This window comes from Kribbella sp. NPDC004536, assembly GCF_042873835.1.
In the GTDB taxonomy this organism is placed as follows: Bacteria; Actinomycetota; Actinomycetes; order Propionibacteriales; family Kribbellaceae; genus Kribbella.
Genome location: NZ_JBIALY010000001.1, coordinates 1,177,079 through 1,287,965, shown reverse-complemented (window position 1 = coordinate 1,287,965; position 110,887 = coordinate 1,177,079). Strand labels below are relative to the sequence as shown.

118 protein-coding genes, 4 tRNA genes and 1 pseudogene (2 of these 123 cut by a window edge) are annotated in these 110,887 nt (G+C 68.5%); 84 read left to right on the top strand and 39 right to left on the bottom strand.

Translation table 11 applies throughout. The features are described from left to right. A protein-coding gene (locus ACFYRU_RS06375; RefSeq protein ID WP_387653655.1) for an NADH-quinone oxidoreductase subunit H crosses the window boundary here: on the top strand, nt 1-593 show its 3' portion. It extends 355 nt beyond the left edge of the window; the window shows 593 of its 948 coding nt (coding positions 356-948); its start codon lies off the left edge, out of view; the stop codon is at nt 591-593. Here ACFYRU_RS06375 and ACFYRU_RS06370 read toward each other — a convergent pair. The 5 genes from ACFYRU_RS06370 to ACFYRU_RS06350 all read right to left on the bottom strand — a co-directional run bounded on the left by ACFYRU_RS06370 (nt 590) and on the right by ACFYRU_RS06350 (nt 4,077). After that, nucleotides 590-1,747 carry an ABC transporter permease gene (locus tag ACFYRU_RS06370; protein WP_387653652.1) on the bottom strand — a complete coding sequence of 386 codons (1,158 nt, stop codon included), beginning with the start codon at nt 1,745-1,747 and terminating at the stop codon, nt 590-592. The two genes, ACFYRU_RS06375 and ACFYRU_RS06370, sit on opposite strands and share 4 nt — an antisense overlap. Before the next feature lie 113 nt (nt 1,748-1,860). Beyond that, entirely contained in the window at nt 1,861-2,526 is a 666-nt protein-coding gene (locus ACFYRU_RS06365) for an ABC transporter ATP-binding protein (protein WP_387653649.1), read from the bottom strand. After that, nucleotides 2,523-3,575, bottom strand: a complete 1,053-nt coding sequence (locus ACFYRU_RS06360) for a peptidoglycan-binding protein (protein WP_387653646.1) — start codon at nt 3,573-3,575, stop codon at nt 2,523-2,525. The genes ACFYRU_RS06365 and ACFYRU_RS06360 overlap by 4 nt, the downstream gene beginning before the upstream one ends. Beyond that, nucleotides 3,575-3,907 (bottom strand): hypothetical protein, encoded by a 333-nt coding sequence (locus ACFYRU_RS06355; protein WP_387653643.1) that lies wholly within the window; start codon nt 3,905-3,907, stop codon nt 3,575-3,577. The genes ACFYRU_RS06360 and ACFYRU_RS06355 overlap by 1 nt, the downstream gene beginning before the upstream one ends. After that, entirely contained in the window at nt 3,886-4,077 is a 192-nt protein-coding gene (locus ACFYRU_RS06350; protein ID WP_387653640.1) for a hypothetical protein, read from the bottom strand. The genes ACFYRU_RS06355 and ACFYRU_RS06350 overlap by 22 nt, the downstream gene beginning before the upstream one ends. A 106-nt stretch (nt 4,078-4,183) precedes the next feature. On the opposite strand from ACFYRU_RS06350, the gene ACFYRU_RS06345 reads away from it, so the two are divergent. The 14 genes and pseudogenes from ACFYRU_RS06345 to ACFYRU_RS06280 all read left to right on the top strand — a co-directional run bounded on the left by ACFYRU_RS06345 (nt 4,184) and on the right by ACFYRU_RS06280 (nt 16,693). Next, the gene (locus ACFYRU_RS06345; protein ID WP_387653637.1) at nt 4,184-4,840 is read left to right on the top strand and encodes a response regulator transcription factor; all 657 of its coding nucleotides are present in this window, start codon (nt 4,184-4,186) and stop codon (nt 4,838-4,840) included. Beyond that, entirely contained in the window at nt 4,837-6,138 is a 1,302-nt protein-coding gene (locus tag ACFYRU_RS06340; RefSeq protein WP_387653634.1) for a sensor histidine kinase, read from the top strand. Before ACFYRU_RS06345 ends, ACFYRU_RS06340 begins: the two co-directional genes overlap by 4 nt. Before the next feature lie 33 nt (nt 6,139-6,171). Beyond that, nucleotides 6,172-6,513, top strand: coding sequence for a YciI family protein (locus ACFYRU_RS06335; protein ID WP_387653632.1), 342 nt, complete (start codon nt 6,172-6,174; stop codon nt 6,511-6,513). Then, the gene (locus tag ACFYRU_RS06330) at nt 6,510-7,721 is read left to right on the top strand and encodes an RNA polymerase sigma factor (RefSeq protein WP_387653629.1); all 1,212 of its coding nucleotides are present in this window, start codon (nt 6,510-6,512) and stop codon (nt 7,719-7,721) included. Before ACFYRU_RS06335 ends, ACFYRU_RS06330 begins: the two co-directional genes overlap by 4 nt. Nucleotides 7,722-7,731: 10 nt before the next feature. After that, nucleotides 7,732-8,490, top strand: coding sequence for a methylenetetrahydrofolate reductase (locus tag ACFYRU_RS06325; protein ID WP_387653627.1), 759 nt, complete (start codon nt 7,732-7,734; stop codon nt 8,488-8,490). Nucleotides 8,491-8,659: 169 nt separating this feature from the next. Beyond that, a pseudogene (locus tag ACFYRU_RS06320) lies at nt 8,660-8,887 on the top strand (4Fe-4S binding protein); the annotation flags it as partial. Nucleotides 8,888-9,012: 125 nt separating this feature from the next. Further along, nucleotides 9,013-9,507, top strand: a complete 495-nt coding sequence (locus ACFYRU_RS06315; protein WP_387653624.1) for an NADH-quinone oxidoreductase subunit J — start codon at nt 9,013-9,015, stop codon at nt 9,505-9,507. Nucleotide 9,508: 1 nt separating this feature from the next. Continuing rightward, nucleotides 9,509-9,826: an NADH-quinone oxidoreductase subunit NuoK gene (gene nuoK, locus ACFYRU_RS06310; RefSeq protein WP_387653621.1), complete on the top strand. Its 318-nt coding sequence runs from the start codon at nt 9,509-9,511 to the stop codon at nt 9,824-9,826. Further along, nucleotides 9,823-11,589 carry an NADH-quinone oxidoreductase subunit L gene (locus ACFYRU_RS06305; protein WP_387653618.1) on the top strand — a complete coding sequence of 589 codons (1,767 nt, stop codon included), beginning with the start codon at nt 9,823-9,825 and terminating at the stop codon, nt 11,587-11,589. Before nuoK ends, ACFYRU_RS06305 begins: the two co-directional genes overlap by 4 nt. After that, nucleotides 11,586-13,139, top strand: coding sequence for a NuoM family protein (locus ACFYRU_RS06300; protein ID WP_387653615.1), 1,554 nt, complete (start codon nt 11,586-11,588; stop codon nt 13,137-13,139). Before ACFYRU_RS06305 ends, ACFYRU_RS06300 begins: the two co-directional genes overlap by 4 nt. Next, a complete protein-coding gene (locus tag ACFYRU_RS06295) occupies nt 13,136-14,587 on the top strand; it encodes an NADH-quinone oxidoreductase subunit N (protein WP_387653612.1) in 1,452 nt (483 codons plus the stop codon). The genes ACFYRU_RS06300 and ACFYRU_RS06295 overlap by 4 nt, the downstream gene beginning before the upstream one ends. A 53-nt stretch (nt 14,588-14,640) precedes the next feature. Continuing rightward, nucleotides 14,641-15,093, top strand: coding sequence for a hypothetical protein (locus ACFYRU_RS06290; RefSeq protein ID WP_387653609.1), 453 nt, complete (start codon nt 14,641-14,643; stop codon nt 15,091-15,093). A 31-nt stretch (nt 15,094-15,124) separates the two neighbouring features. Further along, entirely contained in the window at nt 15,125-15,661 is a 537-nt protein-coding gene (locus ACFYRU_RS06285) for a GNAT family N-acetyltransferase (RefSeq protein ID WP_387653607.1), read from the top strand. A gap of 18 nt (nt 15,662-15,679) precedes the next feature. Continuing rightward, complete coding sequence (locus tag ACFYRU_RS06280) at nt 15,680-16,693, top strand: lactonase family protein (RefSeq protein ID WP_387653604.1); 1,014 nt, start codon at nt 15,680-15,682, stop codon at nt 16,691-16,693. Here the strand turns inward: ACFYRU_RS06280 and ACFYRU_RS06275 are convergent. Together ACFYRU_RS06275 and ACFYRU_RS06270 are read right to left on the bottom strand one after the other, a co-directional pair. Then, nucleotides 16,690-16,986 (bottom strand): hypothetical protein, encoded by a 297-nt coding sequence (locus ACFYRU_RS06275; RefSeq protein WP_387653601.1) that lies wholly within the window; start codon nt 16,984-16,986, stop codon nt 16,690-16,692. The genes ACFYRU_RS06280 and ACFYRU_RS06275 overlap by 4 nt on opposite strands. Next, nucleotides 16,983-17,849 (bottom strand): phytanoyl-CoA dioxygenase family protein, encoded by an 867-nt coding sequence (locus ACFYRU_RS06270; RefSeq protein ID WP_387653599.1) that lies wholly within the window; start codon nt 17,847-17,849, stop codon nt 16,983-16,985. Before ACFYRU_RS06270 ends, ACFYRU_RS06275 begins: the two co-directional genes overlap by 4 nt. A gap of 103 nt (nt 17,850-17,952) precedes the next feature. Between ACFYRU_RS06270 and ACFYRU_RS06265 the strand changes: the two genes are divergently transcribed. Next, nucleotides 17,953-18,732 (top strand): helix-turn-helix domain-containing protein, encoded by a 780-nt coding sequence (locus ACFYRU_RS06265; protein WP_387653596.1) that lies wholly within the window; start codon nt 17,953-17,955, stop codon nt 18,730-18,732. A gap of 10 nt (nt 18,733-18,742) precedes the next feature. After that, a complete protein-coding gene (locus ACFYRU_RS06260; RefSeq protein WP_387653593.1) occupies nt 18,743-19,474 on the top strand; it encodes a hypothetical protein in 732 nt (243 codons plus the stop codon). Nucleotides 19,475-19,477: 3 nt separating this feature from the next. On the opposite strand, the gene ACFYRU_RS06255 is transcribed toward ACFYRU_RS06260, so the two are convergent. The 3 genes from ACFYRU_RS06255 to ACFYRU_RS06245 all read right to left on the bottom strand — a co-directional run bounded on the left by ACFYRU_RS06255 (nt 19,478) and on the right by ACFYRU_RS06245 (nt 21,279). Further along, nucleotides 19,478-20,392, bottom strand: coding sequence for a phosphotransferase (locus tag ACFYRU_RS06255; RefSeq protein WP_387658026.1), 915 nt, complete (start codon nt 20,390-20,392; stop codon nt 19,478-19,480). Between the two features lie 76 nt (nt 20,393-20,468). Next, nucleotides 20,469-20,660, bottom strand: a complete 192-nt coding sequence (locus tag ACFYRU_RS06250) for a hypothetical protein (protein WP_387653591.1) — start codon at nt 20,658-20,660, stop codon at nt 20,469-20,471. Between the two features lie 127 nt (nt 20,661-20,787). Further along, nucleotides 20,788-21,279: a YajQ family cyclic di-GMP-binding protein gene (locus tag ACFYRU_RS06245; RefSeq protein WP_387653588.1), complete on the bottom strand. Its 492-nt coding sequence runs from the start codon at nt 21,277-21,279 to the stop codon at nt 20,788-20,790. Nucleotides 21,280-21,360: 81 nt separating this feature from the next. Between ACFYRU_RS06245 and ACFYRU_RS06240 the strand changes: the two genes are divergently transcribed. Next, nucleotides 21,361-21,446 (top strand) — tRNA-Tyr (locus ACFYRU_RS06240). A gap of 386 nt (nt 21,447-21,832) precedes the next feature. Continuing rightward, on the top strand, nt 21,833-22,315 hold the full coding sequence (locus ACFYRU_RS06235; protein WP_387653585.1) for a hypothetical protein: 483 nt from the start codon (nt 21,833-21,835) through the stop codon (nt 22,313-22,315). 99 nt (nt 22,316-22,414) lie between these two features. Here the strand turns inward: ACFYRU_RS06235 and ACFYRU_RS06230 are convergent, their stop codons facing one another. After that, a complete protein-coding gene (locus tag ACFYRU_RS06230; protein ID WP_387653582.1) occupies nt 22,415-23,179 on the bottom strand; it encodes a hypothetical protein in 765 nt (254 codons plus the stop codon). Nucleotides 23,180-23,352: 173 nt separating this feature from the next. Here ACFYRU_RS06230 and ACFYRU_RS06225 point away from each other — a divergent pair, with 173 nt between their 5' ends. Together ACFYRU_RS06225 and ACFYRU_RS06220 are read left to right on the top strand one after the other, a co-directional pair. Next, nucleotides 23,353-24,258 carry a GNAT family N-acetyltransferase gene (locus ACFYRU_RS06225; RefSeq protein WP_387653568.1) on the top strand — a complete coding sequence of 302 codons (906 nt, stop codon included), beginning with the start codon at nt 23,353-23,355 and terminating at the stop codon, nt 24,256-24,258. 87 nt (nt 24,259-24,345) lie between these two features. Further along, nucleotides 24,346-25,269, top strand: a complete 924-nt coding sequence (locus tag ACFYRU_RS06220) for a phosphotransferase (RefSeq protein WP_387653559.1) — start codon at nt 24,346-24,348, stop codon at nt 25,267-25,269. A gap of 26 nt (nt 25,270-25,295) precedes the next feature. On the opposite strand, the gene ACFYRU_RS06215 is transcribed toward ACFYRU_RS06220, so the two are convergent. Together ACFYRU_RS06215 and ACFYRU_RS06210 are read right to left on the bottom strand one after the other, a co-directional pair. After that, nucleotides 25,296-26,150, bottom strand: coding sequence for an alpha/beta fold hydrolase (locus tag ACFYRU_RS06215; protein ID WP_387653557.1), 855 nt, complete (start codon nt 26,148-26,150; stop codon nt 25,296-25,298). 39 nt (nt 26,151-26,189) lie between these two features. Then, nucleotides 26,190-28,496 carry a hypothetical protein gene (locus ACFYRU_RS06210; protein WP_387653554.1) on the bottom strand — a complete coding sequence of 769 codons (2,307 nt, stop codon included), beginning with the start codon at nt 28,494-28,496 and terminating at the stop codon, nt 26,190-26,192. Nucleotides 28,497-28,716: 220 nt separating this feature from the next. Between ACFYRU_RS06210 and ACFYRU_RS06205 the strand changes: the two genes are divergently transcribed. The 5 genes from ACFYRU_RS06205 to ACFYRU_RS06185 all read left to right on the top strand — a co-directional run bounded on the left by ACFYRU_RS06205 (nt 28,717) and on the right by ACFYRU_RS06185 (nt 35,899). Continuing rightward, on the top strand, nt 28,717-32,061 hold the full coding sequence (locus ACFYRU_RS06205) for a phosphodiester glycosidase family protein (protein WP_387653552.1): 3,345 nt from the start codon (nt 28,717-28,719) through the stop codon (nt 32,059-32,061). Between the two features lie 114 nt (nt 32,062-32,175). Next, nucleotides 32,176-33,258, top strand: a complete 1,083-nt coding sequence (locus tag ACFYRU_RS06200; protein WP_387653549.1) for a hypothetical protein — start codon at nt 32,176-32,178, stop codon at nt 33,256-33,258. After that, entirely contained in the window at nt 33,255-33,770 is a 516-nt protein-coding gene (locus ACFYRU_RS06195) for a YciI family protein (RefSeq protein WP_387653547.1), read from the top strand. The genes ACFYRU_RS06200 and ACFYRU_RS06195 overlap by 4 nt, the downstream gene beginning before the upstream one ends. 42 nt (nt 33,771-33,812) lie before the next feature. Continuing rightward, entirely contained in the window at nt 33,813-35,393 is a 1,581-nt protein-coding gene (locus ACFYRU_RS06190; RefSeq protein WP_387653545.1) for a fibronectin type III domain-containing protein, read from the top strand. A gap of 65 nt (nt 35,394-35,458) precedes the next feature. Beyond that, nucleotides 35,459-35,899, top strand: a complete 441-nt coding sequence (locus tag ACFYRU_RS06185; protein WP_387653542.1) for a VOC family protein — start codon at nt 35,459-35,461, stop codon at nt 35,897-35,899. Nucleotide 35,900: 1 nt separating this feature from the next. Here the strand turns inward: ACFYRU_RS06185 and ACFYRU_RS06180 are convergent, their stop codons facing one another. Next, on the bottom strand, nt 35,901-36,323 hold the full coding sequence (locus tag ACFYRU_RS06180) for a MarR family winged helix-turn-helix transcriptional regulator (protein WP_387653541.1): 423 nt from the start codon (nt 36,321-36,323) through the stop codon (nt 35,901-35,903). A 76-nt stretch (nt 36,324-36,399) separates the two neighbouring features. On the opposite strand from ACFYRU_RS06180, the gene ACFYRU_RS06175 reads away from it, so the two are divergent. After that, nucleotides 36,400-37,284, top strand: coding sequence for an LLM class flavin-dependent oxidoreductase (locus tag ACFYRU_RS06175; RefSeq protein WP_387653538.1), 885 nt, complete (start codon nt 36,400-36,402; stop codon nt 37,282-37,284). A 2-nt stretch (nt 37,285-37,286) separates the two neighbouring features. Here the strand turns inward: ACFYRU_RS06175 and ACFYRU_RS06170 are convergent, their stop codons facing one another. Together ACFYRU_RS06170 and ACFYRU_RS06165 are read right to left on the bottom strand one after the other, a co-directional pair. After that, on the bottom strand, nt 37,287-37,961 hold the full coding sequence (locus ACFYRU_RS06170; RefSeq protein ID WP_387653536.1) for an RraA family protein: 675 nt from the start codon (nt 37,959-37,961) through the stop codon (nt 37,287-37,289). A gap of 19 nt (nt 37,962-37,980) precedes the next feature. Then, nucleotides 37,981-38,520 carry an AAA family ATPase gene (locus ACFYRU_RS06165; protein WP_387653533.1) on the bottom strand — a complete coding sequence of 180 codons (540 nt, stop codon included), beginning with the start codon at nt 38,518-38,520 and terminating at the stop codon, nt 37,981-37,983. A gap of 85 nt (nt 38,521-38,605) precedes the next feature. Between ACFYRU_RS06165 and ACFYRU_RS06160 the strand changes: the two genes are divergently transcribed. Beyond that, nucleotides 38,606-39,913: an AlkA N-terminal domain-containing protein gene (locus tag ACFYRU_RS06160; protein WP_387653530.1), complete on the top strand. Its 1,308-nt coding sequence runs from the start codon at nt 38,606-38,608 to the stop codon at nt 39,911-39,913. On the opposite strand, the gene ACFYRU_RS06155 is transcribed toward ACFYRU_RS06160, so the two are convergent. Together ACFYRU_RS06155 and ACFYRU_RS06150 are read right to left on the bottom strand one after the other, a co-directional pair. After that, complete coding sequence (locus tag ACFYRU_RS06155; RefSeq protein ID WP_387653527.1) at nt 39,892-40,623, bottom strand: isocitrate lyase/phosphoenolpyruvate mutase family protein; 732 nt, start codon at nt 40,621-40,623, stop codon at nt 39,892-39,894. The genes ACFYRU_RS06160 and ACFYRU_RS06155 overlap by 22 nt on opposite strands. Next, nucleotides 40,620-40,916, bottom strand: a complete 297-nt coding sequence (locus tag ACFYRU_RS06150; protein ID WP_387653525.1) for a putative quinol monooxygenase — start codon at nt 40,914-40,916, stop codon at nt 40,620-40,622. The genes ACFYRU_RS06155 and ACFYRU_RS06150 overlap by 4 nt, the downstream gene beginning before the upstream one ends. A gap of 169 nt (nt 40,917-41,085) precedes the next feature. Here ACFYRU_RS06150 and ACFYRU_RS06145 point away from each other — a divergent pair, with 169 nt between their 5' ends. After that, nucleotides 41,086-41,880, top strand: coding sequence for a class I SAM-dependent methyltransferase (locus ACFYRU_RS06145; protein ID WP_387653522.1), 795 nt, complete (start codon nt 41,086-41,088; stop codon nt 41,878-41,880). Here ACFYRU_RS06145 and ACFYRU_RS06140 read toward each other — a convergent pair. Both ACFYRU_RS06140 and ACFYRU_RS06135 read right to left on the bottom strand, forming a co-directional pair. Next, the gene (locus ACFYRU_RS06140; protein WP_387653520.1) at nt 41,863-42,663 is read right to left on the bottom strand and encodes a TrmH family RNA methyltransferase; all 801 of its coding nucleotides are present in this window, start codon (nt 42,661-42,663) and stop codon (nt 41,863-41,865) included. The two genes, ACFYRU_RS06145 and ACFYRU_RS06140, sit on opposite strands and share 18 nt — an antisense overlap. Nucleotides 42,664-42,682: 19 nt before the next feature. Further along, nucleotides 42,683-43,879 (bottom strand): hypothetical protein, encoded by a 1,197-nt coding sequence (locus ACFYRU_RS06135; protein ID WP_387653518.1) that lies wholly within the window; start codon nt 43,877-43,879, stop codon nt 42,683-42,685. Between the two features lie 189 nt (nt 43,880-44,068). Between ACFYRU_RS06135 and ACFYRU_RS06130 the strand changes: the two genes are divergently transcribed. Then, on the top strand, nt 44,069-45,901 hold the full coding sequence (locus ACFYRU_RS06130; protein ID WP_387653517.1) for a glycoside hydrolase family 127 protein: 1,833 nt from the start codon (nt 44,069-44,071) through the stop codon (nt 45,899-45,901). Nucleotides 45,902-45,936: 35 nt separating this feature from the next. Here the strand turns inward: ACFYRU_RS06130 and ACFYRU_RS06125 are convergent, their stop codons facing one another. Continuing rightward, nucleotides 45,937-47,145, bottom strand: coding sequence for a TerC family protein (locus ACFYRU_RS06125; RefSeq protein WP_387653514.1), 1,209 nt, complete (start codon nt 47,143-47,145; stop codon nt 45,937-45,939). Between the two features lie 101 nt (nt 47,146-47,246). On the opposite strand from ACFYRU_RS06125, the gene ACFYRU_RS06120 reads away from it, so the two are divergent. Next, nucleotides 47,247-47,855, top strand: coding sequence for a TetR/AcrR family transcriptional regulator (locus ACFYRU_RS06120; protein ID WP_387653511.1), 609 nt, complete (start codon nt 47,247-47,249; stop codon nt 47,853-47,855). A 68-nt stretch (nt 47,856-47,923) separates the two neighbouring features. Further along, complete coding sequence (locus ACFYRU_RS06115; protein WP_387653509.1) at nt 47,924-49,438, top strand: FAD-dependent monooxygenase; 1,515 nt, start codon at nt 47,924-47,926, stop codon at nt 49,436-49,438. Here ACFYRU_RS06115 and ACFYRU_RS06110 read toward each other — a convergent pair. Beyond that, nucleotides 49,405-49,968, bottom strand: coding sequence for a helix-turn-helix domain-containing protein (locus ACFYRU_RS06110; protein WP_387653506.1), 564 nt, complete (start codon nt 49,966-49,968; stop codon nt 49,405-49,407). The genes ACFYRU_RS06115 and ACFYRU_RS06110 overlap by 34 nt on opposite strands. 38 nt (nt 49,969-50,006) lie before the next feature. Here ACFYRU_RS06110 and ACFYRU_RS06105 point away from each other — a divergent pair, with 38 nt between their 5' ends. Then, a complete protein-coding gene (locus ACFYRU_RS06105) occupies nt 50,007-50,528 on the top strand; it encodes a GNAT family N-acetyltransferase (RefSeq protein WP_387653503.1) in 522 nt (173 codons plus the stop codon). Here the strand turns inward: ACFYRU_RS06105 and ACFYRU_RS06100 are convergent. Then, entirely contained in the window at nt 50,525-51,169 is a 645-nt protein-coding gene (locus ACFYRU_RS06100) for a M15 family metallopeptidase (protein ID WP_387653500.1), read from the bottom strand. The two genes, ACFYRU_RS06105 and ACFYRU_RS06100, sit on opposite strands and share 4 nt — an antisense overlap. A 112-nt stretch (nt 51,170-51,281) precedes the next feature. On the opposite strand from ACFYRU_RS06100, the gene ACFYRU_RS06095 reads away from it, so the two are divergent. Further along, nucleotides 51,282-51,785, top strand: coding sequence for a GNAT family N-acetyltransferase (locus tag ACFYRU_RS06095; RefSeq protein ID WP_387653497.1), 504 nt, complete (start codon nt 51,282-51,284; stop codon nt 51,783-51,785). On the opposite strand, the gene ACFYRU_RS06090 is transcribed toward ACFYRU_RS06095, so the two are convergent. Further along, nucleotides 51,782-52,474, bottom strand: coding sequence for a hypothetical protein (locus ACFYRU_RS06090; protein ID WP_387653494.1), 693 nt, complete (start codon nt 52,472-52,474; stop codon nt 51,782-51,784). The two genes, ACFYRU_RS06095 and ACFYRU_RS06090, sit on opposite strands and share 4 nt — an antisense overlap. Nucleotides 52,475-52,513: 39 nt before the next feature. Beyond that, nucleotides 52,514-53,440: a M23 family metallopeptidase gene (locus ACFYRU_RS06085; RefSeq protein WP_387653492.1), complete on the bottom strand. Its 927-nt coding sequence runs from the start codon at nt 53,438-53,440 to the stop codon at nt 52,514-52,516. A 339-nt stretch (nt 53,441-53,779) separates the two neighbouring features. Between ACFYRU_RS06085 and ACFYRU_RS06080 the strand changes: the two genes are divergently transcribed. From ACFYRU_RS06080 to ACFYRU_RS06020, 13 genes are all read left to right on the top strand, one after another. Further along, entirely contained in the window at nt 53,780-53,854 is a 75-nt protein-coding gene (locus ACFYRU_RS06080) for a putative leader peptide (RefSeq protein ID WP_355483003.1), read from the top strand. A gap of 75 nt (nt 53,855-53,929) precedes the next feature. Next, nucleotides 53,930-54,823, top strand: coding sequence for an amino acid ABC transporter permease (locus tag ACFYRU_RS06075; protein ID WP_387653489.1), 894 nt, complete (start codon nt 53,930-53,932; stop codon nt 54,821-54,823). Next, on the top strand, nt 54,820-55,572 hold the full coding sequence (locus tag ACFYRU_RS06070; protein ID WP_387653486.1) for an amino acid ABC transporter ATP-binding protein: 753 nt from the start codon (nt 54,820-54,822) through the stop codon (nt 55,570-55,572). The genes ACFYRU_RS06075 and ACFYRU_RS06070 overlap by 4 nt, the downstream gene beginning before the upstream one ends. Before the next feature lie 3 nt (nt 55,573-55,575). Continuing rightward, nucleotides 55,576-56,514, top strand: coding sequence for an ABC transporter substrate-binding protein (locus tag ACFYRU_RS06065; RefSeq protein WP_387653484.1), 939 nt, complete (start codon nt 55,576-55,578; stop codon nt 56,512-56,514). Nucleotides 56,515-56,523: 9 nt separating this feature from the next. After that, nucleotides 56,524-57,462, top strand: coding sequence for an ABC transporter substrate-binding protein (locus ACFYRU_RS06060; RefSeq protein ID WP_387653481.1), 939 nt, complete (start codon nt 56,524-56,526; stop codon nt 57,460-57,462). 14 nt (nt 57,463-57,476) lie between these two features. Next, a complete protein-coding gene (ssuE, locus tag ACFYRU_RS06055; protein ID WP_387653478.1) occupies nt 57,477-58,532 on the top strand; it encodes an NADPH-dependent FMN reductase in 1,056 nt (351 codons plus the stop codon). Then, a complete protein-coding gene (locus ACFYRU_RS06050) occupies nt 58,529-59,149 on the top strand; it encodes an LLM class flavin-dependent oxidoreductase (RefSeq protein WP_387653476.1) in 621 nt (206 codons plus the stop codon). The genes ssuE and ACFYRU_RS06050 overlap by 4 nt, the downstream gene beginning before the upstream one ends. After that, nucleotides 59,146-59,550: a hypothetical protein gene (locus ACFYRU_RS06045; RefSeq protein ID WP_387653473.1), complete on the top strand. Its 405-nt coding sequence runs from the start codon at nt 59,146-59,148 to the stop codon at nt 59,548-59,550. The genes ACFYRU_RS06050 and ACFYRU_RS06045 overlap by 4 nt, the downstream gene beginning before the upstream one ends. After that, on the top strand, nt 59,547-60,863 hold the full coding sequence (locus ACFYRU_RS06040; RefSeq protein WP_387653470.1) for an NtaA/DmoA family FMN-dependent monooxygenase: 1,317 nt from the start codon (nt 59,547-59,549) through the stop codon (nt 60,861-60,863). The genes ACFYRU_RS06045 and ACFYRU_RS06040 overlap by 4 nt, the downstream gene beginning before the upstream one ends. A gap of 11 nt (nt 60,864-60,874) precedes the next feature. Beyond that, a complete protein-coding gene (locus ACFYRU_RS06035) occupies nt 60,875-62,881 on the top strand; it encodes an FAD/NAD(P)-binding protein (RefSeq protein WP_387653467.1) in 2,007 nt (668 codons plus the stop codon). Next, nucleotides 62,871-63,971, top strand: a complete 1,101-nt coding sequence (locus tag ACFYRU_RS06030; RefSeq protein ID WP_387653465.1) for an LLM class flavin-dependent oxidoreductase — start codon at nt 62,871-62,873, stop codon at nt 63,969-63,971. Before ACFYRU_RS06035 ends, ACFYRU_RS06030 begins: the two co-directional genes overlap by 11 nt. Then, a complete protein-coding gene (locus tag ACFYRU_RS06025) occupies nt 63,968-64,744 on the top strand; it encodes a DUF1684 domain-containing protein (RefSeq protein ID WP_387653462.1) in 777 nt (258 codons plus the stop codon). The genes ACFYRU_RS06030 and ACFYRU_RS06025 overlap by 4 nt, the downstream gene beginning before the upstream one ends. Beyond that, on the top strand, nt 64,741-65,784 hold the full coding sequence (locus tag ACFYRU_RS06020; RefSeq protein WP_387653459.1) for an LLM class flavin-dependent oxidoreductase: 1,044 nt from the start codon (nt 64,741-64,743) through the stop codon (nt 65,782-65,784). The genes ACFYRU_RS06025 and ACFYRU_RS06020 overlap by 4 nt, the downstream gene beginning before the upstream one ends. Here the strand turns inward: ACFYRU_RS06020 and ACFYRU_RS06015 are convergent. Then, nucleotides 65,781-66,413 (bottom strand): DUF899 family protein, encoded by a 633-nt coding sequence (locus ACFYRU_RS06015; protein WP_387653457.1) that lies wholly within the window; start codon nt 66,411-66,413, stop codon nt 65,781-65,783. The two genes, ACFYRU_RS06020 and ACFYRU_RS06015, sit on opposite strands and share 4 nt — an antisense overlap. Nucleotides 66,414-66,605: 192 nt before the next feature. Here ACFYRU_RS06015 and ACFYRU_RS06010 point away from each other — a divergent pair. The 3 genes from ACFYRU_RS06010 to rpmG all read left to right on the top strand — a co-directional run bounded on the left by ACFYRU_RS06010 (nt 66,606) and on the right by rpmG (nt 67,028). Continuing rightward, nucleotides 66,606-66,678: transfer RNA gene (locus ACFYRU_RS06010), tRNA-Thr, on the top strand. A gap of 44 nt (nt 66,679-66,722) precedes the next feature. Continuing rightward, nucleotides 66,723-66,796 (top strand) — tRNA-Met (locus tag ACFYRU_RS06005). Between the two features lie 64 nt (nt 66,797-66,860). Continuing rightward, nucleotides 66,861-67,028, top strand: a complete 168-nt coding sequence (rpmG, locus tag ACFYRU_RS06000) for a 50S ribosomal protein L33 (RefSeq protein WP_130384703.1) — start codon at nt 66,861-66,863, stop codon at nt 67,026-67,028. A gap of 157 nt (nt 67,029-67,185) precedes the next feature. Here the strand turns inward: rpmG and ACFYRU_RS05995 are convergent, their stop codons facing one another. After that, on the bottom strand, nt 67,186-67,932 hold the full coding sequence (locus tag ACFYRU_RS05995; protein WP_387653454.1) for a hypothetical protein: 747 nt from the start codon (nt 67,930-67,932) through the stop codon (nt 67,186-67,188). A gap of 71 nt (nt 67,933-68,003) precedes the next feature. Between ACFYRU_RS05995 and ACFYRU_RS05990 the strand changes: the two genes are divergently transcribed. The 6 genes from ACFYRU_RS05990 to ACFYRU_RS05965 all read left to right on the top strand — a co-directional run bounded on the left by ACFYRU_RS05990 (nt 68,004) and on the right by ACFYRU_RS05965 (nt 74,516). Further along, nucleotides 68,004-68,426, top strand: a complete 423-nt coding sequence (locus tag ACFYRU_RS05990; protein ID WP_387653451.1) for a MaoC family dehydratase N-terminal domain-containing protein — start codon at nt 68,004-68,006, stop codon at nt 68,424-68,426. Further along, nucleotides 68,423-68,824: a MaoC family dehydratase gene (locus tag ACFYRU_RS05985; protein WP_387653449.1), complete on the top strand. Its 402-nt coding sequence runs from the start codon at nt 68,423-68,425 to the stop codon at nt 68,822-68,824. The genes ACFYRU_RS05990 and ACFYRU_RS05985 overlap by 4 nt, the downstream gene beginning before the upstream one ends. Then, nucleotides 68,821-69,846, top strand: coding sequence for a UDP-N-acetylmuramate dehydrogenase (locus tag ACFYRU_RS05980; protein ID WP_387653446.1), 1,026 nt, complete (start codon nt 68,821-68,823; stop codon nt 69,844-69,846). Before ACFYRU_RS05985 ends, ACFYRU_RS05980 begins: the two co-directional genes overlap by 4 nt. A gap of 131 nt (nt 69,847-69,977) precedes the next feature. Further along, nucleotides 69,978-70,853, top strand: coding sequence for a MurR/RpiR family transcriptional regulator (locus tag ACFYRU_RS05975; RefSeq protein ID WP_387653444.1), 876 nt, complete (start codon nt 69,978-69,980; stop codon nt 70,851-70,853). Between the two features lie 10 nt (nt 70,854-70,863). Continuing rightward, the gene (locus ACFYRU_RS05970; protein WP_387653441.1) at nt 70,864-73,074 is read left to right on the top strand and encodes an FAD-dependent oxidoreductase; all 2,211 of its coding nucleotides are present in this window, start codon (nt 70,864-70,866) and stop codon (nt 73,072-73,074) included. 629 nt (nt 73,075-73,703) lie between these two features. Beyond that, a complete protein-coding gene (locus ACFYRU_RS05965; protein ID WP_387653439.1) occupies nt 73,704-74,516 on the top strand; it encodes a helix-turn-helix domain-containing protein in 813 nt (270 codons plus the stop codon). On the opposite strand, the gene ACFYRU_RS05960 is transcribed toward ACFYRU_RS05965, so the two are convergent. From ACFYRU_RS05960 to ACFYRU_RS05950, 3 genes are read right to left on the bottom strand one after another with little or no spacing between them, the layout of a single operon-like run. Continuing rightward, the gene (locus ACFYRU_RS05960) at nt 74,510-75,154 is read right to left on the bottom strand and encodes a hypothetical protein (protein ID WP_387653437.1); all 645 of its coding nucleotides are present in this window, start codon (nt 75,152-75,154) and stop codon (nt 74,510-74,512) included. The genes ACFYRU_RS05965 and ACFYRU_RS05960 overlap by 7 nt on opposite strands. Beyond that, the gene (locus ACFYRU_RS05955) at nt 75,154-75,795 is read right to left on the bottom strand and encodes a 2'-5' RNA ligase family protein (RefSeq protein WP_387653434.1); all 642 of its coding nucleotides are present in this window, start codon (nt 75,793-75,795) and stop codon (nt 75,154-75,156) included. Before ACFYRU_RS05955 ends, ACFYRU_RS05960 begins: the two co-directional genes overlap by 1 nt. After that, nucleotides 75,792-77,123: a hypothetical protein gene (locus ACFYRU_RS05950; protein WP_387653431.1), complete on the bottom strand. Its 1,332-nt coding sequence runs from the start codon at nt 77,121-77,123 to the stop codon at nt 75,792-75,794. The genes ACFYRU_RS05955 and ACFYRU_RS05950 overlap by 4 nt, the downstream gene beginning before the upstream one ends. 229 nt (nt 77,124-77,352) lie before the next feature. On the opposite strand from ACFYRU_RS05950, the gene ACFYRU_RS05945 reads away from it, so the two are divergent. After that, complete coding sequence (locus tag ACFYRU_RS05945) at nt 77,353-77,859, top strand: hypothetical protein (RefSeq protein WP_387653428.1); 507 nt, start codon at nt 77,353-77,355, stop codon at nt 77,857-77,859. Here ACFYRU_RS05945 and ACFYRU_RS05940 read toward each other — a convergent pair. The 3 genes from ACFYRU_RS05940 to ACFYRU_RS05930 all read right to left on the bottom strand — a co-directional run bounded on the left by ACFYRU_RS05940 (nt 77,852) and on the right by ACFYRU_RS05930 (nt 81,563). Beyond that, nucleotides 77,852-79,222, bottom strand: a complete 1,371-nt coding sequence (locus ACFYRU_RS05940) for a TrpB-like pyridoxal phosphate-dependent enzyme (protein WP_387653425.1) — start codon at nt 79,220-79,222, stop codon at nt 77,852-77,854. The two genes, ACFYRU_RS05945 and ACFYRU_RS05940, sit on opposite strands and share 8 nt — an antisense overlap. Before the next feature lie 76 nt (nt 79,223-79,298). Beyond that, a complete protein-coding gene (locus ACFYRU_RS05935) occupies nt 79,299-80,333 on the bottom strand; it encodes an adenosine deaminase (RefSeq protein ID WP_387653422.1) in 1,035 nt (344 codons plus the stop codon). A 36-nt stretch (nt 80,334-80,369) separates the two neighbouring features. Beyond that, entirely contained in the window at nt 80,370-81,563 is a 1,194-nt protein-coding gene (locus tag ACFYRU_RS05930) for a pyridoxal phosphate-dependent aminotransferase (protein ID WP_387653420.1), read from the bottom strand. A 366-nt stretch (nt 81,564-81,929) separates the two neighbouring features. Here ACFYRU_RS05930 and ACFYRU_RS05925 point away from each other — a divergent pair. The 5 genes from ACFYRU_RS05925 (at nt 81,930) to rplA (ending at nt 84,761) form a co-directional block, all read left to right on the top strand. Continuing rightward, nucleotides 81,930-82,002, top strand: a tRNA-Trp gene (locus ACFYRU_RS05925). Between the two features lie 55 nt (nt 82,003-82,057). Continuing rightward, nucleotides 82,058-82,300: a preprotein translocase subunit SecE gene (secE, locus tag ACFYRU_RS05920; protein WP_344191576.1), complete on the top strand. Its 243-nt coding sequence runs from the start codon at nt 82,058-82,060 to the stop codon at nt 82,298-82,300. 409 nt (nt 82,301-82,709) lie between these two features. Next, entirely contained in the window at nt 82,710-83,519 is an 810-nt protein-coding gene (gene nusG, locus ACFYRU_RS05915) for a transcription termination/antitermination protein NusG (protein ID WP_387658022.1), read from the top strand. A 12-nt stretch (nt 83,520-83,531) separates the two neighbouring features. Further along, the gene (gene rplK, locus ACFYRU_RS05910; RefSeq protein ID WP_387653417.1) at nt 83,532-83,963 is read left to right on the top strand and encodes a 50S ribosomal protein L11; all 432 of its coding nucleotides are present in this window, start codon (nt 83,532-83,534) and stop codon (nt 83,961-83,963) included. 75 nt (nt 83,964-84,038) lie between these two features. Beyond that, nucleotides 84,039-84,761 carry a 50S ribosomal protein L1 gene (gene rplA / locus ACFYRU_RS05905; RefSeq protein WP_387653415.1) on the top strand — a complete coding sequence of 241 codons (723 nt, stop codon included), beginning with the start codon at nt 84,039-84,041 and terminating at the stop codon, nt 84,759-84,761. Nucleotides 84,762-84,808: 47 nt separating this feature from the next. Here the strand turns inward: rplA and ACFYRU_RS05900 are convergent, their stop codons facing one another. Beyond that, the gene (locus ACFYRU_RS05900) at nt 84,809-85,843 is read right to left on the bottom strand and encodes an alpha-hydroxy acid oxidase (RefSeq protein WP_387653412.1); all 1,035 of its coding nucleotides are present in this window, start codon (nt 85,841-85,843) and stop codon (nt 84,809-84,811) included. 180 nt (nt 85,844-86,023) lie between these two features. Here ACFYRU_RS05900 and ACFYRU_RS05895 point away from each other — a divergent pair, with 180 nt between their 5' ends. Beyond that, nucleotides 86,024-87,124, top strand: coding sequence for a hypothetical protein (locus ACFYRU_RS05895; RefSeq protein WP_387653410.1), 1,101 nt, complete (start codon nt 86,024-86,026; stop codon nt 87,122-87,124). Here ACFYRU_RS05895 and ACFYRU_RS05890 read toward each other — a convergent pair. After that, nucleotides 87,114-87,608: a hypothetical protein gene (locus tag ACFYRU_RS05890; protein ID WP_387653407.1), complete on the bottom strand. Its 495-nt coding sequence runs from the start codon at nt 87,606-87,608 to the stop codon at nt 87,114-87,116. The genes ACFYRU_RS05895 and ACFYRU_RS05890 overlap by 11 nt on opposite strands. Nucleotides 87,609-87,764: 156 nt before the next feature. Here ACFYRU_RS05890 and ACFYRU_RS05885 point away from each other — a divergent pair, with 156 nt between their 5' ends. The 3 genes from ACFYRU_RS05885 to ACFYRU_RS05875 are packed head-to-tail and all read left to right on the top strand — an operon-like array spanning nt 87,765 to nt 90,384. Then, nucleotides 87,765-89,042 carry a sensor domain-containing protein gene (locus ACFYRU_RS05885; RefSeq protein WP_387653404.1) on the top strand — a complete coding sequence of 426 codons (1,278 nt, stop codon included), beginning with the start codon at nt 87,765-87,767 and terminating at the stop codon, nt 89,040-89,042. Continuing rightward, the gene (locus ACFYRU_RS05880; protein ID WP_387653401.1) at nt 89,035-89,688 is read left to right on the top strand and encodes a response regulator; all 654 of its coding nucleotides are present in this window, start codon (nt 89,035-89,037) and stop codon (nt 89,686-89,688) included. Before ACFYRU_RS05885 ends, ACFYRU_RS05880 begins: the two co-directional genes overlap by 8 nt. Beyond that, nucleotides 89,689-90,384 (top strand): DUF4097 family beta strand repeat-containing protein, encoded by a 696-nt coding sequence (locus ACFYRU_RS05875; RefSeq protein WP_387653398.1) that lies wholly within the window; start codon nt 89,689-89,691, stop codon nt 90,382-90,384. On the opposite strand, the gene ACFYRU_RS05870 is transcribed toward ACFYRU_RS05875, so the two are convergent. Genes ACFYRU_RS05870 through ACFYRU_RS05860 form a run of 3 tightly spaced genes read right to left on the bottom strand, consistent with a single transcriptional unit; the run spans nt 90,371 to nt 93,905 of the window. Further along, entirely contained in the window at nt 90,371-91,009 is a 639-nt protein-coding gene (locus tag ACFYRU_RS05870; RefSeq protein WP_387653395.1) for a bifunctional 4-hydroxy-2-oxoglutarate aldolase/2-dehydro-3-deoxy-phosphogluconate aldolase, read from the bottom strand. The two genes, ACFYRU_RS05875 and ACFYRU_RS05870, sit on opposite strands and share 14 nt — an antisense overlap. Nucleotides 91,010-91,021: 12 nt before the next feature. Further along, nucleotides 91,022-92,602: an amidohydrolase family protein gene (locus tag ACFYRU_RS05865; protein ID WP_387653392.1), complete on the bottom strand. Its 1,581-nt coding sequence runs from the start codon at nt 92,600-92,602 to the stop codon at nt 91,022-91,024. Nucleotide 92,603: 1 nt separating this feature from the next. After that, nucleotides 92,604-93,905: an amino acid deaminase gene (locus ACFYRU_RS05860; RefSeq protein WP_387653390.1), complete on the bottom strand. Its 1,302-nt coding sequence runs from the start codon at nt 93,903-93,905 to the stop codon at nt 92,604-92,606. Between the two features lie 132 nt (nt 93,906-94,037). On the opposite strand from ACFYRU_RS05860, the gene ACFYRU_RS05855 reads away from it, so the two are divergent. From ACFYRU_RS05855 to ACFYRU_RS05845, 3 genes are read left to right on the top strand one after another with little or no spacing between them, the layout of a single operon-like run. Beyond that, nucleotides 94,038-95,000: a sugar kinase gene (locus ACFYRU_RS05855; protein ID WP_387653387.1), complete on the top strand. Its 963-nt coding sequence runs from the start codon at nt 94,038-94,040 to the stop codon at nt 94,998-95,000. Beyond that, nucleotides 94,997-95,731, top strand: a complete 735-nt coding sequence (locus ACFYRU_RS05850; protein ID WP_387653385.1) for an IclR family transcriptional regulator — start codon at nt 94,997-94,999, stop codon at nt 95,729-95,731. Before ACFYRU_RS05855 ends, ACFYRU_RS05850 begins: the two co-directional genes overlap by 4 nt. A gap of 8 nt (nt 95,732-95,739) precedes the next feature. Beyond that, entirely contained in the window at nt 95,740-96,144 is a 405-nt protein-coding gene (locus tag ACFYRU_RS05845; RefSeq protein ID WP_387653383.1) for a RidA family protein, read from the top strand. Here the strand turns inward: ACFYRU_RS05845 and ACFYRU_RS05840 are convergent. Further along, complete coding sequence (locus ACFYRU_RS05840; protein ID WP_387653380.1) at nt 96,141-96,722, bottom strand: SMI1/KNR4 family protein; 582 nt, start codon at nt 96,720-96,722, stop codon at nt 96,141-96,143. The two genes, ACFYRU_RS05845 and ACFYRU_RS05840, sit on opposite strands and share 4 nt — an antisense overlap. Before the next feature lie 52 nt (nt 96,723-96,774). Here ACFYRU_RS05840 and ACFYRU_RS05835 point away from each other — a divergent pair, with 52 nt between their 5' ends. From ACFYRU_RS05835 to ACFYRU_RS05765, 15 genes are all read left to right on the top strand, one after another. Further along, nucleotides 96,775-97,584: an IclR family transcriptional regulator gene (locus ACFYRU_RS05835; protein WP_387653377.1), complete on the top strand. Its 810-nt coding sequence runs from the start codon at nt 96,775-96,777 to the stop codon at nt 97,582-97,584. Beyond that, a complete protein-coding gene (locus tag ACFYRU_RS05830; protein ID WP_387653374.1) occupies nt 97,584-98,759 on the top strand; it encodes an MFS transporter in 1,176 nt (391 codons plus the stop codon). Before ACFYRU_RS05835 ends, ACFYRU_RS05830 begins: the two co-directional genes overlap by 1 nt. A gap of 206 nt (nt 98,760-98,965) precedes the next feature. Further along, on the top strand, nt 98,966-99,580 hold the full coding sequence (rplJ, locus tag ACFYRU_RS05825) for a 50S ribosomal protein L10 (protein ID WP_387653372.1): 615 nt from the start codon (nt 98,966-98,968) through the stop codon (nt 99,578-99,580). 64 nt (nt 99,581-99,644) lie between these two features. Continuing rightward, nucleotides 99,645-100,037, top strand: a complete 393-nt coding sequence (gene rplL / locus ACFYRU_RS05820; protein ID WP_387653370.1) for a 50S ribosomal protein L7/L12 — start codon at nt 99,645-99,647, stop codon at nt 100,035-100,037. A 199-nt stretch (nt 100,038-100,236) separates the two neighbouring features. Then, on the top strand, nt 100,237-101,184 hold the full coding sequence (locus ACFYRU_RS05815; protein WP_387653367.1) for an ABC transporter ATP-binding protein: 948 nt from the start codon (nt 100,237-100,239) through the stop codon (nt 101,182-101,184). Continuing rightward, nucleotides 101,181-101,954, top strand: a complete 774-nt coding sequence (locus ACFYRU_RS05810) for an ABC transporter permease (RefSeq protein ID WP_141854852.1) — start codon at nt 101,181-101,183, stop codon at nt 101,952-101,954. The genes ACFYRU_RS05815 and ACFYRU_RS05810 overlap by 4 nt, the downstream gene beginning before the upstream one ends. A gap of 13 nt (nt 101,955-101,967) precedes the next feature. Next, nucleotides 101,968-102,786, top strand: a complete 819-nt coding sequence (locus ACFYRU_RS05805) for an MlaE family ABC transporter permease (RefSeq protein WP_387658019.1) — start codon at nt 101,968-101,970, stop codon at nt 102,784-102,786. After that, complete coding sequence (locus ACFYRU_RS05800; protein WP_387653364.1) at nt 102,783-104,111, top strand: MCE family protein; 1,329 nt, start codon at nt 102,783-102,785, stop codon at nt 104,109-104,111. Before ACFYRU_RS05805 ends, ACFYRU_RS05800 begins: the two co-directional genes overlap by 4 nt. A 160-nt stretch (nt 104,112-104,271) precedes the next feature. Then, nucleotides 104,272-105,303, top strand: coding sequence for an MCE family protein (locus ACFYRU_RS05795; protein WP_387653361.1), 1,032 nt, complete (start codon nt 104,272-104,274; stop codon nt 105,301-105,303). Beyond that, nucleotides 105,300-106,313 carry an MCE family protein gene (locus ACFYRU_RS05790; protein WP_387653358.1) on the top strand — a complete coding sequence of 338 codons (1,014 nt, stop codon included), beginning with the start codon at nt 105,300-105,302 and terminating at the stop codon, nt 106,311-106,313. The genes ACFYRU_RS05795 and ACFYRU_RS05790 overlap by 4 nt, the downstream gene beginning before the upstream one ends. Beyond that, nucleotides 106,313-107,503 (top strand): MCE family protein, encoded by a 1,191-nt coding sequence (locus ACFYRU_RS05785; protein ID WP_387653356.1) that lies wholly within the window; start codon nt 106,313-106,315, stop codon nt 107,501-107,503. Before ACFYRU_RS05790 ends, ACFYRU_RS05785 begins: the two co-directional genes overlap by 1 nt. Next, nucleotides 107,500-108,732: an MCE family protein gene (locus ACFYRU_RS05780; RefSeq protein WP_387653353.1), complete on the top strand. Its 1,233-nt coding sequence runs from the start codon at nt 107,500-107,502 to the stop codon at nt 108,730-108,732. The genes ACFYRU_RS05785 and ACFYRU_RS05780 overlap by 4 nt, the downstream gene beginning before the upstream one ends. Next, nucleotides 108,729-110,018 (top strand): MCE family protein, encoded by a 1,290-nt coding sequence (locus ACFYRU_RS05775; RefSeq protein WP_387653350.1) that lies wholly within the window; start codon nt 108,729-108,731, stop codon nt 110,016-110,018. The genes ACFYRU_RS05780 and ACFYRU_RS05775 overlap by 4 nt, the downstream gene beginning before the upstream one ends. Further along, nucleotides 110,015-110,506: a hypothetical protein gene (locus ACFYRU_RS05770; RefSeq protein ID WP_387653347.1), complete on the top strand. Its 492-nt coding sequence runs from the start codon at nt 110,015-110,017 to the stop codon at nt 110,504-110,506. Before ACFYRU_RS05775 ends, ACFYRU_RS05770 begins: the two co-directional genes overlap by 4 nt. A 1-nt stretch (nt 110,507) precedes the next feature. Further along, nucleotides 110,508-110,887, top strand: the 5' portion of a protein-coding gene (locus tag ACFYRU_RS05765) for a hypothetical protein (RefSeq protein ID WP_387653344.1). 322 nt of this gene lie beyond the right edge of the window; 380 of the gene's 702 nt are visible here — the first part of the coding sequence; its start codon is at nt 110,508-110,510; its stop codon lies beyond the right edge, outside the window.

Below are 110,887 nucleotides of genomic sequence, written 5' to 3'. Positions count from 1 at the left end.
TCGGCTCGCTGATGGCGGGCTGGGGCAGCGGGAACAAGTACAGCCTGCTCGGCGGGCTCCGGGTCGCGGCGCAGCTGATGAGCTACGAGCTGCCGTTCGTACTGTCCGCGGCGAGCGTCGCGGTGGCGGCCGGGTCGCTGAGCCTGACCGGGATCGCCCACGCGTGGAACCCGTGGTGGTTGCTCTGGCAGCTGCCCGGTCTCGTGGTGTTCTTCATCGCGGGCCTGGCCGAGTTGCAGCGGCCGCCGTTCGACATGCCGGTCGCCGACTCCGAGGTGATCTTCGGGCCGTACACCGAGTACACCGGGCTCCGGTTCGCGATGTTCCTGCTCGCCGAGTACGCCGGGATCGTCGTACTCGCGGGGCTCACCACGGTGCTGTTCCTCGGCGGCTGGAGCGGTCCGGGACCGGAGTCGATCGGGTGGATCTGGACTCTGGTGAAGGTGGCCCTGGTGTCCGTCGTGGTGATCTGGGTACGCGTCTCGTTCCCGCGGATGCGCGCCGACCAACTGCAGAAGCTCGCGTGGCAGGGCCTGGTGCCGGTGGCGCTGCTGCAGCTCGCGCTCACCGGCGTCGGCGTCGTTCTGTTCTAAGGCGTCGCGAGTGCCTCGGTCGGGGAGAGGCGGGAGGCTCGTACGGCGGGGTACAGGCCGGCCAGTGCGCCGATCACCAGGGTGGCGACGACGCCGCCGGCGAGGGCCCAGACCGGGATGACGGTGAGCCAGTTCTGGTACGACGCGTACGCGGCCGTCACGGCTGAACCGAGGAGTGCGCCGCCTAGGCCGCCCAGTGCGGAGAGCAGGAGCGACTCGGTCAGGAACTGGGTACGGATCTGGCCGCGGGTCGCGCCGAGGGAGCGGCGGAGGCCGATCTCGGCGCGGCGTTCGAGGACCGAGATCACCATGATGTTCGCGACGCCGACACCGCCGACCAGCAGGGCGACCGCGCCGAGGCCGAGCAGCAGGCCGGTGAACGCCTGGCCGGCGGCCTGTTTCGCGGCCAGCGCGTCGGACGGGCGGGAGACCTCGACCTCGTTCGGGGCCTCCGGGTTGGCCGTTGCCCCGAGCACCGATCGGACCGCCGGTACCTGGGCGTCGTCGGAGCGGGTGTAGATCGTGGTCGGGTGGCCGTCGAAGGACAGTCTCCCGCTCGCGGCGGGCCAGCCCATCAGGGCGGCGCTGTCCAGTTCGGGGGCGAGCGCGGCCGGTTGGAGGATGCCTAGCACGGTGAACCAGGTGTTGCCGATGAGTACCTGGGTGTCCGGGCCGGCCCGGGTGATGCCGAGCCGGTCGGCGGCGGACGCGCCGAGAACGGTTGCCGGGAAGGTTCCGGTTGCGGCGTCGAGCCATTTCCCGCTGCGTACTCGTGCCCCGATGGTGTCGAGGAGGTTGGTGCGGGCGGCGTACGCGATGATGCCGTTCGTTTCGACGTCCGGGATCTTGTTGGTCCGGTAGACCGAGGCGTCGTCGACCTTGCCGATCGCGGACTCGGCCCGGACCGGCGCGATCCGCGCGACCATCGCCTCCGCGGTGAGCGGGAGCTGCGCCTGCTCGCCGGTCAACCGTGTTCCCGGGGTGACGGTCAGCAGATTGGTGCCCAGAGCATCCAGCTGCCCATCCAGCTGAGCCCGCGAAGACGACGAGATCCCCACCACGGCAACCATCGCCGCAATCCCGATCGCAATCCCCAGCGCGGACAGGAACGCCCGGGTAGGCCGGGTCCGCAACCCGACCGCACCGACTCTCACGACATCCCGCAACCCCAGGCTCGCCGGCCGCAGTTCGCCGCTCCGCGGCTCGCTGCGCGATGTGGGAGCACCGGCGCCGGGGGGCGGGGCTGGGCGCTCTGGGCGCGCCTCGCTCATGCGTGGACCTCCTCGAGGATGTGGCCGTCGCGCATTCGGACTTGGCGGGGGAGGGATGCCGCGATGTCGCGGTCGTGGGTGATGACCACCACCGTGGTTCCCGCGGTGTGGAGGTCGCGGAGGAGTTGCATGACGGTGGTGCCGGAGGTGGAGTCGAGGGCGCCGGTGGGCTCGTCGGCCAGGAGTACGGCGGGTTCGCCGGCTACGGCTCGTGCGACGGCGACGCGTTGACGTTCGCCGCCGGACAGTTCGTGCGGCTCGTGCCTCAGGCGGTGTCCCAGCCCGACCCGTTCCAGCGCGGCAGCGGCCCGTTTCCGGCGTGCCGACAGTCGGAGACCGGTGTACAGCAACCCGTCGGCCACGTTGTCGACCGCCCGTACGCCGGCCGCCAGGTGGAACTGCTGGAACACGAACCCGATCCGCGCCGCCCGCAGCGCCGACAACCCCGCGTCGGACAGTCGTGCCACGTCGTACCGGTCGATCCGGACCGTGCCCGACGTCGGCCGGTCGAGCGTCCCGAGGACGTTCAGCATCGTCGACTTGCCGGACCCGGACGGCCCGACGATCGCGACCAGCTCGCCGCGTTCGATCCGCACGCTGACACCGCCGAGCGCGGTCACCCCACCCGGGTACACCTTCGTCACGTCGGTGAGTTCGATCACTTCGGGATCCCCACCGCGGTACCGGCCGTGATCCCGGTACCGCTGATCTCGACCTGCCCGCTCGCGAACAACCCGGTCTTCACCGGCACGTACCGCGACGCCGTACCGTCCGTGACCTCGACCCCGAACCCGCCTTCCCGGAGCGCGACCAGCGCCGCGACCGGGACGGTCAGTACGTTCTTCCGCTCGGACGCGGTGAACGTGACGTCGACGGCCGCCGACGTCCACGCCGCCACCGCCTGTTGGTTGGCGATGGCAACGATCACCTCGACCTTGGTCTCCGGGTCCTTGTCCGGACTCTCCGCCGGAATCACCACCGTGGAAACCTTCTGGATCTTCCCGGCCACCGTTTTCCCGTCCGGCAGCGCGACGGACACTGCCGCGCCCATCACCGCGAGCCGCTGGTCCGCCGCGTCGAGCCGGACCGTGACGGCGCGCGTCGTACCGGTGAAGTTGAGCACCGGCTGGTTCGGCGCGAGCGGCGACCCCTCCTCGGCCTGCACGCTGTCGACCCGGATGTGCCCGGGCGCGAACAGTACGCTGCCGAGCTCGACCACGCCCGTCTCGTCCAGCCCGAGATCGTCCTGCCACTCCTTGACCGCCGTGGCGGTGGCGTCGGTGTACTCGTCGTCGACGGTGAACCCCGTGTACCCCATCACCTTCAGGTTCTGCTCGAGTTGCAGGACGTCGTTGCCCTCGGTCCCGACCGCGAGCCTCCGGTACGCCGGAAGTGCCCCGTACATCAGGATCGTCGGCTTGTTGTCGATCCTGTAAACAGTGTTCCCACGCCGCAGTTCCTGCCCGCTGTCCGGTACGGCGGTGACGGTGCCGGCGGTCCGGTTGACCGCGGCCGACGTGGTACCGAAACCGAGAGTGCCGTCCTCGGTCTCGGTGTCCTTCAGGGTCTGCTGCGTGACCTTCGTGGTGTTGACCGGCACCTGCTGCGCGGCGGGGTTCGCGGCCTGGCCTGCGTCGCCCCGGTTGACCAGGAAGACGCCGGCGGCGCCACCCGCGGCCAGCACCGCGACGGCGGTGAGTGCCTTCCGCATCAGCGTGCCGCCAGGATGCTCTGGCAGGCGTCCTGCGCCTTCTGGAAGTCCGGGTCGTCCGCCACGCCCGGGCCGATCATGATCCCGCGCTGATCCGGCTTCGGGTCCGGGAACTTCTCGACACCGTTCTTCCGCATGCATTCCGCGTACTTCCGGCCGTTCTCCTGCTGCTGCGGGTTCGCGCTGCCGGACGCCTGCGGGTCGTACTGCCGGCAGGCCTCCATCGCCTTCTGGACCTGCTCCTGGGTGACGCCGGAGTTCTTGTCGAACTTCAGCATCGGCCCCTTGCCCGGCTCCGGGTCCGGTACGTTCAGCCCGTTCTCGCGCAGCACTGGGTGAACTTGACCGCCAGCTCGTCCGCGCTGAGACTGGCCGGCGCACTGCTGGGCGCGGTGGATTCGCTGCCGCCGGACGCGACCTGGGCGTCGGGCTTGTCGGCTCCGCAGCCGGTCAGGATCAGGCCGGCCGCCAGGACAGACACGGCCAGAATGGTCTTGCGCATTCGGTGCTCCTCTCGTTTCCGCCAACGCTTCGGTACGGGCCGTTTCCGGGCTGTTTCCGAGTGCGGAAACATCGGGGAAACGCAGCCGTCGGGGATCATGGGGTGCGTGCGCGTACTGGTGGTCGAGGACGAACCGTTGCTGGCGGCAGCGATCGCGGAGTGGTTGCGCGACGACTCGCACGCCGTCGACGTGACCGGTGACGGCGCTGCCGCGCTGGAACGGCTGGCCGTGAACGAGTACGACGTACTCGTACTGGACCGCGACATCCCGGTCGTGCACGGCGACGAGGTGTGCCGGCAGCTGGTGGCGTCCGGGTCCGACACCCGGGTACTGATGCTGACCGCGGCGGCCGCGGTGCCGGACCGGGTGGAGGGTCTCGGACTCGGCGCCGACGACTACCTGACCAAGCCGTTCGCGTTCGCCGAGCTCGCCGCCCGGGTGCTCGCCCTCGGTCGTCGCAGCCGGCCCGCCGATCCACCGGTACTGCGGCGCGCCGGGGTGGCGCTGGACCCGGCGCGGCACGAGGTGTTCCGCGACGGCCGGTACGTGCCGTTGTCGAAGAAGGAGTTCGCCGTACTCGCGGAGCTGCTGCGGGCCGACGGCGCGACCGTGTCGGCCGAACAACTGCTGGAGAAGGCATGGGACGAGCACGTGGACCCGTTCACGGGGGCGGTACGACTGACGATCCTCAAGCTGCGCCGGAAACTGGGCGAGCCGGGACTGGTCGAGACCGTCACCGGCGTCGGCTACAGAATCCCGTGAAGAATCCCGTGAAGAAGCTCTCGCTCCGCGGCCGGCTGACGTTGCTGTACGGCGGCCTGTTCATGGTCGCCGGCGTCCTGCTCCTCGGCGTCACCTACGCGCTGTTCAACGCCAACCTCGGCCAGCAGTACCGCGTGATCGTCAAGGGCACCTACCTGAGCCCGAGCCCAGGACCCAAGCAGCCGCCGCCCCCGACGAACGACGTCTACGTGATGAACAAGGACGGCGCCGTACTCACCGGATCCGACGCCGAACGCGTCATGGAGCAGCAGCGCGAGCAAGTACGGCAGGCCGCGATCAAGGCGATGCTGACCCAGGGCAGCATCGCGCTGCTGGCTGTCGGCGCGCTGGCGGCCGGCTTCGGATGGCTGGTGTCCGGCCGGGTGCTCGCGCCGCTGCACCGGGTGACCGACACCGCCCGGCGGATCGCCGCGTCCCCGGCCGCCTTGCACGAACGGATCGCACTGAAAGGGCCTGACGACGAGGTGAAGAACCTCGCGGACGCGTTCGACACGATGGTCGAGCGGCTGGACCACTCGTTCGACGGCCAGCGTCGGTTCGTCGCGAACGCGTCCCACGAGCTGCGTACGCCGCTGACGCTCGGCCGCGCTCTCGTCGAGGTCGCGATGCATCGTCGTACGGCGTCCGCGGACGTGAAGGAACTGGGCGAGAGCCTGCTCACGATCAACGCCCGGCACGAGCAGCTCATCGAGGGACTGCTGATCCTCGCCGACTCCGAGAAACAGCTCACGGCGGTCTACCCGGTGAACCTGAGCGACATCGTCACCCACGTCGCCGCCCAACTCGCGAACGAGGCGGCAGCACAAGGCGTCGAGGTGATCCGCGGCCCCGGCGACGCCCCGACCAGGGGCGACGCGCTGCTCCTGGAACGGCTCGTCCACAACCTCGTCGAGAACGGCATCCGCCACAACACGGACCGCCAGGCCATCACAATCGACGAGCGCGCGACCGCGCAGGCGGGGCACCCCGGCGAAACGGCGATTGAGATGGCCTCCAGGTCCGGGCGTTGGGTCCGCGTCGTGAGCAAACGCGCCGGCGACGAGGTGCAGGTCGTCGTCACGAACACCGGGCCGGAGATTCCGCCGTACGAGGTGGAGAGTTTGTTCAAGCCGTTCTACCGGCTCGGGGCCGAGCGGCTCGTCGGCGGGAAGGGCGCCGGGCTCGGGCTGTCGATCGTACGGTCGGTGGCGGAGGCGCACGGCGGGCGCGTGGCCGCCGTACCGCGGCCAGGCGGCGGGCTGGAAATTACTGTGGTTCTGCCTGTCGATCCAGGGTGAGGCCGTTCGTGTAGGTGACGAGAAGGAGGAGCGATGAACCAGTACGTGCTCAGCATCTACCAGCCCGACGGCCCGCCGCCCCCGTCCGAGGTCCTCGACCCGATCATGCGGGACCTCGACGTCCTCAACCAGGAGCTCAGGTCCGCCGGGGTCTGGGTGTTCGACGCGGGCATGCACCCACCGGAGACCGCGACCGTGCTGCAGACGAAGGGCGACGACGTACTCGTGACGGACGGGCCGTTCACCGAGGGCAAGGAACATCTCGGCGGCTTCATCGTGATCCGGGTCGAGGACCTGGATGCGGCGCTGCACTGGGGCCGGCGACTCACGAAGGTCCTCGGGCTGCCGGTAGAGGTCAGGCCGTCGCAGTCGTGACCTCCGACATCGCGGCGATCTTCCGGGCCGAGCACGGCCGGGCTGTTGCCGTGCTCACCCGGGTGTTCGGGGACCTCGAGATCGCGGAGGACGCCGTCCAGGACGCGTTCGCGGCCGCGGTGCAGAGATGGCCGGAGAGCGGCGTACCGCCGAGTCCGGCCGGCTGGATCATCACGACCGCGCGGAACCGTGCGATCGACCGCCTGCGCCGGGAGTCGGCGCGGGCGGACAAACATGCCCAGGCGGCGCTGCTGCACGCCGAGGCCGAGCCGGTGGAGGAGGGCGCTGTGCACGACGACCGCTTGCGGCTGATCTTCACCTGCTGCCATCCGGCGCTCGCGCTGAACGTCCGGGTCGCGCTCACGCTGCGGATGCTCGGCGGCCTCACCACGGCCGAGATCGCCCGCGCGTTCCTGGTCCCCGAGCCGACGATGGCGCAGCGCCTGGTCCGGGCGAAGGCGAAGATCAAGGCCGCGGGCATCCCGTACCGGGTGCCGTACGAGGCGGATCTGCCCGAGCGCGTCCGCGGCGTACTCGCGGTCGTCTACCTGATCTTCAACGAGGGGTACGCCGCCTCGTCCGGTGAGACGCTGGTCCGCGACGAGCTCGCGGCCGAGGCGATCCGCCTGGGCCGGCTGCTCGTCGATCTGATGCCGGACGAACCCGAAGCGGTCGGACTGCTCGCGCTGATGCTGCTCCAGCAGGCCCGCCGCCCGGCCCGGGTCGCGCCCGACGGCACGCTGATCCGCCTGCGCGACCAGGACCGTACGTCGTGGGACCGCACGCTGATCGCCGAAGGGCACGAGCTGGTCCGCAAGTGCCTGCGCCGGAACCGGCCCGGTCCGTATCAGCTGCAGGCCGCGATCAACGCGGTACATGCGGATGCCGCGAGCGCCGAGGACACCGACTGGCCGCAGATCCTGCAGCTGTACGACCACCTCCTGGCGCTGGACCCGACGCCGGTCGTCGCGCTCAACCGGGCCGTCGTCGTGGCCGAGGTCGAAGGACCGGCCGGCGCGCTCCGGATCGTCGACGAGTTGGCGCTCGACAGCTACTACCTCTTCCACGCGATCCGCGCCGACCTGCTCACCCAGCTGGGCCGCGACGCCGAGGCGCAGGCGGCGTACGCGAGCGCCCTGACCCACAGCACCAACCAGGCCGAACAGGATTTCCTGAGATCGCGGATCCGCCAGGCGAGACTTCTGTAGGGTCCGAGCAGTGACCGGATTCGAGTTGATCTGTGAAGTGGAGCCGCCGACCCGTCCCGACCTGAAGAGGGTCCGGCACCAGATCGGTGTGCTGAGCGCGGTCGCCGACGGGTTCCTGATTCCCGACAACCACATCGGCCGGGCGACCGTGTCGAGCGTCGCGGTCGCGAACGAGGTCCAGCTGATGGGCGCCCGCGGGATCGCCTGCCTGAACTCGCGGGACCGCAACTTGCTCGGGTTCCGGCGCGACCTGCTGACCGCGGCGGCGTACGGCGTCGAGCAGTTCCTGTTCGTGCACGGCGACGATCCGGCCGAGGGCGCCCGGACGAGCCAGCTGACCGTACGGCGGATGATCGAGCAGACCCGGGAGACGACGTACCCGGGTTGCAATCCGTTCAAGGTCGGCGCCGCCACCCGGCTGCGGACCGTCCCGCGGTGGAAGGCCGAGGCCGACTTCCTGTACGTGCAGGTCAGCTACGACCTCGACGAACTGCTCCGCTGGCGCGAGTCGGTCCGGCTCGACATCCCGGTGTACGCCGGGGTGATGGTGCTCGCGTCCGCGCAGATGGCGCGCAACCTGGCCGGCCTGTCGCAGCTGACGATCCCGGACGCCCTGGTCGAGGCTGTCGAGAAGGACCGCGACGCCGGCGTCGACCACGCCTGCGAGCAGATCCTGAAAATCCGTGACTCCGGCGCCTTCGAGGGCGTTCACCTGATACCGGTCAGCCGCTACCGCCAGGTCGCCGCCCGGTTGGAACGCGAGCTGTAGGGGGTACCGATCGGCTAGTGTCCTGTTAACCGACGGGAGGTGGAGTGTGGGGCTGCCTGGTAAGGGGCTGGTCGAGGGGTTGAAGGTCACTGCGCGGACGCTGGCCCGGCGGTCCGTCACCGAGCAGTATCCGGACGTCCTGCCGGAGCTGCCGCCGCGCAGCCGCGGCGTGATCGCGCTGCTGGAGGAGAACTGCACCTCCTGCATGCTGTGCGCCCGCGAGTGCCCGAGCTGGTGCATCTACATCGACTCGCACACCGAGACCGCGCCGTCGGTCGGTGAGCAGGCCCGGGAGCGCAGCCGGAACGTGCTGGACCGGTTCGCGATCGACTTCAGCCTCTGTATGTACTGCGGGATCTGCATCGAGGCCTGCCCGTTCGACGCGCTGTTCTGGTCGCCGGAGTTCGAGTACGCCGAGACCGACCTGCGGAACCTGACCCACGAGAAGGAACGCCTCCGCGACTGGATGTGGACCGTCCCGGCGCCCCCAGCGATCGACCCGGGGCCTGTGGAGGACGAGGCGTGACAACGGTCCTGTTCTCCGTCGCCGGTGTGGTGGCGGTCGCCGCCGCTGTCCTGGTCGTCACCTCCCGCCGGATCGTGCACGCCGCGCTCTGGCTGGTGGTCGCGCTCGGCGCGGTGGCCGGCTGCTTCGGCGCGCTGCACGCCGAGTTCGTCGCGCTGGTCCAGATCCTGGTGTACGTCGGCGCGATCGTCGTACTCGTCCTGTTCGCGTTGATGTTGACCAAGGCACCGACCAACCCGCTGCCCGAGCTGACCACCGGGCGGAGCCCGTTCGCGGCCGTGGTCGCCGGTGTCCTCGCGCTGCTCCTCGGCACCGGTATTGTGCTTGCCTTTGGCAACGAGAAGATCAAACCCGTGCACAGCGGATCGGCAACCGCGGTCGGGACCCAGGTCTTCAAGAACTGGGTCCTTCCCTTCGAAGTCCTGTCCGTCCTGCTGCTCGCCGCGCTGATCGGCGCGATCGCCCTGTCCCAGCGGAAGAAGGAGGACTGACATGCCGTTGGTCCTCCCACTGCTGCTGGCGGTGGTGCTGTTCTGCATCGGCGTGTACGGCGTCCTGGCCCGGCGCAACGTGATCACGATCCTGATGTCGTTCGAGCTGATGCTGAACGCCGTCAACCTGAACCTGGTCGCCTTCGATGCGTGGCGGGTGGACGAGTCGACCGGCCAGACCCTCGCGGTCTTCGTGATCACGCTGGCCGCCGCCGAGATCGGTCTCGGGCTCGCGATCGTGCTGCTGCTGTTCCGCAGCCACGGTCACGTCGACGCCGACGCGGCCCGGGACCTGCTCGAGCGCGAGGAGGCGTCGTGATCGCCACCGCGTGGCGGGTCGTCGGCGTCGGCTTCTCGCTGCTGGTCGTGCTCGCCGCGGCGCTGCTGCACGGCGTCACGCCGCAGACGACGATGGCCGGCGGCGCCATGATCGGCGAGGACTTCTGGTTCTCGTACGAGTTCCGCACCGACGGGCTGACCGTGCTGATGCTGGCCGTGGTCGGTGTCGTCTCGGCCTGCGTGCAGGTGTACTCGATCGGCTACGTCCGCGAGCGCATCGCGTCGTACACGGCGCTCGTCACGCTGTTCACCGCGGCGATGGTGACCGTCGTGATCTCCGACAACCTGTTCGTGCTGCTGATCGGCTGGGAGGTGATGGGCGCCTGCTCGTACCTGCTGATCGGTCACTACTGGGAACGTCGCGACGCGCGGGCTGGCGCGATGAAGGCGTTCCTGATCACCAGGCTCGCCGATGTCGGGTTCCTGTTCGGCCTGTTCGTCCTCGGCGTCGGGTACCACACGTTCCGGATCTCCGAGCTCGGCAGCGGACCGATCGAGTCGCACACGCTGACCATCGGCACGTTGCTGCTGCTCGTCGGCGTGGTCGGCAAGTCGGCACAGGTCCCGTTGCAGACCTGGCTCCCGGACGCGATGCCCGGCCCGAGCCCCGTGAGTGCGTTGATCCACGCGGCCACGATGGTTGCCGCGGGCGTCTTCCTCATCGCTCGGTTGTTCGACCTGTTCGTCAAGGCCGAGACCACGTTGACCGTGCTCGCGGTGGTCGCCTGCGTGACGATGCTGTTCGCGGCGTCCTGTGCGATGGCGGCGGTCGAGGTGAAGCGGGTGCTCGCGTGGTCGACCGTGAGCCAGTTGGCGATCATGTTCTCGGGGCTCTCCCTCGGTACGCGGGACGGCCGGCACGCGGCGCTCTTCCACCTGCTGACGCATGCCGCCTTCAAGGGCCTGCTGTTCCTCTGCGCGGGCGTGCTGCTGCATCAGGTCGGCAGCGCCGCCTTCGTCGTACTCCGCCGGTACTCGCGACGTGGCGCGCTGCGGAAGCGGCTGCCCTGGACGTTCGTGACGATGACGATCGGGCTCGCGGCACTCGCCGGCGTACCGGGTCTGTCCGGGTTCTTCTCGAAGGACTCCGTGGTCGAGGCGGCCTGGGAAACGGCGCGGGACGGCTCGGTCGTCGGGTGGATCGTGCTCGTGTCGGTCTGCCTGACCGCGATGATGACCGCGTTCTACTGCGTGCGGATGTGGTTGTGGATCTTCTTCCGTACGCCGGCCCTCGCCGGGGCGGTCGGCGCGTTCGAGGACGACGACCCGATGGCGGACCTGGACGAGCCGGATGCCCGCAAGCTCCATGAGGGTTCGTGGTTGATGCTCGCGCCGATCCTCCTGCTGACGATCGCCGCGATCGGGCTCGGCTACACCGACGGCGTGCACCTCAAGTGGCAGATCGCGTTGATCACGACGGTGCTCGCGGTACTCGGGGCACTTCCGGCGTACTCGCTGTGGAGCCGGGGCGCTGACCCGCGGCCGGTGCTGCTGGAGCGTGAGTACGGCTTCGATCCGGCGTACCAGCGGTTGTTCGTCGTACCGGTGCGGTGGCTGGCCCGGTTGACGGTCGGCGGGGATCGGGACGTGATCGGGGCGTACGTCCGCGCGACCGGGCGGGCCGGCGTACTCGCGTCGGCCGGGTTCCGGAAGTTGCAGACAGGCAACGTGCAGACGTACCTGACCGCGGCGGTGGTGGGTGTGGTGGCGCTGGCGATTCTCGCGGGGGTGATCGGGTCGTGAGCCAGTCGTTGCTGATCGCCTTGCTCGCGGTGCCCGCGTTGACGGCTGTGGTGTTGTGGGGTCTGCCGGTGGTCATCGGTGAGCGGGTGGCCGCGATCGTCGGGTCGGCTGTGTCGGGGCTGGTGCTGATCGGGTCGCTGTTCCTTTGGTGGGACATGAACCGGCCGCATTGCCCGTGCACCTACGAGGCCGTCGCCATGTATGGCCCGCTGCCGAGGACCTTGCCCGGGAAGTTGTTGCCGTTCGCTCAGACCGACGTGTCCTGGATCCCGCAGCTCGACGTGCGGTTCCACCTCGCGGTCGACGGCATCTCGATGCCGCTGATCACGCTGACCGCGCTGCTGGTCCTGCTCTGCTGCCTCTACTCGCTGAAGATCACGCCGCGCATCGGACGGGTCCGTTCGCTGATCGCGCTGCTGCTGGTGATCGAGACCGGCGTGATCGGCACGTTCGCGGCCGCCGATCTCGTGCTGTTCTTCGTGTTCTTCGAGGTCGTGCTGATCCCGATGTGGCTCGTGATCGACATCTGGGGCGACCACCACGACCGGCCCGGGCGCCGGCGCGCGGCGAACACGTTCGTGCTGATGACGGTGTTCGGGTCCGCGCTGATGCTGCTCGGGTTCCTGCTGATCCACCGGCAGACCGGGACCTTCGACGTACGGTTCCTCGGCGAGCATCCGCTGCGCGGTGGGCACGGGATCCCGCTCGCGGCGGCCGTGCTGATCGCGGTCGGGCTCGCGGTGAAGATGCCGCTCTGGCCGCTGCACATCTGGCTGCCGGACGCGCACGCGAAGGCGCCGACGGTCGGGTCCGTCCTGCTCGCGGGCGTCCTGCTGAAGCTGGGCAGCTACGGCATGATCCGGATCCTGCTGCCGATCCTGCCCGGCGCGACGACCACCATCGCGCCGTACCTGGCCGGCTTCTCGGTGGTCGCGATCGTCGCCGGATCGCTCGCCTGCCTCGCGCAGACCGATGTGAAGCGCCTGATCGCGTACTCGAGCGTCGGGCACATGGGCTTCATCGGGCTGGGGATCGCGACGATGTCGCCGGAGGGCCTGAACGGCGCCCTGTACGCGAACATCGCGCACGGCATCATCACCGGGCTGCTGTTCTTCCTGGCCGGTGCGATCAAGGACCGGCACGACACCAGCGACCTGCGCGCGCTCGGGCGTGCGTTGTACGCGCGGCTGCCGCGGATCGGCGGCCTGCTCACGTACGCCTGTCTCGCGTCGCTCGGGCTGCCCGGGCTGGCCGGGTTCTGGGGCGAGATGCTGGTCCTGCTCGGGGCGTACCACCCGGCGAACTCGTTGCCGCGGACAACGTTTATCGTGCTGATGGTCATCGCCGGACTCGGCGCCGTACTGACAGCCGCGTACTTCCTGCGGCTGATCCGCGACCTGTGCCAGGGTGATCCGGCCGAGTATCCGCCGACTCCGTTCGCCGTCGACCTCAGCCGGATCGAGCTCGTCACGTTCGGTCCGCTGGTCGTACTGACGGTGTTCCTCGGACTGTGGCCGTTCACGCTGCTGAACGAGTGGGTGACGCTATGACGCTCACGTGGACGGATTGGCAAGCAGTTGCCGTACCGCTGATCCTCGCGATCGGTGCGATCGCCGTACTGCTGATCGACAGCTTCTGGAAGAGTGCTCCGGCCGAACTTCGGCACCTCGTCGTCACCTTGCTGACCAGCGTGGTGATCCTGTTCGGGCTCGTGTTCGTGTGGGCGCAGCGGGACGACTTCAAGCCCGCGTTCTGCCGTCCGGCGGTCGAAGGGCCGGCCCAGTGCAGCCTGGTGTTCGAGCCGTTGACGGCCGGGCTGTGGGCGGTGCTGCTGGTCGGTGCGCTCGGCGTCGTCGGCTTGTCGACGTACCGGCTGCTGGCGCGCGACGTGCCGATCGGTGAGTACCACTTCCTGCTGCTCAGCGCGCTGACCGGCGCGACGGTGCTGGCCGGCGCGCGGGACCTGGCGACGCTGGTGATCGCGCTCGAGGTGGTGTCGTTGCCGACGTTCGCGATGGTCGGGCTGCGGCGCGACCGGCGCGGGGCCGAGGGCGCGCTGAAGGCGTTCCTGGTCTCGGTGCTGTCGACCGCGGTGATGCTGTTCGGGGTGTCCTACCTGTACGGCGTGACCGGCTCGCTGTACCTGGCCACGATCGCGAACCGGTTGAGCGACCTGGATCCGGACACCGCGCGGGTGGCGTTCGCGGCCGGGCTGTTCGTGATCGTCGGGTTCGCGTTCAAGATCGCGGCGGTCCCGTTCCACGCCTGGCTGCCGGACACGTACGTCGGTGCGCCGGTCGAGGTCACCACGTTCCTCGCCGTCGTGTCGAAGTCCGCGGGCGTCGGCGGGTTGCTCGTGGTCGTCACGTCCGGGATCGCACCGGCCGGGTCGGAGCTGCGTACGGTGGTAGCGATCCTGGCGGCGGTGACGATGACGGTCGGCAACCTGGCCGCACTGCGTCAGGTCGAGGCGGTACGGCTGCTCGCGTGGTCCTCGATCGGACAGGTCGGTTTCCTGCTCGCGCCGCTGGCGGTCGGGGACGCGCAGGTCGTCGTCGGGTACTTGGCGGCGTACGTCGTGGTGACGCTCGGGGCTTTCGGAGCGGTTGCTGTGGTGCAGCGGCATCGGCCTGGTGGGCTGCTCACCGACTACCGGGGCATGGTCCGCTCGGAGCCTGGCCTTGCTGCGGCGCTCATCTTCTTCCTGGTCGTGCTTGCCGGTCTGCCTCCGGGCCTAGCTGGTTTGTTCACCAAGTTCGCGGCGTTCCAGGCGGTCATCGACGCACACCTCGGGTGGCTGGCGATCGTGATGGCGCTGAACGTGATGATCGGGCTGGCTGTCTACCTGCGGTGGATCACCGAACTCTTCCGGCTGCCGGCCGACGACCCGTTCTCCGTGGACATCGAAACGCCTGCCGTCACGATGCTGACGCTGTGCGCGGCACTCACCGCCGTACTGTCGGTCCTGCCGAGCATCATGTTCGCGCTGGCCACCTGACAGGTTCCGGTCACGCGCGGTGGAGTGCGCCTGTGGGTGGCTAGCTTCGAGGCATGATCCTGCGAGGTGTCCTCGTCCTGGCCGTGCTGGCTGCTGCGGCCGGGTGTAGTTCGAACGGCGCGCCGCGGTCTGTTCCGAGCACGTCCGTGAAGCCTGCCGAATCGACGAAACCTCCAAGCCCGGTGGTTCCAGCGGCGAAGGACGGGCAAAACTACAAGGCTTGTGTGGACGGCAACTGCCAGGTGCTGATCCGCAAGAAGGCCGTGATCAACCTCCGTGGTGACAAGTTCACTGCGACCGTTACCGCCGGCACGCTCAAGCTGACGGACGCCAAGGGATACATCTCGCTGAGCAAGACCGGCAGCGACGCCAGCCGCAGTGGTGGTGGCAGTGTCGGCGGCGGCAACGGTGGAGTCAGCTGGAACGACCAGGACGGCCCGCTGCACGTGGCCACGCTGACCTACGCCGACGGCGACACCGTCATCGTGAACTTCCTGACGAAATGAACGCCTCGTACTAGGCCCTAGGCTAGGGGAGGTGATTGATGTGCTCGACCGAGTTGCTGCTCTTGCCGTCGCCTACGAGCTCGGTGACGTGTTCGCGGCCGCGTTCGGTGCGCCCGGGTACGACGACGAGCGTGCGGACACCAGCTACTTCGCGACCGAGATGCTGCCGAAGCACTCGGAACGCGACGATTTCAAGCTGGTCGCGGCCCGGCGGGACGGGCGGGTCGTCGGGTTCGCGTACGGGTTCACCGGGCAGCTCGGGCAGTGGTGGCCGGACCGCGTGTCCGCGGCGGTCGGGCCGGAGCTGACCGCGGAGTGGATCGGCGGGCACTTCGAGGTCGTCGAACTCGCCGTCCATCCCGACGCCCAGGGCCAAGGCATCGGCTTCGCGTTGATGACCGAGTTGATGCGCGGAGTGCGGAACCGGCGTGCGCTGCTGACGACGTACGCCGACGACCGTCCGGCGCCGCGCCTGTACCGACGGTTGGGGTGGCAACTACTTGTCGCCGACCTCGGCTGGGGGAGTGCCCTCTACGGGCTGGACACAGGAGTGCCCTCAGGCCGTTGACCTGGCAGGGTATGAGGCATGACTTCTGAGCGGATCTATGTCGGGAGCTACACCAGCCAGGCCGGCGGCGGGGACGGGATCGCGTTCGGCCCGCTGGACGGGATTCAGACGGTGGCGACGGTGGCCGACCCGTCGTTCCTGGTCAGGTCCGCGGACGGGCGGTTCCTGTACTCGACCGACGAGACCGACGACGGCAGCGTCGCGGCGTTCGCGATCCAGCCGGACGGTGGTCTGGAGCTGCTCAACCAGCAGCCGACCGGCGGCGTGCACCCGTGCCACGTCGCGATCGACCCGTCCGGCCGGTACCTGCTGTCGGCGAACTACACCTCCGGTTCGGTCGCGGTGCATCCGCTGAACGAGGACGGTTCGCTCGGCGAGCGGGCGTACTTCGTCCAGCGCTCCGGCATCGGACCGAACGCGGATCGCCAGGAAGGGCCGCACGCGCACCAGATCGCGTTCGACCCGGCGGGTGCGTACGTGTTCGACATCGACCTCGGCTCCGACACCGTCTACTCGTCGACGCTGGGCGCGGACGGCTCGCTGCACGAGGTCGATCGGCTGCGGATCCACCCGGGCGCCGGGCCGCGGCACATGGTGTTCCACCCGACGGCCGGCGCGGCGTACGTGATCAACGAGCTCGACTCGACGCTGACCGTCTGCAGTTACGCCGACGGGAAGCTGCAGATCGTGCAGACGGCCTCGACCCGGCCGGCCGACTCGCCCGGCGAGAACTACCCGGCCGAGCTGCTGATCTCCGCCGACGGCCGGTTCCTGTACGGGTCGAACCGCGGCGACAACACGATCGCCGTGTTCGCGGTCGCCGACGGCGGGTTGTCGGTCGAGCTGGTGCAGACCGTCGCGTCCGGCGGCGACTGGCCGCGACACCTTGCCTTCAGCAACGACGGGACCCAGCTGTACGCCGCCAACGAGCGCTCCGACCAGATCGCGGTCTTTGCCATCGGCAACGGCCTGCTGACCGACCTGGGTACGACGGTCAGCTGGCCGAAGCCGGTGTGCGTCCTGCCGGTCTAGACGAGCTTCTCGAAGAAGAACTCGTGCTTGAGGAAGGACACGTCGTACTCGTGACCCGGGTACGGCGGGTTCAGCTGGGAGGCCTGGAACAGCCGCCAGCCGTCCTTGAGCGCGTCGAGCCCGGTCGCGTACGGCGGCTCGTCGGAGTCACCCGTGGTGGGGTGGGTCTCGCCGGTGCCGTCGTACTCCGACCAGCCGACCGTCCGCGCGTCCAGCGCCGACGAGGCCAGGTACAGCACCAGCACCTGCTGGCGGAGACCGGTCTGCACCGGGGTCTCTTGCGTCGCGGTCATGCCATCTCCTTCTTGTTCGCGGCGTGCGGGTTGTCGACCCGGTTGGCGATGACGCGCTGCGGGCGGTTGGAGACGCGGGTGACCCAGTAGTTCGGGTCGTACGTGTCGTCGCCGCTGATCGCCCGCCACATCAGGATGCGGTTGTACCGCTCGAGCCGGCCGGTGGCGTTCTCGTACCACGGGAAGTTCTGCTCGAGCTCGGCCGCGACCTGCTCGTCGTACAGGTCCTCGACGTTCCAGAGCCGGACCTGCTTGACGGTCGGGTTGAAGCGGATCTTGAACATGTAGCGGTCGATGTCGCTGTCGTTCTTGCGGCCGCCGTGCCAGATGCCGTGGTGCAGGAACTGCACGGTCCCCGCCGGGCAGACCAGGCGGGTCTGGCCGAGCAGGTTCTGGTACCGGCCGGTGTCGGACTCGTTCGTCCGGCGCAGGTGGCTGCCCGGGACGCTGAGCGTGCCGCCCATTTCCAGCGTGACGTCCTGCGGGTAGTACATGAGCTGGACGTCGAAGGCGTCGGTGCGGACGTCGATGATCGCGTCACCGTGCAGGTTCTGCGCCTCGCCCTCGTGCGCCTTGCGGATGTGGACCGCGTGGTGGTCGACGGTCGGCTCGGGACCGACCAGGCTGTGGATCGCGCCCGCCACCTCCGGCAGTTGCACCAGCCGCTGGACGAAGTCGCTGTCCACGAACGCCTCCGACAGCGGTGTGCCGTACGGAACACCCGGAATGCCGTTCTTCAGGACCTCGATCGCCTGCTGGTTCATGTCGTCCGGTACGACGGCGTCCATCCGGAGGGCGCCGGTGGCGACGAAGTGCGCCATCTGCACCGAGGTGAGCAGGTGCTTGCGGTGCGGTTGGGGCATCAAAGACTCCCTGTTCGCGCTAGTGGTCACTACTCCTCCATTCTGCGATCGGCCACCGTTTTCCCGCGTGGGTTGTGATCACTACTGGTGGTAAATTCTCACCGTGATCGAGCTGCATCTGACGCAACCGCCGGAAGTGGTGAACGCCGGCGCCGGAATCCACGGAACCCGTGGTCCGCGGGACGTCTTCCGGCTTCCGGACCTGTGGCAGCTGCACCTGTACAACTACTCGGCCGAGCTGACGCTCCTCGGTGAGACGTTCTCCGTCGCGCCCGGGTACGTCTCCCTGACGCCGGCCGGGACGCAGGTGCAGTTCGACTACCGCGGGCGGTCCGAGCACCTGTACGCGCATTTCCGCCCGGTTCCCGTCGGCGAGCCGTCGTACGTTCCCGTCGTCCAGGACGCCGGGGAAACCGCGCCGCTGCTGTCCAGGCTGCTCCGGTCGGCGATCGAGTCGTCGCCGTCGGGGTCGGCGCGGACGACCGCCGAGGTGTGGGCGGCGTTGTGGCGGATCGCTTCGTTGACCCCGGCCCGCGTCGAGGCGGGGCATCCCGCCGTCGCGTCGGCGATCGCGCACATCGAGGCGCACCTGGCGCAGCCGCTGACGGTACCTTCGCTGGCCCGGGTGGCGGGCGTCTCCCACAATCACCTGACCCGGTTGTTCGTCGCGGAGACCGGGTCGACGGTGATCGCGTACCTGCGCCGGCGGCGGATGGCGCGGGCCCGGCATCTGCTCGTTTCGTCGACGCTGTCGATCCCGGCGATCGCGGCGTCGGTCGGGATCCCGGACCTGCAGGCGTTCAACAAGACCTGCCGCCGGGAGCTCGGCGCGGCGCCGCGTTCGGTGCGCAATGCGGTGGCTGTGACCGGGTCCGGGGTCTAGCGTTCGCGGCATGTACGAGTTGATCCCGGCCGGTGACGCCCCGCAGTACGACGCCGAGGCCGAAGTGCGGTTCGCCGAGGACTGGCCGGAGTTCATCTTCCACGACGCCGAGGTTGCGAAGTACCGCGACCGGCGAGTCTCGTACTTCCCGCAGTGGGAGTTCTACTTCTTGGGGGACGGCCGCTTGATCGCCGGGTGCTGGGGCGTGCCGCTCGCCTGGGACGGCACGGTCGCGGACCTGCCCGGCGGCTTCACGGACGCGCTGGCGCGCTCGGTCACGTCGTACGAGGAGAACGTCGTACCGAACACGTTCGTCCTGATGGCGGCCGCCGTACGCTCCGACGAACAGGGCCAGGGCCACGCCGGCCGCGTGATCACCGCCGTCCGCGACCACGCCGTCGCGAACGGCCTCCCGCAGGTGATCGCCCCCGTCCGCCCGACGTTGAAGTCGAGCTACCCCCTGACCCCGATCGAAACCTTCATGACCTGGACCCGCTCCGACGGCCTCCCTCTCGACCCCTGGATCCGCACCCACGTCCGCCTCGGCGCCACCCTCCTGGCCCCCGCCCCCGCCTCCCAAACCATGACCGGCTCAGTAGCCGACTGGGAATCCTGGACGTCCATGCCCTTCCCCACCACCGGCACCTACACCATCCCCCAGGGCCTGACCACCCTAGAAATCAACCGCGGCTCCGACACCGGCCTCTACATCGAACCCAACATCTGGCTCCGCCACGCCTGAGACCTATCGGACTGCCAGGGCGGCCAGGCCTTTGGTGAGGATGTTCTTGGTTACTTGGAGGGCGTAGGGCTCTTCGGGGCCGGTCAGGGCCTGGTGGGACCAGCCGATTACGTCTTCGAAGGCTCGTACGTGGCGGTAGTAGTGGACGGCTTCCTCGTCGAGGGTGTGGGGGCCGTAGCCGGTGAGGAAGGCGTTCAGCTGGGCGGCGGTGGTGGGGCCTACGTCGCCCATGCCGCCGAGCATGAACATCAGGTCCTGTTCGCGGGGTGCGTAGATGACGTCGTCCCAGTCGATCAGGTGCAGGTGCTTGTCGACGAGCACGTTGCCCAGGTGGGGATCGCCGTGGCAGACCACTCGCGGTCCGGTCGGCTCGGGTGGACGGTTGGTGAGCAGGTCGGTGAGTACGTCGTCGTACTGCTTCCACACCGCCGCCAGTTCCTCCTCGACCTCACCCTCCGGCGTTTCGAGCCGCGTACGTACCTCCTCGGCCAGCGCTGGCGTACGCGCGTCGATGTGGCTGTGCTTCGGCAGCGCATCCCGTAGTCGTGGCGGTGGCTCCGCGTCGTGCACGCGCCGCAGGAGTACGCCGTACTCCGTCCACTGCTCCTCCGTCAGCCCGGTCTCCGCCGCCCGCGGCCCGTCGATCCACGGCGTCACCGTGAGCCGCTTCTTCGCGTGTACGCTCCACAGGCCGCCGTCGACGGTCCGGATCAGCTCCGGTACGCCGGGCAGCCCGCTGTCAGCCAGGAACGCCGCCACCTGATGGCCCGTGTTCGTACCGGCACCGCTCCACTTCACCGCGTACACGTTGGTGGCCGTCGCCGCCTTCCACACCTGCGCCGCGATATCCGCCCCGAACGCCACCGGTGTGAGCTCCACCACCTCAAGCCCGAAGTCCGCCAACAACCACTTCCGCATCAACGTCACACCCACACCCGCCAGCATGCCCGCCAACCGCCCACCGAAGCGACCCGATTAGCGGGCATGCCCGGGCTCAGGCGAGTACGGCGCTGAACCGCGACTCGACGTCGTCCGACTCGAGCACCCGAACGCGTACGACATCGCCGGCCGCGGCGCGCGCACCGCGGACGAGCCCAGTCGCACCCGAATCCGTCGCGACGAACAACCCGAACGGCTTCGACGCCACCACGGTCACGTCGATCACGTCACCCTCCGAGGGGAGCATCCTGCTCACCCCCTTCCACCACTCAGGGCGAGGCGGGGTGGCGGCGACGGCACGCGGCCAGTGGTCCTTCCGTCGACGGCCTGCGTGTGCTCCGGATCACCCTCGGCTCACCGCAGGCCATCGTACGTCAGCGGTAGTTGACGAACTGGACGGCGAAGTCGTAGTCCTGGCCCTTGATCAGGGCCTGGACCGCCTGCAGGTCGTCGCGGCTCTTGCTCGACACCCGGAGCTCGTCACCCTGGATCTGTGCCTTCACGCCCTTCGGGCCCTCGTCCCGGATCAGCTTCGAGATCTTCTTCGCGTTCTCCTGGGTGATGCCGGCATTGATCGACGCGTTGATCTTGTAGATCTTCCCGGACAGCTTCGGGTCCTCGGCCTCCAGCCCCTTGAGCGAGATCTGCCGCTTCACCAGCTTGTCCTTGAACACGTCCAGGACCGCGTTCACCCGCTCCTCGGTGTTCGCCTGCATGTCGATCGACTCCCCGGACCACTTGATGCCGGCATCCACGTTCTTGAAGTCGAACCGCTGGCTGATCTCCTTCGCCGCCTGGTTCACGGCGTTGTCCACCTCCTGGTGATCCACCTTGTTCACGATGTCGAAGGAGGACTCCGAAGCCATGGCACTTCCTTTCCGATTTGCTGTCAGGGCCACTACCTGTTGTATCGTCTCCCACGCCGGTTCACGAACCGGCAGCACCCTGGCGGGTTGCCCGAGCGGCCAAAGGGAGCAGACTGTAAATCTGTCGGCGTATGCCTACGCAGGTTCGAACCCTGCACCCGCCACCAGCAAGACAGCAAGCGCACAGTGGCCCGTGACCTGCGGAAACGCAGATCACGGGCCTCCGTCGTATCCGGAGTTCGGCTTCGTCCGTCGCGACCGTCAGCCGCTTGAGGGCTGTGCTGGGGTGCGCCGGCGGTCAGCTGAAGGTGATCCCCGCGTGGCGCCGGTCGTGCGGCCGGGCAGCGTGGCGCTTCGCGATCTGCTCAGCGGTCAGCACCTTCGCGCCCTGGCCCACGTCGGGGTCACGGTGTTCGGGTGAACCGGCTTGCAGTATGCCGCCGGCAGCGGTCCCCCGAATCGGCCTTGACAGTGCCACCTGTCGTCGAGAGCATTAATACGGCTAGGCCCAAAGGCTCCGCCCTGCCGGCCGGGCGTCATAGGGGGAGAGGCCATGCGTTCTAGACTTGCTGCGGTCATAGGGTTCGCCGCTTTGCTCGTGACGGTCAGTGCGACGCCGGCCAGTGCCACCACGAACACCATTAGTATCGGTTCAAACGCGACGCTGAGCCACCGGCTCCTGATTTCAGTTCCGGTGACCGTCGTCTGCGATCCGCTCACGGACACCTTCATCGACACTTCCGTCAGTGTTAACGTGCAGCAGGCCAACGGCAAGCAGATTGCGACCGCGACGGGGCAGCTGTTCTCTCGTTCGACAAACTTCCTCACCTGCGACGGTGTCACGCTGAACCATGTGGTCGTCCAAGCGACCCCGAACGCCGGCAGCCCGCCGTTCCACGGCGGTCCAGCTTTCGCCACAGCCAGCTTCAGTGTTGAATACGGAATCAACCCCCTCTTCCCCGGCTGTGGATGTTTCCAGGTCACCAATTCCGACAGCGGGAGCAGCCTGATCACTCAGGTCTCCTTTGGAGGGTAACGCGGCGCCACCCCGTTTCGGACTCAGTACGATTCAATGCTGCCAGGGCACCGGCCACGAACCGGCGAAGGGCGCCGACAGCCAGGTGTTCCACCAGCGCTAACGCGGATCCTCGATGGTGGTGAGAGACGCGACGAGGAGCCGAGCTTCGTCGAATCCGGCCGCAGCCTGATTGGTTCCGACCGCCGCGGTGACCAGGTCGAAGGTTCGACGGTCGTGGGCGTACATCCCCAATCTGGTCTCGGGGCTGCTCGCGAGAAACCCGGCCACGGCGCCGGCCACCATCTTTTGGTCGAGAAGCACTGCGGCATGGGCGAGGTGCACGAGGTCGACGTGCTGCTGCTCAAGATCCCCGATTTCAGTGCGGATCCCGAGCGCACCAAGAAGCAGGGGAACGGCCTCAGATGTGCGGCCGAGAGCAAGGAACGCAACCCCCAGCCCGCTGAGGCCATTCCCCGTCAGATTCACGATGCCCACGCTCGGCGCCAGGCCCAGGACGCGGAGAAACTCACCGCCGGCGGCCTCGGGTTTGCCTTCGCCGAGGAGGAGAAACCCGGTTTCCTGCCGGGTGTACGCCTCGAGCTGAGCGTTCTCCGCTGCGATTGCCATGGCGAGGGCGGTCTCCAGGTGAATACGCGCCGACCCAAGGTTGTTCTCTTTGAGACTGACGATACCGAGGAACGCATGGACCTCCATCACCATCTCGGTCCGCCCGCCCGCCTTGGCCGCAGCCATGGCCTGCTCAAAGAACCGACGGGCAGGGACGAGCTCGTGTCGCATCTCGTGCCGGCGTCCCAGCCGGAACAATTCGGCGACGTGCTGCGGTCCGGCCAGGTCCTGCGTTGGTTGCATCCGATCCTTCATGAAGCGATTGTCGCTGCTTGCTTCATCGGCCGCTGAAGCAAGACTGACACCGCACCGGCCGGGCGAGCCGCATCAGGTCTGGTTCTGCGGCGCTTCAGCGATGCGTGCTGTGATGGTGGCTGCGTGCATGAGGCTGAACGGCTCGAGTTGCCTCGGGTAGAGATGAGTGGGAAATGAACGACAGCGGGACGATCTCGATCCGGACCGCCGAGTCCAATGACGATCTCGAGCAGTGGCGCGAGGTTCGGATGACGGTCGCTCCCGGCGAGCGCGCCGCGACCGTATCCGAGATGCGGGCCATGGAACATCCAGGCAGGCTCCTCCTGATTGCGGAGCAAGACGGACAGGTTGTCGGCTCCGGAATTGCGGACGACTCCGATCTCGCGGGGGTCGGCTTCGTCTGTCCGCGAGTCGTTCCAGGCGCCAGGCGCCGAGGAGTTGGAACTGCGTTGCTATGGTCTCTCGTCGAACACAGTCGGACCCGCGGGCACACTGTGGTGTCGACGGGCATCGACGATCCAGACCTCATGCCATTCGCCGAGCGTTTTGGCTTCGCTGAAGTTGATCGTGAGATCGAGCAGATTCGTGAGGTCGGTACGGAACTCGATCCGGAAACTCCGGCCGGGGTCACGATCGTCACCGTCGCGGAGCGCCCCGAGCTCTGGCCGGAGGCGTATCACCGGGTCTACGGAACCTTCTCCGACCTGGCGCTGACCTCCGCGTTGGAGGTGTCGCTCGAACAGTGGAATCGGGATTGGATCAACGCGCCGGAGGCATCGTTCGTCGCCTTGGTCGACGATCAGGTCGTCGGCGTGGCGTCACTCAAGCTCGATACCGACCATCCCGATCGTGCGGAGAACGGATATACGGCGGTCCGTCGTGAATTCCGTGGCCGCGGCATCGCGACAGCCCTGAAGCGGAAGACGCTCGCCTGGGCGGCAGCGCACGGTGTGAAATCCATCTACACCTGGACGCAGACCGGCAACGACGACATGCGCAGTTTGAACGAACTCCTCGGCTACAAGAATTCGTCGATCAGCATCCGTGTCCAGGCGCGGCTGCCGCTTGCGCGCGACTGATTGGTGTCGCCCGTACGGAAGTCCGCCTGGTGCGGTATCGGGCGGACCGGAAGCGTCCTCGAGTGGATTCAGCACGAGGTAGCGGCGGTGGATCTCGCCGTCTCCGGGAGGATTGAGATTCTCGGTGTCGGGCCCTGGTCGACGGTCCTGCGGATCGAGACCGACAAGCAGCCCGTGTTCTTCAAAGCCACCGGCGTACGAGAAGTAGTGGGCACGCTCGCGCTCGGTCGTCGGCTTCCCCAGAACATGCCGGAATTGATTGGTGCCGACGTCGAGCGTGGCTGGTTGCTCATGGTCGACGCGGGCGAAAGGCTACGCGAGCGTATTCGCCCGACGAAGGACGCGACACTGTGGAGCGGGATCATGTCCCACTACTCAAGGATTCAGCGCGATGTGGCCGATCACGTCGGAGCGCTCTTGGAGATGGGTGTTCCTGACCGGCGGTTGGCGCGGTTGCCGGCGTTGCTTACCGAGCTGATGGATGACGCCGCATTCTGGCGATGCGGTGAATCGCGTCGTCTTACGCCCGACGACCGTGGCCACATCGAGGCCGCGCTGGTGACGCTTTCGCGGACCTGTGACGAGTTGGCGGCCATCGGGATACCCGAGTCAATTGATCATGGCGACCTGCACGATGGAAATGTTCTGCTCGGGGCGGGGCAAGTAAAGTTCATCGATTGGGGTGATATCGCAGTCACGCACCCCTTCGTTTCGCTTCGAACACTTTTTGTCAGCATAGAAATCTCGCTCGGACTTCCGGAATACTCGTTCAGCCCCGCCATGATGGCCTTACTGCAGGAATATTTGGGATCGTGGGCGGAGGTGGCAAGTCCACGGGCGCTCGAACGCGCGTTTGAACTCGCACAGTGTGTTGCCCCGGTCGTCCGCGCGCTCTCATGGCACGAGGCGGCGTGTGCCTTGGAAGGCGCTGTGCGCAGGAAGTACGTCAACACAGTTCGTGAGCTTCTGCTTGAGTTCGTCCTGTACACGTCGAAAGTTCGCCAGGACTGAGGCAGGACGAGTGACAGCGGCCGCGGTCAGGCGTCGCGGAGGAATGGGAGTAGGTGCTCGAGGGTCTCGGCTGGGGCTTCCTCGGCCATGAAGTGGCCGGCGTTCACAGTGGTGCCGGAGACGTTGTCGGCCCATTGGCGCCAGATGTCTAGGGGGTTGCCGTACCAGTGGGCGACGGCGCCGGAGGGGTCCCAGAGGGCGAGGACGGGGCAGGTGATTCGTTTGACTCCGCGGTCGGCGGCGTCGTGGGTGCAGTCCGTGGTTGCGGCTGCGCGGTACTCCTCGCAGATGGCGTGCACGGTGGCGGGATCGCGGAAGTGGCGTACGTACTCGGCCCGGATCTCGGGTGGGAACGCGTCGTCGGCCGCCCAGGTGTCGAGTAGGTGGTTGACGAACTCGTCCGGGGCGCCGGCGATCAGGGTTTCTGCGATCGGGGCGGTCAGGAACGACCAGACCCAGTAGCCGAGGGCGAAGTTCTTGTCCGCTCGGTCGAACGCTTCCACAGTCGGGACGATGTCGAGTACGGCGAGCTGCGTCACCGTCTCGGGGTGGTCGAGGGCCATTCGGTACGCGCACCGGGCGCCGCGGTCGTGGCCGACGACGGCGAAGGTGTCGTACCCCAGCGTCCTCATCACCTCGACCTGGTGCTGGGCGAGCGCACGCATCGAGTACTCGCCGGTGGAGGTGCTGTCGCCGAAGCCGCTCAGGTCTGTGGCGATCACGCTGTACTCGGCTGCCAGCGCCGGCGCGACCCGGTGCCACATGACGTGTGACTCCGGGAAGCCGTGGAGGAGTAGCACCGGGGGACCGCTGCCGCCGCGGCGGCCGTGGATCGATGCGCCGGGAACCTGTACGTCGAACTCTTCGAAACCGTCGATCACGTCCTACCCCGTACCCCGCGGCGGGCAGTTCAGTACGGCCTAGTCGCCGCCCGGTGCGAGTCCTCGTTCGGGCTTGGGGCGGGTGGCGCGTGGAGCCTGGGTCTGTTTGGTGGGCGCGGCGGAGTGTGAAGTGGCGAGGAGGCGGCGGAGGTGTTCGAGGTCGTCGTCCAGGGCGGGACTCAGCGGGAGGACAATCGGGACGCCTGCGTCTCGCCAGAGTTGGTGGGCCTTTTCCAGGGCCTGGGTGAGTCGGGCTTGTAGATGGGCCTGGGAGTCGGGGGTGCCGTGGTGCGTGTGGTGGTCCAGGGCGTTGGCTGTGTGGGTCAGGTGTTCCAGGGCGATCAGCCGTTCGGCCAGGAGCGGCTTCCCCGGGGGTTCGGCAGCAAGGGCTCGCAGGGCTTGAGTGGCGGCGGTCTGGATGGTGGGTGGTGGTTGGGACAGGGCTGACTCGGCCTGGAGCGTTAGCCGGGTCATCAGGTAGCGGGTGATGGCCCGGGCCTCCAGAAGCTCTGACTGGTTGATCGAGCGGACTGCCTTATTGGTTTCCAGGGCCTCGTGTACGCCTAGTTCGCGGCGGCGGAAGAGGTAGCGGGCGGTGGGGGTGGCGGTCAGGGAGCCTGCGGCGCCGGCGGTGGTCAGTACTAGAGCTTGGGTGGGGATGTCGATTAGTTGGTCCAGGCCGAAGGCACCTGCTACTGCGCCCAGCGAGCCTGCGGCTGCTTGTACGGCGTACGCGGAGAGGGGAGCTCTGGCAGCGGGGCGGGGCGTCGTGGGTGGGGTCGTTGCCTGGGGGAGCGCCGTGGCTTCGGTGGGGAGGCCTGCCAGCTGTTCCAGGTGGTCGGCCAGGTCCCGGAAGGCTTTCAGGCGGGGTTCGACGGTTTCGGCCAGGGCTGCGGCTTGGGCTGCTTCCTGGTGGGTTCGGGACCATTGTTTGGAGGCGTCGCGGGCCGGTTCGTCGCGGTTCAGGAAGTACTTGTCGCCCATCGCGCCGGTGATCGCGCCGAGCAGGCCGGGGCCTGCCGCGGAGAGGGCGGTTTGCAGTGGACCGCTATCCGCGGTGCGGCCGCCCAGTAGGGCGCGGCGTGCTGTGCCGGAGACGTTCTCGATCAGTTGGGCGGCGAGGCTGACGGTGAACGGCGGTGAGCCTGGTACGTCCGGCGGAGCCGGCGTCGGCGCGAGCGCGTTCACGGCTCGGGCGAAGCGGGTTTGCAGCGCGGCCAGTTCGGTGGCCAGCTGGTTGGTGTAGAGGGCCGGGTCGGACAGCCGGAGGCGTTCGGTGGCGTCGATCCGGCGGAGGCGGAACTCGAGTTTCTTCTTGTCCACAAGGCGATCCGCCAACGACTTGGCGAGGGCTGAGGAGGCGATCACCATCGCGGTCGAGAGCGCGGGCACGCCCAGCGGGGTCAGCAGACCGGCCACCGCGGCGGTGGCGAGGGTCGGTACGGCGTGGCGGCGCAGGTAGTTGCGCCAGGCGGTTGCCATTGGCATCTTTTCCCGCGGAGGGGGTGCGTCCGAGGCGCCGTCCAGCAGGGCGCGGAGGCCGGGGTGGTCGTGGTCGCGCTGGACCCGTTCGGCGTTGTACGCCGGTTTGCGGCCGACGGCCCGCTCGCGGTCGAGGCGGCGTTCGGTGAACGAGCCGACGGCGGCGTTGACGACTGTCGGGACGGTGATGCCGAGCCCGGTGAGCGGGTTGCCGGTGAAGACAGCGGCCGCCGTACCGATGACCGCGGACGACACGCCGGAGCCGCCGAGGGCCCTGGCCAGGTAGCCCTGCTGATCCACGCGCTCGTCGAGTGGCCGGCTGGACGGGTCGGCGGCGGCGAGGATGGCGCGTTCGTCCGCGGTGAGCAGGGTGCGGAGGAGTTCGGCGTTCGGTTGACCGTCGGCCACGCCCATCGTCAGCGCGAGGGCACGGATCTTCTTGGCCTGGCCCACACGTTGGCCGCGTTGGCGGAGCTCGGCGCGGAGTCCGGCGTCGGCGGGGCGTTGTACGGCGTCCACCTCGGGCCTGCCGGCCGGGCTGAAGACCCGGTCGTCGTCCCGACCGGCCGGGCCGAAGACGGGCTCGTCGCCGGCGGGTCGATCGAGGGCGGCGGTGGCTTCGGCCAAGGCTCGGGCCAGAACCGGGGCGACCTCGGACTCGGGGAGGCGGTCGGAGAGCTTCAGCACCACCGTCGACGGGTCGAGGGAGTACTCCACCTCGACCCCCGGACGGGTCGGGCCGACCTGTTTGATCAGGCGGACGGTGTCGTCGAGGGTGTAGACGCCGTTGCCCTCGGGGCGGACCCGCGTGTCCAGAGCCAGCAGGCCAGGTGTGGACAGCAGGCGTTCGGATTCGGTCGTCACAAGCACCCAGCCGGCGAGCCGCACAGAACTCCGATCGATCCGAGATTGGTTAGGGCAGCCTAACTTAAACAAACTGGATGTAAAACGTCCACGCAATGACGGGACGTTGTCGTCAGTGGTTTACCGGAATCTTGTCGAGTCAGTGGTTGCGCCGCCTCGAGACGCGGCGCGGCCGGCAGGTCCTGCCCGGTCCGGTTCGTTCAGAAAGCACAGGTCGACGATGAAATCTCTGACGTCCGGGATCGCCGCGGCCGCCGCCGCGGCAGTCCTGTGGTCGGTGCCGGCGCTCGGGTACGCCGACGACCACCTCGCGCTGGTCGACACGACCGAGCAGGTCGGTCCCGGGATCTCCCTCAACCACGTGAAGAGCGTTGACCAGCGCGGCTGGGTCGACGCGCAGTACCTGACCGTCAACCTCGCGGACAAGGCGGTCAGTACGGACCTGCTGACGTCCGGCCCGGTGGCCTCGGGCGGTCCGCTGAGTACGGCGGCCAACAAGGCCGGCGCCGTCGCCGGGGTGAACGGCGAGTTCTTCGACATCGGGAACAGCAACGCCGCGCTCGGTGGTGAGGTGCAGAACGGCCAACTGCTGAAGACCGCCGATGCGAGCGGCCGGCAGCACGTCGGCGTCAGCAAGGACGGGATCGCCCAGCTGGTGGACCTCGCCGTCGACTCGACGGCCACCTTTTCCGGTACCGATCACAAGGTGCTCACGATCAACGCCGCCAACGGTGGAGGCGTACCGGCCAACGGGCTGGTCGCGTACACGCCGACCTGGGGCGAGTACAGCCGGGCCCGCGGTTTCGCGAACGCCGACGTCGCCGAGGTACTCGTACAGCAGGGCAAGGTCGTCTCGGTGAACCCGTCCGCGGCGGGCGCGGGTCCGATCCCGGCCGATGGTTTCTACCTGGTCGGGCGGGACGCGGCCGCGACGGCGCTCCGCGCGCTGCAGCCGGGCGACGCCGTCGCATTGCACTACGAGCTCGCGAACGACCTGGCGAAGTCGATGAAGTTCGCGCTCGGTCAGGGCGGCACGATCGTCAAGGACGGCAAGGTCGTACCGGGCCTCGACCCGTCGATCGCGCCGCGGACCGCGCTCGGCTTCAAGGACGGCGGCCGGACGCTCGTACTCGCGACCTGGGACGGACCGGGCGGCACCGGTAAGGGTGGCGTCGGCATCGACCGGGAGGCGCAGGACCTGGCCGACCGCGGCGTCCAGACCGCCGTCAACCTGGACGGCGGCGGCTCGACCACGATGGTCGCGCGCAGTCTCGGCGAGGACGGTACGACGGTCCGCAACAACCCGTCCGACGGGCAGGAACGCAACGACCCGAACGGCGTCGGCGTCTTCGTCAGCAAGGGCGACGGCAAGGTCCACCAGCTGCTGATCAACGGCGGGTTGAAGGTCTTCCCGGGTATGCACCGCGTGCTGACAGCGAAGGCGGTCGACGACCACCTGACCCCGGTCACCCCGAAACGCCTTGTGTGGAAGGCGACAGGCGGGGTCATCAAGGACGGTACGCTGACCGCCGGCAGCCGCTCGCTGACGGTTTCCGCCCAAGCGGGACCCGTACGCGCCACGCAACGCGTCGACGTACTCGGGCCGCTGAAGAGCCTCGAGCCCTCCTCCGAGCGCCTAAGTATCCCCGAGGCAACCGCGGCGAACGCGGTCAGCCTCGCGGTCACCGGACGCGACGGCCAGGGCTACACCGCCCCGATCGACCCGCGTGACCTCAAGCTCGATTACGACCACGCCGTCGTCGACGTACAGCCGGCCGACGGCAAGCTCAAGATCACCCCGCTCAGCAATGCCGGCACGATCCTCACCATCAGTGCCGCCGGGCAGCAGGTGAAGCTGCCGATCACGGTCGGCGTCGAGACGAAGATCGTGTACGACTTCGACGACGACGTCCTCGCCCGCTGGAACAACAACAGCACCGCGGCCACCACCCGGTCGGTCGACCCGGACGGCCTGCGCATCGACTTCCCCGCGATGCGGAACGTCGGCATCTCCGCGAACGGCGCCGCGAACCGCATTCAGGTACCGGGTCAGCCGCTCCGCCTGAGGCTGCGGATCAAGTCGAGCATCGACGTGCCGAGCGGTCTCGACTACGTCGGCCTCTTCGACGGCAACGGCAAGTCTCTCGGTCTGTACGGGACCGGGTTGAAGGCCGGCCCCGACTACCAGAACATCACCTGGACGCTCCCGGCGAACACGGTCTACCCGGTGTCGATCTCCTCGTACCAAGGCATCAACACCGCGGTCGCGCAGCAGAAGGCGGGTACGTTCGTACTGGACCGGTTCGAGGCCGACGTACCGACCTCGATCGACCTGCCGAAGCAGCCCGACCTGGTCGCCGACCCGCTGGTCTCGGCCGACGGCACGCTGAACACCGGTACGTTCAAGTTCGCGACCCTGTCCGACGTCCAGTTCACGGCCGACAACCCCTCGCTCGCGCAGGTCGCGACGGCCGCCATCGCGCGGATCGGCAAGACCCGCCCGGACCTCGTCGTACTGAACGGCGACATCACCGACCGCGGCCTGCCACAGGACCTGTCGCTCGCCCGGAAGGTACTGACCGACGCGGGCTGCGACCTGATTCCGGTCGGCAAGGAGCCGGCACCGAACAGTACGCCGACAGGCAACACGGTCCCGTGCTACTACGTGCCGGGCAACCACGAGTCGTACGGCCTCAACAACACCCAGTCGGACCTGACCAACTTCACGAACGAGTTCGGGCAGCCGTACCGGACGTTCGACCACAAGGGCACGCGTTTCGTCCTGCTCGCGAGCTCGCTCGGTACGTTGCGTACGTCGGCGTGGGCGCAGCTGCCGATGCTGAAACAGGCCCTCGACAGCGCCGCCAAGGATCGCTCGATCCACAACGTGATGGTGTTCGCGCATCACCCGGTCGACGACCCCGAGGAGACGAAGTCGAGTCAGCTCGGCGATCGGGACGAGGTCGCGTTGGTCGAGAAGCTGCTGACGAACTTCCGCAACGGCACCGGCAAGGGTGCCGCGATGGTCGGCTCGCACGCGCAGGTCGCGAACGTGCACCGGGTCGAAGGTGTGCCGTACACGGTCCTCCCGTCGTCCGGGAAGGACCCGTACGGTACGCCGGACCGCGGCGGTTTCACCGGCTGGGTCGACTGGTCCGTCGACGCCCAGCGCAACGCCGGCCAGCAGTGGCTCGAGGCCGACGTACGGGCATTCGCGCAGTCGATCACCCTCGACGCTCCGGTCGCGGTGTCCGTCGGCGAGTCGACGCAGGTGAACGGCAGCATCGTCCAGCCGGAGGGCGTCGGCGCCGGGACCCGCGTCGTGCCGCTGCGGTACCCGATGTCGGTGCACTGGACCTCTTCGCCGAACGTCGCGATCGGATCCGTGGACCAGGCGCGGCGGTCCGGGAAGATCGCGGCCTTCGACCCGGCAACCCGGACGCTGACCGGCCTCCGGCCGGGCAAGGTGACGATCTCGGTCACCAACGACTCGATGCGCCCGTACACCGGCGACGCGTCGCTCGCGCCGATCACTACCTCGGCCAGCATCACCGTCAAGCGCTGACCGCGGACACCCGCCCCCGTCGGGGGCGGGTGCCGCCGCTGGGGAATAGGGTCGGATCGGGCGGGAGTTGGAAACTGAGCCGGACTGTCCGGGCGTGTTCAAGCGAGGAGAACGATGAAACCCACCGAGTTCGTGAAGGTGAACGGTCAGTTCTGGGGGGAGCACCTGAAGGGGGTTGCCGGGCATCTGCCGGTCAGCCACCGCACGGAGCTGCCGGGGCCGATGCTGTTCCCGCGGATGATGGTGCTGACCGAGACGCCGGACTGGAACATCCTCGAGCTCGTCGGGTTGAGCCGTGAGTACCGGACGCTGGAGGTCCGGCGGCAGAAGCTGGGCAGCGTCGAGGAGTACTTCGGCGTCGGCGACGGCACCGCGGTGATGACGCTGCCGGGCGAGAACCTGTTCAAGGACGCGACGATCGCGACGACCGCCGGGCGGCAGGCGCTGACGGAGCGGTTCCCGGCCGCCGCGAACCTGATCGGCGACGAGTTCGTCGGGCCGGGCGAGGAGCTGTTGCAGTTCGCGCCGGGCAACTATTCGACGTTCGACCGGACCCTGCTCGTGCACACCGCGGGCGACTCGCTGCGGGCGCACTGGGTGAACTTCGCGATCGCGATCCACCGCTCCGAGCCGGCCGACAAGTACCTCGACTTCCTGCAGTCGTACTCGAACGCCCGCCCGCACCTCGACCCGATCGGTACGCTCAGCCTGCCGATCGACCCGGCCGTACTGAAGGCCGACCCGTTCGAGAGCACGTACCTCGCGCACGGTCTGCAGGACTCGACCGTCGAGGAGTTCCTGGACAAGCACGAGGAGATCCTGCTGTCCGCGTTCGGCGCGACCAAGCTGGTCCGCGAGCCGGCGCTCGGCGACCTGCACCCGGACTTCATCCTCGAGCGTGCCGACGGCAGCCACGTCATCGGGCGGCTCGAGCTCCCGGTCGTTGACACCACCAACGGTAAGAAGCGGCGCCGGGTGTTCCGCCTGCCGGTGCAGGAAAGCGCTGCCGAGCTGGCGACGTACGCCGACTACCTGAAGACCGCGGACAACCGCTCGCAGGTGAAGTCGAAGTACGACGTCGAGGTCACCGACCCGCGGCTGCTGCTGATCGTCCCGTCGCAGGAAATCGTGACACCGGCTCCCGGCGTCGAGGTCGTCGACTACGACACGATCCTGCGGCTGCACCTGGCCTCGTGACGCAGTATTTCGTGTACGGCCGCGACCGGGCCGGCGAAGACGTGAAGGCTCGGTTGACCGAGGAACACTGGGCCTTCATGGACGGGTACGCCGCGGAGCTGATCGCCCGCGGTCCGACCCTCACGCCGGATCGCGACGGCCCCACGGGCAGTGTGCACATCGTCGACCTGCCGTCGGCGGAGGCGATGCAGCGGTTCGTGTACGACGATCCGTACTACCTCGGCGGGGCGTTCGCGTCCGTCGAGGTGTACCGGTTCGAGAACCTGTCGGGCCGGACGATGTGGGAGTTCGCGGCGGCGGTCGACTCGTACGAGCGTTTCCTCGTGCTGACGAAGGACGCCGCGCGGCCGCTGTCGTCGGAACACCTGATCCTGTACGGCGATCTGTACGACGGCTCGCGTCACGTCGGCCGAGCCGGACTGGTGGAGGCAACGTCGGCCGCGGCCGCGGCGGCGCTGCTGGAGGCCGACGACGCCGAAGTACATCCCTGGGAGTTCGGCGGCAGGCGGTAGCGAGTTGGCTTGGGCGTCACCTCCGGCGCCCAGCGTGGAGGTGTGATCGATGACGAAGAGCTGTTCGAGTCGCACTTCTCACGGCGTGGGTTTCTCGCGTCTGCAACGGTCGTCGCCGGCGGGTCGCTGCTCGCCACCACGGGTACCGCATCGGCCGCACCTGAGGTCCAGGTTGCTGCTGACCCGGTGACCACGCCGCGGGTCGGCGGGCTGCACCTGCAGTTCGGCGCCGACGCGTCGACGGAGGTCGTGGTCTCCTGGCACACCCGCCTGCCGGTACGGCGGCCGCGCGTACTGCTCGGATCGCCGGACGGGGAGTTCGAGCGGACCGTGTCGGCTGCTTCCACGAGCTACACCGACGCCAAGTCGGGGCAGGTCGTGTACGTCCAGCACGCGCGGATCAGCCGGCTCCGGCCGGCCGGTGAGTACGTGTACGCCGCCGTCCACGACGGTGCGGAAACCGTTTTCGGAACGTTCCGAACGGCGCCGAGAGGTCGTTCCGCCTTCACCTTCACGAGCTTCGGGGACCAGGGCACGCCGACGCTCGGCAAGCGGTACGTTCCGCCCGCGGGCGTGACGATTCCGAACCCGCCGTACGTGAACGACAACCTCGGTTCGCCCGCGGCCGGTGACGTGACCGCCGGCGTGGAGCGGGTGCGTCCGCTGTTCCACCTGTTCAATGGGGACCTCTGCTACGCGAACCTGGCCGACGACCGGGTCCGGACGTGGAACGACTTCTGGGAGAACAACAGCCGCAGCGCGCGGAACCGCCCGTGGATGCCGTCGGCCGGCAACCACGAGAACGAACTCGGGAACGGCCCGATCGGGTACGAGGCGTACCAGACGTACTTCGCGCTGCCCCGACAGGTCGGGCAGACCGATGTGACGCGCGGGCTCTGGTACGCGTTCACGGTCGGCTCGGTGCGGGTGATCAGCCTGGCCAACGACGACGTCTGCTACCAGGACGGTGGAAACAGTTACGTCCGCGGGTACTCCGACGGTGCCCAGAAGGCGTGGCTGGAGAAGGAACTCAAGGCGACGCGGGCGAGCCGCGACATCGACTGGATCGTGGTCTGCATGCACCAGGTCGTGGTGAGCAGCGCCGACCAGGCGAACGGCGCGGACCTCGGCATCCGGCAGGAGTGGGTGCCGCTGTTCGACGAGTACGGCGTCGACCTGGTGGTCTGCGGGCACGAGCACCACTACGAACGGTCGCACCCGATCCGCGGGCAGCAGCCGAACCCGACGCTGACGCCGATCCCGGCCGCGACCCGTACCGATCTCGTCGACACGTCCAAGGGCACGGTCCATATGGTGATCGGTGGCGGCGGTACGTCGGTCGGCTCGAACGGAGTGCTCTTCGACCCGCCGGCCTGTCGGGTGATCACGTCGGTCGGCGCGCCGGATCCGGTGACCGGGAAACGTCCGCCGGTCTACGTCAAGGAACCGGCTCCTTGGTCGGCCAGCCGCAACGCCGCCCACCCGTGGGGCTTCGCGGCGTTCACCGTCGACCCAGGCCGGCCCGGCGGCCACACCACGATCGAGGTCAAGTACTACGACGTGCTGGGCAGCGACCTGCGCGAGTTCGAGTCGTTCACCCTGACCCGCCCACGCCGCGGCTGACCGAGAACTGTCGGAGGCCGCAGCAACACTGATGGAGACTGTCGACGGGCGCGAAGGAGACGCAGATGGCCGCGCGGTTCCAGTTGGTGATCGATTGTGCCGACCCGGAGCCGCTCGCCCGGTTCTGGGCCGCCGCCCTGCGCTACGAGCTCGCGCCCGCCCCGAGCGGCTTCGCCACCTGGAACGACTTCTACCGCCGGTTGGGAGTGCCGGAGGAGGACCTGATCGCCGGTGCGGACCGGATCAGCGACCCGGACGGCCACGGCCCGGACATCTGGTTCCACGCCGTCCCCGAAACCAAGGTCGTCAAGAACCGCCTGCACCTCGACCTCCACGCCAGCGGCGCCTGGACGGACCCGCTGGAGCTCCGAATCCACCGGGTCGACGCGGAAGCATCCAGACTCGCCGCCCTCGGCGCAACCATCACCGGCCCCTTCGAGGAAGGCCTCGACCACTACGCCGTCGGTATGAAAGACCCCGAAGGCAACGAGTTCGACATCAACTGACTCAGTCGGTGATGGATTGCAGGGCGGTGGTGACGGCTCGGCGGGTGGTGGCCGGGAGGTGGGCGGTCAGGGTGTTGATGCGGTCGACCACGGCGTCGTGAGCCTGGTGGGCGAGGGTGAGGCCGTCGGGGGTGAGCTCGATCCGGCAGGCGCGGCGGTCGCCGGGGCTGGGGATGCGGGCGACGAGGGAGCGGCGTTCGAGGCGGTCGACCATGCTGGTGAGGCTCGAGCGTTCGATGCTCAAGATCCCGCTCAGGTCGGTCATGCCCTGCGGTCCGGCGATCAGGACGCAGAGCAGGTGCGCCTGCTGCGGGGTGAGGCCGAGCGGGCGGCTGGTTTCGGCGTGGATGTCCTGCAACCGGTGCATCGCCTGCACCAGCGCGCTCGCGAGGTCGGTGTCCCGGGCAGCCGTCGTCGTCACCATGAGCCCATGATAGTCCGCTGAACTAATAGTTCGTGGTACAACTAGTTAGAACAGCGAACTATCTGAAGGAGTCGACATGAACGTCCGGTTCGGATACGGATCGCCGGACTCGGTCCGCGACGTGGCCACGATCGTGCGGCTCGCGCAGCAGGCGGACCGCGACGGCCTCGATCACGTCAGCCTCGCCGACCACCCGTACGTGCCCGACATGCTCGACGGGTACGCCGCGATCGCCTTCCTGCTCGGACGTACCGAGCGGTTGTCGGCGTTCGTCAACGTCACGAACCTGCCGCTGCGCCCCGCCCCCGTCCTCGCCCGTACGGCGACCTCGTTGTCGGCGCTGTCCGGCGGGCGGTTCGTGCTGGGTCTCGGAGCCGGTGGCGCCTGGGACCGGATCACCACGATGGGCGTCCCGGAACTCCGCCCGGCCGAAGCGGTCGAGGCGTTCGAGGAAGCCATGCAGCTGGTGCATGCGATGTCCGCCGGCGGTACGCCGGTCCCGTCCAAGCACTACCCGATCGGCAACCTCCGCCCCGCCGCCGTACCCGCCCCGCTGATCTGGACCGGCTCGAACGGCCCGAAGTCCCTCGCCGCCACCGGCCGGAACGCCGACGGCTGGATCCCCGGCCACGCCGCCGACTGGCTCAGCGACCGCTACCGCTGGTCGCGCCCGATCATCGACGAGGCGGCGCTGTCCGTCGGCCGCAAACCCTCCGACGTCGGCACCATCTACAACTTCCCCGGCGAGATCACCGAGACCCCACTCCGCCAGCCCCGCGACCCTGAAGGCCGCTGGCTCGGCGGCTCCCCGTCCCAGTGGATCGAGGAACTGACCGATGCCATCCTGAACCACAACGCCACCGGCTTCACCCTCTTCCCCCGAGGCACCACCCCCTACGAAACCCAACTAACCCGCTGGTCCCAGGAGGTCGTCCCAGCGATCCGCGCCGCAATCAGCTGAGCTCACTCCTCGATCGCTGCGCGTATCGCGCGCAGGTGTTGGCGGAACGTCAACGACGGATCGGCCGCCCGGTTTGCCAAGTACTGCGCGAAGCTCACCTGGTCGCGCAACGAGCGGCCGTTGCGGATCTGTGCGGCCTGCTGGTGCTCGGTGTCCCGGATCGACTCCGCCAGCGCCTGCAGCTCGTCCACGCGATCGGCCGGTACGAAGATCGCCCCGTCGGCGTCCGCGAGTACGACGTCGTCCCGGGTCACCGTCCACTCGCCGATAGTTGCCCTCGACAACGCATCGGCCGGCTGCGGGTCGAGCCGCAACGGCCCGGTCGGCAACGCGCCGAGGCTGAACACCGGCAACCCGATCGCGGCGATGTCGGCGGTGTCGCGGTGCAACCCCCAGATCACGATCCCGGCAACGCCCGCGCCGGCGGCCTCCAACGCCGCCAGGTCTCCGACGCACGCCTCGTCCCGCCGGCCACCGTTGTCCACCACGAGTACGTCGCCCTCGGTCGCGGACTCGAACGCCTCCAGGAAAACGTCCACACTGCCCACATGTTGCGCCGGCAGTACCCGCCCCGCGACCCGCTCGCCGACGACCGCCGTCAACGACACCGTGCGTACCGGCACCCCGGCCCGTACGCACGCGTCGGCCAGATGCGCCGTGGTCAACCCCTCCAGCATGCCCGTCCCCTTCCAATCGTCAGCGGGACAAGAATGCCAGGACCTTCTCCAACGACGGCTCGGTGGTCGTGTCCAGCACGAGCGAAGGAACCGGCAGATCCACCGGCTGGAAGGCGTTGTGGGTACGGACGCGTGCCTCGGGACTGATCTGCGCGTCCTCGTGCGCCGCCCGTCGCGGGTCGGCGCCGGAACGGGCTGTGATCCGCTCGAGCGCGACCTCGGCGGAGGTCGTACAGTGCACGATCCGCAGGTCGGCGCGACCGAGCAGCGGGCTCAGTCCCGGTGTCCACAACCGGTCCTGGAACGCCGCCTCCGCGACCACCGTCGTACCGCGCCCGACCAGCAGGCCGATCACGTCGAAGAACGTCGACAACGTCCGCATCGTCAGCGGATCGCCGGGCCCCGGGACGAAGTCGGGCGTGGCGTGCGCCATGCCCTCCTTGATCTCGTCCCGGCAGATCGCCGGGCAGCCGATCGCGGTCGCGATCCGGTGCGCCAGCGTCGTCTTTCCCGTCCCAGGCGGACCACTCACCACGACCAGCATAGGTTTCGACTGCACTCGCCGTACCTTAGCCGCGACCGCGCGTGCTCGGTGTAAAGCGCGTGTCATGAAACTGTCGGTCGGCCCGGTTACCGTGCTGGATGTGACGACCTATTCGGCGGTCCGGACCACCGGCATCTACTGCCGTCCCGGGTGCGGCGCGAAGCCGCTCGCGGAGAACGTCAGTACGTTCGAGCTGCCCGCGGCCGCCGAGGCCGCCGGGTATCGCGCCTGTCTTCGCTGCCGTCCGTACCGGGTAGCCGGGACGGTCGCTGACGAAGCGCCCGAGCTGGTCTGCCGGGCGGTCCAGTTGATCATCGCCGGATTGCTGGACGAGTCCGGCGAGGAGGCACTCGGTGCGCGGCTGGGGATGTCGGCACGGCATCTGCGCCGGATGTTCCACGAGCACCTCGGCGTGACCCCGGACCAGTTCGCGCGCTCGCGGCGGGCGCATTTCGCGCGCAGGCTGCTGGACGATTCCGATCTGGGGATCGCGGAGATCGCGTTCGCCTCCGGGTTCGGGAGTCTGCGGCAGTTCAACCGGGCGATGCAGGAGATCTTCCGTGCGTCACCGCGAGAACTGCGCGAACGCAGGCGGCGCAGCGATCGGTTGGTGGCCGACGGCGGTCTGGTGCTGCGGTTGCCGTACACGCCGCCGTACGACTGGGACGCGATGTGTACGTTCCTCGCGGAGCGGGCGGTCCCGGGGGTCGAAGCCGTCGATGACGGGGTGTACCGGCGGACGATCTCGCTCGACGGCGAGGCCGGGCTGCTGGAGATCGGTCCGGGCGGGGACGACTACCTGCTGCTGCGGGCGCATCTGCCGTTCTGGGAGGGCGTGATCCATGTCGTCGACCGGGCGGCGCGGCTGGTCGGCCTCGACTGCGAGCCGATTCGCGCCCGGGCGCAGCTGTCGGTCGATCCGAGGTTCGGCCCGTTGGTGGCGGCACGGCCAGGCGTCCGGATCCCCGGTGCGTGGGGGCCGTTCGAGGTCGCCGTACAAACCGTCGTCCGGGACCAGCTGCCACCCGAGGACGCCACAGATGCCCTGCGCAAGCTGGTCGAGGTGTACGGGACGGCGGTCCCGGGCCTCGGGCACGGTCTCACCCACCTCTTCCCCGGTCCCGACGCGCTCACCTCCGCCGAGCTGGTCGGCCCGCTTGCCGCGGAAGTTGCCAACGGCAACATCGTGCTCGAGGTGGGGGAAGATGCGGCCGAGCTCGTCCGGTCCCTCGAAACCGTTACGAGCCCGGCGGCCGCCCAAGAGATCGCGCTACGCCTGGGTGCCCGCGACGCGTGGCCCGGCCGCGAAGGCCGGCCGGACCCCACCGCCGCCGAGCGCCCCGCCGCCGAGCACCTCAGTCCCTGGCGTTCCCTCGCCACCGTGTATCAACTACTCAACGCCTCGTAGGTCCCGGTCGTGAGCAGCTCCTGTGCGGCTCTGGTTGCGAGGGCGTAGGCGGCGCCGGTGATCGCCGGCCCCACACTGATCCGGACCACGCCGACCTCCGCGAGTTCGCGGACAGCTGGCGCGCCCGGCCCGACCATCACGTTCACGGGGAGCGGCGAGTTCTTCACCAGCTCGGCGATGGTCGCCAGATCGACGACACCCGGTACGAACAGCACGTCCGCGCCCGCGTCGGCGTACGCCTTCGCTCGCTCGATCGTCCCGGTCTTGTCGCCGAACAGGTACGTGTCGGTCCGCGCGTTGATCACCAGTTCGGCACCGCCGGCTTCCCGAGCGACCCGGATCCGCTCCGCGTGTACCGCCGGATCGTCGAGCACCCGCGCCGTACTGTCCTCGAGGTTCAGCCCGGCGGCACCCGCCTCGACGACCTCCCGCACGGTCCGCGCGACATCGCCGTACCCGGCCTCGACATCCACCGTCACCGGCACGGACACCGCAGCGCAGATCGCCCGCACAGTGGCGACCGCCGCCGCCCGGTCCAACCCGCCGGCGTCGTCCACCCCGTGCGCCCACGCGACCCCGGCACTCGTGGTCGCGATCGCCTGCGCGCCACCGGCCTCGATCGCCCGCGCCGAGCCGGCGTCCCACGCGTTCGGGAGCACCAGCGGCGGCTGCTGGTGGAGTTCGCGCAGCCGCCGCGCCAGGTCGTTCACAGGCTGACCAGCAGTTCGTGGTCGATCTCGACGAACTCGACGATCAGGTCGGCGAACCGGCCCGCGATCAGTTCCTGGTACGCCGCCGACCCGGTGTGGGCGTCGTACGCCGCCTGGTCCGCGAAGTGCTCGACGAACAACAGGTAGTCCGGCGTCGCCGGGTCCCGGTACACCCGGAACGACAGCGTCCCCTCCTCGGCGCCCGGCCCCTTCGGCCCGAACTCCTGCACGATCGCCTCCGCGGCGGCCTGGTTGCCGTCCTTCAGCTTGATCGGAAACACCTTTGCCAGCATCACTTTCCTCCTTGACGGTTTCGCAGTACCTCAAGGTTCGCCTGCCGGCCCCGGCCGGGTCTGGCCATATTCGGTCATGTCCGTCCGTTCATATACCGAGACGATATGTCTCATTCAGCAAGACTCTGCGCTAGCGTGGAAAACGTTGGCGAGGGCAAAGGAGCCTGGGATGAACAACGTGTACACGCACGGCCATCACGAGTCGGTACTGCGGTCGCACCGCTGGCGGACGGCCGAGAACTCGGCGGGATACCTGCTGCCGCAGCTGCGGCCGGGGATGTCGCTGCTCGACGTCGGCGCCGGTCCCGGGACCATCACCGCCGACCTCGCCCGGCTGGTCGCGCCCGGCCGGACCACCGCGCTCGAGGCGAACGCCGCCGCGCTGGACATCACCCGCAAAGCCTTCGAGAACACCGATGCCGACGTGGAGTTCGTCGTCGGCGACGTCCACGCGCTGGACCTGCCCGACGACACCTTCGACGTCGTCCACGCGCACCAGGTCCTGCAGCACGTGGCCGATCCGGTGCAGGCGCTGCGGGAGATGCGCCGCGTCTGCAAGCCCGGCGGCGTCGTGGCGGTCCGCGACTCCGACTACCACGGCTTCGTCTGGTACCCGGAGCTGCCGGAGCTGACCGAGTGGATGGACCTCTACCAGCGGATGGCGCGCGCCAACCGGGGCGAGCCCGACGCCGGCCGGCGCCTGCTGTCGTGGGCGCAGGCCGCGGGCTTCGAGCAGGCCGACGTCACCACGTCGACGTGGTCGTTCGCGAATCCGGAGGAACGCGCCTTCTGGGGCGGGATGTGGGCGGACCGGATCCGCTCGTCAGCGCTCGCGGACCAGGCCCGCGCGGCCGGCGTACCGGAGGAAACACTCGAGGCGATTTCCCAGGCCTGGCGGACCTGGACGGAGACGCCGGACGCCTTCATCTCGATCCTGCACGGCGAACTACTCTGCACGGCGTGAGCGCTGCCGGGAGATCTCGTACAGGGCGGCGGTTGCGGCGTTCGCGGCGTTCAGGGAGCTGGCCGAGCCGGTGATCGGGATCCGTACGAGCTGGTCGGCGGCTTCCTTCCACGCCGTACTGAGCCCCGCCGTCTCGTTGCCGATCAGCAGCAGGACGGGCTGGGTGAAGTCGAAGTCGTAGATGTCTTTCGACCCGTGCTCATCGGTGCCGACCACGAGCACCGGCGTCCGGCGTACCCACTCGAGCACCTCGCGATGCGACGGCATCCGGACGGCGGGGACCGCGAACAGCGACCCCGTCGTCGCACGCACCGCCTTCGGGTCGTACACGTCGGCGGCATGCCCGGTCACGATCACCCCGTCGGCGCCGAACGCGTCCGCGGAACGGATGATCGACCCGATGTTCCCGGGGCCGGTCGGCCGGTCGAACACCACGCCGAGGAACTGTGGGCCGACGGTGATCCGGTCCAGGTCGTCGGGCGGCAGTTCGAGGACGGCGATCAGTTCCGGGTCGTCCTTCTCGCCGAGCTCGGCCAGCAGCTCCGGAGCCATCGCGACCCGCTCCACGTCCGGCAGTTGCCGCAGCAGCTCCGAGGCCCAGCGCGACAGCGGCCGGGACGCGTCGTGGATGACGGTCCGGACCGGCCAACCGTTGTCCACGGCAACAGATATCGGCCGTACGCCCTGGACCAGGAACTCGCCGGACCGCTGCCGTTTGGTCCGGTTGGTCAGGGACGCCTGCCAAACCTGGAACCGGGCGTTCCGCGACGAGATCCGCTGCACGGCCTTACCTTACGTCGGGTCAGTGGGCTCGTTTGCGCCGTCGGCCGCGGTGTCTGAGGCGCAGACCGCCCCACAGCAGTAGCGCCGGCAGCCAGAGCACCACGAGCCAGGGGAGTCGCCACCAGCCGGACCAGCCCGATGAGCCGTCCAGCTTCGGCTGGCCGGTGGCGACGAGGGGACGGGCCGACGTCGACCAGGCCAGGAACGCGTCCCCGATCGGCACCGCGCCGAACAGGTACCGCTTCGTCTTCCGCCCACTGAACGGCAGCCCGACGAGTTCTCCCGTCCGGGACAGCCGCTCCGCCAACGGATCCTGGTGTACCCGCGCCGCGCCCAACCCGACCACCGTCGCGGAAAGACTGATGCCGAGAACCAGCGGCCCGGAATCCACGTCGCCCTTCCCGCCGGTCCCCTTCGGGTACTCGCGAACGCCCAGCCCGGTGACGAACTTGTCCTTGAAGATCTCGTACTGCGACCGCGCGAACGTCGGATCGATGTCGACCAGAAACCGTTGGATCATCGCCTGCGACGAGCCGCGTGCACCGGACACCTGTGGCGTCACCTGGTGCGGCAGCAGCCCGGTCGCCGGGTCGAGCCGGGACTTGGCCGCGGTCACCCAGTTCCGGGCGACCTGCCCGAAGCGAGGCACGACCACGGCGTCGTACAGTCGCAGCGACGCGATCGCGACCACCGAGTCGACCGGCCAGGCCTGGTCCGGATACGCGGGCAGGAACGGTGACTTCGCGGTCCGGAAAGCGGTGGCGATCGCGACCGAATCGCTGGTGAACCGCGACCGGTCCGCGGCGTCCGACTGCCCGAGCGCGACCAGCCCGCCGCGGAGCCAGTTCGTCCAGCCCGCGTAGAAGATGCCGTACTCCGGCTGCAGCGCCGCGTCGAACGGTGCGGTCCCGTCCGGCGACGCGATCCGGTCGAGCGCCCATCGCACCTCGGTGGTCGCGTCGGCGGCGCGCGCCGGGTCCGCGACGCCGACCTGGACCCAGCTCAGGCCGTACAGCACGTTCAGGAAGAAGTACCCCTCCGGAAACTGTTGCTGTGCGTTCCGATCCGCGCCGCCCTCGATCTCCGCACGCAGGAACGCCAGTTGCTTCGGCACGCCGCGGGTGGGATCGGTCCACGGAAGGACCAGACGCGCGGTGCCCACCCCAGCCACCAACGTGGCAATCACCGCCACGCCGATCACGAACTTGCGCAGCACCTGGATCAATCTAGACGGCGTTCGGCAACCAGCGGCGGGCCAACGGGTGACCATCTGGGGGCCCATCGAGGCAACTGATTTCCTGGGTTTCCGGGGAGTGGTCATGAGGGTTGACCTGGCGCGCGTTCGTCCATACCTTCATCCAGGAAAACGTGTTCCGAATTTTCCTAAACCCAGGAGATACGCCCTATGACCTCGCGCAGCCCCGCCGCCACCACGAAGGGCCGCCGGCACCCCCTCGGACTCGACCAGGTCCGCATCTCCGGCGGTTTCTGGGCGCCGCGGCAGGCGCGGAACGGCGCCGGCGCGATCCCCAGCGGCCAGGACCAGTTGGAGAAGGCCGGCAACCTGCAGAACCTCCGGCTCGCCGCCGGTGTCGGCGAAGGCGAGGCGATCGGCCCGGTGTTCGCCGACTCGGACGTCTACAAGTGGCTCGAGGCCGCCGCCTGGGAGTACGGCCGCAACCCAGACGACGACCTGCTGAAGCGGATCCGCGACCTGACCGCGGTGGTCGCCGCCGCACAGCGCGAGGACGGCTACCTCGACTCGGTCGTCCAGCTCCGCTACGGCGACGAGGGCCGGTACCAAGAACTCGTCTGGAGCCACGAGCACTACTGCGCCGGGCACCTGATCCAGGCCGCGGTCGCGCAGGTCCGCTGCACCGGCGACCGGGCACTGCTCGACGTCGCGACTAAGCTCGCCGACCACCTGCACGCGACCTTCGGCGACGGGAAGACCGTCGACGTCGACGGCCACCCGGTGATCGAGATGGCGCTCGTCGAGTTGTACCGGGAGACCGGGACGGCGGCGTACCTGGAGCTCGCGAAGTGGTTCGTCGACGCCCGCGGGCACGGGATCATCGAGCGGCACGGGCACTCGCCGACGTACTTCTCCGACCGGGTTCCGGTCCGCGAGGCAACGACCGTCGAGGGCCACTCGGTCCGCGCGGTCTACCTGGCCGCGGGTGCCGCCGATGTCGCGTTGGAGACCGGTGATGCCGAGTTGCTCGACGCGCTGAAGGTGCAGTTCGACCACATGTGGTCCACCAAGACGTACGTCACCGGCGGGCTGGGTGCCCGTTGGGAGGGCGAGGCGTTCGGTGACGAGTACGAGCTGCCGGCGGACCGTGCGTACGCGGAGACGTGTGCCGCGATCGGTGGCATCCAGTGGGCGTGGCGGATGCTGCTCGCGACGGGGGAGGCGGCGTACGGCGATGCGATCGAACGCATGCTGTACAACGGTTTCCTGGCCGGGGTTTCGCTTTCCGGAACGGAATACTTCTACGTCAACCCGCTGCAGTTGCGCGGAGCGGCGCATGCCGACAACGGGCGCAGTCCGGCGCACGGGCGGCGCGGCTGGTTCGACTGCGCGTGCTGCCCGCCGAACATCATGCGCACGCTCGCCAGCCTCGACAGCTACCTGGCAACCACGACGGACGACGCGATCCAGCTCCACCAGTACGCAGCCGGTGTGATCAAGTCCGGCGACATCGAACTCACGGTCGCGACGAACTACCCGTGGGACGGCACGGTCCGCATCACGAGTGCAACGCCGGCCACTGTCGATCTCCGCATTCCTGGGTGGGCGGAGGGTGCGACTCTCAATGGACGTCCGGTGGACGCGGGTGGATACGTGCGGGCGGAGGGGACCGAGATCGAACTGGTCCTACCGATGACACCGCGCGTGGTGGGTGCGGATCCGCGGATCGACGCCGTACGGGGGTGTGTCGCGCTCGAACGCGGGCCGCTCGTGTATGCGGTCGAGCAGGAGGACAACGCCGCGAACGTCGATGACCTGCACCTCGTACCTGGGACTCCTGTCGCGGAGGCGACGGATCTCCTGGACGGGGTGACTGTCCTGAGAGCCCAGGGACGTGTCGGGACAGGGCACAAGCCTGGGTGGTCGTTCTTGCCTGCGGTGGCGGATTCTGTGGGCGAGGCTGTGGAGGTGGTGGCGGTTCCGTATTACGCGTGGGCGAACCGGGAGATCGGTGCCATGCGCGTCTGGCTGCCGCGGGGGTAAGGCGGCTGCCAGTCCGGCGGCGCCCAGTTGACGGGCTAGAGGCTCGGGCGGATGACGTGGTCGGCGTGGGCGGTGGAGTGCGCCTCGCCGACCTGGCGGCACAGGTCCATCAGATCGGCCTCGTTCAGTACGTGCTGCTTGGCCTTCGGGCCGAGTGCGGTGATGTGGTCGCGGGCCCGCAGCAGTCGCTGGAACACCCGCTCCCGTTCCGCCGGGTCGTCGGTGTACTCCGGGTCGAGGTACGCGGTGGCGTCCCGGCGGATGTGGGCCATCGCGGTCTGCGTCCGCCCGCGGGTGCTGAGCAGCGACGCGAAGATCGTGATCAGCAGCACCACCAGGATGACGGCCAGCGAGAGGCCGGTACTGATCTCGCCGACCTCGACGTGTTCGCCGTCGTTCACGAACGGCAGGTTGTTCTCGTGCAGCGCGTGCAGGATCAGCTTGGCGCCGATGAAGACCAGGATCGCGGCCAGCCCGAACGACAGGTAGATCAGCCGGTCGAGCAGCCCGTCCAGCAGGAAGAACAGTTGCCGCAGACCGAGCAGGCTGAACGCGGTCGCGGTGAACACGACATACACGTTCTGCGTCAGGCCGAAGATCGCCGGGATCGAGTCCAGCGCGAACATCAGGTCGGTGGCGCCGATCGCGACCATCACGAGCAGCATCGGCGTCAGCATCCGGCGCCCGTCGACCCGCGTCGTCAGCCGGTCGCCGTCGTACTCCTCGGCGGTCCGGAACACCCGGCGGGCCAGCCGGACGACCAGGTTCTGCGCCTGGTGGGACTCCTCGGTCTCCGGCTTGAGCATGTTCCCGGCGGTCAGCAGCAGCGCGATGCCGAACAGGTAGAACACCCAGGAAAACGTGTGCAGCAACGCGGAACCGACGAAGATGAAGGCGGCCCGGGCGATCAGGCTGACCACGATCCCGACCAGCAGCACCTTCTGCTGGTTCTCCCTGGGCACCCGGAAGCCGGTCATGATGATCAAGAACACGAACAGGTTGTCGACCGACAAGGCCTTCTCGGTGATGTACCCGGCGAAGTACTCCGAGCCCATCTGGGTCCCGCCGAGCACCAACGTGCCGAGCCCGAACAGGATCGCGATCCCGACGTACACCGCCGACCAGACGGCAGCCTCGCGCAGTGTCGGTACGTGCGCCGAGCGGACATGGAAGAAGTAGTCGAACAGCAGCAGGCCGGCGATCGCCAGCAGCGTCAGCACCCAGACCAGCGGCGACACCGTCATGTGCTTACCCAACCATGGGCGACAGCGGGGTCTGCCCAGCTTCCAGAAAATTGCCTAAAAGGCATCTTTGCTCTTTAGGCAATTTCTGCTACCTTCGAGACATGGCCGAAGGACTGCGGGAGCGGAAGAAGCAGGAGACGCGGATCGCGTTGAGCTGGGCAGCGGTCCGGCTCGCCGTCGAGCGCGGGTACGGCAACGTGCGGATCGAGGACATCGCCGCCGAGGCCGGGGTCTCGCTGCGGACGTTCCGCAACTACTTCGACAGCAAGGCGGACGCGATCGCCGCGCGCGAGGTCGATCGCAGCCTGCGGATCGCCGAAGCGCTGCGGGCGCGCCCAGCGGACGAACCGTTGTGGGTGGCGATCCGTGCCGCGATCGAGGAGCACTACGCCCTCGGCGAGGAAGGCCACGGGGAACGGCGGCCGCCGGACGACAAGTGGCTGGCCGGGATCCGGTTGATGATGACCGAGCCCGCGCTACAGGGCGCGATCGTGCGCGCCTACACCCGGGCGAGCGCGGAGCTCGCCGCCGCCGTCGCCGATCGGACCGGGACGTCCGGGCTGTATCCGCGGCTGGTCGCCGAGGTGATCGGTGCGGCCCGGGCGGTCGTGACCGCCGAATGGCTGCGGGCCGATCCGCCACGATCGATCGCCGAACTGCTCTCGTCGGCGCTCGACCAGATCGAGGCCGGCCTGCCCGTCCCCGAATAACCAACTCGAACAACCTGACCCTGGCGGTCGCCGGGGTGGTCAGTCATGCCCAAATGTGGAGGGGTGTCATGGATACCGATGTCGTCGTTGCGGGTGCCGGCCCGAACGGATTGATGCTGGCGAGCGAACTGCGGCTGGCCGGAGTGCGGCCGATCGTGATCGAGAAGCTGCCGGAACGCAGCACAGTGCCGAAGGCGAACGGCCTGGTCGGCCAGGTCGTCCGGATGCTCGACCGGCGCGGACTCTACGAGCGGTTGAGCGGTACGACAGGCACGCCGCAGCCCGCACCAGGTTTCGTCTTCGGCGCGATGCCGCTCCGGCTCGAGCTGCTCGAGGAGAACCCGGTCTACCTGCTGCCGATGCCGCAGGTGCGGATCGAGGAAGTGCTACAGGAACGCGCGCTCGAACTCGGCGCGGAGATTCGGCGCGGACACGAACTGCTCGGCTGCACCCAGGACGAGGACGGTGTGACGGTCACACTTGCCGGTCCGGACGGCGAGTACCAGCTGCGCGCCCGGTACCTGGTCGGTGCCGACGGCGGGCACAGCGTGGTCCGGAAACTCGCCGGAATCGACTTTCCGGGTGTCACCAACGACACGGCGGTGTCGCGCACCGGAAGCGCGGAGGTGCCGGCGGAGTACGTCCGGGGCGGCCTGCTGCACATCCCGGGGTACGGCGCGGTGCCGCCGTTCCTGCACCAGCGCACCGAGCGTGGCATGTTCGTCTGGGCGCCGTTCCCGGGCCGGCTGCCGGCCGTCAGCACCGTCGAGTGGGACACGCCGCCGGACGGCGAGATGACGTTCCAGGAACTGCAGGACAGTACGGATCGGGTGCTCGGCGTCCACCTTCCGTTGGTCGAGCCAACGGGTGACGGGGTTCGGCAGCTCCGCCGGCTGGTCGGTGGGAACAGTCGGCTGGCTTCGAGCTTCCGTTCCGGACGGGTGCTGCTGGTCGGCGATGCCGCCCACGTGCACTCCGCGATCGGTGGGCAGGGGCTGAACCTCGGCCTGCAGGATGTGGTGAACCTGGCCTGGAAGGTGGCGGCCGAGGTGCAGGGCTGGGCGCCGCGCGGGCTGCTCGACACGTACGAGGCCGAGCGCCGGCCGGTCGCCGAACGGGTGCTGATGCACACCCAGGCGCAGACCGCATTGATTGCACCGGGCAACGATGTGACTGCGCTGCGGCAGTTGTTCGGCGAGTTTCTGGAGGATTCCGCAAACGTCCAGCGGCTCGCGGAACTGATTTCCGGCGCCGACATCCGCTACGCCGCGGGTACGCATCCGCTGGTCGGTCGCTGGGCGCCGGATCTGCTGGTCGACTCGACCCGGCTGGCCGAGCTGATGCGGTCGGGCCGCCCGTTGCTCGTCGACCTGACCCCGGGCGGCGCCTTCGCGGGAACAGATGTTCCGGACCACGTCGAGGTCGTGAACGGGCAAGGCGCCCGGCCGATCGCGTTGTTGATCCGGCCGGACGGGTACGTCGCGTGGGCCGCCGAGCAGGACGGGGAGGCCGAGCGGGACGAGTTGCGAGCCGCGCTCGAGCAGTGGTTTCAGGCTCGGCCCTTGACCAGCGCTACCAGGTAGCGGCAGGGCGCCGTACCGGGATTGTGGAAGGTCGTCGCCGACGGTGGGCCGAGTTGCAGACAGTCGCCGGCGTGCAGTTCGTGCACTTGCGATCCCTCGTGGAACCGGAGGTTTCCGTCGAGGATCCAGAGTTGCTGGTACTTGAAGATGTACGCGTCGGCCGGGTACGACACCGACGCACCGGGCGGCAACTCCACCTCCACCAACTCGAGTGGGCTGTCGGTCACCGGGGACACCGCGCGGCGGTGGTACCCGGTGACCGGGTCCGTCCAGACCGGCTGGTCGGCCGCGCGGCGGAGCAGGTCTCCGGTGTTCTCCGCGCGGGCGACGAGTTCGGACAGTGTCATACCGAGAGCGCCGGAAAGCTTCCCGAGCAGTACGGCGGTGGGCTGCGCCTCGGCCCGTTCGATCTTCCCGATCATCGCCCGGGACACCCCGGACCGTTCCGCGAGCGCGTTCACGGACAGGTCCTGCGCGACCCGCGCCTGCTGCACGGTGCTGGCCAGGGAACGAGACAGATCGTCAATCACGTTGCCACTATAGCGGCAGTTGTGGCTACTATCGTGGCATGGTTCAGATCAGAGACGCCTCGGCCGCCGACGCGGAGGCCTGTGCGGCGATCTACGCGCCCTATGTCACCGGTACGGCGATCAGCTTCGAACTCGAGCCGCCGACGACCGCCGAGATGGCCGAGCGGATCGTGAAGGCCGTTGCCACCCACGCCTGGCTGGTCCTCGAGGACGACGGCCGGGTCGTCGGGTACGCGTACGGCGGGCCGATGAAACCGCGTCCGGCGTACCGCTGGTCCTGCGAGGTCAGCGTCTACGTCAGCCCGACCCATCACCGCACCGGCGCCGGCCGCAAGCTGTACGACGCTCTGTTCGAGCGGCTGATCGCCCGCGGCTACCGCACCGCCATCGCGGGTGTAACGCTGCCGAACCCGGCGAGCGAAGCCCTGCACAAGTCACTCGGCTTCGAACCGATCGGCATCTACCGCAACATCGGCTGGAAACACGACAACTGGCACGATGTCGCGTGGTCCCACCGCCCGCTGGCCCAGTTGCCGGACCCGCCCGAAGAACCGCGCTAACGCGTCGGGTCGGTCATCGGCGGGCAGGTGCCGCCCGGGGTGGTGGCGAGTTCGAAGTGCCAGATCTCGTTGGTGTAGGTCCGGCACAGGCCGTAGCGGTTGCCCTTGCGCTGCAGCCAGTCGTCGGCGGCGGTGGGGCCGATGTCGACCGCGTGGCCGGTGATGTGGTGCGACTTGCTCGGATCGGCGACGTACTCGAGTGCCTTCTTCCTGCTGCCGTACTTGACGATCGCCTTCTGCAGCAGCTCTTCCTGGTACTTCCTGCTCCGCCAGCCGGTGGTGACCTGCATCCGGATACCGTCCGCCTGCATCGCGGTCTCGGCCTCCTGGACCGCCTTGCGCAGCGCCGGATCGAGCTTCGCGATCCCGGGCAGGTCGGTGTCGAACGCGGACGTGTGGTCAGGCAGTACGCCGTCCTCCGCGTTCGGCGGACCCTTGTGGGTCGGTGCCGCGCCGGTGCTCGAGCCGCCCTTGGAGGGCCGGTCGCTCTTGGCGGTCGACGTACTCGTGGCCGGCGGCTCGTTCTGGGCCGAGACCGCCGAACAGGCGGCCATTGTGAGACCGACGACGGCGGCAACGATCGCGAAGCCTGGAAGGATGCTCAGCCGGCGTTCGCGATGACGGATTCGACTGGTCAGCATGCCGACCAGTCCATCGAAACCGATGTTGCCGGACCGTCTGCCGTTTCCGATACGTTTTCGATACAGCTGACCCGGCAGGCAGTTGGCCCGGTTGCGGGGTGAGGATGGTCCGGTGAGTGACGAGCGCCGTGCGGACCGGGTGACAGTGCGACAGGGTGTCGAGGAGGACGACGCGGCGCTGCTCGCGATCGAACGGGTGGCGTGGGACGCGACGTCCGGGTTCCCGTCGTACGGCGAGACCCTGGCGGACACGTTCTTCACCCGCACCGGACCGGAGGCGCACCTCGTCGCGGAGTACGACGGGAAGGTGGTCGGGTACCTCCGGCTGCAGGACAAGTACCCGTTCCCGGAGGGCGCCGGCGTACTCGCGATCAACGGCATCGCCGTCGCACCGGACGCCCGCCGCCTGGGCGTCGCCAACGCGCTGATGGAGGCGACCACCGAAGAGGCCCGCCGCCGCGGCGCCCGCAAGATCAGCCTCCACGTCCACCACGTGAACGAAAAAGCCCGCCGCCTCTACGAACGCCACGGCTACGTCATAGAAGGAATCCACCCCGCCGAATTCCTCATCGAGGGCACCCCAATAGACGCCCTCGACATGGCCAAAACCCTCTAACGACTGATCACCGGCGAGAAGACGTTCCAGATGCTGCTCGTACCAGCCACATAGACGCGGTAGCGCCGGGTCCGGTTCGGGGAGTAGTTGTACGTCACCTGTCCGACGCTGTCGGTGGTCACGTACGCCAGTCCCTTCCAGGTCGTCGAACCGATGTCCTGGTACTGGATCAGCACCTGCTTGTTCGCCCACCGTACGTAGCGACTGCTGTTCGGCCGCCAGTACGAAACGGTGGTGAGCAGCGCCGTCCGGCTTCCCTTGCGCCCACCGGTCAGCGCGGCCACGGAGGCGCACCTAGAGACCGACGTTGCCGACGCAAGGTCCGCAACCTTGACGCCGTTGAAATCCGTCGCGCCCCCGGCCGGCTTCCAGGCAACCGTGCCGATCGGCGGCACCTCTCCGAGCACGGTGAAGCTGACCTCGCGGGCGTGGTTCAGGAACTGGAGCCGTCCCTCGGGGTACGTGGTCGCCGCGGGTGTGCTCTTCCACACGGCGGTGTTGATCGTCGCGGGGCAGTTCGATCCGAGCTTGGCGACGAAGTTGTTGTTCGTCGCGCCGATGGACAGCCGTGACGGAACGACGAGCGAGCAGGTCGCGGTCGTTTGTTGGGGCGCGGCTTGGGCGGGTTGGGTGGCGATCAGACCGGCCGCCACGAGAGTGACGGCCGGTGCGATGGTTCTGAGCTTCAAGAGTTCCCCCTCTTCGAAGTGACGGGGGAACGTTAGCCCTTACGGGTTCAGGCCGTGGTCGCGGAGCCAGGGTTCGGGGTCGATGGGGGCGCCGCCGTTGGGGAGGACCTCGAAGTGGACGTGGGGGCCGGTGGTGTTGCCGGTGATGCCGATCCGGCCGACCATGGTGCCGGCCTGGACCGAGTCGCCGACCGAGACGTCGAACTCGGACATGTGGCTGTACGACGTGACCGTGCCGTCGGCGTGCCGGACCTTCACCTGGCGGCCGTACGCGCCTTCCCAGTCGGCCTGGATGACCTCGCCGGCCATCACCGAGCGGACCGGCGTACCGATCGGGGCCGCGAAGTCGAGGCCGGTGTGGTTGTGTGCCCAGCGGCCGCCGGCCTGGTTGAACCGCGCGGTCAGGTGGTAACCGGTGGTCGGCAGCACGATCTTCGGCGCGGCGGCCTTCGCGATCGCGGCGCGCTCGGCGACGGCAGCTGCCGCGGCCTTCGCAGCGGGGAGAGCCTTGGCGCTGTCGGCGGCCTTCTTCGCGGCGGTGGCCTTGGCTGCGGCCAGGGCGAGCGCCCGGCGCTGCGTCAGCGTCGCGTTCGCGGCGAGCTTCTCGGCGCGCTGCCGTGCGGCGCTCGAGGCGGCCGCCTTCTGCGCGTCGTCGAGCGACAGGTCGATCCGGGACGCGTCCCGGGAGCCGAGGTCGCGCCGGTCGACGCGGGCGGCGACCAGCGCGTCGGCCAGGGCCGGGCTCAGGCCGGTCCCGGTGTTCGAGGTGCCCGGGCCGGAGGCGGCCGAGCTGAGGCCGACGGTGGTGGTGCCGGCCGCGGCCGCGAGGGCGGCGGTCAGGCCGATGAGCTGATTACGGCGGGTGAAGCCGCGACGGGAGAAACGGTGCTTGGCCACCCGGCGCGAGGCAGCCGGACGACTGGACGCCTGCCGATCTGCGTTCGGCGCGTCTTGGTGCTTGGGCACGAGAAGCCTTCCAGGGGAGGGGATTCCACCGGTGAGGGGTCCGGCGGCTCAACGACCATAACGACGAGGTCACGAACTCCTCAAACACAGGTTGCGAAAAGTTGAACGAAATCGACCACGCTCAGTGAGGGCGTCCTGTCGCCCGGTGGATGCTCAGGCGTGCCGCCGGCCGGCAACAAAGGCGGCTCTGGCGTGACGCGGATCACTCGAACTTTGGCGCCGAGCAGGCCCTCCGGGCCGGTATAAGCCGTCCATATATTGAGAGCTTTGTCGACCCACTTACTATTCTTTCGAGCTCGTCCCATACTGAACTGACACGAGCGACGAGAGGGGACGGGCATGACGCGCAAGCCGCCGTACTACCGCCTCCACATCGACCTGCTCCGGGTCTCCAGCGCCCTCTGTCTGCGCTGATCCGCGCCGTCATCCTCATTTCTGCCCTTCGCCGCCGAAGGGCCCGCGAAGCGTGCCCACCGCCAGGGAGTCATCGTGTCCACTACTTCAGTCACGCCTGCGTCCGGTACGACCGGACCACCTGTCACCGCGGTACTGCCCGAGTCCGAGCTGCCGGTCGTCGCCCGCCGGCACCCGTGGCGCTGGGTCGGTGTCGCCGCCGTACTCGTCCTGCTCGCGATGTTCGGCCACGGACTCGCGACCAATCCGGGCTGGGACTGGCCGACGTTCTTCCAGTTCTTCGCCACCCGGACGATCTTCTCCGCGCTCTGGGTGACCGTGCAGTTGACGGTCTACGGAACGGTTCTCGGGTTCGTACTCGGCGCCGTACTGGCCTCGATGCGCCTGTCCAGCAGCCCGTTCCTGCAAGTAGTTGCCTGGGGCTACATCTGGGCGTTCCGCTCGATCCCGTTGATCGTGCAGCTGCTGTTCTGGTTCAACATCGCCTATCTGTACAAGGAACTCAGCCTCGGCATCCCGTTCGGCCCGGAGTTCGTGCACTTCAGTACGAACAACCTGTTCGGTCCGCTCGGCGCCGCCGTCCTCGGGCTGGCGTTGCACCAGGCCGCGTACGCCGCGGAGATCATCCGGGGCGGAATCATCTCCGTGGACGCCGGGCAGACCGAGGCGGCGGCCGCGCTCGGGATCCCGAAACTGCGGCAGTTCTTCCGGATCGTGTTGCCGCAGGCGATGCGCTCGATCCTGCCGAACGGCGCGAACGAGGTGATCAGCCTGTTCAAGGGCACGTCGATCGTGTCGGTGATGGCGATCCCGGAGCTCTTCTACCAGGTGCAGGTGATCTACGGCCGGAACAGCCGGGTCGTACCGCTGCTGATGGTCGCCACGGTCTGGTACATCGTCCTGACGACGCTGCTGTCGATCGTGCAGTACTACGTGGAACGCCGGTTCGCCCGAGGGACGACGCGATGATCGACGTGCGCGGAGTACACAAGAGCTTCGGCGATCTCGAAGTACTGAAGGGGATCGACCTCGAGGTACCGGCCGGCGACGTGACCGTGATCCTCGGGCCGTCCGGGTCCGGGAAGTCGACGCTGCTGCGCGCGATCAACCATCTGGAGAAGGTGGACCGCGGGCTGATCCGGATCGACGGCGAGCTGATCGGCTACCGGCGGCGCGGCGACAAGCTGCACGAACTGCGGGAGCGGGAGATCCTCCGGCAGCGCTCGCAGGTCGGGTTCGTGTTCCAGACGTTCAACCTGTTCGCGCATCTGACCGTGCTGGAGAACGTCGTCGAGGCGCCGGTGTCGGCGCAGCGGCGCAAGCGCGGCGAGGTCGAGGCGTACGCGCGGGAGTTGCTGGAACGGGTCGGCGTCGGCGACAAGGCCGACGCGTATCCGCGGCAGCTGTCCGGCGGCCAGCAGCAACGGGTCGCGATCGCCCGGGCGCTGGCGCTGAAACCGAAGGTGCTGTTGTTCGACGAGCCGACCAGCGCGCTCGACCCGGAACTCGTCGGCGAGGTCCTCGACGTGATCAAGGAACTCGCGCGGGACGGCGCCACGATGGTCGTCGTCACCCACGAGATCGGCTTCGCCCGGGAGATCGCCGACACGGTGGTCTTCATCGACGGCGGCCGGATCGTCGAATCGGGTCCACCGCGCGACGTGCTCGACAACCCTGTCCACGAACGCACTCGCGCGTTCATCTCGAAGGTGCTCTGACTGATGAAACGGCTTCTTGTCCTTTCCCTTGCGTTGCTCACGCTCGCCGGTTGCGGCGCGCAGGCGACTGCCTCCTCCTCCACCGATACCGGTGTGAACACGTCCGCTCAGCAGGACCGGGTGACCACGACGAAGAACGACGCGGCGGCCGCGTTGTTGCCGGCCGGGATCCGCGACCGCGGGACGTTGGTCGTCGGCGCCGGCTTCGGCAGCGGCAGCGTTCCGCTCGGCTTCTACGCCGACGACAACAAGACCCCGATCGGCCTCGAGGTCGACATCGCGTACCTGGTCGCCGGCGCGCTCGGGCTGAAGCCGGAGATCGAGGTGACGAGCTGGGAGAACCTGTTCGTCGGCCTCGACTCGGCGAAGTACGACGTCGGGTTCTCGAACATCACGGTGACCGAGAAGCGCAAGCAGAAGTACGACTTCGCGACGTACCGCAAGGACGACATCGCGTTCGAGGCGAAGAAGGGTGGGACCTGGCGGGTGTCCAGCGGCAAGGACATCGCCGGGAAGACGATCGCGGTCGGCTCCGGGACGAACCAGGAGAAGATCCTGGTCGACTGGAACGAGGCGAACGTCAAGGCCGGGTTGCCCGCGGCAACCATCAAGTACTTCCAGAAGAACACCGACACCTACCTGGCGCTGAGCTCCGGGCGGATCGACGCGTACTTCGGCCCGAACCCGTCCGTCGCGTATCACGTGAAGACGTCCGGCGAGACCGAAACGATCGGGAAGTTCTCCGGCGCCGGCCCGAAGCTGCAGGGGCTGATCGCGGCGACCACGAAGAAGGACGACGGACTGGTGAAGGCGTTCCAGGCCGCGCTGAACGCGGTGATCGCGGACGGCAGCTACGCCAAGGTGCTGGCCCGCTGGAACGTCTCGAACGAGGCGGTCCAGACGTCCGAGATCAACCCGCCCGGCCTCCCGATCACGAGCTGAGGACGACTGATGAGAAGACATCTACTGCTGGTTTCCGTCGGGGTCCTGCTGCTCGGTGCGTGCGCCGATCCGCAGACCACCACCGCATCGAAGGAAATCGCGTTCGACACCTCGGCGACGCAGACCCACATCACTTCTGCGAAGGTGGACTCGATCGCCGCCGAACTGCCGGCCGCGGTACGGGACTCCGGGACGCTGGTGGTCGGCAACGGGTCGGCCGGTGGCGGGCAACCGCCGCTCGGTTTCACCGCCGACGACAACAAGACACCGATCGGTGTCGAGATCGACATCGCCTACCTGGTCGCGAGCGTGCTCGGGCTGAAGCCCGACATCGAGACGACCAGCTGGGAGAACCTGTTCCTCGGGCTCGACTCCGGGAAGTACCAGGTCGGGATCTCGAACATCGGCGTTTCCGAACTGCGCAAGGAGAAGTACGACTTCGCGTCGTACCGGCTCGGGCTGCACGCGTTCGAGGCGAAGCAGGGCTCCGGGCTGAAGGTCACCGGTCCGGCCGATGTCGCCGGGAAGACCGTTGCCGTCGGCTCCGGAACGCTGCAGGAGGCGATCCTGGTCGACTGGAGCAAGCAGAACGTCGCGGCCGGCCGCAAGCCCGTCAACATCAAGTACTACCAGCAGTCCGCCGACACGTACCTCGCGCTGCAGTCCGGCCGGATCGACCTGTACCTCGGCCCGAACCCGAACGCGTCGTACCACGTGGCCACCCAGCACCAGACCGAGATCGTCGGCACCGTCTCGTCCAGTTACCCGGTCCAGGGCCTGGTCGCGGTCGCGACGAAGAAGGACAACGGCCTGGTCAAGCCGCTCGCCGACGCGCTGAACGCGGCGATCGCCGACGGCAGCTACGCGAAGGTCCTGGCCAAGTGGGGTCTGCAGGCCGAGGCCGTCCCGAAGTCCTTGATCAACCCACCTGGCCTTCCGAAGAAGTAGGAGCGAGTTTTCCTATGGCGACCATCGCAACGATCTCCAGCAGTCCGTCGTTCTCCTCGCGCACCGACGCGGTCCTCGACCACGTCACCAAGCGGCTGATCAGCCACGGCCACACCGTGACGCCGATCGTGCTGCGCGACCTCCCGGCCGAGCCGCTGCTGCGCGGCGCGGCCGACGATCCAGCGATTTCCGCTGCTGCGGCGGTCCTGGAAGCCGCGGACGCCGTTGTCGTCACGACCCCGGTGTACAAGGCGGCGTACTCCGGTCTGCTCAAGGTTTTCCTCGACCTGTTGCCGCAGTACGCACTGAAGGGCAAGACAGTGTTGCCTTTGGCAACGGGTGGTACGCCCGCGCACGTGCTGGTGATCGACTACGCGCTCCGGCCGGTACTGACGAGCCTCGGCGCGGGCGCGATCGGGCAGGGGTGGTTCGTACTGTCGTCGCACATTCACGTGTACGACGGCGGCGGCCTGCTGCTCGATCCGGCGGCGTCCGTACCGCTCTACCAAGTGACGGAGGCGTTCCTCGCGACCGTCTCGGGCGAGCAGGCCGTCGAGAGTCCGCCGCTCCAGCTCGGCGCTGTCGAGGCGGTACGGGTGCGACCGGAGGATCCCGATGCGGCGCCGCTGCTGGCGGATCTGGTCGTCGAGTACAGCACGCGGTACGGGCGTACGAACGAGAACACCCAGCTGACCGAAGTACCGCCGTCGGACTTTCACCGTGAGCGCGGTGGCGCGTTCGTGCTGCTGCGGTACGGCGGTCAGACGGTGGCCGGTGGGGCGATCCGGCGGTACGACGACGAGACCGCCGAGGTGAAGCGGATGTGGACGTCGCAGCTGCACCGGCGGCAGGGGCTCGGTCGCCGGGTGCTGGCCGAACTGGAGGAGGCCGCCGCGGATCTGGGGTATCGGCGGCTCTACCTGACGACAGGGCCGCGGCAGCCGGAGGCGGCCGGCTTGTATCTGGCGGCGGGGTTCGCGCCGCAGTTCGACACCGCGGCAGATCCGGAATCGGTCGGGCCGCTGCCGTTCGTCAAGGACATCTCCGTCGCACTGAAGGTGGCGTCATGATCGTCGGGCTGGAGATCGACGGTGCGGGTGCGGATCCGGCGGCCTGGCGTGGGGCGGAGGTGGATCCGCGGGCGGTGCTGACCGGTGAGCTCGCGGTCCGCGCGGCGCAGCGGGCCGAGGCGGCCGGGGTCGATCTCGTGACGTTCGCCGATGCGTTGGAGGCGCCGGAGGACGTACGGGATCGGGTCAGCGTTCGGCTCGACGCGCTGGGGCTGGCGGCACGGGTCGCGCCGGTGACCGAGCGGATCGGGTTGTTGCCGACGATCACGGTCACGCACACGGAGCCGTTCCACGTGCAGGCCTCGGTGGCGACGCTCGATCACATCTCGGGTGGCCGGGCCGGATGGGTCGCCGACGTGTCCACGTCCGTCGAGGCGGCCGCGGTGGTCGGGCGGCGGGAGGTGGCGCCGGCTGCCGAAACCTGGCGGGAGGCGCGGTACGTGGTCGATGCCGGCCGGCGGTTGTGGGACTCGTGGGAGGACGACGCGATCATCCGTGACGCCTCGACCGGGCGGTACGTCGACCGGGACAGGCTGCACTACGTCGACTTCTCGGCGCCGACGTTTCCGTCAAGGGTCCGTCGATCGTTCCACGTCCTCCACAGGGGCATCCGGTGACGGCGGTCTTCGTTCGTACGCCGGAGGCGCTGGAGACCGCGGGTGACGCGGAGCTGGTGTTTTTGCCGGCCTCCGCCGACGTCGCCGCTCAGGTGCACGCACTACGGGACGGGAAGGCCGGAGCGGCGGCAGGCGGGCCGGTGGTGCTGGTTTCTGTGCCGGTACAGGGCGGTGAGGTCGAGGAGTTGCTCGGCGAGATCTTGCGGTGGGTCGAGGCGGGGCTGGACGGCGTACATCTGCGGCCGTCCTCGCTCGAGCTCGATGTGCCCGTGATCGCCGATCAGTTGCTGCCGGAGTTGCGGGCGCGAGGGCTGGTCGGACCGGCGGACCGCGGCGGGAGTCTGCGCGGGCGACTGGGACTCGGACGGCCGCGGAACACGTTTTCGGGGAGCGGACGATGACCAAGCAGATCCATCTGGCCGCGCACTTCCCGGGCGTCAACAACACCACGGTGTGGTCCGACCCGGCAGCCGGCTCGCAGATCGAGTTCGCCTCGTTCCGGAAGCTCGCGGAAACAGCGGAACGCGGCACCTTCGATTTCTTCTTCCTGGCCGAAGGACTCCGGCTCCGCGAGGTCAAGGGAAAGATCCACGACCTCGACGTCGTCGGCCGCCCCGAATCGCTGACCGTGCTCAGCGCACTCGCGGCGGTGACCACCCACCTCGGCCTGGCCGCGACCGTCAACTCGACCTTCAACGAACCGTACGAACTGGCGAAACGCCTCGCCACCCTCGACCACGTCTCCGGCGGACGCGCGGCCTGGAACGTCGTCACCTCCTGGGACGCGTTCACCGGCGAGAACTTCCGCCGCGGCGGCTACCTGGACAAGGCGGACCGGTACGTCCGCGCGCAGGAGTCGCTGCGGATCGTACGGAAACTCTGGGACTCCTGGACCGACGACGACCTCGTCCTCGACCAGGCGGCGGGAACGTTCGCCCGCGAAGGCGCTGGGGCCTTCGCGGACGACGGCCCGCACTTCAGCATCCGGGGACGATTCGGGTTGCCGCCGTCGCCGCAGGGCCGGCCGGTGATCATCCAGGCCGGGGACAGCGACGAAGGCCGGGAGTTCGCGGCCGCGAGTGCGGACGTGATCTTCAGCCGGCACGGGACGTTCGCGGCCGGGCAGACCTTCTACAAGGACGTGAAGTCGCGGCTGGCGAAGTACGGCCGGAGCGAGGACTCGCTGAAGATCATGCCCGCGGTGACGGTGGTGGTCGCCGACACGGACGCCGAGGCGATCGAGAAAGCGGCGTACATCCGGGAACAGCAGGTCTCCGGGCCGACCGCGCTGGTACTCGCGGAGTTGCTGTGGGGACGGGACCTGTCGGCGTACGACCCGGACGGGCCGTTGCCGGCCGAGGACCCGGTGGTCGGGTCGTCGGTGACGCAGGGCCGGGTCGGATACAACGACCCGTTCCCGATCGTTGCCGAATGGCGCGCACAGGCTGAGGCGCATGGATGGTCGTTGCGGCAGACCGTGATCAACCAGCAGAACCGCCAGACCTTCGTCGGTTCGCCGAGCACGGTCGCGGAAGCGGTCAACCGGCACGTGCAGGAAAACGCCGCGGACGGTTTCGTCCTCGTTCCGCATCTCACGCCCGGAGGCCTCGACGACTTCGTCGACCGGGTCGTCCCACTGCTCCGCGAGTACGGCGTCTTCCGGACCGAGTACAGCGGTACGACGCTGCGCGAGCACCTCGGGTTGTCGCGATGACGGTCTCCGCCATGACCGTTTCTGCAAAGCGCCCGTGGCAGGAGCAGCCGGCGACCCTCGTGTTCGTGGGTGGCGGACCGCGGACGGTCGGACTGCTGGAGCGGTTCGCGGCGAGCGCGGACGAGTTGCTCGGCGGTCGGGACGTACACATCCATGTCGTCGATCCGTACCCGGCCGGCGGCGGCCGGATCTGGCGACGGGAGCAGTCCCGGCTGCTGTGGATGAACTCGATGACGTCGGACGTCACGATCTTCACCGACGACTCGGTCGACTGCGTTGGGCCGATCGTGCCCGGGCCGGATCTCGCCACCTGGGTGGCCGGTGAGGGCGCGGTGATCCTCGAGCAAGCCGGGCTCGAACCGCCCGGGCCGATGGACTTCCCACCGCGGCTGGTGCAGGCGGAGTACCTGGCGTGGGCGTGGGAGCGTGTCGTCCGCGATCTCCCCGCGACCGTCACCACCCACCGCGAACGGGCCGTCGAGCTCACCGCGGACCGACGGGTGGTGCTCGAGTCCGGGTTGGAGATCGCGGCCGACGCGGTGGTGCTTGCCCTCGGCTACCTGGATCGGTTGCCGACGGCATCGGAATCGGCGTGGGCGGCACAGGCGGCGGACGCGGGTCTCACCTATCTTCCGCCCGGGTACACCGCGGATGTCGACATCGACGGGTTGTGGCCGCAGGCGCCGGTGATCGTGCGGGGGTTCGGGCAGGCGTTCGTCGACCTGATGGTGTTGCTCACCGAGGGGCGCGGTGGGTGGTACGACGAATGCGACGGGCTGCTCACGTACCGGCCGTCCGGCGACGAGCCTGTTCTGTACGTGGGGTCGCGCCGCGGGGTTCCGTACCACTCGAAGCTGGGCTACACCGTGGCGGGAACCAAGCCTGTGCCCACGCGTTACCTCACCGCTGAAGCTTTGGGGGACGGGCCGCTCGACTTCGACCGCGACGTACTGCCGCTGATCGAGAAGGAGCTTGCGTACGCGCACTACAAACAACTGTTCACCGCCCACCCCGAACGCGTCCGCATGCCGTGGGAAGAGTTTGCGAAGGCTCTGGACGACTGGACGCCCGCGATGGCCCAGGACTGTGTGCAAGGCGGTTTCGATCCGGGGCGCTCAACTGGTGGTGGGGCTGGCGGCGCCGAGGGTTGGGCGGCGGTTGTTGCTTCGGCTGTGCCTGATCCGGGGGACACGGCAGATGGTTGGGCGGCGGTTGTTGCTTCTGCTGTGCCTGATTCGGGGGATCGGTTTGTGCGGCGGGAGGTGGATCGGCCGTTGGACGGGTTGGTGTTTGCGGGGCGGGCGGAGTTCGAGCGGTATCTGGTGGAGTTGATCGAAGGGGATCTGTTGCGGCGGGCGGATCCGTCGTACTCGGCTGATCTGGCGGTGTTCAACGCTTTGCTCAGCATCTACAGCGTGTTGTCGCGGGCGATCACGGACGGGCAATTGTCGGACGAGGATCGGGTACGGAAGGTGGAGAGCGAGTGGCACGGGTTCTTCTCGTTCGTGGCCAGTGGACCTCCGCCGCGGCGGCTGGAGGAGTTGCTCGCGTTGCACCGCGCCGGCATCGTCCGGTTCGCCGGTCCTGACCTGGAAGTTGCCATCGACAACGACCGGTTCGTTGCCCGGAGCCCCGGTGTGGCAGGGGAGATCACCGCCCGGGCGTTCGTCGAGGCGCGGCTGCCGCGACCCGACGTACTGGCTGCCTCCGATCCGTTGCTCCGCGGTCTCCTCGACTCCGGTGCGCTCGCCGCGGACGAGCTGTTCGCGTCGGACGGCACCAGCCTCGGCGGCGGGCAGCTCAAGGCCGACTCCCGGTGCCGCGCGATCCGCGCCGACGGCTCGGTCCAGGAAGACCTGTTCCTGCTCGGCCCGTCGGTGTCCGGCTCGGCGGGCTCGTCCGGGTTCTCCCGCCCGCACTTCAACGGTCCCGGCTTCCGGCAGAACGACGCCGTCGCCCGGGACCTGCTCAAGCTGCTCGCCCCCACCGTACGGAAGGAAGAACGTCATGCCAGTTGAGTTCCTCGGCATCGCCGGGACCAACCCGGCCAGCGAGGTGACGCCGCGAACCGGCGGCCCGCTGGACCTGGAGTACACCTCCAAGCTCGCGCGCGCCCACGAGGACAACGGATGGGACCGGATCCTGTTCGCGTACCACTCCGGCTCGCCGGACCCGGCGCAGGTCGCGGCGTACGTCGCCGGCCGCACCGAGCGGATCAACCTGGTCGTCGCCCATCGGCCGAACGTCGCGTACCCGACGCTGACCGCGAAAACGTTCGCCACCCTCGACCACCTCAGCAACGGCCGGTTCGAGGTGCACGTGATCACCGGCGGCTCGACCGCGGACCAGGCCGCCGAGGGCGACTTCCTGGCCAAGGACGACCGGTACGGGCGGACCCGCGAGTTCATCCAGATCCTCAAGCAGGCGTGGACCTCGGACGAGCGGTTCGACTTCGACGGAGAGCACTACCGGTTCCAGCAGTTCCTGGCCGACATCAAGCCGCTGCAGCAGCCGCGGCCACGGATCTCGTTCGGTGGCTCGTCGCCGGCGGCGTACGAGGTCGGCGCGGCGGAGGCGGACATCTTCGCCCTCTGGGGCGAACCGCTCGCCGGGACCCGCGAGCAGCTGGCAACGATCGACGCCGCGGCCGCCGCGGCCGGGCGCGCGGACCGGCCGACGATCCAGATCGCGTTCCGGCCGATCATCGCGGCGACCGAGGAACTCGCCTGGGAGAAGGCAGAGAACGTTCTCAGCCGGATCAAGGACGCGCAGGCAGGCGGAGTTCCGGCGAGCACCCGGCTGCGTTCGAAGACGCCGGAGAACGCCGGCTCGCAGCGGTTGCTGAAGGCGGTCGCGGCCGGGGACCGGCACGACCGTGCGCTGTGGACCGCGCCGACCGGCCTGACCGGCGGTGGCGGAAACTCCACCGCGCTGGTTGGAACGCCGGAAACGGTTGCCGCCGCGCTGCTCGACTACTACGACTTGGGTATCCGGATCTTCTCCGCCCGCGGTTACGACATCTACGACGACGCGATCGACTTCGGCCGGCACGTCATCCCGCTGGTCCGCTCCGAGGTTGCTCACCGCGAACAAAGGAAAGCGTCATGACTGTCGTTTCAGATCTGGAGCAGGACTGGCACACCTGGCACGCGGCGCGCGAACGGGATCTCGACACCGACTACGGCTGGCTGTCGATCGTCGCGTTCGACTGGCTCCCGTCGACGCCCGCGGCGATCGACGGATTGCCGGGGAAATGGTGGGCGGCCGGCCAGGCGTACGCCGCCGCCTCGGGCGAACTCACCCTGGCGGGCGAACCGGTGCACGGAACGGTTTCCGCGACCGTTCCGGAAGCCGGATCGCTCAGCTGGCTCCAGTACGGCGACCGCCTGGCGGAACTCGTCCTCCGCGGCGGCCGGTACGCGGTCCGGCAGCGGGATCCGCGCGCGGCCACCCGGCGCGGCTTCAGCGGCGTACCGACGTACCAGCTGGACGACGCGTGGATCGTGACCGGGTACTTCAGCCCGTACCCGAAGGCGCAGCGGGTCGAGGTGTCGACGGCCCGCGACGACCTCCGGCAGAACGTCACCGCGGTCGGCACGGTGCACGTCGCGCTCGGCGGTACGGCGTACGAGCTGGTGGCGACCGCCGCGGGCGACAGCCGGCTCAACGTGTCGTTCCACGACAAGACGAACGGCGAGGAGACCGCGCCGTGGCGGTTCGTCACGACTGGGCCGGTGCAGCCCGACGGGTCGGTGCGGATCGACTTCAACCGGACGATCAACCTGCCGTTCGCGTTCACGGCGTACGGCACCTGCCCGGCGCCCGTGCCCGGTAATCGCCTCCTTCTTCCGGTGACGGCCGGCGAGAAGAGGGTGCGGTGAAGTTCTGTACCTACACGCTGATCGACAACTCGCCCGACCCGGTCAGCGGCGTACAGCTCTCACCGGCCGAACGGTTCCAGCATGTTGTCCGGCAGGCGCAGTGGGCCGAGGAGTTGGGGTTCGACGCGTACGGCGTGGGTGAGCGGCACGCGCAGCGCTTCATCTCCTCGTCGCCGCCCGTCGTGCTGTCCTACATCGCCGCGGTCACCTCGCGGATCCGCCTGCTGACCACGGTCACCGTACTGTCGTTGCTCGATCCGGTACGGGTCGCCGAGGACTACGCGACGCTCGACCAGCTGTCGGGTGGGCGGCTCGACATCATCATCGGGAAGGGCAACGATCCGGACCAGAACGCGTTGTTCGGGTACGACCTCGACGGGCAGTGGGACCGCAACCGGGAGAAGTACGAGCTGTTGCGGCGGTTGCTCCGCGAGACCGGTGTCTCGTGGTCGGGCACCTACCGGCCGCCGCTCACCGACGCGACCACGCAGCCGCGGCCGTACCGCCCGGACGGCATTCCGCTGTGGCACGGCTCGGCGTCGTCCACGGAGTCGACCGAGCTGGCGGCTCGCTGGGGTGATCCGTTGTTCTCCGCCAACGGGTTCCATCCGCTCGCGAAGTACGCCGGGCTGATCCAGCACTACCGGGAACGCTGGGAGGCGTACGGCCGGGACCCGGCGGACGCGGTGGTCGGCGCCGGGTTCAACGGGCTGTACGTGAAGAAGACGTCGCAGCAGGCGATCGACGGGTACCGGCCGATCTTCGACGCCTTCATGGATTCACCCGGGGCCAGGCACAACCAGTTGCCGTTCCGGACGCTGGAGGAGTTCCTCGAGGGCGGGTCGGTACTGGTCGGGTCGCCGGAACAGGTGATCGACAAGTTCGGGCGGTACCACGAAGCGTTCCGGCACGAGCTCTCCGGGATTTCCTTGGAGGTCGCCGGGCTCCCGGAGGAGGAGAACCGGGAGTCCGTCGAGACCTTCGTCACCGAGGTGATGCCAGTACTGCGGTCGTCCTATTCGAGCCGCGTCTGGTCCTAGCCGTACGTCGGCTCCTGCGGCCAGCCTTCGGGGGAGTCCTCCCAGTCCTCCTGGCGGCCGTACGGGGCCAGGTCGGAGACGACCGTGCTGAACAGGAGGCGGTCGACGCCGCGCTGACCGGTCGAGTACGTCCGGTACACGGTGTCGCCGTCGCGGAAGAACATGTTCAGCAGGAACCCACCGCCCGCGCCGCAGTCCGCGGAGAACGTCGTACCGGCCGAGGACGCGAACGGGATGTCCGACCAGCCCATCTGCTTCCAGTACCCGGCCATCTGCTCGAGCGGCATGTCGGAAACCGTTGCCCAGGCGATTCCGTTGCGGGCCAGGCCGGCCAGGTTCGTGACGTTCTTGGTGAAGTACGTGCAGCCGCCGCAGAACGCGTCCGGCCCGGCGTTCATGAACTGGTAGAGCGCGAGCTGCTGCTGGTCGCCGAAGAGCTCGCGCAGCGTCACCGGACCGTCCGGCGCGGCGAACGTGTACTCATCGAACTCCACCATCGGCAGCCGGCGCCGCTGCGCGGCCAACCGGTCCTCGACGCGGGTCGCCGCCTTCTCGGCCGCCAGCAGTTCGGCCCGTGCCTTCTCCCACTCGGCAGCCGACACGATCGGTGGCTGTGCCTTCGCGGACATCTGGTGCTCCTCTCGTAGGTTCTGTGGGTATGACGAACCTGCCGGGCGCTCCTCGACATCGGATCCGGAAAATGGTCAGGAGCACTGCTGCCGACCCGGTATGATTTCCGGGACGGACTGAGGGGCCTGCAAGGCGCTCCTGACTCGATTTCACATCGGGCCGGGAGACCGTGTAATCTCTCTCCTCGGCCCGCCCCTTTAGCTCAGTCGGCAGAGCGTCTCCATGGTAAGGAGAAGGTCTACGGTTCGATTCCGTAAAGGGGCTCGGAGAACGGCATCCCACCTTCGGGTGGGATGCTTGTCTCACCCGGCGGGGTAGCTCAGGTGGTTAGAGCACACGGCTCATAATCGTGGTGTCGCGGGTTCGACTCCCGCCCCCGCTACCGAATCAGTACTTTCGAGAGTGCGATCACCCAAGTTGCGTACTCATGACATGAAGAGGTAGCAGTGGCCAAGTCGACCGACATCCGCCCGAAGATCACGCTCGCGTGCACGGTGTGCAAGGAGCGGAACTACATCACCAAGAAGAACCGGCGCAACGACCCGGACCGTCTTGAGCTGAAGAAGTACTGCCACCGCTGCAACGACCACACCGACCACCGCGAGACCCGCTGACCCCAAGGTCCCTGCCAAGCCGCTCCGGCTCTCCGGAGCGGCTTTGTGCTGTGCTCGGGGAAGAGCGGGGTTGGGGGTCTGCCACCGCGAGACCCGCTGACTTCACAGGTCTCCTGCCAAGCCGCTCCGGTTTTCCGGAGCGGCTTTTGGTGTGTTTTCAGACGGTGAGGATGGGGCGGCCGGCTTCGTAGGCGGTGAGACGCTGGTCACGTGGGGTGAGGCAGCAGGAGCCGCAGAGCGAGCCTTGGCCTGCCTCGCTCGTGTAGTACAGGCAGCAGGTGTTCCGCAGGTAGACGAGCTTCCCGGCGGCCACCTCGACGTCGCCCAGCCGCGCCAGTCCGCCCGGTGCCTTCGCGACGAACGTCCGCCACCGCTCCAGCAGGAACCCCGGCTCGACCGTCACCTCCTCACGCGTCGCAGCGCAGAACCCCATCGCGCAACCCGCCGCCACCCCGCCGTACACCTGCCGCAAACCGGCCCGCGTCCGCCGGTGCAGTTCCTCGGACAACGGAAGCAGGTGCTGGCGCAGTACGACCTCGTACAGCGTCTCCAACCCGCCCGGAAGGAACTCGGCCGACCGGATCGCGACAGAGGCGATCCCGTGCCCGTCGTGCGGGCGTACCCACAGGTTCTGCGGCCGGATGTCGAGCACATGACCCTCCAGCGCCCATAGCAGCAGCGCCGCGGCAGGCGCCCGCCCGGCGTAGAACGACATCATGCTGAGCGCGTTCGCATGCGCCGTACGGTGGCAGCTCGCCTCGTCGTCGCGCTTGAGCAACTCGGTCAGCTCCGGCCCGCCCGGCTCCAGCAGCCGGTCCACCCGCAACCATTCGGAGCCCTCCGGCTCGCCGATCTCCACCCGGTACCGAGGCGCGTACTCCGCCAGCGCCGCCACAGCCGTCACGTTCAACCTTCCGTCCGGAAAACGTGGGCGGCGGAAACCCGCGCCATAGTCTGCCAGTAAGGTTTCCGGATATGACGATCGACGCCACGATGGTCGGCCGGAGCTATGCGGCCGCCGAGTCCTACCAGGTCGGCCGGGAGAAGATCCGGGAGTTCGCCGACGCGATCGGCGACGGTAACCCGGCGTACCGGGGTGACGACGCGATCGCGCCGCCGACGTTCGCGTTCATGCTCGGCAGCCGCGCGCTCGAGCAGCTGCTGAACGACGAGGAGCTCGGCCTGCGGCTGGACCGGATCGTGCACGGCGCGCAGAAGTTCAGCTACACCCGCCCGATCAAGGCCGGTGACGACATCGCCGCGACCGCCACCATCACCACCGTCCGCAAGGCCGGTGACGTCGAGGTGATCATGTACGAGACCGCCCTGACCACCGTCGACGGCGAGCCGATCGCCACGTCGACGTCCACCATCTCGCACAACCGGGCGGAAGCATGATCGAGGTTGGTGCCGAGCTGCCGCCGCTGACCGTCACGCTGCGGCGCGAGGACCTGGTCCGGTACGCCGGGGCCAGCGGGGACTTCAACCCGATCCACTGGAACGACCGGATGGCGGCCGCGCTCGGGCTGCCCGGCGTGATCGCGCACGGGATGCTCACGATGGCGTCGGCGGTGCGGGTCGTGACGGACTGGATCGAGGACCCGGCCGACCTGGTCGAGTACGGCGTACGGTTCACGAAGCCGGTCGTCGTACCGGACGACGACAAGGGCGCGACAGTCACGTTCTCGGCGAGGGTGGACAAGGTCACCGACGGCCTCGCCGAGATCGACATCACCGCGCTGGCCGGCGAGGAGAAGGTGCTCGGGCGCGCCAGGGCGGTCGTGCGGGTCCGGTGAACACTCATGTGTCGCTGGCCGACTACACCACGCTGCGCATCGGCGGGCCGGCCGACAAGTTCGTCGAGGTCACGACCGAAGCGGACCTGATCGCCGCGGTCCGGGACGCGGACGCCGCCGGGGAACCGGTACTGCTGCTGTCCGGCGGGAGCAACGTCGTGATCGGCGACGACGGGTTCCGCGGGACCGTCGTGAAGGTCGCGACGACCGGGATCGCGGTCGACCAGGACATGTGCTCCGGCGCGATGGTCCGGGTCGCGGCCGGCGAGGACTGGGACGGGTTCGTCCAGCGCGCGATCGCGGAGGAGTGGAGCGGGCTCGAGTCGATGTCCGGCATCCCCGGGCTGGCAGGGTCGACCCCGGTGCAGAACGTCGGCGCGTACGGGCACGAGGTCGCGGAGACGATCGCGTCCGTACGGGTCTGGGACCGTTCCGAGAACGCTGTCCGTACCGTCTTCGCCGCGGACTGCGGGTTCTCGTACCGGAACTCCCGCTTCAAGGCGGATCCGTCGCGGTACGTCGTACTCGAGGTCACCTTCCAGTTGAAGCTCGGCGACCTGTCGGCACCGGTCGGGTACGCCGAGCTGGCCCGGGTGCTCGACGTCGAACCGGACTCCCGCGCGCCGATGACCGAGGTCCGCGACGCCGTCCTCGGCCTGCGCCGCAGCAAGGGCATGGTGCTGGACCCCGCCGACCACGACACGTGGAGCGCGGGCTCGTTCTTCACCAACCCCATCCTCGACACCCCCGCCGAGGTCCCGGCCGGCGCACCGCAGTGGCCGCAGCCGGACGGCCGCGTGAAGACCAGCGCCGCCTGGCTGATCGAACACGCCGGCGTCTCCAAGGGCTTCACCATCGGCAACGCAGCCGTCTCCACCAAACACACCCTGGCCCTCACCAACCGAGGCAACGCAACCGCCAAGGAACTCCTGACCCTGGCCACCCACGTCCGCACCCAGGTCCAGCAGTCCTTCAACATCACCCTCACCAACGAACCAGTCCTGGTGAACTGCTCCCTCTGACCCAGTATCAAAGAACGGGCCGCGTCGGCCCCGGTACGTGTTCAGATGCGTTGAAAAAGTTTTGCAGCTGAGGTTCACGAAGGTTGTCGTAGGCGATAATCTTTTGCGCAACTGGTCGGAAGTGGGTTGCGATGGAGAGAGCCGGTAGTCCGAGTCCGTTGGAGTTGGTCAAGCGGGCGTTGCCCGAGCTGAATGGGGCGATGCAGCGGGTCGCGGAGTGCATCCTCGCGCAGCCGGACGAGGTCGCGCGCGGCTCGATCACCAAGCTTGCCGAGACCGCGCAGACCTCGGCCGCGACCGTGACCCGGTTGTCGACCCACCTCGGGTACGCCGGGTACCCGGCGCTGCGGGCCGCGCTGGCGATGGAGGTCGGCCGCGGCCTGGAGGCCGGTTGGACGAGCGACATCGGATCGGCGATCGGCCCGGCGGACCCGCCGGAGCAGGTGCTGAACGTGCTCGCGTCGACGCAGGCGAACGCTTTGCGGAACGCGTTGTCCGCCATCGACCTCGGCGCCGCGACCCGGGTCGCGGACGCGATCGCCGGCGCTCGCCGTACCCACATCTACGGTGAGTGGGGCGACGCGGTCCCGGCCCGCGAGCTGTACATCCGGTTGCTCCGGATCGGGATTCCGGTGTGGTTCTTCGACGGACCGCAGTCGTCGCAGATCGGCGCCGGTCTGCTCGGCGCGGGCGACGTCGCGCTGACGGTGACCCGGTCCGGCACCGATCCGACCACGCTGGACTACCTCAAGCGGGCCCGCGCGGAGGGTGCGCTCACGGTCGCGATCACCGGAATGCCCGGCGCGCCGATCGGCCGGGTCGCCGACGTGACGCTCGACACCGGTACGCCGAACGGCGCGAACTGGACGGAGTTCTTCGCCGGCCGCGCGAGCGACGTACTGACGGCCGGGCTGCTGTTCGTGCTGGTCGCCCAGCGGGTGCCCGACCACCTGACCGCACATCTCCCGGACGGGCCGGGTCAGCCCGTCGTACAGCCTGATACCTAGAGGGGTTTGCATGCAGCAGCTCGAGGTCCGGTCCGATCTGACCGTCGTCGGCGGCGGGCTCGCCGGGATCTGCGCGGCGATCGGCGCCGCGCGGCAGGGGAGCACGGTCGCGCTGGTACAGAACCGGCCGGTGCTCGGCGGAAACTCGTCCAGCGAGGTACGCGTGTGGGTGTGCGGCGCGACCGCGCACGGCGTCCAGAGCTTCGCCCGCGAGACCGGCATCATGGGCGAGCTGTTCGTCGAGAACCAGTACCGCAATCCGCTCGGAAACCCGTACTACTGGGATCTCGTGCTGCTGGAGGCGGTCCGCGCGGAACCGCGGATCACGCTCTACCTGAACACCGACGTACGTTCGGTCGAGGCCGAGGACTCCGAGATCCGGTCGGTGACGGGCTGGCAGCAGGGGTCGGAGAAGGAGATCCGGTTCGTCAGCCCGGTGTACGTCGACTGCTCGGGTGACGGGCTGGTCGGGCTGCTCGCCGGCGCCGAGTACCGCACCGGGCGGGAGCCGCGATCGGAGTACGGCGAGTTGTGGGCTCCCGACGTACCGGACTCGAACACGCTCGGCAGCACGATCCTGTTCTACTCCAAGGACGCCGGCGAGCCGGTGCGGTTCGTACCGCCGTCGTTCGCTCGCGATGTCACGCAGACCTCGATCCCGGAACGGCGAGTGATCCGGAGTGACCAGAACGGCTGCGCGTTCTGGTGGATCGAGTGGGGTGGTGAACTGGATGTCGTCGACGACAACGAGGCGATCCGGGACGAGCTGCAGGCCGTGGTCTACGGGATCTGGGACTACATCAAGAACAGCGGCAACTTCGACGCGGACAACCTGACCCTGGAGTGGATCGGTTCCGTGCCCGGGAAACGTGAGTACCGGCGTTTCCTCGGCGATCACGTGCTGACCCAGCACGACGTCCTCGAACAGACCGAGTTCGACGACCGGGTCGCGTTCGGCGGCTGGTCGATCGACCTGCACCCGCCGGGAGGCGTGTACGCGTCGGAGAGCGGTTCGAAGCATTGGTTCTCGGACGGCGTCTACCACCTCCCGTTGCGTTCGTTGTACTCACGGAACGTACGGAACCTGTGGTTCGCCGGGCGGAACATCAGCGCGAGCCACGTCGCATTCGGGACGACCCGGGTGATGGCGACCTGCGCAGTACTCGGCGAAGCGGCCGGCATCGGCGCATCCGTTGCGCTACGCAACGGATTGACGCCACGCGAACTGGCCCACGACAACTTCGGACTGATGCGGAACGCGCTGACCCGCGCCGACGCGTCAGTCCTCGGCGTCCCCGACGACGACCCGGCGAACCTCGCGCTGTCCGCCACCGCGACCGCGTCGTCGACGTTGACCCGACCCGCCCTCGAGGTCTCGTCCGGAACGTTGCCGCTGACAACGGATATCGGGATGGTGATCCCGGTGGATCCGGCCCTCGACGGCTTCGAACTACTCGTCGACTCGAACGGCGGCACGCTGACCGTCGAGCTCCACGACCCGGTCAAACCGCAGAACTATCTCCCCGCGAAACTCGTGGATTCCTGTGCGGTCGTAGTACCTGCTGGAGAGAAACGCTGGATCAACGTCCCGCTCGCCTGGCAGCCGGAAAGCCCAGCGAACGCTTTCGTAATCCTGCGGAAAACCCCGGGGATTTCAGTCCACACCGCAGCGACTGCGCTCTCCGGCATCGTGCACTTCGCCCACCGCGAACCGACTGCGGACGAGCAATGGACCAAACAGTTCCGCGCCTGGAAACACATCCTGCCTCGCAACGGCCTGTGCATCCGCTTGGGTGAGACCGCGGCATACGCCCCCGACAAGGTCGTCGGCGGCTACTCCCGCCCCTACGGAGGACCCAACCTGTGGTCCTCCGAAGACCTCGCCTGGGACCCCAACCCGTGGCTGCAACTCACCTGGCCCGAACCGATCGAGCTCTCAGAGATCGTGGTGATCCTCGATGCCGATGTCCAGGAAGACCTGATCAACCTCCACCACCACCGCACCCCCTTCGAATCCCTACCCACCCTGATCGCCGACTACGACCTACAACTCCGCAACGGCAACGCCCCCTGGCAGACGATCGCCCAGGTAACCGACAACCACCACCGCACCCAACACCACCACCTGCAAACCCCCACCCAAACCACCCACCTCCGCCTAACCCCCCACCGCACCAACAGCACCCCCCAAGCCCACGTGGTGTCGATCCGCGCGTACTAGTACCAGGTGAGTGTGACGTAGATCTCATGCCCAGGTTTTCCTGTGTCTTTTGGTGCAGGTGTCAGCCGGGGCTTGTGGGGACGGCGCCTGGGTACTTGTCGCAGGTCATTGCGGGCACGGAGCTCTCGCGTGCACCAAACATTCGCCGATCGCGCACCACGCCGACCGTGCAGAGCGTGACCCACCCGTTGTACTGCAGGGACAGTGTGGGACAAGACGGCCGGAGTTTCCCCAGCTCAGACGTATCGTTTGCACCAGTCAGTGCACCAAACTCGCCGAAATATGCACCACGAAATCGGCCCTGTTGGCTTTACTTCGCATCACCTGCTGAGTAATTTCCGTCGCATTGCGCACTCGCGATGAGTGTGTCGACTGATTTGGAAGGCAAGAAGAAATGTCAAGAGGTGTTCAGGCGACCCGGCGCAAGCTGCATTGGTGCCGCAGCCTGATCGTGGTGGTTCTGGCCATTCGCGTGGCTTTGTTCCTGGCTGTCATCGCCATCGGCGGGTGGCTGTATCGGGGTGACGCGGCTACAGCCGTGACCGATCGGTTCCTGGCCGTCCTGGTGACAGCTACAGCGGTGGCCGTGGTCAGACTGACCCGTGTCACTCCGATTCCGGCGGAGTGAGATGTCCGTCGCCGACGTCGATCCGACCGTTGAGACACCCAACTATCCGATGAAGTTCGCCCAACTGTTGACCACCTTCCGGGGTCGTACGGGGATGACTGTCCGCGAGCTGGCGGCGCTGGTGGGCTACTCGCACAGCCAGATTGTGCGGGCCGAGCAAGGAGTTCGAGTGCCGACCTGGCCGGTGGCCAGCACGTACCTGGCTGCGTGCGGGGTTGGTCACCAGGCCATGACCGGCTGGCGAATCCTCTGGGAGGTCGCGCGGAGCGCGCAGACCGAGCTTCGGAGGTATCCGGGACTGACCGCAGAGAGCATCCCGTTCTGGGCGAAGGCCGGCCGCGACTGGCGCGCCGGCCAGACCGCCTCGTCCGGCCCGGATCCTTTGCATGAGCTGCTGCGCGACATGGCTCATTGGGAGGAGTTCGGAGCCGCGATCAGAGTACTGGCGGAGCGGTCCGGGCTGGTCTCGATTCGGGATATCGCGCTGCGCTGTGGAGTCCCGAAGTCCACGATGCATCGCTGGCTGATCGGCACTCGCCGGCCGAGCAACATGCAACTCGAGAAGCTCGTGGCGGCGCTGGGGGCGACGCCGACCGTCCGGGCCGAGTTCGCCGAGGCGTTCCGGCGCGTGACCGAGTCGTGTTGTGGTGAGCCACATCCGCAGAGCGGGCTGGCCTGCGTGCGCGACGATCGGCATCGTGGTTGGCACAGCACGGCCATGGGCGTCCGTTGGCTTGATGACGGTTCGGTGCCTGCCGAGCTCACCGTCGCTGAGCGGTACTTCGACACGAAGCTCGACCGAGCTGCTCAGTAGCGCCATTCGAATTCGTTTTCCTGCATCCATCGGGTCAGTGGTTCGCCTGCATTCCGGGATGACGCCGCGCCGGTCAGGAGATCTGAGAGGACCTGGCTCGGCGCGGCCAGGCGGAGGCCGTCGGTGGTTTTTCGAGCGCGGATATAGACGACGTCTGCCGCGGGCTCGGCCAGGACTATCGACTTCGTTTTCGCCGGCACGAGTTCCCAGGTTGTTGCCGCCAGTTGAGCATCAGGCGTGTAGATCACTGTCGGGCCGTTCGGCGTCTGCGGCGCCCATCGTTGAGCTGCGTGGGTACCGCTCAGCGCATACCGAACCGATGTGCCGGGGATCCGGTCCAGCAGTCCCTGGACTCCGCGCTTGCTGCGCCAATAGGTCGTACGGACTTCCGTGCTGAAGCGAGAGTCCTGGTTCCAGCGATAGAGCAAGTCCAGCCAGTCGGGGACTGCGACGACGCCGGGGGCTTCGCGTCGGACGAGGGTGTCCTGTTCTAGGCGGTTGATGACGCGGCGGACCAGTGGGGCGGGGATGCCGGTTGTGGTTACGAGGTCGTGGGTTGTCCAGAGGCTGCGGAAGTCCAGGAGGGCGCGGATGACCAGGGCGGCGGTGCTGCCGGCGTACGGCGTGGAGGTGGTCATCAGCCTGCGCCGCCGCGTGGTGCCTGGATGCCCAGTGGCACGGTGGCGTACGTGGTCCATTCGTACTGTTTGTGGTCGCGGGTGAGCTGGATCAGGGCGACCTCGGTCAGTTCGGTTGCCGCGACGCCGCCGCTCAGCGCGTTCACCCGGCGCCGGAGTGGTTCTGCCTGCGCGTCCTGGTTCCAGTAGCCCAGGGAGATGTGCGGATCGAGCTCGGGCAGCGCGGGGACGGAGTCCCGGCCCCAGACGTCTATGACCGCGCCGCGGAGCTGGGCGCGGAGGCGGCGCATCCGCTCGACCGGCGTCACGGGGAGCTGCAGACTCTCGACGTCGACGACCGGGGCGCCGATCCGGATCTCGAACGGCCGGAAATGCTCGAGCCGGCGCCGGGTCGCGTCGATGATCTCCTCGAGATCCGCCTCCGGGACCTTGTCCGTGAAGCCGACGCCCTGCACGGTCAGATGCAGCCACTGGGCGGGAACCGGGGTGACGCCGGGAAGCAGGTCGACGAGTTGCTCGTACGCCTTGTGCACCGCGAGCACAGTCGCGTCCTGCGGGAAGACGACGTGCCACGTGTAGAACGATCGCCCTGGCCGCCAGTTGGGGCGCCAGTACCAATGATCGCGAACTTCGTTGATCACGGCTGGTCCTCTCTCGTGGATCGTGCAGGGGGCCGCGAGGAACGGGCGGCCTGCGTGAAATCGGCGATGCGGTCCCGCAACGTACGAGCCTTCGAGCTCCGTCCGTAGGGCGCGGTGAGGGCCGCGACCTCTGTGAGGCGGTGGATCAGGGGGCGAACGCGGTACTCGAGCTGGGTTGCCAGGACCGGCTCGACCGCTTCGAGGGCGCCGTCGAGCTCGCCGAGGAGCAGGCGTGCCTTCGCCTGCTGCAGGCGGGCCATCCGCTCGGAGCCGACGTTCCGGATCGCGTACGGCGCGGCTTCGAACTGGTCCACGCTGTGATCCGCGTGCGCTGCGGTACATCGCGCGTCGCCCAACGCCAGCTGGGTGTCGGCCCAGAACCCTTCGGCGCGTTCCGGGGTGCAGACGAAGATGCCGCCTGGTTCGGAGGCCGCCTGGTGCACGGTCAGTTCGCCGGCGACCTGGAGGAGTTCGAGGGCCTTGTCGGTCCGGCCGGCTCGGGCGAAGTCGGCCGAGCCCGCGCTCGCGAGGAACAGCCGGGACGTACCGGAGGCGTACCGCAGTCCGTCCTCGGCGTACTCGGCGGCGCGGGCGAAGTCGTCCTGCCAGAACGCGGCGGTGTGCTGGGTGGCGCGGATCCAGCCCCGCAGTACGTCGTGATCGGCCGCGTCGGCGCACGCCCAGGCGGTCCGGGTGTGACCCTCGGCGATGTCGGGGCGGCCCAGGTCGACCGACATCCAGGCGAGCAGCGTGATCGCCCAGCCGGCCGCCGAGTACAGGTCGCGGGACTGCCCGGGAGACTGGTTGCCGGCCAGCAGCGCGAACGCACGGTCCCGGATCGCGCGGCTCTTCTCGAACAGGTGCCTGGTCGGCGTCCGGAGATAGGAGCGGGCGATCCGCTCGATGTCGGCCTGCAGTTGCTCTACGGTGAGCTCGCCGACGTTCGACTCCTCGGCGATCGACAGCAGCGCGATGGACTCGTCGCCGGCCTTGATCAGGTCGTCCTCGTGGCCGACCATCGACGGCGGCTCGGCGTCCGGCTCGACCGGTGCGCCGCCCGACGGCGGGAAGAACCCCAGTTCGTTGTCGGAGGCAACCTTGAGGATGTGGCGCAGGCCGGAGCGGTACGCGGCGCCGGGCCAGCGGACGGCGCCGCGTTCGAGCTTCGCGACGTAGTGACCGTCGAGCTCGTACTTGATCTCGGTCGTCTCCCACAGCCAGGTGCAGATGAGATCCGCGAGCTCGGCCCGGGACATGTGTTCACCCGGCGCCCGGCGCGACGGAGTGCGCTCGCGTGCCGTGCGCAGCTGATCGTTGGGCCCTGACATGGCGGTAATTGTAGGGCGCCGAACACCCTCTGCGACGAAGAATTGGGGACCTGTGGACGATCTGCCCCGCAATGCCCCGAGATGCCCCGAATCCCTGCGGAAAAAGGGGTTTCGGGGTGGTGGGGATCGGGGTTCGGACGGGTTTCGGAGGACGGAGAGTGCTTGCTGAGCGTGATCAGGGCGGGGCATCCCGGGGCAGATAGGGGCAGCCCCTCGTTACAGTGGGGGCGTGCCGGAGGAAGCCGTGACGACGCTGCATGCCGAGCTGGATCGGTTCGGGCGGGCGGAGGAAGGGTTCGCGCTGCTCGAGGTCTTCCTCGAGGTCGCGCGCCCGCGGTTGGGGGCGGTGGTACTGGATCCGGTCGGATTGCGGTTGCCGGCGGAGCTCACCGACGACCGCGCGCTCGTGCAGGACCTGATCGACGAGCTCGAGCAGGAACCGGTCGGCAGGGGGCGGGTGGTCGAGCGCGGGTACGACATGGACGACGAGCAGGCGCGGTGGGACTACGTGCGGCTGGCATACAGCTCGAACCAGGCGACGGTGTGGAGCCGGCGCCAGCGCACGACGTACTTCGAGGTGGCCGCCTGGGAGAAGGCGACGTACTGGCTTCCGGACAGCTTGAAGGCCGAGTACTTCGATGCCTTGAGCGGCCGCGGCTGGGCCATCCCGGAGGACTGGCTGACCGCGGTCGCCAAGCGGCCGAAGCCGTGGTGGAAGCGCGGCGGGTTCAGCTGAGGGCGGGTAGGCGGGCCAGGGCTGCGGCTACGGCGGACTGGATGTCGGCGTCCTCCCAGGTGCGGTCGACGATGGAGTTGGACAGGTAGGCGTCGTACGCGGCGAGGTCGAGGTGGCCGTGGCCGCAGAGGGCGGTGAGGATGACCTTCTCCTCGCCGGACTCCTTGCAGCGCAGGGCTTCCTCGACGGCAGCGGCGATGGCGTGGGTCGGCTCGGGGGCCGGGACGATTCCTTCCGTACGGGCGAACTGGACGCCGGCGGCGAAGCATTCCGACTGCGGCTTGGCGACGGCCTCGATCTCGCCGGTCTCGTACAGGTGGCTGATCAGCGGGCTCATGCCGTGGTACCGCAGGCCGCCGGCGTGGATCGGGTCCGGAACGAAGTCGTGGCCGAGGGTGTGCATCTTCATCAACGGCGTCATCCCGATCGTGTCGCCGAAGTCGTACGCGTAGGTGCCCTGGGTCAGCGACGGGCAGGCGGCCGGCTCGACCGCGCGCACCACCGGGGACATCCGGCCGGCCCACTTCTCCCGCAGGAAGGGAAACGCCAGGCCGCCGAAGTTCGACCCGCCGCCGGTGCAGCCGACGATCAGGTCCGGGGTCTCGCCGGCCATCGCGAGCTGGATCAGCGCCTCCTCGCCGATCACGGTCTGGTGCAGCAGCACGTGGTTGAGCACCGAGCCGAGCGCGTAGTGCACGTCGGGATCCTGGACCGCGGCCTCGACCGCCTCACTGATCGCGATGCCGAGCGACCCGGTGGAGTCCGGGTTCTCGGCGAGGATCTTGCGGCCGGCCTCGGTCAGCTCCGACGGGCTCGGGTGCACGGTCGCGCCGAAGACCTGCATCATCGTCCGCCGGTACGGCTTCTGGTCGTACGAGGCGCGTACCTGCCAGACTTCGCAGTCCAGCCCGAACTGTGCGCAGGCGAACGCGAGCGCCGTGCCCCACTGACCCGCGCCGGTCTCAGTGGTGAGTTTCCGGACGCCGGACTTGGCGTTGTAGAAGGCCTGCGGGACCGCGGTGTTCGGCTTGTGTGAGCCGGCCGGTGAGACTCCTTCGTACTTGTAGTAGATGCGCGCCGGCGTATCGAGCGCCTTCTCCAGCCGGTGCGCCCGGTACAGCGGGCTGGGGCGCCACAGCCGGTAGACGTCGAGCACCTCGCCCGGAATGTCGACGTACTGCTCCTGCGAAACCTCCTGCAGGATCAGGTCCATCGGGAACAACGGCGCCAGATCCTCCGGCCCGATCGGCTGCCCCGTCCCCGGATGCAACACCGGCGGCGGTGGCGTCGGCAGATCGTGGAGCACGTTGTACCACCGGGTCGGCAGCTCGTCCTCTGGCAGCAGGATCTTCGTCGGCGTCATGACGCAAAGTTATGCCCGCACCCACGCCCCCACAATGACCCGAACCGGAACTCCACCGGCACTTATCCGGACCTCGTCAGGCCGGTACGGCTGCTGGGGCGCCGAGCCATTCGTCGATTTCTGAGAGGAGGGACTGTTGGGTTTGGTGTGGGGCGGTGGAGGCGAGGACCGAGGAGCGGGCCAGGTCGGCCAGTTCGGGGTCGGTGAAGCCGTGGACGGTGCGGGCGGTTTCGTACTGTTCTGCGAGGCGGGAGCCGAACAGCAGCGGGTCGTCGGCGCCGAGGGCGATGCGGGCGCCGGCTTCGTAGAGCTCGCGGAGGGGGACGTCCTCGGGACGGCGGTAGACGCCTAGCGAGACGTTGGAGGCAGGGCAGACCTCCAGGGCTATCTGGGCGTCCACTACGCGTTTCAGGAGGTCTGGGTCCTCCACCGAACGGACACCGTGGCCGATCCGGCCGGCGCCCAGCTCGTCCAGGCAGGTACGGACCGTGGCGGGGCCGCAGAGTTCGCCGCCGTGAGGTGCTGCGAGGAGGCCCGCGTTGCGGGCGATGCGGAAGGCCGCGGCGAACTCGGACGTCGTACCGCGGCGTTCGTCGTTCGACAGGCCGAAGCCGACGACGCCGCGGCCCACGTACTGCGTCGCGAGCCGGGCCAGCGTACGGGCGTCGAGCGGGTGCCGGGTGCGGTTCGCGGCGATGATGACCTGTACGTCGATCCCGGTCGACGCGGAGGCGTCGCGGGCGGCATCCAGGACCAGGTCGGTGAACTCGGTGATGCCGTGGAAGCGGTTCGCGTACCCGGACGGGTCGACCTGGATCTCCAGCCAGCGGGAGCCGTCGGCGCGGTCGTCCTCGGCGGCCTCACGGACCAGGCGGCGGACGTCGTCCTCCGTACGCAGCACCGAGCGCGCGATGTCGTACAGCCGCTGGAACCGGAACCAGCCGCGCTCGTCCGCGGCGGACAGTTCCGGCGGCCAGTCGGTCCGCAGCGCGTCCGGCAGCCGGACGCCGTGCTTGTCGGCCAGCTCGACCAGCGTCAGGTGCCGCATCGACCCGGAGAAGTGCAGATGCAGGTGTGTTTTCGGCAGCACCCGCAGATCCCGCTGCGTCATTACCGAAGGTTACCGAGCCCCCACCCGGACACGAAATCAGCCCAGCAGCTTCGCGATCCGGGCGAGGCCCTCGGTGAGGTCGTCGTCGCCGAGTGCGTAGGACAGGCGCAGGTAGCCCGGTGCGCCGAACGCCTCGCCCGGTACGACCGCCACCTCGGCCTCGTCGAGGATCAGGTCCGCGAGCTCGGCGGACGTGGCCGGAGTCCGGCCGGCGATCGGCTTGCCGAGTACGCCCTTCACCGACGGGTACGCGTAGAACGCGCCGGTCGGCTCCGGGCACTCGACGCCGGGGATCTCGTTGAGCATCCGGACCATGGTCCGTCGGCGCCGGTCGAACGCTACCTTCATCTCGTCGACCGCGGTGAGGTCGCCGGACACCGCGGCGAGCGCGGCCCGCTGGGCGATGTTGCAGACGTTCGAGGTCTGGTGCGACTGGAGGTTGGTCGCGGCCTTGACGACGTCCTTCGGACCGATCATCCAGCCCACCCGCCAGCCGGTCATCGCGTACGTCTTCGCGACCCCGTTGAGTACGACTGTCCGATCCGCGAGCTCCGGTACCGCGACCGGGATCGACGTCGCCCGCGCGCCGCCGTACGTCAGGTGCTCGTAGATCTCGTCGGTGACCACCCACAGGTCGTGCTCGAGCGCCCAGCGTCCGATCGCCTCGACGGCCTCCGGGCTGTCGACGGCGCCGGTCGGGTTCGACGGCGAGCAGAACAACAGCGCCTTGGTCCGCGGGGTCCGGGCCGCCTCGAGCTGCTCGACGGTGACGCAGTAGTTCTGCGACTCGTCGGCGAGCACCTCGACCGGTACGCCGCCGGCCAGCCGGATCGCCTCGGGGTAGGTCGTCCAGTACGGCGCCGGCAGCAGGACCTCGTCGCCCGGGTCGAGAAGGGTCGCGAACGCGTTGTACACCGCGTGCTTGCCGCCGTTGGTGACGAGCACCTGGGACGCCTCGATCTCGTACCCGGAGTCGCGCCTGGTCTTCTCGGCGATCGCTTGCTTCAGCTCCGGCAGGCCGCCGGCCGGGGTGTAGCGGTGGTTCTTCGGGTCCCGGGCCGCCGCGACCGCAGCCTCGACGATGTAGTCCGGCGTCGGGAAGTCCGGCTCGCCCGCGCCGAAGCCGATCACCGGGCGCCCGGCCGCCTTGAGCGCCTTCGCCTTGCTGTCCACCGCCAGCGTCGCCGATTCACTGATGGCGCCGACCCGCGCCGAGATCCTGGAACCCATGCGTCCATCCTGGCACCCGCCCGGCACGGCACCTACCGCGTTTCACTGGTTGGTGCGGGCCGCCACGCCATCACAATCGCCCGATCCGGTGAAGCCCCCGCCCGCGGCCAGGGCGTCCGGCCGGTTGTGATGGCCTGGGCGTCCGGGAACACGGCGGGGGTGTGGTCCGTTGGGGGGACGTGGAGGCTGTATGGTTCTCATCGCGGTGCGGCGCCCGGGCCAGCAATTGGTGCAGGGGTCGTGCGGGTAAGGGCCTCAGTTCGACCATGCGGCTCGGACCCCGTACACTTCTCTAGTCCGGGCGTTGATGGCCCTGATCCGGCATGCCCGAGATCAGGTCCGACGCGGCGTCCGGATGGATTGCAGAGGGCACTAGCTCAACTGGCAGAGCATCGGTCTCCAAAACCGAAGGTTGGGGGTTCAAGTCCCTCGTGCCCTGCAAATCCTGACCGGCGCAGGGCCGGTCAGGCCGCCGCTAGCGAAAGAGGTAGGTCGTGACGGAGACGCGCACCCCGGCACCGTCCGGCGCCGGCAAGCCCGCCGAGGGCAAGCAGGGCAGGGGCCTGCTGCGCTTCTACCGGCAGGTGGTGGCCGAGCTCCGCAAGGTCGTCTGGCCGACGCGCAAGCAGCTCTCCACCTACTTCGTGGTCGTGCTGACCTTCGTGGTGTTCGTCATCGCGATCGTCTCGGTCCTCGACCTCGCCTTCGGCTGGGCGATGTTCAAGGTCTTCGGCTGAGGCCGCGCGACGACCGAACCGTAGGCCCCGGGCTCCTGGCCCGGTCCGAAGCAGACAAGACCCCGAACCACAGATGACGGAGTACGACGTGTCCGAGCGCGACGACGAGGTCCTCGACTACGAGGACGAGTTCGACGTATCCGACTCCGACGACCTCGATCTCGACTTCGACGAGAACGACACCGACGACGACCTGTTCGCCGGCGACGACGACGATGACGACGACGACCCGTTCGCGGACCTCGACGACGAGGACGAGGACGATGACGACGAGTCCGGCGACGACGACGAGGACGACGACGAGTACTCCGCCGACGACGAGGCGGAGACGCCGCGGCCGGACGCGGACACCTCCGACGACGAGCCGGTCGTCGTGGTCCCGGCGGCCGACGAGTCCGACGTCGCCGAGGTGGTGACGTCGGAAGACGTCGAGGACGCCGCGGAGGAGCTCGCCGAGGAGACCGAGGAGACCGCGCCGACGACTACCGCCGAGCCGGCCGTCGCGCCGGACGAGGTGGTCTTCTCCAGCGCCGACGAGGCCGACGGCGCCGCGGACGACGAGGACGACGACGAGGAAGAGGCGGAGCCCGAGGAGCCGGGTGACCCGCTCGAGGAGCTGCGCAGCCGGCTGCGCTCGCAGTTCGGCGACTGGTACGTCGTGCACACGTACTCAGGGATGGAGAACCGGGTCAAGGGCAACCTGGAGAACCGGATCAACTCCCTGAACATGGAGGACTACATCTTCGAGATCATCGTGCCGACCGAGGAGGTCGCCGAGATCAAGAACGGGCAGCGCCGGATGGTGAAGCGCACGGTGCTGCCGGGCTACGTGCTGGTCCGGATGGATCTGACCGACGAGTCCTGGTCGACCGTACGGCACACGCCGTCGGTGACCGGTTTCGTCGGGAACAGCCAGAAGCCGGTCCCGCTCAGCCTCGAAGAGGTGGAGAAGATGCTCGCTCCGGCCGTCGTGGCGGCGGCCGAGGCGGCGGCAGCCGAAGCCGGTGCCGCACCTGCCAAGACCGCGGCCAAGAAGAAGGTCGAGGTCGCCGACTTCGGTGTCGGAGACTCGGTCATGGTGGTCGACGGGCCGTTCGCGACCCTGCACGCCACAGTCACGGAGATCAACGCCGAGGCCCAGCGGATCAAGGCCCTGGTGGAGATCTTCGGCCGGGAGACCCCGGTGGAACTCAGCTTCAACCAGATCCAGAAAGTCTAAGGACCCGACAGAATGCCTCCCAAGAAGAAGATCGCTGCCCTGGTCAAGGTGCAGCTCCAGGCCGGTGCCGCGACGCCGGCCCCGCCGGTCGGTACCGCGCTCGGTCCGCACGGCGTCAACATCATGGAGTTCTGCAAGGCGTACAACGCCCAGACGGAGTCCATGCGCGGCAACGTGGTGCCGGTCGAGATCACGATCTACGAAGACCGCTCCTTCACCTTCGTCACCAAGACGCCGCCGGCGCCGGAGATGATCAAGAAGGCCGCGGGTCTGCAGAAGGGCTCCGCCGTTCCGCAGCGCGACAAGGTCGGCAAGATCACCAAGGACCAGGTCCGCGAGATCGCCACCACCAAGATGCCGGACCTGAACGCCCGCGACATCGACGCGGCGATGAAGATCATCGAGGGTACGGCGCGCTCCATGGGCGTCGTCGTCGACGGCTGATCGCAACCAATTCATTGAAGTAGTGGCAGGGCGAAGCGCCGCCCGGAGACCACACCCCAGAGAGGAACAGCAGTAATGGCACAGCGCAGTAAGGCGTACCGCGCCGCGGCGGAGAAGATCGACTTCGATCACCTCTACACGCCGCTCGAGGCGGTCCGGCTGGCCAAGGAGGCCGCCGGCAGCAAGAAGTTCAACTCCACCGTGGACGTCGCGATGCGTCTCGGGGTCGACCCCCGCAAGGCCGACCAGATGGTGCGTGGCACCGTCAACCTTCCGCACGGTACCGGCAAGACGGCACGGGTCCTCGTCTTCGCCACCGGTGACAAGGCCGAGCAGGCAAAGGCGGCGGGCGCCGACTTCGTCGGCGACGACGACATGATCAAGAAGGTGACCGACGGCTGGCTGGACTTCGACGCCGTCGTCGCCACCCCCGACCTGATGGGCAAGGTCGGCCGCCTCGGTCGGGTCCTCGGCCCGCGTGGTCTGATGCCGAACCCGAAGACGGGCACCGTCACCCCGGACGTCACGAAGGCTGTGACCGACATCAAGGGCGGCAAGATCGAGTTCCGGGTCGACCGGCACGCGAACCTGCACTTCATCATCGGCAAGGCGTCGTTCGACGAGGCCCAGCTGGTGGAGAACTACAGCGCCGCGCTCGAGGAGATCCTCCGGTTGAAGCCGGCCAGCTCGAAGGGCCGCTACATCAAGAAGACGGTCTTCTCGACCACGATGGGTCCGGGTGTCCAGGTTGACCCCAACCTGACCCGCAACCTCACCGAGGAGCAGGTCGAGGCCTGAGCCTCAGCACGTGAAAACCCCCGCCACCGGCGGGGGTTTTCTGTTTGTTATCGGGTGGTGAGGAGGTCCGGGGTCAGGGAGGACGGGGCCGGTACGCCGATCAGGCGCAGGGTGTGGGCCAGTTCGTCGGTCAGGTCGGTGAGGAGGCGGGTGACGCCTTCGGCGGAGCCGACGGTGAGGGCCCAGAGGGCGGGGCGGCCGACGAAGACGGCGCGGGCGCCGAGGGCCAGGGCGGTGAGGACGTGTTCGCCGCGCCGGATGCCGCCGTCGACGTACACCTCGACGTTGCTGCCGGCGAGGGCTTCGGCGACCTCGGGCAGTGCCTGCGCGGTCGGGATCGAGCCGTCGAGCTGACGGCCGCCGTGGTTCGACACGATGATCCCCGCAGCGCCCGCGTCGGCGCAGCGCTTGGCGTCGTCGCCACGCAGGACACCCTTCACGACCACCGGCAGGCCGGTGCGTTCGGCGAGCCAGCCGATCACGTCCGGGTTCAGGTCGTCGGCCTTGTCGAGGTCGTCGTCGGTCCACTCGCCGGCCGGCAGGTTCACCAGGAACTGGTCGTCCTGAGCCAGGTCCCAGACGGTTTGGCCCTCGTCCTCCTTGCGGCCGACGACCGGGGTGTCGACGGTCAGTACGACAGCTCGCGCGCCGGCCGCGACCGCGGCGTCGAGCATCTGCCGGGTGATGTCCCGGTTCCGTACGACGTAGATCTGCAGCCACCACGGCACACCGGTCGCGCCGAGTTCGGCGAACGACGTACCGGCGTTGCTGGAGACGCCGAGTACGGATCCCGCCGCGCCGACCCCGCGGGCCATCGCGAGCTCGCCGTCCGGGTCGGCCATCCGCTGCATCGTCGACGGCGCGACCAGGATCGGTGCGTCGACGGGTGTGCCGAGCACGGTCGTACGGAGGTCGATGCTCGACACGTCGTTCAGGACGTGCGGGCGGAAGCGGTACCTCGACCAGGCCTCGACCGCCTCACCGACGCTGACCTCACCGGCCGAGCCCTGCCGGAAGTAGCGGTGTACAGCCTCGGGCAGCTTCGAGGCGGCCGCACTCTCGAGCGTATCGATCCATCGCATGGGAACCATCGTCGCAAAGAAGGTAGAGTTGGTGGCATGACGCAGTACGGGCAGCGATTTCCGCGCCCCGGCCGGCACGACGGTGCCGACGGGGTGAGCTGCTGCTGCGCTCTCTCCTGAGGTGACCGTGGCCGACCGGGGTGGATCCCCCCGACGAGACCGTCACCTTGGAGAAACCTCATGTCTGTCGAAGAACTGCACCTGCGTGACCTCACCGATCCGGCCCAGGGTCCGCACGCGATCCAGCTCGTCGTCGATTCGATCCGGGCAGCGCTGAAAGACGAGTGGCCGTACACCGAGATCTGGACCCGCCGCGACCATCCCGTCGTACCGCTGACCGACAACTACGACAACCTCGGCTACGCGAGCGACGCCGTCACCCGCGAGGCCCGCTACACGCGGTACGTCTCGGAGACCGAGGTACTGCGAAGTCACACGTCGGCGATGATCCCGCCCGCGCTCCGCGAGCTCGCGGGCTCGGCCTCGTCCGACGTCCTGATGATCTGCGCCGGCATCTGCTACCGGCGCGACTCGGTCGACTGGCAGCACACCGGTACGCCACACCAGCTCGACCTGTGGCGCTTGAGCCGCAACGTCACGCTGGGCGAACCTGAGCTCGAGGAGATGATCGCCCGTCTGGTCGACACCGTCCTGCCCGGTCAGACGTACCGCACGGTCCCGGCCGTGCACCCGTACACGATCCACGGCCGGCAGATCGACGTACTGATGGATGACCAGTGGATCGAGATCGGCGAGTGCGGGGTCGCGGCGCCGCACGTACTGCGGCGCGCCGGGCTGGACGAGAGCTGGACCGGGCTCGCGATGGGTTCCGGGCTCGATCGGCTGCTGATGCTCCGGAAGGGGATCCGCGACATCAGGCTGCTCCGGTCCACCGATCCGCGGGTGGCCGGGCAGATGCTGGATCTCCTGCCCTACAAGGAGGTTTCGTCGATGCCGCCGGTACGCCGCGACCTGTCGGTCGTGGTGGATGCGGCGGCGGACGTGTCGGACGAGGTGCTCGGCGACAAGGTCCGGGCCGCGCTGGGCCCGGACGCCGATGCCGCGGAGTCACTGGAGGTGCTGGGCGAAACGTCGTACGACGACTTGCCGACGAGTGCCCGTGACCGGCTCCAGATGACTCCGGGGCAGCGGAACCTGCTGGTCAGGCTGGTCCTGCGACCGGTGGACCGTACGCTCACCGACGCGGAGGCGAATGTCCTGCGGGACAAGGTCTACCGCGCTCTGCACGAGGGTCCGGTGCTGGAGCTGATCAGCGCCTGAGCTCGCGGGCCGCGACCACGAACGCGCACACGGCCAGCGGCAGCTCGAGCAGCAGCGCCTCGGTCAGCGAGAGGGTCCGGTCGAAGCCGGCCGCTGCGGTGGAGACGTCGAACCAGGCGTCGGCCACCAGCAGCGTGCCGGCCGCCATCGCGGTCAGTGCGGCGTTCCGGTTGCGCTTGTGCAGCAGGTACGCCGTGAGACCCGCGGCGATCGCGGTCGCGCAGTCGAGGCCGATCCAGGTCAGCTTCCAGTGGCCGGCCTCGTACGTGCTCGGCAGCGTCGCCGCGAGGATCAGGCACCACGGGAGCAGCACCGCGGCGACTCCGGCGGCGACCATCGCGGCCAGGCCGCCGGGGGAGCGGCGCGCCCGGATCCGGCCGTCCAACCGGCCTTCGGTGATGTAGTCCTCAAGGGCGTCGGCGACGCGGTCGTCGATCGCGTCGCCCAGCCTCGTGTCCAGCTCGTCAGGAAAGGTCGTCGTCATGCCATCAAGCCTTCCGGGGACGGCCTTCCGGCGCAGTCCGGTCAGCCCACGAACCGGGGTGGGGATAACCCCCGGCGGGTTCGGTGGGATGTCCTCATGCCGTCCGGACGGCTGACGACGTAGGTTGTGACCGCAGACAACGGGGAGGTGACCTGGATGAGCGTTGCTGCGAATCCGGTTCCCCGGACCCCTTGGCGGCTGTGGCGGTCGCCCTACTTGTGGTTGGCAACGATCCACATCCTGGGCGACACGGTGGTCGTACTGACGTCCGGCCTGCTCGTCCTGTGCGCGACGATCCTGGTCCTGCTCGGGCTGCCGTTCGCGGCGCTCGGGATCCCGATCAGCGTGTGGGCGAACCGATCGGTTTACGCGATCGCGGGTTGGGAGCGGGCGCGGGCCCGGATCACCCGCGGGCAGCAGGTGCCGGCGCTGCTGCCGCCGCCGCGGACCGGTTCGCGGCGGGAGGACGCGCTGCAGTCGATCAACGACCCGGGCCTGTGGAGGCAGTTCGCGTACTACGCCGCTCTGTTGCTGCTGGCAACCGTCTGGACCTTCGCGGTGGTGGTGGCCTGGTCGATCCCGCCGGTGCTGATCATGCTGCCGGCGTACTACTCGCGCTACGCGGCGTCGCAGGCCCAGCTCGGGCCCTTCGTGATCGACAATGTGCAGTCGGCCACGATCGTGGCCGTGCTTGCGGCGCTGTTCCTGTTCTTCGTCTCGCCGCTGATCGTGCGGGCCGCGTCGGCGTTCGACGGGTGGCTGGCCAAGGAGCTGCTCGGCCCGTCGGAGTCCGGCGTACTGGCCGAGCGGGTGCATCAGCTGGTGCAGAGCCGGCAGCAGGTGGTCGACTCGGTCGAGGCCGAGCGGCGGCGAATGGAGCGTGACCTGCACGACGGCGCCCAGCAGCGGCTGGTGTCGCTGGCGATGACGCTCGGCCGGGCGAAGAACCGGCTCGGCGACAAGGACCCGGCGGTCCGGGCCCTGATCGAGGAGGCGCACTCGGAGGCGATGCAGGCGATCGCCGAGATCCGCGACCTGACCCGCGGCCTGCACCCGCCGGTACTGACCGACCGCGGCCTGGACGCGGCGCTGTCGGCGGTCGCGGCCCGCTCGGCGGTACCGGTCCGGCTGAGCGTCGACGTCCAGCCGCGGCCGTCGCTGACGATCGAGTCGATCGCGTACTTCGTGGTGACCGAGGCCCTCACGAACGTGGCCAAGCACGCCGACGCCGCCGCGGCGGAGGTACTGGTGACGCGAGCGGACGACGTACTGCGGGTCGAGGTACGCGACGACGGACGCGGTGGCGCCGATCCGGCGGGCGGTAGCGGCTTGCGCGGGTTGTCCGACCGGGTGGCCGGTGTGGACGGACGGCTGACGGTGGACAGCCCGCCCGGTGGCGGGACGATCTTGATCGCGGAGGTGCCGTGTGGCTGAGTTACGGGTGGTGATCGCCGAGGACTCGGTGCTGCTGCGTGAGGGGATCGTGCGGCTGCTCGAGGAGCAGGACTGCGAGGTGGTCGCGGCCGTCGGTGACGGCGACGCGTTGCTGAAGGCGGTCGCGGCGCAGCGCCCGGACGTGTGCGTGGTCGACGTACGGATGCCGCCGACGTTCACCGACGAAGGGCTGCGGGCGGCGCTGGTGATCCGCGAGCAGTACGCCGACGTCGGTGTGCTGGTGCTGTCGCAGTACGTCGAGGAGCGGTACGCGAGCGAGCTGATCGGCGGGAACCCGGGCGGGGTCGGGTACCTGCTGAAGGACCGGGTCGCGGACGTGGACCAGTTCATCGACGGGCTGCGCCGGGTCGCGGGCGGCGGTGCGGCGCTCGACCCGGAGGTGATCTCGCAGCTGCTGGTGCGGTCGCGGAAGGTGGACCCGCTGGCCGTGCTGAGCCCGCGGGAACAGGACGTTCTCCGGGCGATGGCGGAGGGGAAGTCGAACGCCGGGATCGCGCAGGCGCTCGTCGTCGGTGAAGGTGCGGTCGAGAAGCACATCAGCAACATCTTCCTGAAGCTCCAGCTGTCCCCGACCGACGGAGAACACCGCCGCGTGCTCGCCGTCCTGAGATACCTGGGGACATAAGTGACCAAATCACAGCGCACGATGCTGCTCGTCGGGTTGCTGCCGGCGTTGGCGCTGATTGTGGGCGCCGGCGCGGTGACGGTGTCGATGATCCGGGGCAAGCTGGACTACACCTACTCGGCCGCGTTCGCGTCGGGGACGGACAGCGTGCAGATCACCGCCGACGTGTCCACGCAGGTGCAGGCGAGCGTCGACGGGAAGGTACACGTCACCATCGACGGCACGTACGGGGCACGGCAACCGGCCGTGAAGGTGGCGACCGTCGGCAAGACCCTGATGGTCGGCGCCACCTGCCCGGACTCGCACTGCCAGGTCGACCTCACCGTCGAGGTGCCGGCCGCGACCGCCGGGATCACGGCGAAGATCCAGAGCGGCTCGCTGAACGTGGACGGGGTATCGGCTCCGCTGACCGTCGACGTGAGTCAGGGCTCGGTGGACATGGCGCGGGTCCGGAGCTCGCAGCTGTCGGTCAGCGCCCGCCAAGGATCGATCTCACTCTTCTTCGACGCGCCACCCGAGCAGCTGACGGCGAGCTCCGTCGACGGGTCGATCACGGTCCACCTGCCGCGGACGGCGACGTACTTCATCGACGCGGTCGCCTCGCAGGGGTCGACCGACCTGAGTGTGCCGAACGACCAGACCGCAACGCACCGGCTCCGGCTGCGCAGCAGCTACGGCAGCATCACGGTGCAATAGCCGCGCAGAAGGCTTTCGCCTTGGTGGTGATCGCGTCCCAGTTCGCGGCCGCCACGTCGGCGGGCGCGACGACGTCGGTACCGGCGCTGACCGCGAGGGCTCCGGCGTCGATGAAGTCGCGCGCATTGCCGGCGTTGACGCCGCCGGACGGGATCAGCGGTACGCCGGGGAACGGGCCGTTGAGGTCCTTGAAGTACTTCGGGCCGAGCTGGTGCGCGGGGAAGATCTTCACCGCCGACGAGCCCAGCGCCAGTGCGGTCATCACCTCGGACGGCGTGAACGCGCCGAGCACGACCGGGATGCCGGCCGCACGCGCAGCCTCGGCGATCGCGGCCGCCTCGAGCCCTTGCCCGGGAGTGACGAGGAACTGGGCACCGGCGTCTATCGCCCGGGTGGCCTGGTCGCCGGTCTGTACGGTGCCGGCGCCGACGACGGCACCCGTCTCGGCCGCGGTGGTGGCGGCCCGTTCGAGGTGCCGCGGGAGGTCCGGGGTGGTGTAGGTCAGCTCGACGACGTGGATGCCGCCGGCAACCAGCGCAGCGCACAGGTCGCGGGCGTCGGAGATCTCCGGGGCGCGGACGACGGTCAGCACCCGGTCGGCGCGCAGCAGGTCGAGGGTGTTCACAGGAGGTTCCTCTCAGGAAGTACGGCGGACGGCGTGGCCGGGGAGGGCGTCGGTGCGGTAGCCGTCGTCGATGACGGGTACGCCGTTGACGAGTACGTACGGGATGCCCTCGGCCGGCTGCCGGGGTTCGGGGAAGGTGGCCGCGTCGCGGACCGCTTCGGGGTCGAACAGGACAAGGTCCGCGGCGTACCCCTCGCGGACCAGGCCACGATCGGTGAGCCGGAGGCGGCGGGCGGGACGGCCGGTCAGGTGGTGGATGCAGTCGGCGAGGTCGAGGACGCCGAGCTCGCGGACGTAGCGGGCGAGGTAGCGCGGGAACGTGCCCCACGAGCGCGGGTGCGGTTTGCCGCCGACCAGGATGCCGTCCGACCCGCCGGTGTGCGACGGGTGCCGCATGATCGTGCGCACGTTCTCCTCGTGCCCGACGTGCTGCAGGATCGAGGTGGCCAGGTCGTCGGCGAGCAGGATCTCGTAGAACACGTCCGCAGCCGGCTTCCCGGAGCGTACGGCAAGCGCCGCGATGGTGTTTCCGACTGTTTCCGACAGCGCTTGATTGCGGACGCCGCCGATCTCGATCGTGTCCCACTCGACCACGCAGCCATGGCACCCGTCGGTGCCGACCTGCTCGAGTTCGTACGTGATCCGTTCCCGCGCGGCCGGATCGCGGAGCCGGGCGAGCTGCGCGTCCGGTCCGCCTTCGGCGGTCCAGCTCGGCAGTACCGCGGACAGGGTGGTTGCCCCAGGCAAGTACGGATAGGTGTCGGTGGTGACGTCGACGCCGGACGCGAGCGCCTTGTCGATCATCTCGATCAGCTCGGCGCCGCGGCCCGCGTTCGGGGCGAAGTTCATCACCGCGTGCGTCAGGTGCAACGCGCAGCCCGAGCGGCGCGCGACCTCGACCATCTCGCCGTACGCCGCGAGCGCGCCGCGACCGTAGGACCGCTGGTGCGGCGCGTAGTACCCGCCGTACTCCGCGACCACGGAGCACAGCGCGACCAGCTCGTCGGTGTCGGCGAACATGCCCGGCGTGTACGTGAGCCCGCTGCTCATCCCGACCGCGCCGTCACGCAGTCCGTCGGCGAGCAGTTGCTGCATCCGCCGCAGTTCTGGACCAGTAGCCGTACGGTTGGACGTACCAACAACCATCATCCGCAGCGTGCCCTGCGGGACCAGGTACGCCGCGTTGCACGCGATGCCCTGGTCGAGCCGGTCGAGGTACCCGGCGACGGTCGACCAGGAGAAGTCGAAGTCGTCCGGTTCGCCGTTCCAGCCGGCGATCTGGCGGCGTACGACGGCCCGCGTCGGCTCATCGATCGGCGCGAACGACAGCCCGTCCTGGCCGAGCACCTCGAGCGTGACGCCCTGGCTGACCTTCGCGGTGTGGTCCGGGTGCACCAGGATCTGCAGGTCCGAGTGCGAGTGCATGTCGATGAAGCCGGGCGACAGCACCAGCCCGTCCGCCTCGATCGTCCGCTCCGCGGCAGGCAGGTCGTTGCCGATGGCCACGATCCGGCCGGCGTCGACGGCGACGTCCGCGTGGTACCCGGGCGTACCGGAGCCGTCGACGATCAGCGCGTTCGCGATGTTCAGCATCTCAGAAGAACGTCCGCACCAGGTCGACCACGACCGGGTCCGCGGCGTCCGCGTCGTCGACGACTGGGATCAGGCCCCACTTGTCGAACGCCGTACACGGGTGCGACAGCCCGACCCGCAGCTCGTCGCCGATCATCACCGGTACGTCGGTGAAGTGCAGGAAACCGTGCTGGTCGTTCAGGTTGGTGACCGTCATCCCGATGGCCGGCAGGACCGGACCGTCGGAGGTTCGCGGCCGGATCAGCTGCGGCTCCGGCCAGTCCTGGTCGAACGGGAAGTCGCGCCGCCCCGCGTCGAAGATCGCCAGACCCGGCTCGGGCTGCGACGTGATCCGGATCCACCCGTGCATCGCGGCAACCAACTGTTCGCCGTCCGTCCGCGGGTGCTCCCCGAGCGGCGAGACCCGCCGGTACAGCCCGTCGTCGTGGGAGATGTACGCACCGGAACGCAGCACGACCCGGGCGCCTTCGCCGGCCTCCGAGGCAAGGACCTTCGCGACCTGCTCGAAGTACTGGCTGCCGCCGGCGCTGACGATCGGTACGACGTCCTCGTCGTACAGCGGGCGCAACCGATGGTGGACGCCGGCCAGCTCCCGGAGGTACGCGCGGACCTCCTCCAGGTTCGCCTCGTCGACGCCGTGACCGATGGCGCCCTCGTACCCGGCGACACCGGCCAGCCGGAGCGTCGAGGCGTCCGAGATCGCCTGGCCGACGGCGAGCGCGGTCTCCAGGTCGCGGGCGCCGGTCCGGCCGCCGATCCCGCCGACCTCGACCATCACGTCCAGCGGGCGCGCGTCCGGTCCGACGTACGCGGCGCGCGCCGCCTCCATGATCTCGACGGTGCGGACCGAGTCCGCCCAGACCGACACCTCGAACGACGGGTCGGCCGCGAGCTCGTCGGCGATCCAGCGCAGCTGCAGCGGGGAGATCACCGCGTTCGCGATCAGTACTCGCTGTACGCCGTACGCGCGCGCGACCCCGAGCTGGAACACGTTGGCGAGCGTGATCGCCCACGCGCCGGCGTCGAGCTGCATGGCCCAGAGCGCGGGCGCCATCGTGGTCTTGCCGTGCGGCGCGAGCTCGACGCCGTGCCGGGTGCACCAGGTCGCCAGGGTGTCGACGTTGTGCCGCAGGCCGGCCGCCGACAGCGTCATCAGTGGGGTCGGGAGCTGCGAGAGCCGCGGCTTGCCGGCCAGGACCGTGGCGACGGTCTGGCCCCAGAAACCCGGCGGCAGGGCCTTGTCGCGCCAGCTCACCTGCTTCTCGGCAAGAGCGGCAACGGCGTCGGCATCGTACGCAGGCATCAGACCCCCTGGGGTGTCGGGATTGCAGAATACGCAACGCTCATTGCGCATTCTGACTCGTCGGTTGTAACATCGCGGCCGAAGTCGCGTCAACGCACGCCCCCATCCCATCACCTCCAGCGAGGAGCGCCGATGCCCGAGACGGCCGCCATCTGCCTGGGTGAGGCGATGATCATGCTCGCGGGCGGTGCCGGGCCGCTGGCGGACGTCGAGGTGTTCAAGCGGTCGGTCGGCGGGGCGGAGTGCAACGTGGCCGGCGGGCTGGCCGCGCTCGGCGTACCGACCGGGTGGATCTCGCGGCTGGGCGACGACGGCTTCGGTCAGCACGTACTGCGGGACCTGCAGGCGCGCGGTGTCGACGTCGGGGGAGTGGAACTGGACCCGGTACGGCCGACGGCGCTCTACGTGAAGGAGTCGGACGGCGGGCGGTCCCGGATGCACTACTACCGGTCCGGGTCGGCGGCTGCTGCGCTCGCGCCTGCGTTCTTGGATCGGCCGGAGGTGCGTGAGCGGCTCGCGCAGGCGAAGCTCGTACATACGACAGGTATTACTGCGGCCATCTCTGCCAGCAGCTCGGACATGCTCGAGCGGCTGGCCACGGAGCCGCGGGACTTCTTGCTGAGTGTCGATCTGAACTGGCGGCCGGTGTTGTGGCGAGAGCGGGACCCGGAGCCGTTGTGGCGGTTGCTGAAGGCTGCTGACATCGTGCTGATCGGGGCGGACGAGGCTGAGGTCTTCGCTGGTACTGGGGATGCGGATGCGTTGTACGAGTTGATCGGTGCGCCGACGTTGGTTGTGAAGGACGATTCCAACGCTGCGATTGTTCTTGAGTCAGGTGGGCGCACTGAGGTCCCAGCACTGTCTGTAGATGTCGTGGAGACCGTCGGGGCGGGGGATGCGTTTGCGGCGGGGTTCTTGGCCGGGACTTTGCAGGGGTTGTCTGTGGTGCAGCGGTTGCGGTTGGGGCATCTCACGGCGGCTGCGGTGCTGACACGGCCGGAGGACCACGCGCCGCCTCCGAGCGCGGCTGAGCGGGAGAGGTTGCTCGGCGCCACGGACGAGGAGTGGGCGGCGACGAAGATCGGTGCGGTATGAGTCAGAGCCTCGGCCGGGCGCTGCAGATCCTCACGAGCCTCGGTGAGGGTGAGCGGTCGCTGGACCAGTTGGCCGCAGAGCTGGGCGTCCACAAGACGACCGTGCTGCGGTTGCTGCGCACGATGGAGGCCGACAGGTTCGTACGGCGGGACGCCTCGCACAGGTACCGCCTGGGGTCGCGGCTGTTCGCGCTCGCGGACGTCGCGCGCGAGCAACACGTCGTACGGCAGGTTGCCGCACCGCATCTGCGGGAGCTGAACCAGAAGACCGGTCAGACGGTCCACCTGGCAGCCTGGGAGAACGGTGAGGTCATCTACGTCGACAAGCTGGACAGCGTGCGCTCGGTGCGCATGTACTCCCAGGTCGGCGTACCGGCGGCGATGCACTGCACCGCGGTCGGCAAGGTCCTGCTGGCTGCGCAGCCCAAGCGGCAGCGGGAGGCCATCGTGCAGGCCCTGGAGTACAAGGCCTACACCACGAACACGATCACCGACCCGGACCGGTTGCGGGACGAGTTGGCGATCACCAAGGAACGTGGTTGGGCGCAGGACAAGGCGGAGCACGAGTCGTTCATCAACTGCATCGGTGCGCCGTTGAAGGACGCCACGGGCCGCGTTGTGGGGGCCGTGTCGTTGTCCGTACCCGACGTACTGCTGAACTATGAGCAGGTGCTCGAGCTGCTGCCAGACCTGCTCGCCACCGCAAGCGCCATCAGTGCCGACTACAACTGAGAGGTCTCATGTCCGACAAGAGCGCAGTCTCCACCACCGACGCGCCGCCACCGATGCCGGTGTTCTCGCAGGGCGTCCGCAAGGGCAACATCCTGCAGGTGTCCGGCCAGGGCTCGGTCGACCCGGCCAGCGGCGATTTCGTGTTCGTCGGTGACGTGAAGGCCCAGACCACCCGGGTCCTGCAGAACATCGAGGCGATCCTGAAGGCCGGCGGCGCGAGCATCGACGACGTGGTGATGCTCCGCGTCTACCTCACCGAGCGCGAGAACTTCGCCGCGATGAACGAGGCGTACGCCGAGTTCGTCTCCACCCGCACCCCGAGCGGCGTACTGCCGTCCCGCACCACGGTCTTCACCGGCCTGCCGCTCCCGGACATGCTGGTCGAGATCGACGCGCTCGCAGTCCTGAGCTAAACCCCGACCCGGACCAGTGGGTCGTCGTTGACGGTCCGCTGGTCCGGACCGCGGTCCCACCAGAGCTCCCGCCGGCCGGTCAGGTACGGGTACCAGCCGTTGACGCCGGTGCCGTGGTGCAGCGAGTGCACCACCTCAGACAGGTACGCCCCGAGGTTCGGCCACGAGGTCGTGAAGTCACCGACTCCGTCGTGTGCCGCCATCCCCAGCCGGCCGTACGCCGGACCGGGCCGCAGGTCGATGACCTGCAGGTCGCCGTCACAGTCCGCCCACGGGATCCACGCCGGATGCCAGTACGGCTCCGAAGCAGGGTCGGTCACCACGTAGTCCTCGGCCAGGTCCATCCGCAGCTGCCAGTTCTCGGCGATCTGGGTCGCGCTCGACGGCAACGCCTCGGGCAGCAGGTTGGCCCAGGCCGTCACGCCGTTGTGGCAGCTCAACGACTCGACGAGCTCAGTTGGCAGCTCCATGCTCTGGAGGTCCGCGGACGTGGCCGGCGGCGCGAGGACGGCGTACGTCGGGGGAGCGTGCTCGGCGAGCCAGCGGTCGAGCTCGGCCCAGGAGGCGGTGATGCTCACCGGGTGGACACTACCTCGACAGCTTTCCCGTATCGCGGGATATGGTTTCACCATGCAGGAAGTGCGTGGTTCGGTTCAGTCGATCGACCGGGCCGTGGCGATCCTGCGGTGCTTCGACGCGCGGACGCCGGACCTCGGGATCAGCGACCTGGCCCGGGCGACGGGGTTGTCGACGAGCACCGTGCATCGGCTGTTGCTGGCGATGCAGGAGAACGGTCTGGTCCGGCAGACGGCGCACCGGCGGTACGCGATCGGGCCGCTGGTCGTCCAACTGGCGCACAGCGGCGGGATCCCGGCCGGTCTGCGCGACGCGGCCCTGCCGGTGCTGCGTGCACTCCGCGATGACACAGGGGAGACCGCGGCCGTGCACGAGCTGTTGCCGTCGGGGCAGCGCGTCGTGCTGGACCAGGTCGAGAGCTTCCACCAGTTGCGCCGTACGTACACGGAATTCGGCATGCCGGTCGCGCTGCCGCAGGGTGCGCCCGGGAAGGCGCTCCTGGCGTTCTTGCCGTTCGAGCGGCAGCAGGAGGTTCTGAAAGGCCCGCTGGAGAAGGTGCAGCCCGCGACGATCACCGACCCGGAGGTGCTCGCGCAGCAGTTCGTGGAGATCCGGCGGCGCGGCTACGCGATGTCACGGACCGAGCGGACCGAGGGGATCTGCAGCGTGGCCGCACCGGTCTTCGGCTACTCCGGCCAGGTCGCCGGCTGTCTGAGTGTGTCCGGCCCTGAGATGCGGATGCCGGTGGAGCGGATGGAGGAGTTCGGGATGAGAGTCGCCGAAGGTGCCTGGTCGGTGTCGGAGCTGCTGGGAGCCACCCCGGCCACCCGGGACCGCAGTACGGCGCTGGCCGGCGGCCGGTGATGTCACAGGCCCGGACTCTCTGGAAGATTGCCCCTGCCGTCTACCTGCCCGCGCTGCTCTACGGCATCGGTCAGGGCGCTATCGCGCCGGTTGTCGCGCTGTCGGCGACCCACCTCGGCGCGTCCGTGGCTGTTGCCGGTCTGGTCGTAGCAGCAGCCGGTCTGGGCCAGGTGATCGGTGACATCCCTGCAGGTGCGCTGACGAACCGGATCGGTGAGCGCAGCGCGATGCTTGGGGCCACGGTCTTCGTTTCGTTTGCGCTTGCAGCCTGTCTGCTCGTTCCCAACGTCTGGGGATTGGCGATTGCTATCGGTTGCACCGGGCTGGCCGGCGCGGTCTGGGGCCTTGCGCGACAGGCCTATCTGAGCGAGGCAGTGCCTCTTGAGCTGAGAGCCCGGGCTTTGTCGACGCTCGGCGGTGTGCAACGCATCGGGTCGTTCATCGGCCCGTTCCTTGGTGCGGGCGCGATGAAGTTCCTTGGTACGGACGGTGCGTACTGGGTACACCTGGTGGCCGCCGTACTGGCCTGTGGGGTTCTGCTGAGCCTGCCGGACGTAGAGCACCGGCGTGGACGAGGCCCGGTCGCTGCTCAATCCACCTGGGTCGTCATCCGCGACCACTTCCCAGTACTGCGGACCCTTGGCGTCGGGGCACTACTGGTCGGCGCGGTACGCGCGTCGCGGCAGGTGGTGATTCCCCTGTGGGCGTTGCACATCGGGCTGGATCCGCAGACGACCAGTGTGATCTTCGGGCTGTCCGGTGCGGTGGACATGCTGCTGTTCTATCCGGCCGGTTCCGTGATGGACCGGCTCGGGCGGAAGTGGGTCGCCGTACCGTCGATGCTCGTGCTCGGGCTGGCGCATCTGTTGTTGCCGTTGACGCATACGACGGCGACGCTGACCGCGGTCGCGTTGCTGATGGGGATCGGGAACGGGCTCGGCGCCGGGGTGATCATGACGCTGGGAGCCGATGCCTCGCCGCCGGTGGGCCGGGCGCAGTTCCTGGGGGCGTTCCGGTTGTTCGCGGACACCGGGAACGGTGCCGGGCCGTTACTGCTCGCCGGGGCGACGGCCGCGCTCGGCCTGGCGCCGGCGATCGTGATCATGGCAGGCACGGGGTGGGCTGCAGCCACCGCGATGCACCGCTGGATCCCACCGCATCCACAACGGATTTGATAAACCAGGCAGACACCAGGCACACTGTTCACTGCCGAAGACCGCTGGTCGTCACCTCCGGGTGACTGAAGGTCCTGTCGAGAGACGGGCGGCCCGCGCAGGTGACTTGGACAGTGACACAGTATGTTTCACACCCTTGCGCCTGCGCAGGGGTGTTTCTTCTTTTCAGGGGTCCGAGGCGTGGAAGCCGATAGAAGGAGACCCCCATGGCGAGGCCGGACAAGGCAGCCGCTGTCGCGGAGCTGACGGACGAGTTCCGTAGCTCCAACGGCGCCGTGCTGACCGAGTACCGCGGTCTCACCGTTGCGCAGCTCAAGCAGCTTCGAGTTTCGCTCGGTGACGACGTGAACTACGCCGTGGTGAAGAACACGCTGACCAAGATCGCGGCCAAGGACGCGGGTGTCGAGTCGTTCGACTCGCTGCTCGAGGGTCCGTCGGCCATCGCCTTCATCAAGGGCGATGCAGTGGTTGCGGCCAAGGGCCTGCGTGACTTCGCCAAGGCGAATCCCCTTCTCGTCATCAAGGGCGGCGTGCTCGACGGCAAGCCGCTCAGCTCTGACGAGATCAGCAAGCTCGCTGACCTGGAGTCGCGTGAGGTCCTCCTCGCGAAGCTCGCAGGTGCGATGAAGGCGGCCCCGCAGAACGCGGTGTCGCTGTTCGCTGCTCCGCTGTCGCAGGCCGCGCGCCTGTTCGCGGCGCTGCAGGACAAGCTGCCGGCCGAGGCCGCTGCCCCCGTGCAGGACGCGGTGGCAGAGGTGCAGGACACGGTCGAGGCACCTGCCGAGGCGAGCACCGAGGAGACCGCCGCAGCGGACAGCTGAGGCATCTCCCGCAACACCCCATCAGTGATCACCAAGCAACATTTTGTCAGGAAGGACCGCCATCATGGCGAAGCTCAGCACCGAAGAGCTCCTCGGCCAGTTCAAGGAACTGACCCTGCTGGAGCTGTCGGAGTTCGTTAAGGCGTTCGAGGAGGAGTTCGGCGTCACCGCCGCCGCCCCGGTCGCCGTTGCCGCTGCCCCGGCAGCCGGTGGTGCCGGTGGCGCCGCCGAGGAGGCCGCCGAGCAGGACGAGTTCGACGTCGTCCTCGAGAGCGCCGGCGACAAGAAGATCCAGGTCATCAAGGAGGTGCGTGGTCTCACCAGCCTTGGTCTGAAGGAGGCCAAGGACCTCGTCGAGTCGGCCCCGAAGGCCGTCCTGGAGAAGGTCGACAAGGCTGCCGCGGAGAAGGCCAAGGAGGCCCTCGAGGGCGCCGGCGCCACCGTCACCCTGAAGTGACCTCGATTACGTTCCGTCCTGGGACGTAACGAATGTGTTGAGAAGGGCGGTCCCCGCACGGGGGCCGTCCTTCTTGCATTTCCGGATGGCTACGATCGCTTTCGCTTGACTTCCAGGGGTTACGCAAAACCGTACTCGTGCGTAACCTAGGCCACTGCCCTCTCGTTGGGCAGCAGCAGACATCCCGTGAGGAGGGCCGGTGGGCGTAGAAGTCCGCGTCGAAGGTCTCACCAAAACGTTCGGCAGCCAGTTGATCTGGGGCGATGTGTCCCTGACCCTGCCGGCCGGTGAGATCTGCGTGATGCTCGGCCCGTCCGGCACCGGCAAGTCCGTGTTCCTGAAGACGTTGATCGGGCTGCTCAAGCCCGACAAGGGTCACGTGTACATCGAGGGCACCGACATCGCGACCTGCAGCGAGCGCGAGCTGTACGAGGTCCGCCGGTTGTTCGGGGTGCTGTTCCAGGACGGCGCGATGTTCGGCTCGATGAACCTCTACGACAACGTCGCGTTCCCGCTCCGCGAGCACACCAGGAAGTCCGAGTCCGACATCCGCTCCATCGTGATGGAGAAGATGGAGATGGTCGGCCTGGTCGGCGCGGAGAAGAAGCTGCCCGGCGAGATCTCCGGCGGGATGCGCAAAAGAGCCGGCCTGGCCCGCGCGCTGGTGCTGGACCCGCAGATCCTGCTGGTCGACGAGCCGGACTCCGGCCTGGACCCGGTCCGGACGTCGTTCCTGAACCAGGTGATGATCGACCTGAACGAGGCGTTCAGCCCGACGTTCCTGATCGTCACCCACGACGTGAACACCGCGCGCACCGTGCCGGACAACATCGGCATGCTGTACCACCGGCACCTGGCCATGTTCGGGCCGCGGGAGATGCTGCTGTCCAGTGAGGAGCCGGTGGTCCGGCAGTTCCTGAACGCGCAGATGGTCGGCCCGATCGGGATGTCGGAGGAGAAGGACGCCGAGGAACTCGCGGCCGAGGCCGGCCAGGAGCTGCCGCCGCTGCCGCCGATCCCGATCCAGCAACTGCCCAGCAGCGGCATGCTCCGCCCGACCCAGCGCCCACCGGGCGAGTGGTGCCGGGAGAACGGCGTCACCCCACCACCGGGATCCTTCGCCACTTCGACGGTGGGGGCCAGGTGACCGTCTCCGCTACCGCCCCGCTGAAGCACGCAGGATCGCTCTTCGCGTTCGCTCTCGACACCTTCCGGGCCATGTTCCGCCGGCCGTTCCAGCTGAAGGAGTTCCTCCAGCAGGCATGGTTCGTGGCGAGCGTGACGATCATCCCGACCGCGCTGGTCGCGATCCCGTTCGGTGCGGTGATCGCACTGCAGGTCGGCGGCCTGATCAAGCAGTTCGGCGCGCAGGCGTTCACCGGTTCGGCTGCCGTCCTGGCCGTGGTCCGGGAGGCGTCGCCGATCGCGACCGCGCTGCTGATCGCGGGCGCCGGCGGTTCGGCGATCTGCGCGGACCTCGGCTCCCGCAAGATCCGCGAGGAACTGGACGCGATGATGGTGCTCGGGATCGACCCGATCCAGCGTCTGGTCGTCCCGCGAGTGTTGGCGACGATGCTGGTCGCGTTCTTCCTGAACGGGTTCGTCAGCGTGGTCGGAGTGATGGGCGGCTACGTCTTCAATGTCGTGCTTCAGGACGGTACGCCCGGCAGCTACATCGCGTCCTTCACCGCGCTGGCGCATCTCCCAGACCTGTGGCAGGGACAGGCGAAGGCCCTTGTCTTCGGGGCGATCGCCGCGATCGTCGCGGCGTACAAGGGTGTGAACGCGGGCGGTGGCCCGAAGGGCGTCGGCGACGCGGTGAACCAGTCCGTCGTGATCACGTTCATGCTGCTGTTCGTCGCGAACTTCTCGATGACCGCGATCTACTTCCAGCTCGTCCCGCCGAAGGGGGCCTGACGTGTCGGCCCTGATGGACACCCTGGTGAAGAAGCCGCTGAGCTCGCTCGACCGGCTCGGTGAGCAGCTCGCGTTCTACATCAAGGCGCTGGCCTGGTCCGGCAAGTCCGTCACCCGGTACCGCAAGGAGATCCTGCGGCTGCTCGCCGAGGTGACGCTGGGCACCGGCGCGCTCGCGGTGATCGGCGGTACCGTCGGCGTGATCACGTTCCTGGCCTTCTTCACCGGCACCGAGGTCGGCCTGCAGGGCTACTCGGCACTGAACCAGATCGGTACGTCGGCCTTCGCCGGCTTCGTGTCGGCCTACATCAACACCCGCGAGATCGGCCCGCTGATCGCCGGGATCGCGCTGGCCGCGACCGTCGGCTGCGGGTTCACCGCGCAGCTCGGCGCGATGCGGATCAGCGAGGAGATCGACGCCCTCGAGGTGATGGCGATCCCGTCGCTGCCGTTCCTGGTCACCACCCGGATCATCGCCGGCCTGGTCGCGGTCATCCCGCTGTACGTCGTCGGCCTGCTCGCGTCGTACTTCGCGACCCGGCTGACCGTCACCACGTTCTATGGGCAGAGCACCGGTACGTACGACCACTACTTCCACCTGTTCCTGCCACCCGGGGACGTGCTCTGGTCGTTCGGCAAGGTGCTGGTGTTCTCGGTGCTGGTCATCCTCGTGCACTGCTACCACGGGTACCACGCGACCGGCGGCCCCGCGGGCGTCGGCGTCGCCGTCGGACGGGCCGTCCGTACGTCGATCGTCGTGATCAACGTCGTCGACCTGCTGCTGTCGATGGCGATCTGGGGTACGACGACCACCGTGAGGCTGGCCGGATGACCCGACTCATTTCGCACAAGATCCTCGGCGTCGCGTTCATCGGCGTACTGGTGTTCCTGCTCTGGCTGACGTACGCGTTCTACGCGAAGGTCTTCGTCAGTACCGTGAACGTCGAGCTGAAGACCAGCCACATCGGCCTGCAGCTGAACCGGCACGCGGACGTCAAGCTGCGCGGGATCATCGTCGGCGAGGTCCGCAAGGTCTCCACCGACGGTGACGAGGCGACTGTCGACCTGGCGCTGAAGCCGGACCAGGTGGACGAGATCTCCGCCGCCGTCAGCGCCCGGATCCTGCCGAAGACGCTGTTCGGCGAGAAGTACGTCGCGCTGGTCCCGCCGAACGGCCCGGAAGGCGCGCACATCAAGGCCGGCGACGTGATCAGCCGGGACAAGACCGCGGTCGGCATCGAGATCGAGAAGGTGCTGAACGACGCGCTCCCGCTGCTCCAGGCCGTCGACCCGGCCGACCTGAACGCGACGCTGAACACGCTCGCGACCGCGCTCGAGGGTCGCGGCACCGAGATCGCCGGCACCCTGACCCAGCTGGACGCGTACCTGAAGAAGCTGAACCCGAGCATCCCGAAGCTGATGGACGCACTCGCCAAGCTCAGCCAGGTGTCGGACCTGTACGGCGACGTGACACCGGACCTCGCCCGCGCGCTGCGCAACCTGACGATCACCGGCAACACGGTCGTCGAGAAGGAGAAGCAGCTGCAGGCGTTCTTCGTGAACGTCCAGCAACTGTCGACGACCGGCGACGCGTTCCTGAAGGCGAACGAGGACCGGGTGATCCGGCTCGGCCAGGTGAGCCGCCCGGTGCTGGATCTGCTGGAGAAGTACTCGCCGGAGTTCCCGTGCTTCCTCGGGGTGATGGCCGACACGCTCCCACGGCTGAACGACACGTTCCGCGACGGCCGGCTGAACATCAACCTCGAGCTGATCACCAACCAGCCGACGCCGTACGAGCCGAACGAGCTGCCGGCCTACAAGGACCACCGCGGCCCGACCTGCGTCGGCCGGAACTACAGCGTCCCCGGTGAGAAGCCCGGCCCGTACACGCAGGAGAACCCGGCGCCGTACGTGACCGGCGACGACGGCGTGATCGGCGACCACAACAAGAACCAGCGCTTCCCGCTCAACCTGCAGCTGAACCGGGCGATGCCGGGGTTCGCGATGGACACCCAGGGTGTGGGTACGCCGGCCGAGCAGAAGGTGATCGACTCGGTCGTCGGCCCCGAGATGGGCATCGCGCCGAACGACGTACCGGACCTGACCACCTTGCTGATCGGCCCGCTCCTCCGTGGAGGGCAGGTGAACCTAAGGTGACCCCCCTCGACTGTTCGGCACGCATCTCCGGCGCCCAGGTGGGCACCTCGCTGCGTTGTCGTCGGCACACGATGAAACCCGCATCGAGTACCTCCTCCGCCTTGCGATGCACCCACCTGGACACCGGAGCTACGCACCAACAGCCGAGGGGGGTCACCAGATGAGCTTCTTCGACAAGAAGACCACGTTCGACACCGTGCGGCTCGGGATCTTCGTGGTGGTGACCACGATCGCGACCGCGCTGCTGGCGGTGACGATCGGGAACATCACCTTCAACTCGACCACGAAGTACCGCGCGGTGTTCACCGACGCGGTCGGGCTGAACCAGGGCGACGACATCCGGATCGCCGGGGTGAAGGTCGGGCAGGTCGACAAGATCCAGCTGTACCAGGACTCGCTGGCGATGGTGACGTTCAGCGTCGACTCCGACCAGGTGCTGGACACCTCGACGCACGCCACGCTGCGCTACCGCAACCTTGTCGGCAACCGGTACATCGCGCTCACCGACGGCGTCGGTGGCGGCCCGCGGCTGAAGAAGAACGGCGTCATTCCGAAGGAGCGGACGACACCGGCGCTGGACCTGTCCGTGCTGTTCAACGGCTTCAAGCCGCTGTTCACCGCGCTCACCCCGGCGGACGTGAACCAGTTCGCGTTCGAGGTGATCAAGGTGCTGCAGGGCGAGGGCGGCACGATCGAGTCGCTGCTGGCCAAGACCGCGTCGCTGACCACCACGCTCGCCGACGCCGACCAGGTGATCGGCGACCTGATCACGAACCTCACCTCGACGCTGCAGATCGTCTCGCAGCGGCAGCAGAACTTCTCCCAGCTGCTGGTCAACCTGCAGCAGTTCATCACCGGCCTGAGCCAGGACATCAACCCGATCCTCAGCTCGCTGACCTCGATCAACTCGCTGAACACCAAGACGGCAGGCCTGTTGCAGCAGACCCGGGTACCGATCAAGGCCGACCTGAACCGGCTGCGGACGGTCGCGAGCACGCTCGACGACACCCAGTCGATCTGGGTGAAGACCCTGCAGTTCATGCCGGAGAAGCTGAACTCGATGACCCGGACCGCGTCGTACGGCTCCTGGTTCAACTTCTACCTGTGCAACTTCGACGGCAACGTCACGCTGCCGACCGGCACCCGCATCCCGGTCTCGTACGACCTGAACTCGGCGAGGTGCCAGAAGTGAAGCCGTTCCGCGAGCAGAACCAGGTGACGATCGGCGTCGTCGGCCTGACCGTGATCGGGCTGATCATGCTGGCCGCGTTCAAGGCCCAGGACCTGCCGCTGATCGGCGGCGGGACGAAGTACTCCGCGCAGTTCTCCGAGGCCGGCGGCCTGAAGGCGAACGACGAGATCCGGGTGGCCGGCGTCCGGGTCGGCAAGGTCCGCGACGTGGTTCTCGAGGGCACCCACGTCCGGGTCGACTTCGTCGTCGACAAGGGCGTGAAGCTCGGCGACCAGACCGGTGCCGAGATGAAGATCAAGACGCTGCTCGGGCAGAAGTACCTGAAGCTCGACCCGGCCGGTTCGGGGCAGCTGAAGCCCGGCTCGGAGATCCCGCTGGACCGGACGATCTCGGCGTACGACGTGGTCGACGCGTTCACGGATCTGGCCAACACCACCGAGCGGATCAACACCGCGCAGCTGGCGAAGGCCCTGGACACGCTGTCGGCGACGTTCAAGAACACCCCCGACGAGGTGCAGGCCTCGCTGACCGGGCTGTCCCGGCTGTCGAGGAACGTTGCTGCTCGTGACGCGCAGCTCAAACTGCTGCTGCAGCACTCGAACGTGGTCACCAAGGTCCTTGCCGACCGCAACCAGCAACTGATCAAGCTGATGAAGGACGGCAACAAGGTCTTCCAGGCGGTCCAGGCCCGGCGCGCGCTGATCCACCAGCTGCTGGTGTCGACGCAGGCGTTGTCCGCGCAGATCACCGCGCTGGTACGGGAGAACCGCAAGGACCTGGCGCCGACACTGCAGAAGGTGAACGCGGTCCTCGCCGTGCTCCTGCAGAACCAGAACTCCCTCGACGCGAGCCTGAAGGGCCTGGCGCCGTTCGTCCGGGTCTTCACCAACACGCTCGGCACCGGGCCGTGGTTCGACACGTACCTGCAGAACCTTGCGCCGGTTCCGGAGATCCCGCTGCCCAAGCTGCTGCCTCCCGGGCTGCCCAAGATCCTCGGGGGTAACGGCTGATGCGGGTGAACGCACTGTCCCGGCTGGTCGCGGTGGCGGTGGTCCTGGTGATCGTCGTGATCAGCGCGGTCACGTTGTGGCCGAAGCCGAAGCGGGTGACCGCGACCGCGTACTTCCCGCGCGCGGTCTCGATCTACCCCGGGTCGGACGTCCGGATCCTCGGCATCAAGGTCGGCGAGGTGGACAGCATCACGCCGGCTGGCCGCTCGGTCCGGGTGAAGTTCTGGTGGGACGAGAAGTTCAAGGTGCCCGCCACCGCGAAGGCGGTGATCGCGTCGCCGTCGATCGTCGCGGACCGGTACCTGCAGCTCACGCCGGCGTACTCCAAGGGCGACGTGATGGCCGACGGCGCCGAGATCCCGCTCGACCGGACCGCCGTACCGCTGGAGCTGGACCAGATCTACCAGAGCCTGAACGACCTGTCGGTGGCGCTCGGCCCGAAGGGCGCGAACGACCAGGGCGCGCTGGCCCGGCTGCTCGACGTCTCCGCGAAGAACCTGAACGGCCAGGGCGCGAAGATCAACCAGACCATCACCGACGTGTCGAAGCTGACCAGCACGTTGTCGGGGAACTCGTCGGCGCTGTTCAACACGATCCGGCAGCTGCAGACGTTCGTGTCGGCGCTGGCCGCGAACGACGGACTGGTCCGGCAGTTCAACCAGAACTTCGCCGCGACCTCGACCACGCTGGCCGGCGAACGCAAGGACCTGGGCAACGCGCTGGCGATGCTGGCGACCGCGCTGACCGAGGTCGGCACGTTCGTCCGGGACAACCGGACCCTGATCAAGGGGACCGTCTCGCAGGCCACCCAGCTGTCCCAGATCCTGGTGAAGGAGAAGGCCGCGATCGCCGAGGTGCTGGACACCGCGCCGCTCGGCCTCGGCAACCTGGCCCGGATCTACAACCCGCAGTACGGCACGCTGGACCAGCGGATCAACCCGGGCCAGCTGGACGACCCGGCGACGTTCATCTGCTCGATCCTGCTGCAGGCGAACCAGTCGATGTCGACGTGCTCGGCGCTGAAGCCGGTCCTGGACGCACTTGCCAAGCTGCCGCTGATCACCCAGCTGACCGGTGCGAACGCCCCGGTCAGCGGTGGCCCGGCCGGTACGCCCTGGGCGCCCGCGCCGAAGGCGCCGCTGAACAGCCCGGACCCGGTGGACCCGACGCTCGGGGGGCTGGTCCGATGAAGCGCCGTCTGTCGTTGGTCGCCGGAGTCGCCGCGCTCGCGACGCTGCTGTCCGGGTGCGACTTCTCCGTGTACTCGCTGCCGCTGCCCGGCGGCGCCAAGATCAAGGGCCCGTCGTACACCGTCACCGTCGAGTTCGCCGACGTACTGGACCTGGTCCCGAAGTCGTCGGTCAAGGTCGACGACGTCACCGTCGGCACGGTCGAGAAGGTCTGGCTGGACGGGTACGTCGCGAAGGTACGGATCAAGCTGCCGAAGAGCCTCGACCTGCCGGACAACACGCACGCCACGATCCGCCAGACCAGCCTGCTCGGTGAGAAGTTCGTGTCGCTGTCCCGGCCGACCGGGTCGGAGCAGCCGCGCGGCAAACTGGAGAACGGCGAACTGATCCCGCTGTCGCGGACGACCAGCAACGTCGAGGTCGAGGAAGTGCTGTCGGCGCTGTCGCTGCTGCTGAACGGCGGCGGGGTGGCGCAGCTGCAGATCATCACCCAGGAACTGAACAAGGCCCTGACCGGGAACGAGCCGGCGATCCGCAGCGTGCTGACCCAGCTGAACACGTTCGTCGGGACGCTGGACCAGAACAAGGCGACGATCATCACCGCGATCAAGTCGGTGGACGCGCTGGCGAAGAAGCTGAACGCGCAGAAGGCGACGCTGGCGACCGCGATCGACTCGTTGCCGAAGTCGATCAAGACGCTCGACCAGCAGCGCGCCGCCCTGGTGAAGACGCTGCAGGCGCTGGCCACCCTCGGCAACACCGCGACCCGGGTGATCACCTCCTCGCAGAAGGACCTGGTGGCGAACCTGCAGTCGCTGTACCCGACGCTGACCAAGCTGGCCGAGGCGGGCGCGAACCTGCCGAAGTCGCTGGAGCTGTTGTTCACCTACCCGTTCCCGGACCAGGCCGCCAAGGCCGCGAAGGGCGACTACACCAACCTCGGGATCACCCTCGACGTGAACACCCAGAAGGCGCTCAAGGGCCTGATCGGGCTGGACCTGCCGACGGTCGGCCCGACGGCGCTGCCGACACTCGGGATCAGCCTCCCGGTCCATCTGCCGACCAAGCCGGGCGCCGGCGGCAGCGGGCTGCCGTCGCTGCCGGTCCCGACCGGTACCACGACGACCTGCATCACGCTGCTCGGGCTGCCGGTCTGCTCACCACAGCTCAAGCGGTCCGGGTTCGATCCCGACCTGGCGCGGGCCCTGATGCCGGGAGCGGTCTCATGATCACCAGGGCGGTCCGGATCCAGTTGATGGTGTTCCTGCTGATCACCGTCGTCGGCGTCGCGTTCGTCGGCGCCCGGTACGCGCAGGTCGACCAGCTGGTGGTGAACAAGAACTACACGGTCAGCGCGAGCTTCGCCGAGTCCGGCGGGATCTTCTCCGGCGCCGAGGTGACCTACCGCGGTCAGCCGGTCGGCCGGGTCGGCGACCTCAAGCTGCTGTCCGACGGCGTCGACGTGAACCTCGAGATCGACAAGAAGTTCAAGATCCCGAACGACCTGCTCGCGGTGGTCGCGAACCGGTCCGCGATCGGCGAGCAGTACGTCGACCTGCAACCGCGCCGCGACGGGGCGCCGTACCTGCAGGACAACTCGAAGATCGCCCGCCAGGACACCGCCGTACCGATCGACACCACCGAGCTGCTGCTGAACCTCGACCAGCTGGTGAACTCGGTCGACAAAGAGAGCCTGCGGACCACGGTGCACGAGCTCGGCGCCGCCCTGAAGGGCAAGGGCACCGACCTGCAGAAGATCATCGACAGCTCCGGCAAGCTGATCGACAACGCGGACGCGAACGTGCTGCAGACGATCAAGCTGATCAACGACGGCGACACCGTGCTGGCCACCCAGGTCGCCAGCGGGGACGCGATCAAGACCTGGGCGAAGAACCTCGCGCTGCTGTCCGACACGCTGGTCGCCTCGGACAAGAGCCTGCGTACTGTCGTCGACCAGGGCTCGTTCGCGTCCAGCCAGCTGACCGGCCTGATCCGGGACAACAGCGCGGACGTCGCGGTGCTGCTGGGTAACCTGCTGACGGTGAGCGAACTGACCGCGGTCCGGCTGGATGCCGTCGAGCAGCTGATGGTGGTGTACCCGGCGGTGGCGATGGGCGGGTACGTCGTACCAGCGAAGGACCCGGGCACCGGCCACTACGACGCGCACTTCGGGCTGGTCGTCGGCCTCAGCCCGCCGGCCTGCCGGCCCGGGTACGGCGGCACGGACAAGCGGGTCCCCCAGGACGTCAGTGACACCCAGGCGAACACCAAGGCGGCCTGTACGGCGAGCCCGTCGAGCGGGATCAACGTCCGCGGCTCGCAGAACAAGCCGGCGCCGTCGTCGCGGTACCTGAACCGCACCGGGTACGGCGTCGGCTACGACCCGGCGACCGGCCAGGCGGGCGGCACCGGCGGGATGCCGTCGATGGTGCTCGGCTCGACCGGCGGACAGCAGGAGTTGCTCGGCAGCGACTCCTGGAAGGCACTCATCCTCGGACCGGTGACCGGCCAGTGATCGCACGGAACGGCCGGCTCTTGCTGGCCTGGGCGCTCAGTGTGTTGCTCGTGGTGGCACTCGCCGGGCTGACGTTGTCGGTGGTCGCGCTGCGCAAACAGCGGGCGGACGACGCGGAGCGCGACGGCGCGATGAAGGCGGCGCGGCAGCTCGCGCTGGACTTCACGACGTACGACTACCAGACCTCGAACGCGGACTTCCAGCGGGTGATCGACGAGTCGACCGGCCAGTTCAAACAGGAGTTCCAGGCCGGCATCGACGCGGTCCGGACCGAGGTGGTCGAGAACAAGGCGACCTCCAAGGGCGACGTGAAGGAGGCGGGCGTGGTGTCGAACGACAAGGACTCCGCCCAGGTCCTGGTGATCGTGAACGCGGTGGTGACGAATACGGCCTCGACCACCGGGACCGAACGCCGGTACCGGATCAAGCTGGACATGGTCCGCGAGAAGAACCGCTGGCTGACCGCCGACCTCCAGGTGGTGGGCTGAGATGCCGAGCCCGAAGAACCGCCCGCGGATCGCGGGCCAGCGCCGGACCGCGAAACCCGGCGAGCCGGACCTCGTCGAGACCGAGGCGGCCGAGGTCGCCGAGGCCGAGGTGGCGGAAGAAGAGCGTCCCGAGGATGTGACCCCGGCCACAGCCGAGCCGGAAGAGCCTGCAGTCGCCGAGTCGGCTACTCCTGAATCATCTACGGACAGTGACCGTCCGCGAGGTCTCGGGAACGTTCTGACCGCCGCGCTCGGCATCGTCGTCGTGCTCACGCTGACCGTCGCCGCGGTGCTCGGGATCAAGGCCTGGCACGGCAAGGAGGCCGAGGACGCGCGGGACCAGGCGGCCGCGGCCGGCCGGAAGGCGGCCGAGACCGCGCT

Coding starts and splice junctions, on each gene's coding strand:
- ACFYRU_RS06360 (WP_387653646.1), bottom strand. CDS start 3,575: ATGCGGAAGGCACTCACCGCCGTCGCGGTGCTGGCCGCGGGTGGCGCC.
- ACFYRU_RS06350 (WP_387653640.1), bottom strand. CDS start 4,077: ATGCGCAAGACCATTCTGGCCGTGTCTGTCCTGGCGGCCGGCCTGATC.
- ACFYRU_RS06335 (WP_387653632.1), top strand. CDS start 6,172: ATGAACCAGTACGTGCTCAGCATCTACCAGCCCGACGGCCCGCCGCCC.
- nuoK (WP_387653621.1), top strand. CDS start 9,509: ATGCCGTTGGTCCTCCCACTGCTGCTGGCGGTGGTGCTGTTCTGCATC.
- ACFYRU_RS06295 (WP_387653612.1), top strand. CDS start 13,136: ATGACGCTCACGTGGACGGATTGGCAAGCAGTTGCCGTACCGCTGATC.
- ACFYRU_RS06290 (WP_387653609.1), top strand. CDS start 14,641: ATGATCCTGCGAGGTGTCCTCGTCCTGGCCGTGCTGGCTGCTGCGGCC.
- ACFYRU_RS06280 (WP_387653604.1), top strand. CDS start 15,680: ATGACTTCTGAGCGGATCTATGTCGGGAGCTACACCAGCCAGGCCGGC.
- ACFYRU_RS06275 (WP_387653601.1), bottom strand. CDS start 16,986: ATGACCGCGACGCAAGAGACCCCGGTGCAGACCGGTCTCCGCCAGCAG.
- ACFYRU_RS06270 (WP_387653599.1), bottom strand. CDS start 17,849: ATGCCCCAACCGCACCGCAAGCACCTGCTCACCTCGGTGCAGATGGCG.
- ACFYRU_RS06260 (WP_387653593.1), top strand. CDS start 18,743: ATGTACGAGTTGATCCCGGCCGGTGACGCCCCGCAGTACGACGCCGAG.
- ACFYRU_RS06255 (WP_387658026.1), bottom strand. CDS start 20,392: ATGCGGAAGTGGTTGTTGGCGGACTTCGGGCTTGAGGTGGTGGAGCTC.
- ACFYRU_RS06250 (WP_387653591.1), bottom strand. CDS start 20,660: ATGCTCCCCTCGGAGGGTGACGTGATCGACGTGACCGTGGTGGCGTCG.
- ACFYRU_RS06245 (WP_387653588.1), bottom strand. CDS start 21,279: ATGGCTTCGGAGTCCTCCTTCGACATCGTGAACAAGGTGGATCACCAG.
- ACFYRU_RS06235 (WP_387653585.1), top strand. CDS start 21,833: ATGCGTTCTAGACTTGCTGCGGTCATAGGGTTCGCCGCTTTGCTCGTG.
- ACFYRU_RS06230 (WP_387653582.1), bottom strand. CDS start 23,179: ATGAAGGATCGGATGCAACCAACGCAGGACCTGGCCGGACCGCAGCAC.
- ACFYRU_RS06225 (WP_387653568.1), top strand. CDS start 23,353: ATGAACGACAGCGGGACGATCTCGATCCGGACCGCCGAGTCCAATGAC.
- ACFYRU_RS06205 (WP_387653552.1), top strand. CDS start 28,717: ATGAAATCTCTGACGTCCGGGATCGCCGCGGCCGCCGCCGCGGCAGTC.
- ACFYRU_RS06200 (WP_387653549.1), top strand. CDS start 32,176: ATGAAACCCACCGAGTTCGTGAAGGTGAACGGTCAGTTCTGGGGGGAG.
- ACFYRU_RS06185 (WP_387653542.1), top strand. CDS start 35,459: ATGGCCGCGCGGTTCCAGTTGGTGATCGATTGTGCCGACCCGGAGCCG.
- ACFYRU_RS06180 (WP_387653541.1), bottom strand. CDS start 36,323: ATGGTGACGACGACGGCTGCCCGGGACACCGACCTCGCGAGCGCGCTG.
- ACFYRU_RS06175 (WP_387653538.1), top strand. CDS start 36,400: ATGAACGTCCGGTTCGGATACGGATCGCCGGACTCGGTCCGCGACGTG.
- ACFYRU_RS06170 (WP_387653536.1), bottom strand. CDS start 37,961: ATGCTGGAGGGGTTGACCACGGCGCATCTGGCCGACGCGTGCGTACGG.
- ACFYRU_RS06150 (WP_387653525.1), bottom strand. CDS start 40,916: ATGCTGGCAAAGGTGTTTCCGATCAAGCTGAAGGACGGCAACCAGGCC.
- ACFYRU_RS06145 (WP_387653522.1), top strand. CDS start 41,086: ATGAACAACGTGTACACGCACGGCCATCACGAGTCGGTACTGCGGTCG.
- ACFYRU_RS06130 (WP_387653517.1), top strand. CDS start 44,069: ATGACCTCGCGCAGCCCCGCCGCCACCACGAAGGGCCGCCGGCACCCC.
- ACFYRU_RS06125 (WP_387653514.1), bottom strand. CDS start 47,145: ATGACGGTGTCGCCGCTGGTCTGGGTGCTGACGCTGCTGGCGATCGCC.
- ACFYRU_RS06120 (WP_387653511.1), top strand. CDS start 47,247: ATGGCCGAAGGACTGCGGGAGCGGAAGAAGCAGGAGACGCGGATCGCG.
- ACFYRU_RS06115 (WP_387653509.1), top strand. CDS start 47,924: ATGGATACCGATGTCGTCGTTGCGGGTGCCGGCCCGAACGGATTGATG.
- ACFYRU_RS06105 (WP_387653503.1), top strand. CDS start 50,007: ATGGTTCAGATCAGAGACGCCTCGGCCGCCGACGCGGAGGCCTGTGCG.
- ACFYRU_RS06100 (WP_387653500.1), bottom strand. CDS start 51,169: ATGCTGACCAGTCGAATCCGTCATCGCGAACGCCGGCTGAGCATCCTT.
- ACFYRU_RS06070 (WP_387653486.1), top strand. CDS start 54,820: ATGATCGACGTGCGCGGAGTACACAAGAGCTTCGGCGATCTCGAAGTA.
- ACFYRU_RS06065 (WP_387653484.1), top strand. CDS start 55,576: ATGAAACGGCTTCTTGTCCTTTCCCTTGCGTTGCTCACGCTCGCCGGT.
- ACFYRU_RS06060 (WP_387653481.1), top strand. CDS start 56,524: ATGAGAAGACATCTACTGCTGGTTTCCGTCGGGGTCCTGCTGCTCGGT.
- ssuE (WP_387653478.1), top strand. CDS start 57,477: ATGGCGACCATCGCAACGATCTCCAGCAGTCCGTCGTTCTCCTCGCGC.
- ACFYRU_RS06050 (WP_387653476.1), top strand. CDS start 58,529: ATGATCGTCGGGCTGGAGATCGACGGTGCGGGTGCGGATCCGGCGGCC.
- ACFYRU_RS06040 (WP_387653470.1), top strand. CDS start 59,547: ATGACCAAGCAGATCCATCTGGCCGCGCACTTCCCGGGCGTCAACAAC.
- ACFYRU_RS06035 (WP_387653467.1), top strand. CDS start 60,875: ATGACCGTTTCTGCAAAGCGCCCGTGGCAGGAGCAGCCGGCGACCCTC.
- ACFYRU_RS06030 (WP_387653465.1), top strand. CDS start 62,871: ATGCCAGTTGAGTTCCTCGGCATCGCCGGGACCAACCCGGCCAGCGAG.
- ACFYRU_RS06025 (WP_387653462.1), top strand. CDS start 63,968: ATGACTGTCGTTTCAGATCTGGAGCAGGACTGGCACACCTGGCACGCG.
- ACFYRU_RS06015 (WP_387653457.1), bottom strand. CDS start 66,413: ATGTCCGCGAAGGCACAGCCACCGATCGTGTCGGCTGCCGAGTGGGAG.
- ACFYRU_RS05990 (WP_387653451.1), top strand. CDS start 68,004: ATGACGATCGACGCCACGATGGTCGGCCGGAGCTATGCGGCCGCCGAG.
- ACFYRU_RS05985 (WP_387653449.1), top strand. CDS start 68,423: ATGATCGAGGTTGGTGCCGAGCTGCCGCCGCTGACCGTCACGCTGCGG.
- ACFYRU_RS05975 (WP_387653444.1), top strand. CDS start 69,978: ATGGAGAGAGCCGGTAGTCCGAGTCCGTTGGAGTTGGTCAAGCGGGCG.
- ACFYRU_RS05970 (WP_387653441.1), top strand. CDS start 70,864: ATGCAGCAGCTCGAGGTCCGGTCCGATCTGACCGTCGTCGGCGGCGGG.
- ACFYRU_RS05965 (WP_387653439.1), top strand. CDS start 73,704: ATGTCCGTCGCCGACGTCGATCCGACCGTTGAGACACCCAACTATCCG.
- ACFYRU_RS05960 (WP_387653437.1), bottom strand. CDS start 75,154: ATGACCACCTCCACGCCGTACGCCGGCAGCACCGCCGCCCTGGTCATC.
- ACFYRU_RS05950 (WP_387653431.1), bottom strand. CDS start 77,123: ATGTCAGGGCCCAACGATCAGCTGCGCACGGCACGCGAGCGCACTCCG.
- ACFYRU_RS05940 (WP_387653425.1), bottom strand. CDS start 79,222: ATGACGCCGACGAAGATCCTGCTGCCAGAGGACGAGCTGCCGACCCGG.
- ACFYRU_RS05935 (WP_387653422.1), bottom strand. CDS start 80,333: ATGACGCAGCGGGATCTGCGGGTGCTGCCGAAAACACACCTGCATCTG.
- ACFYRU_RS05930 (WP_387653420.1), bottom strand. CDS start 81,563: ATGGGTTCCAGGATCTCGGCGCGGGTCGGCGCCATCAGTGAATCGGCG.
- rplK (WP_387653417.1), top strand. CDS start 83,532: ATGCCTCCCAAGAAGAAGATCGCTGCCCTGGTCAAGGTGCAGCTCCAG.
- rplA (WP_387653415.1), top strand. CDS start 84,039: ATGGCACAGCGCAGTAAGGCGTACCGCGCCGCGGCGGAGAAGATCGAC.
- ACFYRU_RS05900 (WP_387653412.1), bottom strand. CDS start 85,843: ATGCGATGGATCGATACGCTCGAGAGTGCGGCCGCCTCGAAGCTGCCC.
- ACFYRU_RS05895 (WP_387653410.1), top strand. CDS start 86,024: ATGTCTGTCGAAGAACTGCACCTGCGTGACCTCACCGATCCGGCCCAG.
- ACFYRU_RS05890 (WP_387653407.1), bottom strand. CDS start 87,608: ATGACGACGACCTTTCCTGACGAGCTGGACACGAGGCTGGGCGACGCG.
- ACFYRU_RS05885 (WP_387653404.1), top strand. CDS start 87,765: ATGAGCGTTGCTGCGAATCCGGTTCCCCGGACCCCTTGGCGGCTGTGG.
- ACFYRU_RS05865 (WP_387653392.1), bottom strand. CDS start 92,602: ATGCTGAACATCGCGAACGCGCTGATCGTCGACGGCTCCGGTACGCCC.
- ACFYRU_RS05860 (WP_387653390.1), bottom strand. CDS start 93,905: ATGCCTGCGTACGATGCCGACGCCGTTGCCGCTCTTGCCGAGAAGCAG.
- ACFYRU_RS05855 (WP_387653387.1), top strand. CDS start 94,038: ATGCCCGAGACGGCCGCCATCTGCCTGGGTGAGGCGATGATCATGCTC.
- ACFYRU_RS05850 (WP_387653385.1), top strand. CDS start 94,997: ATGAGTCAGAGCCTCGGCCGGGCGCTGCAGATCCTCACGAGCCTCGGT.
- ACFYRU_RS05845 (WP_387653383.1), top strand. CDS start 95,740: ATGTCCGACAAGAGCGCAGTCTCCACCACCGACGCGCCGCCACCGATG.
- ACFYRU_RS05835 (WP_387653377.1), top strand. CDS start 96,775: ATGCAGGAAGTGCGTGGTTCGGTTCAGTCGATCGACCGGGCCGTGGCG.
- ACFYRU_RS05830 (WP_387653374.1), top strand. CDS start 97,584: ATGTCACAGGCCCGGACTCTCTGGAAGATTGCCCCTGCCGTCTACCTG.
- rplJ (WP_387653372.1), top strand. CDS start 98,966: ATGGCGAGGCCGGACAAGGCAGCCGCTGTCGCGGAGCTGACGGACGAG.
- rplL (WP_387653370.1), top strand. CDS start 99,645: ATGGCGAAGCTCAGCACCGAAGAGCTCCTCGGCCAGTTCAAGGAACTG.
- ACFYRU_RS05805 (WP_387658019.1), top strand. CDS start 101,968: ATGGACACCCTGGTGAAGAAGCCGCTGAGCTCGCTCGACCGGCTCGGT.
- ACFYRU_RS05800 (WP_387653364.1), top strand. CDS start 102,783: ATGACCCGACTCATTTCGCACAAGATCCTCGGCGTCGCGTTCATCGGC.
- ACFYRU_RS05795 (WP_387653361.1), top strand. CDS start 104,272: ATGAGCTTCTTCGACAAGAAGACCACGTTCGACACCGTGCGGCTCGGG.
- ACFYRU_RS05785 (WP_387653356.1), top strand. CDS start 106,313: ATGCGGGTGAACGCACTGTCCCGGCTGGTCGCGGTGGCGGTGGTCCTG.
- ACFYRU_RS05780 (WP_387653353.1), top strand. CDS start 107,500: ATGAAGCGCCGTCTGTCGTTGGTCGCCGGAGTCGCCGCGCTCGCGACG.
- ACFYRU_RS05775 (WP_387653350.1), top strand. CDS start 108,729: ATGATCACCAGGGCGGTCCGGATCCAGTTGATGGTGTTCCTGCTGATC.